Here is a 115,343-nt window from a genome sequence, read left to right on the forward strand (position 1 = left end):
TCATATCATAAGCTGGTTTTAAAAGCGTACATACTGCCTTTATACTACCATGCTTCAAATAGAATAAAATCGATAAAATTACAAGCAGAAACACACTGATAGGGCCAGCATCCGAAAGATGCAGTTGGCTAGAACTTGCTGGTAAGCCCTAGTTTCAAATAGCTCATATCGTAGCCTAACTCGGCAAATGCTCCGAGCTTATCCGTGAACAGGTAACGGCCACCTAGGAAGATACCGCCCTCGAGACGGGTTTTATTGGCATAATCCCCAATAGAGTTGTCAGAGTAATTAGTGGAATACCTTGTAATACGAGCGGCCAAACTCACGCCAGCATACGTGTCCACCTTAGGGTTATCGGTGAAATTGTAATGATAAGCCCCACGGGCAGCTATATAAATATTGCTCCAAGTAGATTTGTAGTCATTGCCTAAAATGTCCCACGTGTAGCTATCTGATTTATAGCCAACCAAGCCCCCCACGCTGATTACGCCAGGGCCAATACCTTCCAGAATGCCTTTTTCAACAGAGAGACTAATAGCTGGCGACGAGTGCAAACTGCCTCCTAAACCGCTGTAGCCGTATCCGTATCCATTTCCCAGTCCTAACCCCAGGTTCACACCTATGGTGCCCTTGGCGAAGGAGGGTGCTTGCTGCGGCGCCACACCCGGAATCTCAAGTTTAGGAGAAGAAGCAGGCGGCGGTGTGGCTGGTGCTGGTGTAGTAGGGGCTGGTTTAGCTGCTGGTTGGGCAGCTGGCTTTGCAACGGGCTTAGCAGCTGGCCGAGCTGTAGTGGTAGTGCGCGTGGCAGCTGGCTTAGTAGCAGTGCTGGTTTTAGAAGATACTTTAGCTGCTGAGGTTTTAGCTGCAGCTGGCTTAGTGGCCGTTTTGGTTTGGGCTATAGCTGAAGTTGCTGTTAATCCGGCGCTTAGCAATACAAGAGCAAATGCTGACTTCATGTGGATCGGGGAATGATGTAACTTAATCGTTGAGAGATACAAAAATACCCGTACTCCCAGCCGCTGTCAATAACATGATGATGTGACAACGCTTTCAAGTCGCGAATTAGGTATAATTGGGCCATTTAAGGTTCGTTATATACGCACAACGCCCCGGCTGCTGAGCAACCGGGGCGTTGTGTTTCTATGGTATTTTGCTGCAAACCGAAGGTTGCTTACAAAGTCCGCTTCACTTCTTTTTCTTCGAAGCCTTCGATGTTGTCTCCCTCTTGCAGGTCGTTGAACCCTTTCAGCGAGATACCGCACTCGTAGCCTTGGCGTACTTCCGACACATCGTCTTTGTAGCGCTTGAGGTCCTGAATTTCGCCTGAGTACACCACAATGCCATTGCGTACGAGCCGTACTTTGGTTTTGCGAGTGAAAGTGCCTTCCGTCACCATACAGCCACCGATGGAGCCCACTTTGGTGATGTTGAACACCTGCCGGATTTCGGCATTGGCTACTACCACTTCCTGCACCGTTGGGGCCAGCATGCCTTCCATGGCATCCTTCACCTCATTGATGGCATTATAGATGATAGAGTAGAGGCGGATGTCAATCTGCTCCTGCTCAGCCAATTTCCGGGCGCTCTGCGAAGGCCGCACCTGGAAGCCAATGATGATGGCATCGGAAGCCGAAGCCAGCAGTACATCAGACTCCGAAATAGCACCCACGCCTTTGCTGAGGATATTCACCGAAACTTCCGGCGTGCTCAGCTTCAGCAAGGAGTCGGCCAGTGCTTCCACCGAACCGTCCACGTCACCTTTCACGATGATGTTCAGCTCTTTAAACGAAGCCAGTGCCAGACGACGACCAATTTCATCCAGCGTGATGTGCTTCTTGGTGCGCATGGTCTGCTCACGGGAAAGCTGCTGCCGTTGCGTTGCCAGTTCACGGGCTTCGCGTTCGGTCTCCATCACCTGAATTTTGTCGCCGGCCTGTGGAGCGCCGGTCAAGCCGAGCACCTGTACCGGAGTTGCCGGACCCGCCTGCTTCATCTTCTTGCCGCGGTGGTCGGTCATGGCTTTCACGCGGCCGTAGTGCGGACCAGCCAGCACCACGTCGCCCACTTTCATGGTACCAGTCTGCACCAGGATAGTAGTTACATAACCACGGCCTTTGTCCAGCGAGGCTTCAATAACTGCCCCAATGGCACTGCGGTCTGGGTTGGCTTTCAGCTCCAATATCTCAGCTTCCAGCAACACCTTTTCCAGTAGGTCGTCAATACCAAGCCCAGTTTTGGCCGATACTTCTTGCGACTGGTATTTACCACCCCATTCTTCTACCAGCACGTTGATAGCCGACAGTTCCTCACGGACTTTATCGGGGTTAGCACCCGGCTTATCGATTTTATTGAGGGCAATAACAATCGGTACGCCAGCCGCTTGCGCGTGGTTGATGGCTTCCTTGGTCTGCGGCATCACCGAGTCGTCGGCAGCTACCACAATAATGGCAATGTCGGTAATCTTAGCACCACGGGCACGCATAGCGGTAAACGCTTCGTGACCCGGCGTGTCAAGGAAAGTAACCCGTTTGCCTGATTTGGTTAGTACGTCGTAGGCACCGATGTGCTGCGTAATACCGCCGGCTTCGCCTTTGGCCACGCTGGCATTCCGGATGTAGTCAAGCAACGAAGTCTTACCGTGGTCGACGTGGCCCATGATGGTCACAATAGGAGCGCGAGGCTGCAAATCCTCTTCGTTATCCTCAATTTCGATTGTGGTATCTTCTTCCTCGGCGCTCAAGAACTCTACGTCGTAGCCAAATTCGTCGGCAATAACTGTAATGGCTTCGGCATCGAGGCGCTGGTTGATGGATACGAACATGCCCATATTTAGGCAGATCTTAATCACTTCGTTCACCGATACATCCATCAGTGAAGCCAAGTCATTGGCCGAGATGAATTCGGTTACTTTCAGTGTTTTAGCATCCAGTTCGTTTTGAGCGCGCTGTGCTTCACGATCTTCGGCCACACCAGCCCGCTTGTCGCGGCGGTACTTAGCGCGGTTATTCTGGTTGCCACCACGGCCGCCGCTGAGCTTAGCCAGCGTAGCCTTGATTTGTTCCTGAATCTGCTTTTCGTTCTGCTCTGGTGTGAGCGGGACGGCGGGGGCTTGGCGCTGGGCTGCCTGGCCAGTGCCCGTAACCCGCGGAGCGGCATTCGGCCGGTTGCCTTGGGCGCTGTTGTTGCCACGTGGGCCAGTGCCTGTTGGTCGGTTGCCTTGGTAGCCGCCACCCTGGCCTTGCTGGGTACCACCTTGACCCTGGCCGCCTTGGCCGGGTTGTGCGGTGCCTGCCTGACCTGGGATGCGCTGGCGCTGACGCTTCTTCGCGTCGGCAGCATTCAGGCCGCTCTTACGCACGTCGGACGAAGCTACGGGCCGTGGGCCACGGCCACCCGCTCCACCACGCCGCGACGAATCGAGCGGTAGCTCAATTTTTCCCAGTACGGTCAAGCCCTTCAACTGATCTGCACGAGCCGTGATAGTACCAGCTTCTTCAGTTGAAGCTTCAGGGGCGGCAGGAGCAACTGGTGTAGCAGCTACCGGAGCAGGAGCCGGGGCTGGCTTGCTTTCGGGAGCTTTCGTTTCAGTTGGCGCAGGAGCTGCGGGCTTGGGTGCTTCCACAGGTTCAGGTGCAAGAGCTGCCGGTGCCGATACTACAGGCGCTGGTGGGGCTACCGGAGTAGCAGCCACTGGAGCGGGAGTTGGCGCTACCGGAGCAGGCTCTGGCTTAGGTGCTTCAACCGGTGCTGGTGTAACGGCCACTGGCGGCGCTGCTACTGGGGTAGGGGCTGGTGGCGGAGTTGGCGCAGCAGCTGGCCGGGGCGGCACCGGCCGACCTTTGGAATCAAGCTCAATTTTACCCAAGACCTTTAGGCCGGGTACTTTAGGAGCTTCTACCACTGGAGCAGGGGTGGGCTCCGGGGCCGCAGCAGGGGCTGTTACAACTGGTGCTGCAACCGGGGCAGGAGCAGGTTTAGGCGCTTCAGCTGGCTTAGGGGCGGGAACTGGAGCCACTGGCGCTTTGGGCGCTACTGGCTCAGCAGGACGCGCCAAAGCCGCAGCCTCCAACTCACTCTGGCGCTTGGCCTGACTGAGTTTAGAAGCTTCGGCTTTGTCTTGGGCTGAAGACGCAAATTCCTTGTCCAGCAGCGCAACCTGATCCGAAGTCAGCTTGGTTGTGGGCTTATTTTCTACCGAAAATCCTTTTTTCGCTAGGGTTTCCACCAAGGTGTTCATCCCAACGTTCAGGTCTTTGGCTGCCTGACTAAGCCGTTTGGTTGCTGCTTCCGCCATTCTATGCTCGCGAACGATACTCTTATCTAATTGCAAAGGTACTACTTTAAATGGTGCCAGCCGACGTTAAATCCGGCCGGCTGGCCCGATTTAATGCCTTTGCCGGGCCGAAGCCCGCGCGCTCATTGCGCGTCGTCGCTGACGGTGGGAGATTGGGCTGCGTTATTTTCTTCTTCCTCCTCGTTGAATTCCTGTTTGATGACGCGGAAAAGGTCGTCTACGTGTTCCTCTTCCAGCTCTGTGCGACGCACAATGTCCTCTTTGCTAACTGCCAATACAGCCCGACCGGTGTCTAAACCGATTTTCTTGAGTTCGGCAATTATCCAAGATTCTATCTCATCCGAGAATTCATCGAGTGCAATGTCCTCGTCGTAGTCGCCGGCATCCCGGAATACGTCGATTTCCATGCCTACAAGGCGACTTGCCAATTTGATATTAGCACCACCCCGACCGATAGCCAACGAAACCTGGTCTGGCTTCAAGAACACCGAAACCCGACCAGTTTGTTCGTTTATTTTCATCGAAGTCAACTTCGCTGGCGACAAAGCCCGAGCAATGTAAAGCTCCAGGTTGTCGGTGTAGTTGATGACGTCGATATTTTCGTTTTCCAATTCGCGCACAACAGCGTGAATACGGGAGCCTTTCATGCCTACGCAAGCGCCTACCGGGTCAATCCGGTCGTCGTAGCTTTCTACGGCTACTTTAGCTCGTTCGCCGGGTTCGCGCACAATATTCTTGATGGTAATAAGACCATCATAGATTTCGGGCACTTCCTGTTCGAACAGACGCTCCAAGAAAGCAGGGGCAGCGCGTGAGAGGATGATTTTAGGCGTGCCATTGATGATTTCGACGCGGTGCACGACAGCGCGTACGGAGTCGCCTTTGCGGTACCGGTCTTTCGGAATCTGCTCGGCTTTGGGAAGGACCAACTCGTTTTCCTCCTTATCAAGGATGAGGGCCTCACGGCTCCAAACCTGATATACCTCGCCGCTAATGATTTCGCCTACTTGGTCTTTGTAAGCTTGATAGAGATTGTCGCGCTCCAAGTCTTTCACACGCTGAATCAGCGTTTGACGGGCCATCAGCACGGCGCGGCGGCCGAAGTCTTCCAGTTTGATTTCTTCGGTTACTTGCTCACCTACTTCAAAGTCAGGCTCGATTTTCTGCGCTTCCGCCAGCGGAATTTTGTCGTTGTCCCAGATATCTTCCGAGTTATCATCTACAATTTCGCGGTTACGGTAGATTTCCAAGTCGCCTTTGTCCACGTTCAGAATGACGTCGAAGTTGGCGTCATCCGTGTACTTCTTGCGAATCATGGTGCGGAACACGTCCTCCAAGATGCTCATCATCGTAGGGCGGTCGATGTTTTTGCTCCGGGCAAACTCGGCAAACGATTCAATCAGAACGTGGCTGTTCATCTGATTTAATTGTTGAATTGTTGAGTTGCTGCTTGTTGGGTGGGGCTGGCTGCTTGCTACTGCTGATATGCACCAGCAGAGTAGTAGTCAACAATTAACAATCAGCAATTTACTATTTTACTTGAAGGAAATAACTACTCGGGCTTCCTGGATATCGACAAAGGGTATCAGTACAGCGGGTAGCGTTTTCTGCTTGTTTTTCTCTTTTATCACTTCGGCCAGTTGAATGCCCTCGGGGGAGGTAGCTTCCAGTGCACCAGTTTTTTCGGTGCCATCGGCCAGCTTCAGGCTGAGCGTGCGGCCTACGTGCCGGGTGTATTGGCGCGGGTCGGAGAGGGGCTGGTCGGCACCGGGAGAGGTGACTTCCAGCGAATAGGTGGCATCTTCGCCGTAGGCCTCATCAATGCGACGGGCCAACCGGCGGCTTACCTGCGCGCACTCCTCAATGCCCAAGCCCTGCTCGCCGTCGAGGGTGACGGTGATTTTGGGCCGAACAGCATCAGACACGCTTAGATCGACTACGAATAGCTCGAAGCCGGCGAGGCTGTCCTGAAGCATCTCTGCAATGCGCTTTTGATCGAAATTCATTGAAACTTGAACCGGATGATAAAAGAAAGAGGGGACCTGCGTCCCCTCTTCACAATTCAGAATACTGCGCAAATATACGCTAATTAACTGCTGAAAGCAAGCGGACCCCGGAACGAGGCATAGCGCTTAGGCGTGAAAGAGCGGCTACCGACTTATTTCCAGCCAGCCTTTGACGGAAGTGCCATCTGCTTGGCGCAGCAGATAATAGTAGACGCCGTTGGGTAGTTTGCCACCATTCCAGTCGTTTTGATAGTTGGCGGCTTCAAAGACCTTATTTCCCCAACGCGAAAACACTTGTAATTGTGCCGGGCAGCCGTTGGTTGCTCTGAAATATTCGTTTTTGGGGTCACCGTTCGGGGTGATGATGTTGGGGATTTCGTAGGCCTTGGTGACTTCTACTACTGGTAAGTCAAGCTCAACAGCACACAGCCCATTGTTGAAGGGCCGCGTGAGGCGTGGAGTATAGCGGCCTGGCTGGGTGTACACGTGCGTAACGTTGTTGCCGCTACCTTGCGTACCGTCGCCGAAGTCCCAACGGACACCGGAGAAGTTATTGAGCGGGTCGGAGAAGCGTACCGTGAGCGGAGCCTGACGGGTTTCGGCGCATAGCTCGGGTTCCCAGCGGGCCGCGTAGGTCGGTGCTGGCGCTACGCTTACCCGGCGCGTGGCTGCGCTGGTGCACACTCCCGTTGTAATGGCGTAAGTGAGTGTAACTGAGCCAGTGAAGCCAGCAGGTGGTGTGAAAACACCCGTGCTACTCACGTTTGGACCGGTCCAGGTGCCGCCGGCTGGAGTGGCACGCAGGCGGAAGGCTTGGGTGGTGCCGGGGCAAAGTATCGTATCGGGCGGTAAACTGATTACAGCAGGACTGGAAATCGTGACGGGGATGGTGCCTGAAATATCACAAGGGCCAAAGCCAGTTGTATAGCTAAGCGAAAAAGTGCCGGTTCCGGCTAACGAAGGCGTAAATGTAAAGCCTGTGCTTGAGGGCCCCCGTACTCCTGGCCCACTCCACAGGGCGCTACCAGGGAGAGAAATGGGCGTAGTAGTAGTGATGCAGTAGCCCGGGAGAGTGGGGGGCGTGAACGTGCTATACTGCTGCACTGTAGCTATAAGAGTAGCCGTGCTAGTGCAGCCGCTAGTGCCCGTAATAGTGTAAGTGAGTGATTGTGTCCCAACCAGTGCTGCTGTAGGCGTAAATACGAAGCCGGTGCCTATTGACCCCGATACGCCCGGCCCGCTCCATACTCCTCCCACCGGTGACCCAGTTAGCGGTGTGGGTATACCGTTGGAGCAAACCGTGAAAGCAGGACCAGTTGTGGCTCGGACAATCGTTACTGTTTGGGTAGTTTGCAAAATACAGCCAGCGGAATTGACAGTATAGGTAAGAATATGTGTACCTGGTCCGGCTAAGTTGGGGTTGAACAAACTGCCTGTTACTCCTGGTCCTGAGAATGTACCGCCCGCCGGAGTGGCAGCCAACGAAATGCTGGGCAGTGCGCTTTGGCTGATACAGAACGAAGTTTGGGTTGGCGCTGTAAAAGCAGCTGACGGCGAAGGAACCACCGTCAACTGTAGCGTGGAAACTCCACCGCATGGCCCTACGCCGGTAACTGTGTAAGTGAGTGTCTGGATGCCCAGCAAAGCTGGCGTGGGTGTAAATACAAAGCCCGTGGCTACGGAACCTGACACGCCTGGCCCGGTCCAGGTGCCCCCCGCCGGGGAGCCGAGGAGCGGTTGTGGGGCTGAGGCTACGCACACGTTACGGTTGGTGCCCGCAATTACCGTTACCGTCTCAAAGTCGATTTTGAAGGCGGCATTGTTGCAGTTAGAGAAGCCCGAAGTAGTTGAATAGGTGCCCGCACCGGGTGGTATGGGAAAACCGCTGGTCCGGCCGCAGGCACACACCGCCTGGTACACTACGCCGCGCGGGTCGAAGCGCGAAGTGCCACCGTCTACATGGTCGCCGCCGCCGTTTTGGCCGAAATAGGTGGCATAGTCGAGGCGGGTAGCATCTGGGGCAAGCTGGAGCAGGTAGAAATCGTTGCCATCAGTGGTGCTTTGTACGGCATTGGTTGTGATGGGTAGAGTCTGCGTGTTGCCGTTACCAGGAGTGCCTTGGTTGGTACTGCCGCCCCAGCCGCTCACGTAAATGCGGTTGCACTGGTCAACCAGAAACGCCGTAGGCGAAATATCAATAGTGGAACGGCCGCTGCCAAACACGGTGGAAAAGCTGGTTATGCTCAGGTCGGCGTCGAGCTTATGAATGAATTGCTTGCTTCCAGGGTTCTGGTAACGCCCCGCCGTAACCGGGTAGCTACCCAAAGACTGGCCCAGCAGGTACACCGCACCGCTGGCATCAAGCTGCACAAAATACGCTTGGTCGTAAGCAGTAGTACCCAAATAGGTTGATTTCTCCAGTAAAGTACCCAACTGGCTAATGCGCGCCACGAAGCCATCAATACCGCCCCGCGCCGTGGGGTTCAGGGTGCCGGCAGTGGTGGGGAAGTTGGTGCTGCTAGTGCCGCCGCTGACGTACACGTTGCCGGTAGCGCCAAGTTGGAGCGAGTACGCTGCATCGGTGCCAGACCCACCCAAGAAGCTGCTCCAGAGCAAGGTGCTGGCCGTAGCATTTAGCTTGCACACCACGGCATCTAGCCCGCCACCCTGAAACGTGCGGCCTAAGCCATTGCTGACAGGGAAGTCTGTGGAAGCACTATTAGAGGCTATGTAGATATTGTCGTTGGCATCCAGCTGAATGTCGCCCCGGAACGTGTCGCCGTAATTCTGAACCAGGGAAGGAATGCCAGTGGTGGCTAACAAGCCGTCGTTGGCAGAGCCCCCAACAAAGGTGGAGCCGCCCAAGGTGCTGCCGTTGTTGCTGAGGCGGGTCACCACCAAATCGGAACCATTTGGCAAGGTGGCGTTGAATACACTGGTAGGAGTGCCGCCGTTGTAGGTACGGTCGTAGGCGCCGGTGGTGGTTGGGTAGTCAAGGGAAGATGTGGTGCCGAGCATGAACAAGTCGCCTTGACTACCAACTACCAAGCTGTGCGGAAAATCAGCCTGTGAACCGCCCAGGTAGGTGGCCCACACCCGTGCCGCCGGACCGGTGGTAGCGGTGTTGTACTTGATGATGCCAATGTCAATGACGTTGTTGAACGACGTCTGGTAAGCGCCCACTGTAGTTGGGTAACCCGGCCCGAACACAATACCGCCCGAGTACATATTGCCCTGCGCATCATAAGTAGCCGTGAAACCCCAATTGTCGTTGGTGGCGCCGGTGTAGGTGGAAAATACCACGGTTGGGTCGATGGTGAGAGGCTGCTGCCGGTCGTAGGTCCCGAGTTGGAAGCGGATAGTCTGCCCGTCTAGCACGTAGGCGCAGGACACCTCGCGGCGGTGACCGGTGGCATCGGTTTGCCAGGCTTTGGGCGCTAGCTCCCGAATTATGCCCACTGAAGTACTGATTTCCAAGCTACCGTCAGAAGTGAGGCGAAGCGCGTCGGCGCCATCGTAGCGGAGTTGGATGGCGGCGGGTTGGGCGTTGGCGGCCAGTTCGAAGTCGTATTCCAGCTGCTGGTTCTGGTTTTCGTAGAAGTGCGCCCCAATGCCGGGCCAGATGCCGGCATAGCGCAACTCCCGAAACCCGGGCACGTTCCGGGCCCAGTGCTTGGGGTCGTTGCCGCGCAGATAGTGCCGGACTTCAGCGGTTTGGGTTTCAGGCTTTAGTGCTGGCTGCGGCGCACCGCCTTCAAACGTAACGCGCAACGCGTGGGCCTTGAGGGCAGTAGTGGCAGCGGGTTGTGGCTGGCCGGCATGCGCATGGGGTACATCGGCCAGCAACGAATACGTGAGGCCGCCGGGCTCCAGAAACAGCCGCCCACTCGGAATATCAGCTGAGTAGCGCACCGGCTCCGGCCACTGCCCCCGGTTCTCGATGAACTCCAGGCTGGGCGCCGCGGCTACTGGCACCTGGGCGTGAGTTGATTCAATAAAAAAGCCACCAACAGCAGCTAGCAACAGTAGTTTTCTCCACATAGAATGGTGCGGTAGTGAACAGGATAGAAAAAGCTGAAATACTGAAGCGTGTTATGCGAAGTGGAAAACCGGAGTGCAAATTTAGCATGGCAGGCACCTCACCTCTTCACTTCCAGCCAGCCCTTGGCGCGCCGGTTGTCTGCTCCGCGTAACTCGTAGTAATATACTCCATCGGCTAAACCAGCGGCGTTCCAATCGTTGTGGTAAGCAGCAGTGGAATACAGCAAAGAACCCCAGCGGGAAAAGATGCGCAAGGCAGGTGGCTCACAGCTCCAGCGCTGAACAAAAGTGTCGTTTTTCGAGTCGCCGTTGGGCGTGATGATGTTGGGCAAATCCTGCGCTTCTCCCACGGTGAAGGGCCTGAACGACAACTGGGTGGTGCAAGCGGGCCCGTAGCGTACCGACAGAACGGGGGCGTAGGTGCCGGGCTGGCTGTAGGTGTGGGTGATACCAGTCTGAAATTGAGTAAGCACCTCGGTGGTGCCGTCGCCAAACGACCAGGTGTAAATTCCCACTCCGTTGGCCGTCTGCGGAAATTCAACACGAAACGGCGCCAGCCCAGCCCAGTCGGGCCGGAAGGTACAGGCAGGGGCCCCCAATTCAGTGGCGGTGGCCGTTACGTCGGGTACCAGCGTAACCGTCCGCCGAGCAGTGGCCGTGCAGCCCAAGGAATTCCTGACGGTGTACGTGAGGTAGTTGTTGCTGGGGCCCGCCACCAAGCGCAGCACCGCAGCCGCATCAAACACCCCGTCGGCCGATACGCCCCGGCCGCTCCAGGTGCCACCGGCCGGAGAGGCACCCGCCAGGCGAAAAGGAGCAGCCGGCATGCCACACAGCACCGTGTCGGGGCCAGCTGCTACGGTAGGGATTGGCAGCACCGTAACGGCCCGGGTGGCGCTGCCGCATTGCGTGCTTGTATTGAGGGTGTACGTAAGCGTATGCGTGCCAGGCCCGGCCAGCGTCGGCCGAAACACCCCGCCTTCAACCCCCGGCCCCGAAAAAATACCCCCTGCCGGCGTGCCTACCAACGATACGGCAAACTCATTGTTGACGCATACCGGCGTGGCCGGCAACGTAGTGAACGTGACGGTGCTGGGCGTACGAACGGTAACGGCCAAGGTTTGGGTGGGCGAAGAACAGGCAACAGCCCCTGCCGGCAGCGTATAACGCAGGGTGTAGGTGCCGAGCAGCGCGGGCGTGGGAGTGAAATAATATTGTCCGTCAGGGCCAAGTGCCACGCTGGTCCCACTCCAAGTGCCCCCCGCCGGCGTGCCGCCCAGTAGCAGAGGTACTGCGTTCTGACAGAGGATAGCCGGTGGTAAAGCTCCATCCACGAGGGCTGGAAAACGTATTTTCAGAGAAGCATCGTTGCAGTTGCGGACGGCATTGTTGGTGAGCGAGTAATAGTTGGCCCCTGGTGGTACCTGAAACTGTAGGCCCGTGCGCACTTCGCAGTTGCCGCACACCGCCTGATACAGCGTGCCTTCGCTGTCAAAGCGGCTCTGGCCGTGCACATGGTCGCCGCCAAAAGTGCCGCGCGCCTCCAGCGCCACCGCATCGGCACTGAGTTGAAATGTACACACCGACCGGGAGCCGATGCCCGCAATACGCAGCCGGCCGCAGGCATCAAGCCCGAAAGCAGTGGGCTGCAAGTACGACGTCGCAATGCCGCTGGCATCGCCAAACTGCGTGATAAACAAGCTGCGGCTAAGGTCGGGGTCGAGCTTTTGCAGGTACACGTTGCCTCCCTCGGTGAAGTGCCCAGGCGAGAGGGGCATGCGGCCGGCGGTATTGCCTAGCACGTACACCTGCCCAGTGGCATCGAGCTGTAGCAAACTGGCATTATCGTAGGTGGCAGTGCCGAGCACACACGCCCGTTCCAGGCTGCGCCCGTCGGCGCTTAAGCGCACCACAAACCCATCGTTGAAGCCGGTGGCCAGCGGCCGGTACGCTCCGGCCGTAACCGGAAAATCGGAGCTAAAAGTGGAGCCTACCACGTAGATGCGGCCAGCCGCATCGAACTGCAAGGCATAAGCCGCATCTGACCCGCTGCCGCCCAAGTAAGTACTCCACACCAATTGGCGCAGGTCGGCGCTCAGCTTGCAAACCACGGCATCGGAAGCACCGCCCCGAAAAGTGGTGCTGTACCCAGCTACGGCCGGGAAATTGCCAGGCCCGGTCACCGAAGCCAGCACAATACCGCCGTCGGCAGCCAGGGCCACGTCGCCCAGAAACCGAAACGGCCCGTTGGTTACCGGTGGGCTGCCGGCCAGGGTACTTGCCACCACGAAGCCGTCGGTAGCATTGCTTCCCAGAAATGTAGCTTGCAGTGCCCCGCCCGTGGCGCTAAGCCGGGCCACAAACAAGTCGGCCCCGCGGCTATAGTGCACTTCATCGGGCGAAATACTGGGTCCACCTGCAAAGCTGCGGCTGTAGGCCTGCGCCGAAACCGGGAAGTTCGAGGAGCTAGTCGTGCCCAAAATCACCAGGTCTCCACTAGCTGATACCGTTAGCCGGTGTGGGGCCTCGGTGCCCGAGCCGCCCAGGTAAGTAGCATACAGGCGGGCGCCCGCGCCCTGCACCTGGGTGTTGTACTTGATGATGGCAATGTCGGCAGCTTCCGCGTAGCTCCGGTCGTAGGCACCGGGGGAGGCCGGGTAGCCAGCGCCAAACACAACGCCCGCCGAATATAGGTTGCCCTGGGCATCGTGCGTGGCCGTGAAACCCCAGTTATCGGCGGTGGAGCCCGTGAATGTGGCAAATACCACGGTGGGGTCGATGGTGAGAGGGCGCGTGGTATCGAAGGCGCCTAGCCGGAAACGCACCGTGTTGCCGCGCAGCTCGAACGCGCACGGCACCGCCACGCGTTGCCCGTTGATGTCCTGCCACGCCTTGGGAGCCTGCTCGGTTACCGTGCCCACCGACGTGCGCACCAGCAAGTTGCCTTCTGCGCTCAACGCTAGCTGGTAGGGGCCGGTGTAGCGGAGCTGGATGGCGGTGGGCTGGGCACCGGGGGCCAGTACAAAGTCGTATTCCAGCTGCCCGCCTGAGTTTTCATACACGTAGGCGTCGGTGCCGGGGTAGATATTGGGGTAATGCAGGCGCCGAAAGCTGCGCACGTTGTTGGCCCACTGTGTCGTGTTCTGCCCCAGAAAATAGTTGCGCACTTCAGTGGTAGGCTCCAAGCCCTCCGGGGAAACTGGCTGGCCACCCGCAAAAGTGACTGAATACGCGTGGCAGCGGAGCCTACCCGGCCTGCTCGTGTGCTGCCCTCCCGAATCGGTGGGGAGTGTATGGGGGTTGTATAGGGCGTAAGTGAAGCCCGTGGGCTCAGCGAATAGCTGCCCTGCGGCCAAGGCTCCCGCAAAGCGGACCTGCGGCGCCCATTGGCCTTGGTTGGCCACAAACTCCAGGTGCTTGGGTGCCGGAGTGCTTTCGGCGGCTAGTGCGCTGAACAGCAACAAGTAATTGGTAACCAGTAATAGTAGAAGGTGCCGCATGGGTAAATAGTGAATAGTTGATAATAACCGGAGTGCTAACGCACGTTGACCCGCGCCGCCCGCAAACACGAAAGCGCCCTGCCCTTCACGAAAAAGAGCAGGGCGCTTGCCGAAGAAGATTTACCGTTTCAGTTCCAGCCAGCCTTTGGCGCGCCGGTTGTCGGTGTCGCGTAGCAGGTAATAGTACACGCCGTCGGGCAGGCCTTTGCCGGTCCAGTCGTTGTGGTAGTCCTGGGTTTCGTACACGAGCGTGCCCCAGCGGTTGAACATCTGGAGGCGCGTAGGCTTGCAGCTGAACCGGGGCTTAAACGCGTCGTTGAGCGAGTCGCCGTTGGGAGTCATGATGTTAGGCATCTTCATTTCCTCAACCCGCACCGGGGCAAAAGCCGTTTCCACCACGCAGCCGGCGTAGCGCGCGGTCAGCTTCACGTTGTAGGTGCCCGGCTGCTCATACAGGTGCAGCGGGCTGGCTTCGGTGGAATGCGGCGTACCGTCGCCGAAGTCCCAGTTGTAGGTGCCGCCTGCTAAAACGGGTTCAAACTGACAGTTGAACGGCGCCATGCCAGCGTAATTGGGCGAGGCCGAGCACACCGGCAAATTCAGCGGCACGTTGGTAGCCGAAGTGGGCGCCAGCACCACCGTGCGGGTAGCCACGTTTTCGCAGCCGTTCAGCGAGTAGGTGTAGCGCAGCTGGAAAATACCGCCCCGGTTGTTGGTATTCGGTGGCGTAAACATGCCGCTCGCCGACATTCCAGGGCCGCTCCACACGCCGCCAGCCGGTGTCATACCTTGCATCTGAAACGGGCGTATCTGGTCGGCGCAAAGGGTGGTATCTCGGCCGGCGCGTACTTCGGGCAGCAGGCTAACCGTCACGGTTTGGGTGCCCACACCACAGCCCAACGTATCGGAAATGGAATACGTGATGGTATGAGTGCCGACGCCCGCCGCAGATGGGTTGAAAATACTGCCCGATACGCCGGGGCCGGAGAACGTGCCGCCCACCGGCGTAGCCGTCAGGTTCACGCTACCCGACGACACGCATTTCGGCGGAATAGGAGCCACAGTGATGGTGCGCACCGGCGTAACGGTCATGCGCAGGGGGCGGGTGCTTACGCAGGTACCGGTAGCGGCCACCGAATACGTGAGCATAGAAACGCCCATGCGAGCTGGCGAAGGCGTAAACTGGTAGCCGCCACCAGGCAGCGCCGTTACGCCTGGTCCGGCCCAGATACCGCCGGCTGGCGTACCGCCCAGCGTGATGGGGGCGCTGTTCACGCACACGTAACGGCTGGGGCCGGGGTCGGCCGTCACCACGCCAAAGTCAATTTTGAAAGCGGCGTTGTTGCAGTTCGTGTTGTTGTTGCGGGTGGAGTAGGTATTGGCGCCCGGCGGAACCGGGAAAGCCGAGGTGCCGCCGCAGCCGCCGCACACCGCCTGATACACCATGCCTTTCTTATCGAAGCGCGAAGTGCCACCGTCTACATGCTCGCCGCTACGGCCGCCCCGCTCCCCAAAAAACGTAGCGTACTCAATGGACTGCATGCCCGGCCGGAACTGCACGATGTAGAAGTCGGAGCCGTCGGTGGTGGACTGGATGGCGTTGGGCGTGACGGGCAGGCCGGCAGTGCCGCTGCTATTGCTGGCGGCGTTTGGGTAATTGACGGTGCCACCCCAGCCGCTCACGTAAATCCGCTCACAGTCATCCACCAGGAAAGCCGACAGTGAAATATCCGGAAGCAGCGTGTTGCCACTCCCAAACCGGGTGCTGTAGAGGCTGGTGCTGAGGGTTGGGTCGAGCTTCTGGATGAACTGCCGGCCATTGGTCACGCCATAGCAACCGGCACTAATAGGAATGTTGCCCTGCGTTTGCCCCAGTAGGTACACGTTGCTGGCCGCATCGAGCTGCACGAAGAAAGCCTGGTCGTAGTCAGAAGTGCCGATGTACGACGACTGAAGCACGGCGCCGCCGGTGTTGCTCAGGTGCGTTACAAACCCATCCGTGTTGCCCAGCTGTGTAGGGCGCAGGCTGCCGGTAGTGGTAGGGAAGTTGGCACTCAGGGTGCCGCCCGTCACGTACACGCCACGCGTGGCATCCACCTGCAACGAGTACGCCGCATCGGCCCCCGACCCACCTAAGTAGGTGGACCACAACAGGCTGCGCAGGTCGGCGGAAAACTTCACCACCACCGCATCGAAGGCCCCGCCCTGGAACGAAGTGCGGTAGCCGGTAGCCGGGAAATTAGGGCTGTTGGTAACCGAGGCCACATACACGTTGCCGTCGCCATCCGTCGTTACGTCGCCCCGGAACTGGTCACCGTAGTTGATAACCGGGCAGCCGGGCAGGCCATCAATGGTTTGGCCGCCCGACAGGGTAGATACCACGCCATCGGTGCCGGAACCGCCCAGCAGGGTACTACCAGTGAGCGTGCTGCCAGTGGCCGAAAGCTTGGCAACAAAAATATCGGCCCCGTTTTGGTACAGAAAACTCGTGAAGTTAGGCGACTCGTCGGGGAGGATGCGGGGGCCGCCGTTGTGGGTGTTGTCGTAGGCGCCGGCGGTAGTTGGGAAGGCGTTGCTGCCAGAACCGCCAGAGCCCGTAGAACCCAAAATCACTAATTCGCCCTGCGGATTCACCACCATGCTGTGCGGCACGTCCATGCTGCTGCCGCCCAGGTACGTGGCATACAGCCGGGAAGCGGCGCCCGTAACGGCCGTGTTGTATTTGATGATGCCCACATCGGTAGTGCCGGCCCAGGTGGTACGAAACGCCCCTGGGCTAGTTGGGAAGCCAATATCGAATACCGCCCCGCCCGAGTACATGTTGCCCTGCGCATCGTAGGTAGCCGTGAAGCCCCAGTTGTCGGCTGTAGAACCCGTGAAGGACGAGAATATAACTGTGGGGTCGATGGTGAGGGCGTGGCGCTGGTTGTACTTGCCCAGCTGAAAGCGCACCGTGCTGCCTTGCAGCTCGAACGCGCACGGCACGGCTACGCGCTGCCCATTAATGTCCTGCCAGGCTTTGGGCGCCTGCTCGGTTACGTTGCCCACGGAGGTAGTAATCAGTAGGTTGCCTTCCGGAGTGAGCGTGAGCTTATCCGCACCGGTGTAGCGGAGCCGGATGGCAGCGGGCTTGGCCCCGGCTTTCACCTGGAAATCGTATTCGAAGCGGTGCTCTTCGTTTTCGTAGAGGGTGGCCCCAATGCCGGGGTAGAGGTTGGTGTAGCGCAACTGCCGGAAGCCACGGGCGTTGCTGGCCCAGCGCTTCGGGTCGGAGCCACGGAAGTAATTGTAGGGTGCCGCTGTGCCTTGCTCACCACCTAGCTCGGGCGCGGCGTTGGCGCCTTCAAACGTAACCGAGTAGGAGTGGCCCCGCAGCTCGTCGCTGGGCGCAGTGGTAGAAGCGGTGCGGTCTTGCCGGTTGTGGTGCGAGTGGGCGCGCAGGGCAGCCGGGTCGAGGAAGGAATAGCTGAAACCCGCCGGGCCCACAAACAGCCGGCCGCCGGGCAGGGCCGCCGCGTACCGCGAGGGGCCTTCCCACTGCCCTTTGTTTTCCACAAACTCCAACGATGCTGCTGAGGGTGCGGCCGGAGTTGCAGCTGGCTTGGGTGCCGCCAGCAGGCACGGCGCCATAAGCAGCGACAAGCCGGAAAGAAGAAAGCGTACTGTAAAGAATGGCATAGAATGAATGGCTAATTGCTGATCAATGAATTAGTAAACGGTTGCTTGCGCAAAGCTTATATGTGTTGGTTGAGCTGATTGGCGTGCTTCGGATGGGTTGGCTTCAGGGATGTTGTGCCCCTAAGAAACCAACCGCTCAGCAAGCAGGCATTCAGCAATGTAACAAGCAACAATTCAGCAGTCAGCAACCATTTACTCATCACTTCCAACCTTGAAAGTACAACGAAAACCGGTCATATTTCCTGCGCAAGAATCGGGCCCGGTAGCTTGGGCGGTTCCGTCTTACCTTTGCTCGTCCTGCATGGCCTAAAGCCGTGCGCTTGCTGCCGTGCGTCGTTCGTTTGCTTTCACCTGCACCTTACTGATTATTGGGTGGCTGCTCGTGGCCATTGCCTGCGTGCAGGTGCCCGCCTACACGTTCTGGCCCGCTACCTTCGGGGCCCTGACCTTGCCTGTGGCGCTGGTGCTGAACCTGCTGGCGGTGGGGTACTGGTTGCTGCGCAACTGGCGGGTGGCAACGCTGCCGCTGCTGGTGGCCATACTCACGTGGCCGCACTTCCAGCGGGGGCTGGCCCTGCATCCGTTGCGAGTAGCGCCGGCCAGCACAGCACCAGGGCAGCGGGTACGGGTGCTGTCGGCCAACGTGCGCATCTTCAACGTGTACCCGCAGCTGCGCGACGCCGAGTTGAACTCGTCGCGCCAGATGATACAGTGGCTGGCCGACAACCCGGCGGATATCCTCTGCCTTCAGGAGTTCTACAACGAGCCGCGCACGTCCACCAGCAAAGAGAAGAACATCTTCAACAGTGTGGAGCGTATTGGCGAGCAAGCCGGCCGGCAGAGCTTCGTGTCCCGGACGCTCACCAACCGGGTGGGAGCCGAGTTTGGCATTGCCATCTTCTCGCGCTACCCCATCCTGCGGCGTGGCACGGTCAGCTTCGGTAAGCTAAGCCAGAACCACGCCATGTGGGTGGATTTGCGCCTGCCGTCCGCCGATACTATCCGGGTGTTCAACTTCCACCTGCAAAGCATGAGCCTCGATGAGCGCGACATTGTGGACAGCTACTCCAGCAAAGCCGGTTTCAAGCGGAAAGGCCTGGGGCTGATGCGCCGCTTCAAGCGGGGTGCGGTGGCCCGCTCCTGGCAGGTAGATACGCTGGTGCGCCGTTTCGAGCGGAGCCCGTACCCGCTGCTGCTCTGCGCCGACCTCAACGACCTGCCCTACAGCTACAGCTACGACCAACTCGCCGACCGGTTCCAGAACGCCTGGGCCAGCGTGGGCAACGGCTTCGGGCACACCTACCACGGCCAGGTTCCCCTGCTGCGCATCGACAACCAGTTTGCCGGCCCCGAGTGGCTGGTAGATGACATCTGGGTACACTACGAAATTCCGTACTCCGACCATTTCCCCTCCACCGTCACGTACCGCCTGCCCCCGAAATAACGCAGCTACCAGCTGTAGTGAGTGAAGCACAGAAGCCCCGTTGTTTTGTACTGCAAACCGTGCTTCTAGAACTACGAAATGAACTTTATGTACTCCTGACTTTCGCTTTTGTGCTGTTTGGGGTGGCTTATAAACTTAGTTGCCTGAAAAACCACCTGAAACATCTAAAATTCGGGCTTGTTGAAGCACTTCTAATGGCCTATTCTGTTCCGCTATTTTTGCAGCGTTAAAGCCAATAGCTTCCGTCACGAAATCCGCCTCAATCAACGAAGCCGTTGAAATCCGTCATACTTTTGCCGCATGCAGCCCTCACTCTCGCTTTATAATACGCTTACCCGCCGCAAAGCCCCGTTCCAACCCCTGCACGCTCCCTTCGTGGGCGTGTACCTCTGCGGCCCAACCGTATACAGCGAGGCGCACGTGGGCAATGCCCGCGGCCCGGTGGTGTTTGACGTGCTGACGCGCTACCTGCGCCACTTAGGCTACACCGTGCGCTACGTCCGCAACATCACCGATGTGGGCCACCTGGAAGGCGACGCCGATGAAGGTGAAGACAAAATCAGCAAGCGCGCCAAGGCCCAAAAGCTGGAGCCCATGCAGGTAGCCGAGCAGTACGCCAACCTCTACCAAAGCCACATGGAGGCCCTGGGCTGCTTGCCGCCCGATATTACGCCCCGCGCCAGCGGCCACATCATCGAGCAGATTGAGATGATTCAGGAAATCATCAGCAACGGCTTTGGCTACGAGGTGAACGGCTCGGTGTACTTTGATGTGCCCGCCTACAACGAGGCCGGCCGCGGCTACGGCAAGCTCTCCAACCGCGTAGTAGAGGAGCTGCTGGCCGGCTCGCGCGACAACCTCACCGGGCAGCAGGAAAAGCGCAGCCCCTTGGATTTTGCGCTGTGGAAGCAAGCCGATGAGCGCCACCTCATGCGCTGGCCCTCGCCCTGGGGCGACGGGTTTCCGGGTTGGCACCTGGAGTGCTCGGCCATGAGCCGCAAGTACCTCGGCGCCGAGTTCGACATTCATGGCGGCGGTTTGGACCTGATGTTCCCACACCACGAGTGCGAAATTGCCCAGAGCCAGGCCTGCAACCACCCCACCAACGAAGCGCAGGTGTGGATGCACAACAACATGATTACGGTGAACGGAGCCAAGATGAGCAAGTCGCTCGGCAACTTCATCACCATCAGTGAGTTGTTCGAGGGTACCAACGCCACACTGGCCCAGGCCTATTCGCCCATGACAGTGCGCTTCTTTTTGCTGCAAGCGCACTACCGCAGCACCGTGGATATTACTGATGAAGGCTTGCAGGCAGCCCGCAAAGGCTACCGCAAGCTCATGAACGGCCTTCGCCTGCTGGATAAGCTGCGCGAGCTTAGCCTCTCTTCGGACATCATTAAGGCCCGCACGCTGGCTCCCGTCACCGAAGGCAAAGCCCCCGACACTACCGCTGCCGACGCCGAGCTGCGCAAGCTGGTAGCCGACTGCTTTGTGGGCTTGAACGACGACCTGAATACGGCCCGTGCCATTGCCAGCCTGTTCAATCTGCTGCGCAAGCTCAACGGTTTCTATGCCAACCCGGCCACGTTGGCCACGGTAAGCGCCGCCGCCGTGCAGGAAGCCACTGAGGCTTACCAGGCGCTGGTGCAGGATGTGCTGGGTTTAGTAGACGAGCCGCGTGCCAGTGCCGAAGACTTGCTCAGCCTCACGCTGGAATTCTACCAGGAAGCCAAAGCCACCAAGGCTTACGACAAAGTAGACCAGATTCGGGCGGCGCTCAAGGCGCAGGGCATCGTGGTGAAAGACACGAAAGCCGGCATCGATTGGGCGTATAGTGAAGAGTAAAGAGAATAGTGAAGAACGTCATGCTGAGCGAAGCCGAAGCATCTCGCTAGTGTAGTAAATACTATTCTTTCGTCAGTACGCGAGATGCTTCGGCTTCGCTCAGCATGACGGCCTATTAAGCAAACCATCTACCATGAAACTCACCCGTTTTGCTCCTGTCGCGCTGGCGGCCCTGCTGCTCACCGGCTGCTTCGATAACAAGAAGCCTAACACCGAAACCTCGGCGCCGGAACAGGCAACGCTGCCGGCCGCGCCCAGCTTCAACCCCGACTCGGCCTATGCCTACGTGGCCAAGCAGGTAGCGTTTGGGCCGCGGGTGCCCAACTCGGCGGCCCACGTGAAAACCGGCGACTGGGTTATCGGCAAGTTCAAGAGCTACGGGCTGTCGGTGCGGGAGCAGCCGTTTGAGGCCATGGCCTTCGATGGCAAGATGCTGAAGTCGCGCAACATCATTGCTCAGTTTCAGCCCCAGGCCGCCCGCCGCGTTACCATTTTCACGCACTGGGACACCCGCCCCTTCGCCGACAAAGACAAGCAGCAGAAAAACGCGCCGTTCGATGGCGCTTCCGACGGGGCCAGCGGCGTAGGTATTGCCCTGGAAATGGCACGCCTGCTGGCCGCGCAGCCCGACAGCCTCACGCCCGCCGTGGGTGTCGATTTCATCTTATTCGACTCCGAAGATTACGGCTACGATTCCAGCACCCAGGGTGAACTGAAAAACCAGTTGGCCAACCTCGAAGCGCAGGGCGGCTCCAGCTGGTGCCTGGGCTCCCAGTACTGGGCCAAAAACATGGTGCCCACCAACTACAAGCCCGAGTTCGGGATTCTGCTCGATATGGTAGGGGCCAAAAACGGCAAGTTCAGCCGCGAAGGCCAGTCGTTGGAAAAAGCGCGCGACGTGGTGGATAAAGTCTGGAACCTGGCCTCCCAGCTCGGCTACTCCGACTACTTCCTGTTCAAAGACATGGTGGGCATCACCGACGACCACGTGTACACCAACCAAGCCGGCGTCCGTACCATCGACATAATTGACACGCTGCCTTTCGGCGACGAAACCTTCCCCGCCTACCACCACACCACCCAAGACAACCTGGCCAACATCGATAAGCGTACCCTCAAAGCAGTAGGCCAAACCGTGTTGCAGACGATTTACGGGGAGTAGCTAATGTGCAGGCAATAAGCTTATTGAGTCGGCCTCGGGCAGGGGAGTGGCTTGTGCGCTGCGCCTGCTGAACCCGGCCCATACCCCAGCGAGTAGCAGCGGCGTACTAGCCAGTAGATTGCGAGAAGCGGCCGGAAAACCGTAGCTTACCCGTAACTACCCGTATGCTTATATGATTAATGCCTCCTTCGAGGGCACTTTATATCTGTCCTCCCTGAATCTGCGGTTACCCATCCAGCGCAGCTATTACCAGTGGCAGCAGCAGCAAGACCACCGGGGCCGGCCCAGCAGCAAAGTGCGGTTCGGTTCCTTGCTGATTGAGGTGCTGGCTAATCAAGCACAGCTTGCCGAACTCTCGCAGGCCGCCTCCGACCCGTACGTGGTGCTGGATGGCCACGCAGCCTACCAGCGCACCGACGGGCAAGGTACCTTTATCAACGTCTGGTTTCGGGAGGCCAGCCTGCACCGCTTCACCGAATATTTTGATGCCACCGGCACCAACGGCACCGAGCCCAGCTGGGTGGTGCAGTTTGCCCTGGCCCCCCAGGAAATGGGCCGCGACAGTGGCGGCGCCGGCGAGTTTGTAATGCCAGCCCCCGGCACGCACGGCCTGCCAGTAGCAGTTGCAACTGCGGCAAGTGCCTTGATGCAGAAGTTGCCCGTAACGGATGTTGAGTTGTTGTTCAGCAACAATACGCTCATTGAAATTCGCAATCAGATAGCATCAGGCACAATAAAGAGGGAGTATCCTGATCTTATTTCGGCGGAAGAGCAGGCAGTTATTGCCTTCTATACCACTGGGGAAGGGTACAGAAACTTCAATCTGGCTTTAAGGGGTGAACAGCCGATGACACCATTTTTCACGGCTCAGGAAAAAGTATTGAATGCGGCACTTGATAAGCTCCCTAAATTTCAGGAGTGGGTGGTAAGAGGCACCGGGCAGTCGGAGGTTGACAGATTTAAAAACGCGGAAGTAGGCGACGTACTAGAATATGAAAACTTTGTTTCCAGTAGCCTGGAAGAAGTTATAGCGGATGATTTTATGTACCGTAAACAAGGTGAATATGTATTAAGAATAAAATCGAAAACCGGCGTAAATATCACCGAAATGTCTATGGCAAAAGCAGAAGATGAAGTGTTATTTAAATCGAAAAAATCATTCAAAGTAACCGCAAAAAGCTACAGACCCAGATTTACGGAAGACGACCCGCTTGTAAAGGAAATTTACCTCGAAGAGGTGTAACTCCGTTGCGTACTATAAAGAATAGATTCATGTTTGATAGTAAAATAAAGCAGCTCGAATTGTTGACGGCGCAGTACGAGAAACTGCTGGCGCTGAGTGCCGCCCACGGAGCAGCGGAATCTGTAAACCAAGAAAAGTTTCTGCTCAAAAGGGTGCTGGATGAACTAACGTGGGATAGTCTGGAGGATACCGTAAAGCAGGAAAAGCGCAAAGCAGCGGTAGTCTTGTTGGATAAGTGGAGCTACGAGGAGGGCAGTGCCGGGAATATAGCGTATGAAAAAAGCGTAGTGGAATTATATGAGCGTATCGAAGCGCTATTAAGTGAACTGACGGAGGATACTACGTTTTCTATTCGGTTAAAAGCATTGCTGTTGATAGAAAAATCATTTATCAATGAGCAAAAAGAATTTAGCAAGATGAGGCATATGGATTATTATATATGGTCTGAATTGTTTGCTGACAATCAGGCGAAAATATATTATCCGCTTGAGCTTGCTGAGTTAAACGCTACGTTCAGAGAAATGTACCGTAACTGGCCGAAAAGGCCTTATAAGGATATTGCCTAGGAGCCGCAACGGGTACAAGCGCAAGGGCCTGCTGCTATGCATACGTTAGCCGGGCGCCTTGCGCATCCACTACCAAATGCGCTTCACGGCCGCAAATCAGGGCCATGTTCTGGGGTTCGTGTCCGACAGGGAAGTTGTGGGCCACCGGAAAATCGTACTTGTTGGCGTAGTGCTGAATGATTTCGTTGGGCGTCTGGCCGTAGGGCACGGTATTGTCCTGGGGGTTGCTGAAATGGCCCACCAGCAGCCCGGCCAGGTGGCGCAGCTTGCCGGTACGCTCCAGGTGCACCATCATCCGGTCAATGGCATAGAGGTACTCGTCGATATCCTCGATGAACAGAATGCGGCCAGCCGTGGGCACATCGGAAGCAGTGCCGGTCAAAGTCTGGAGTAAGCTAAGGTTGCCGCCTACTAGCTCACCCGTGGCCGTGCCGAAGCGGTTGAGTTGGTGCGGCGCTACCTGGTAGGCCACTGGCTCACCGAACAGCGCCCGGCGCAAGCTCTCCACCGATTCTTCGGCACCCTCCTGGTGAAACAGCAGCGGCATCACGCCGTGAATGCTCTGGTGGCCCAGCGCCAGCAAATGGCAGTTGAGAGTGGTAATATCAGAGAAGCCAGCCACCCATTTGGGGTCTTGCTGAAAGCGCGAAAAATCGAGCTGGTCGATGATGCGGGTGGTGCCGTAGCCGCCGCGGGCGCACAGCAGCGCCCGGATGGCAGGGTTGTCGAGCTGCAACTGAATGTCGCGCCGGCGCAGTTCATCGTCGCCGCCGAACTGGTGATGCGCCACGTTGGTACTTTCACCCAGCACCACGCGCAGGCCCCAGCTTTCCAGCAGCGCCACGGCGGCGGCCAACTCCTCGTGTGAGGCTTTGCGGGCAGGACACACAATGGCTACTTGGTCGCCGGAGCGAAGCGGAGCGGGAGCAGTGGTAAGCATATAGCAGAAGTTCAGTTAGCCGCAAACTTAGCGGCTAACCGGAATATATTGTTTTAGAAGCCCAAAGCTACCCGTCGCGCAGGTAGGAAGTCGGGCCCTAACTGAATTGGCTCTGGTTGTTAAGCTGAAACGGAAACCAAACCGCCGGTTCAGAAATGGCGTTACACCTTCTTTACTTACTCTCAGAAACCTAGCGTATGAAAAAACTCTTCCACCTGATACTGGCCACGGTGATGTTGCTGGCTGCCATGCCAGCGGCTCTTGCCCAAGTGGACACCACCGGGGGGCGGTACTACCGGCCTGTCTTCCCGAACGTTACCATCTCGCTGAACGTGGCGTATGGCTCGGCCGTCACGTTTTCGGGCACCACCCAGCAGTTGCTGATGGACATCTATCAGCCCACCGGCGACACAGTGAGCCGCCGGCCGGTTATCATTTTCGCGCACCAAGGCGGCTTCGTGTCTGGTTCGCGCACGGATGCGTACATGGCCGACGTGTGTAGGCGTTTCGCTCAATTGGGCTACGTTACGGCTAGCATCGAGTACCGGCTAGGCTTCAATCTTACGGGCCTGGCTCAACCCCGCGACACGCCGGAAGTGGCCCGCGCCGCCATCCGGGGCATGCAGGATATGCGGGCTGCCGTGCGCTTTTTCCGGCGCGATGCTGCCACCACCCGCCAGTACAAGGTGAATCCACGCTACATTGTGGTGGGCGGCTCGTCGGCGGGCGGCTTCATGGCGCTGGAAGTCGGCTACCTTGATAAGGCCAGCGAAGTGCCCGCTTACGTAGATATTACGGCGTTGGGCGGCATAGAAGGCAACAGCGGCAACCCCGGTTACAGCAGCGCCGTGCTAGCCGTGCTCAACCTAAGCGGCGCCACTGAAAGTGCCACTATCATCGAGCCGGGCAACGTGCCGCTGTGCAGCGTGCACGGCACCGCCGACAACGTAGTGCCGTATTTGAAAGGCCGCGTGGGCTCATTGCTGCCGCCCAAATACGTGGTGGGCAGCGGCCTACTCAACCCGCGCGCCACGGCCGTAGGCATCCGCAACGAATTGCGCACGTTCCGGAACGCCGGCCACATCCCGTTTGAAGGTGCCAACACCAACGGCCAAGCCTATGCCGATACCACGTTCCGCACCATCCGCGACTTTCTGCGGCCTAGCCTGGGGCAACCCGGCACGGTGCTGAGTGCTACCGCCGCCGCTAGCCGGGCCGCTATGCTGCAAGCCTATCCCGTACCCGCCACCACCGAAATCCAACTAGCGGCACCAACCGGCACGCTATTCAAGCAACACACTGCGGAACTGCTGGATGCCACCGGCCGCATAGTGCGGCGCTTCCAGTGGGAGCAGGCCAACCAAACGCTGCCGCGGGAGAACCTGAAAGCGGGACTGTACTTCCTGCGCAGTCCCAACCAGCCGCCTCTTCGGGTGGTGTTTGAGTAGAAATTGCAGCTTGGGTTAAACCAGAAAAGACGAACGAGTTTGGGGCAGCCCCGAACTCGTTCGTCTTTTCTGGTTTAATAGACCTTCGTCTGCTCCTGACAACTATAAGCTTTCCTCTAGCTCCAGTGCCGAAGTGGTGGCGGTGAGCGGCCGAACCGCACCGGTGCGCACCACAAAGGCCCCGAATTTCTGAATCAACTCCTTTACGCGCAGCAGGTTGGACAGGGCCACATAGCCCACCACGTAGCCATCTTCGTCGGCTTCCTCGGAAATTTCCGTGAAATCCAGCGCGTCAATCAGGCGGTCCTCATCGGTGCGCAGGTATATTTCCAGCTCCAAATCAGTAGCATACGTGGGGGAGGAGGTGGTGAGCTTGGGGTAATGGTAGGAATAGCCCTGCCGGATAGCCGCTAAGTCGGCTAGCACGGCCGAGCCGGTGGGGTGCCCACCCGCGCCCCGGCCCTGCAGGAACTGTTCCCCGGCAAAATCGGCCTCAATCAGCACGCCATTGAACTCGTGGTCAACCGAGTAAAGCGGCGACTCGGGCGCCACGAACAGCGGCGTTACCAGGGCCGTTACGCGGCCATCGGGCAGGCGCTGCAAGCCGGCCACCACCTTTATCTTGCGGCCCAGCGTGGCGGCAAACGCAATGTCCACGGCATTAATCTGCTCGATGCCCAGGTTCAGCACTTCCTCGGGTTGCAGGAAGGTACCGTAGGCGTGGGCCGCCAGAATTACGGCCTTGCTGCGCGGATCGAAGGCGCCCATGTCCAGGGTTGGGTCGGTTTCGGCAAAGCCTTTGGCCTGTGCCTCGGCCAGGGCGGGCGCGTAGTCGGAGCCTTCCTCACCCATGCGCGTCAGCACGTAGTTGGAAGACCCGTTCAGAATGCCTGTTACGCTCCGCAAGGGCTCGGCGCCAAAGTAGGCGTCTAGCGTCCGGATGATGGGAATGCTGCCGCATACGGCCGCTTCGTAGAGCAGGGTGCCACCGGCCTGGCGCTGTAGCTGCACCAGTTCGGGCAAGTGGCGGGCCAGCATGGCTTTGTTGGCCGTAACCACCCGGCGGCCTTGGCGCAGGGCCTCGCTCACCAACCGAAACGCCTCAGCAGCGTCGTCGATTACTTCCACTAACACATCCAGCGAAGGATCGTGCAATAAATCGTCGGCGTGAAAATCGAACTGGCTGAGGGGTAGGCTCCGGGGCTTGGTGGGGTTCTTCACGGCAATGCGCGCCACTTCAAAGCCGGTTTCAGGACGCTGTTGCAGAATATCGTATAGGCCTTGTCCTACGCAGCCAAAACCAATCAGACCAATGCGTAGCGTTTGTTTATCAGTTGCCATAAAAGGAAAGCGCAAAAAGAAAGCAGCGACGGCGCAACAGGTGTAAGGAGGGGCGCCGCGCGGTCAGGGTGAAGAGTATTAGGCGAAAGTGGTGGCGTGAAACCGTTCGAGCAGGTGCGTGATGTGCGCCGTTTCAATCAGGAATCCGTCGTGGCCGAAGCGGGAATCCATTTCGGCGTACACGGCCCCCGGAATGTGGCGGGCCAGCAACTGCTGCTCGGCCGGCGGAAACAGCACATCGGAGGTGATGCCTACTACCAGCGTGCGGGCCTGCACGCGGCGCAATGCCGCTGCTACACCGCCTCGGCCCCGGCCCACATTGTGCGAGTCCATGGCTTTAGAGAGCACCACGTAGGTATAAGCGTTGAAGCGGGCCACCAGCTTGTCGCCTTGGTATTGCTGGTAGGCACTGGCCCGGAAATCGTCGATTTTTTCGTTGGTGGGCTCGGCCTGGGTGTCGGCGTAGGCGCCGTAGCTGCGGTAGCTGAGCAAAGCCACCGCCCGCGCCGCCCGCAACCCCGCCGCCCCACCTTCGGGCGTAGCTTGGTGGTAAGTAGGATCAGCAAAAACAGCCAGGCGCTGCGCCTCATTGAAGGCAATGCCCCACGGCGAGTGCTGCGCATTGGTAGCCAATAACACGAGGTTCTCGAACACAGTCGGCAATTGAATAGCCCATTCCAACGCCTGTTGGCCGCCCAGAGAGCCGCCAATCAGCGTGTGAACCTGCGTGATACCCAGGTGCTGCCGTAGCTCTTCGTGCGCCGCCACCATATCCCGAATAGTAAGCAGCGGAAACTGCTGAAACCGGGGTGCTCCGGTTTCGGGTGCCGGCGACAGGGGGCTAGTGGAGCCGTAGCAGGAGCCCAGCACGTTGGCGCATACCACAAACCAGTCGGCCGGGTCGAAGTAGCACTCCGGGCCAAACAGCCCCGGCCACCAGCTTTCCACGTCGGCATTGGCGGTGAGGGCGTGGCACACCCACACCACGTTGTCGCGGCTGGCATTAAGCGTACCGAAGGTGTGATAAGCCACTTCCACGCCGGTTAGTACCTCGCCGCTTTCCAGCGTCAGGGGTTCAGGAAGGAAGAAGCTTTGTAGGTCAGACATTGGCTGGGTGATAGGTAACCGGTGAAAAGGTGGGCGCAAGCGTATTCTCAGTGCTCAGCACCCTGTTCACCTCAATAAAAAATAGCCAACGGGCTGAGCCGGCGAACCAACTCAGCCCGCGCTATTGTGGGATGGAAGAGGCGGCTCCCTCTCTCACAAAACAACCGCCTCGCCACCCACGCACTGCTTTTTCTACTGGAAGCCAACCCGGCTGCCCTCTCACAACCAGCCGGGTCTGCCCCACTGGTTACACTTCCAGCACAGCAGCGTGTTCCACTTCCTGCTCGGGCAGCGCCTCGCCGCTCGTTTCGTTGGTATCAAGGGTAGCCGCGTTGCGCACGGCATCAAACGCCTGCTGCAAATCAGCCTGAATGTCGTCGAAGTGCTCGATGCCCACCGACAGGCGCAACAGCGTGGGCGTCACGCCGGCCGAGCGCTGCTCCTCTTCGGACAGCTGCTGGTGGGTGGTAGCCGACGGCTGAATGATAAGCGTTTTAGCGTCGCCCACGTTGGCGAGGTGGCTTACCAGCTTCAGGTTATCAATGAACTGAGTGGCGGTGTCCTTGCTGCCTTTGATGGCGAAGGTGAGCACCCCGCCCGAGCCGCGCTTCAGGTATTTCTGCGCCAGCGCGTTGTAGGGGCTGCTTTTCAAACCAGGGTAGTTCACAGCTTCCACTTGGGGGTGCTGCTCCAGCCAGTTGGCAATGCGCAGAGCGTTGTCCACGGTGCGCTCCACGCGCAAGCTCAGCGTTTCGAGGCCTTGCAGCAGCAGAAACGCGTTGAAGGGGCTCTGCGAAGGACCGAAGTCGCGCAGGCCTTCCACCCGCGCCCGGATGATGAAGGCAATGTTGCCGAACGGACCGCCTTTGCCAAATACGTCGTTGAATATCAGGCCGTGGTAGCCTTCGCTCGGCTCGGTGAACTGCGGGAACTTGCCGTTGCCAAAGTCGTACTTGCCGCCGTCTACAATCACGCCGCCCACGCTGGTGCCGTGGCCGCCAATCCACTTCGTAGCCGATTCTACCACAATGTGCGCGCCGTGCTCCAAGGGACGAAACAGGTAACCGCCCGCGCCGAAGGTGTTATCCACTACCAGCGGCAAATCGTGCTTTTCGGCAATGGCCGCAATCTTCTCGAAATCCGGAATGCTGAAGCTGGGGTTGCCAATGGTTTCCAGGTAGATAGCCTTGGTTTTCTCGTCAATCAGCTCCTCAAACTTCTCGGGCTGGTCGCCGTCGGCGAAGCGCACCTCAATGCCCAGGCGCTTGAATGCCACCTTGAACTGGTTATAAGTACCGCCATACAAATGGGAGGTGCTCACAAAGTTGTCGCCGGCTTGCAGAATATTATTGAGGGCAATGAACTGCGCCGCCTGCCCCGACGATACCGCCAGCGCCGCTACGCCGCCTTCGAGGGCCGCAATACGCTGCTCGAAAACGTCGGTGGTAGGGTTCATCAGACGGGTGTAGATGTTGCCGAACTCCTTCAGGGCAAACAGGTTAGCGCCGTGTTCTGCGTTTTTGAAAACGTAGGAAGTGGTCTGGTGAATAGGAACCGCCCGCGAACCGGTAGTAGGGTCGGGCTGCTGGCCGGCGTGGAGTTGCAGGGTTTCGAAGTGATGGGCTGGAGCGGACATAATAGGGGCTGTTTGAAGGAGAGTATTGTTGAAGGAAGAGAGTGTATTGCTCTGAAAATGAGGCCGCAAGACTTGCGGCGTTTTCCCACCAGCACCAGCCGAATACGGCGGCGTAGCTGCAGCTATGCGTGGTGCGGTAGCCAGGCAGGCACCGACACACGAAAACCAAACGAGGAGGGAAGAGTGTGCTGGAACCGCTCAGCGGCTAACAACAGCAACAACAGGCGCCGAAACGGCAGCGCATTCGCATTCGGGCGGCCTCAGTGGCAGCAGGCGAAACACGGAAACCCATCGGCAAGGCGGTGCGCAGCGCGGCGACCGGGGCAGATGGGGTAAAGAAGGCGGAAAGCGAGTTGTTTTTCATGGTACTCAACTTATCTCTCCCGCCGGCAAACACCGGAGCGGGCAGGAATTGGCACCTTTCGCATCAACGAAGGTTGCCAGTGGGTCACGGAGCCTGTTCTCTCGCCACTTCTGTATAAATCTGTGAAAACTGTCCCACCGTAAGCGGGGAGTACCGGACTGGTGATGCAAATGTATAACCGGTTTTGATATTCGCAATACTCTTGAAAAATATTTTTTGTTTCCTTCTGCTTTCGATAGACTGCTCTTGGTAGAAATATAAGGGTATTGAATCAAGTTGATTTACAAGCTACTATGAAAGCAAAATGGTGGTGCCGCGGCTACTGCTAAGTTGCCGGATGGGCGTGAAGGCAGTACATCGGCTGGTATTGCCAAAGCTGCGCAAAAGAGTGAGAGTACGCAAAAAGCCGCTCCTGACAAGAAGCGGCTTTTATGAAATTTCCAGGAATTGGGAATTGCTAGATTTTGGGCAGCGTTAGTACCTGGCCTACTTCAATATGGTCAGGGTTGGAGCCAATAATGTTTTTGTTGGCGTCGTAAATCTGGTGCCATTTGGCGGCGTCGCCGTAGTGGTTTTTGGCAATCTTAGAGAGTGAATCTCCGCTTACTACCGTGTAGCTCTCGCCGGCAGCAGCTTCGGGCTGCGCAGCATTGCCGAAAAAATCGGTGCCACCGGCGGCTGGTTTTGCGGCTGGTTCAACGGGCTTTTTTTCGCCTTCATTGGAGAGAAAATCAAACAGTCCCATGGTCGTGCGTTGGTTTGAGGTGAAAGCTGAACGCAGCACATCTACTTGATGGCCACGGTGTCAGGCCTCATACGCTAAGTAGGGCAAGATGTTTTGTTTGCTAAGGTCAACAATAGACAAGATCGAACATCTTGCCGGAGCCTACCGTAAGAGGCGCAATACCGTCCGGCTACGGAGCTGGCGGCAGCTTCTCTCCACTTCTCACTTAACCTTGACACCTAATGAAAACTATGTCCTCTCCGTTTCGCTATTTGGCCAGCCTGCTCATGCTGCTGGTGTTGTTCACTTCTGCTTGCGGCAGCAAAGAAGGCAAAGTAGAAGGCGTAAATATGCTCTATGGCAAGGAGAGCAAGGTTTGGAAAACCGATAAGGAACTGGACGCCACCGGCGACAAAGTGAAGCAAACCGATGCGCAGGAAGATGAGCGTATCACGTTCTTCGCCAACGGCCAATACAACATGACTTCGCCCCAAGGTGCGGTAAACGGCAAATATACCTTCGACCAGGCCGGCAAAACCATTGCCATGACCCCCGACGGCTCCAGCACCAGTAACTCGTTCAGCGTAGTAACCCTCACCGACGACAAACTCACGCTGAAAAGCGCCGCCGGTGCCGAACTGCGCCTCGAAAAAGAATAACCCTTTCCACATACTACCTGCCAAAAGCGCCACCGGCTAACCGGTGGCGCTTTTTTTTTGACCTGTTCTCAACTACAGTCACTGCGTAAGCCGCACGCGCTACTCGGGCATTGCTAGTCTCAGAAGGCTGTAAGTTAATAGCAACGGCTGCCCGGTTCAGCTTTAGTAGCAGCCCCGGCAGTGCAGCCCGCAGTAAGGTGTTGGTTGCACTACTGGGCGTGCAGGTGCTACCTATGAGTGCATAACCTGCGCGGCCTTGGGCTTACCGAAAATGCGCGCCACCCAGCGGGGCAGGAATACGGCCCCCAGCACCAGATAGAGGTAATACGTCACCAGCCGGTAGAGCAGCACCATGAAGTTGGTCATGGTAGGAGTGCCAATGAACTTGCCGAAAAACGTGGGGAAAGCACCTTCGGCAATACCCGCGCCACCGGGCGTAATGGCAATCAGCAGGATAACTTTATAGGTGAGGTTGCGGCCGAAAATCAGCCAGAATTCCGGCCACGTCACGTCAATAAATGCCGAAATCAGGCAGCCGATAACCAGGTAGCGGGCCGTCCAGACGAAGGCCGTGCTCAGGGCGGCGCGCAGCCAATAGCCCCAGCCGTTGCCGCGCAGTTCGGCCGAAGCCAGCACCATTTCGTTGCCCATCTTATAGGCCTTGCCTCGGAAGCGCCGAATGCCGCGCATCGAAAACAGCCGTACCAGCAGCCGTTTCACCGATTGCGGATTGAAGAAGATGGCGTACATCATCAGCAGCGCATACAAGCTCACGAAGATGTAGCTGGTAATGAAGCCAATGCGCAACGTAGTAACCAGCCCGCCCTGCAATGCCTCGTGCGGGTACAGCGCGTCGCCGCCAATCCAGACCACCAGCGGCACCATCAGCATGTAATACATATTGTCGAGCATGGCCGTGGCCATAATGTAGGCCACCGACTTGCCCAGCGGAATGCCTTCCTTGTGCAGCAGCACCGGCGCCACGGCCGTGCCGCCTACCGCCGAGGGCAGCACGCACGACGAAAACTCCCAAATCATTATCACGTCGAGGGAGGCGCGCCAGGTGAGTACTTTTTGGGTGAGGTAGCGGATGCGGTACACGTAGCCGGCGTCGCGGGCCACCAGTATCACCAGCATGAGCAGCAGCCAGATGGGTTTGGCATTGGCCAGTGGGGCCAGGTCGCCGGGCTTATAGCTGCGCCAGAACATAAACCCGACCACGCTCAAGCCAATCAGTACCGGCAGTACGATGCGCGAAGGGCGGAGCTTGTCCAGCAATTGCTGGTCCTCGGTTTGTTGGTCGGCAGAAAGCTGAGGCATGAGGCAATGCGGGGAGTGCGAGGTCAAAAGTAGGGATTATAGCAGGGCAGCCGGTTAAAGCACAATTAATAAAAGTGGGCTACAACGACCCGCAAACCACTGCCTGCGCCCCTACATACGCGCCAGCCACTCCTGGGGTGCAGAATAGATTTTTATCGTGTTCAAAACCAAAGAGTAGCATTGCTGGCAACTAAATGCACGGGCAAGTGCGGCCTGCTCCTGAGTGGGTATGGGCAGAAAGCGGTTCGCTAGCCAACCGTCCGAACAGAAAACCCGTAACTTTGTCCGGTGCAGGTAGTAAGCAGCGGGAGGTAGCCTAACCTTTCGAGTAGCTCGACTGTTGCACCGCTACTCATTCCTATTTGCTCCTCTATACATGATTGTCGAACCCGGTGACTTGCTGGCGGCCATAAACTCGCCCAACGACCTGAAAAAGCTCAACCAGGATCAGCTGGTGCAACTAAGCCAGGAGCTACGTCAGTTCATTATCGATACGGTTTCGATTTACGGGGGGCACTTCGGGGCTTCGCTGGGCGTGGTAGAACTGACCGTGGCCCTGCATTACGTGTTCAATACACCCTACGACCAGCTGGTGTGGGATGTGGGCCACCAGGCGTACGGCCACAAGATATTGACCGGCCGCCGGGACCGGTTTCCCACCAACCGCCGCTACAACGGCATGTCGGGCTTCCCGAAACGCAAAGAAAGCGAGTACGATGCCTTTGGGGTTGGGCACAGTAGCACCAGCATTGGCGCGGCGCTGGGCATGGCCGTTGCCTCCGACTACAAAGGCGAATTCGACCGGCAGCACATTGCCGTTATCGGCGACGGCGCCATGACGGCCGGTATGGCCTTCGAGGCGCTCAACCACGCCGGGGTCAGCAATTCCAATTTGCTGGTTATCCTCAACGACAACTGCATGAGCATCGACCCCAACGTGGGCGCGCTCAAAGAATACCTGACGGATATCACCACGTCGCGCACCTACAACAAAGTGCGCGAGGAGTTGTGGAACGTGCTGGGCAAACTCAGCAAGTTCGGTCCTAATCCGCAGCAGATAGCCCGCAAGGTGGAGCAGGCCATGAAGGCTACCTTGCTCAAGCAGAGCAACCTGTTCGAGGCGTTGAACTTCCGCTACTTCGGCCCCGTGGATGGCCACGATGTGCAGCATCTGACCACCATCCTCTCCGACCTGAAAAGCATTCCGGGCCCGAAAATCCTGCACTGCGTAACGGTGAAGGGCAAAGGCTACGCGCTGGCCGAGAAAGACCAGACCCTGTGGCACGCCCCCGGCTTGTTCGACAAGGTTACCGGCGAAATCAGCAAGAAAACCTATTCGACGCCACAGCCGCCCAGGTACCAGGATGTGTTTGGGCACACGATGATTGAGCTGGCCGAAGCCAACGACAAAATCATGGGCGTGACGCCGGCCATGCCCTCAGGCTCGTCGCTGAACCTGATGATGGCCGCCATGCCCAAGCGCGCCTTCGATGTGGGCATTGCCGAGCAGCACGCCGTAACGTTTTCGGCGGGGCTGGCTACGCAGGGCCTAATTCCGTTCTGCAATATCTACTCGTCGTTTATGCAGCGCGCCTACGACCAGGTGCTGCACGATGTGGCGCTGCAAAACCTGCACGTGGTATTCTGCCTCGACCGCGCCGGTTTTGCCGGTGCCGACGGCCCCACCCACCACGGCTGCTACGACTTGGCCTACATGCGCAGCATCCCCAACATGGTGGTATCGGCCCCAATGAACGAGGAGGAATTGCGCAACCTGATGTACACGGCCACCCTGCCCGAAAACGCCGGTCCGTTTAGCATCCGCTACCCGCGCGGCGAAGGCGTGATGCCGGAATGGCGCAAGCCCCTACGCAAAATTACGGTGGGCACCGGCCGCGTAGTGCGCGAGGGCGAAGGCGTAGCGGTGCTCAGCATCGGCCACATCGGCAACTACGCCACCAAAGCCACTCAGAAGCTGCAAGCTGAAGGCCTCAACCCCGGCCACTACGATATGCGCTTCTGCAAGCCCCTGGACGAAGAAATGCTGCATAGCATCCTGAGCCGCTACAAAGCCATTGTAACCGTAGAAGACGGCTGCCTGCCCGGCGGTTTTGGCGCGGCGGTACTGGAGTTCATGGCCGACCACGGCTACAGCCTGCCCGTAAAACGCCTCGGCATCCCCGACCGGATAGTGGAGCACGGCACCCAGGACGAACTCTACAAAGAATGCGGCTTCGATGCTGATGGTATTGCCGCCGCCCTGCGTGAGCTAAGTGGCAAAGTAGTAGCCAAAGCTCCTGTGGAAACTGTGCTGCTCTAAGTTGATATTGATTGACGAAAAAGCCCCGTCGGATTCATCCGGTGGGGCTTTTTGCGTTTTAGAAAGTCTGTGGCCAGAGGTAGGCAAGGATATGTGAGAGAGAAAATAAAAAATATTTACCTGTGTATGTACATCAATTAAAACAATGTACATACATTTGTGCATGATTCGGCAGCACGGATAGCTCGCCGCTACTTACAACGTTATCAAACCAGCAACGCCTACCATTATGGCAACTACCACTTGGGTTCTCGACCCCACGCACTCCGAAGTTCAGTTCAAAATCAAGCACCTCGTTATTTCTACGGTTACGGGTTCGTTCAAGAAATTTGAAGGCAAAGCCGTAACAGAAAACGATACGTTCGAAAACGCTCAGGTGACGTTTGCCCTGGATGTAGCCAGCATCGACACCAACCAGGAGCAGCGCGACGAGCACCTGCGTAACAACGACTTCTTCGACGCCGCTACGCACCCGCAAATCACCTTCACTTCCACTTCGCTCACCAAGAACGGCGACGAGTATAAGCTGACCGGCAACATGACCGTGAAGGACGTAACCAAGCCCGTAACCCTGGACGTGGAATTTGGCGGCACGGCTACCGACTTCTATGGCAACGAAAAGGCGGGCTTTGAAGTAACCGGCAAAATCAACCGCAAGGAGTTTGGCCTGACCTTCCACGCCGTAACCGAAGCCGGCTCTATCGTGCTCGGCGACGACGTGAAGCTGTTCGCCAACGTGCAGTTCATCAAGCAGAAAGAAGAAGTACTAGCATAGTTTCGCCACTCAACCACACTTTATTGCACAAAGAGTCGGCTACCTCAGGTAGCCGGCTCTTTTTAGTTACGGCTGGTGGCAACCGCTTTGCTGGCATCGGCTTCACAGCGGCGGCGAATCACATCCAGGATGCGCCGCTGGATTTCGCTCATCACGTAGTCGGTCCAGAGGCCGGCGTAGGGGTTGATGCGGGTGCTGAGGCGCTGCTGGCTATAGAGTACGAGGCGAGTGCGGCCGGGGCCGGCGGGTACCAGCTCGTAGGTGCCCCGCAGCACATCGAAAAACCGGCCGCCGACGGTTACGTGCTCGTCGAAGGTGGTAGGCGGGATGGTGGCGGTGTTGGGCACAATGCTGAACGACAGGCGCTGTTGCGGCTCCCACACGTCTACGGTTTCAATGAATTCCACACCTCGCTCGAAGGTAGCATGGCGTACACCGCCTACGCCCTCGTGCGTGAGAGTGGCTTCTACGGGCCGCGGAAAGCCGATTCTGTCTACCAAGCTCGAACCCAAATCCTGCGCCTGAATAGGCGGTACCCGGATGATTTGCTGCCAGACCACGGAGGCGGGCGCCTGAATAAGCACGGTATTCTCAACGCGGCGTAGGGTAGTAGGAGCGGCAAATTGGCCTTCGAGCGGCGCTAACAGGAACGGCAGCAGCGCAAAGACGGCGACGGTATAGGTTTTGTCTTTGTTGGGTTTATCGTCGGTAAAAAGCAGGTAGAGAACAGACCCTATGTAGGAGGTAATGAGGAAGAGCGGGGAGATAATCAGCACGCAAATCATTCCTTCCAGATGAAACACCAGCGCCATAAACAGGAAAAGCACAACCGTCACGAAAGGCCCCCACACCGTCCGCCATGATTTTGACGCAGTAACAGGTGTGAAATGCGTGGTAACGGCTCCTAATGCCATTGGGACAAGCAGCAGAAAGCAGAGCATCAGCAGCCCGCCAGCGTCGTTGAAGCTGCTCGTAGCAAAGACAAATCGGCCGAGTAATGCAGCAAGCAGACCGGCCACCACGGCAATAACATAGTGTAGATTGTGACGCTTGATAAAGGCCATTAGGATACGAGGAACAGAGAGTAAAAGGAACAAGCAAGGTAAATGTGCGTACTTGTTTCGACTCCTTCGTGGTCTTCCTCCACGAATCTTTGCAACTGTTTATGCCTGCCCAGCCAACCATCGTTTTTCTCCACGGCTTTGCCGAAAGCCAAGCTATTTGGACTGATTTTCTGCACAAGTTTCCCGAAGGCTATCAGTTATTGACGCTTGATCTGCTGGGGCACGGTGCCAATACCGAGGCCGTGCCGGACTACAGCATGGAAGCCCAGGCGCAGTATGTAGCCGACCAACTGGCCGAACAGAACGTGGGGAAGGTGCTGCTGGTAGGCCATAGCATGGGTGGTTACGTGGCCCTGGCCTTCGCGGAGCGCCATCATGAGAAGGTGGCTGGCCTGGTGCTATTCCATTCCACGGCGCTGCCCGACACCGAGGAGAAGCAGGCCAACCGCATCAAAAACATGGAGTTCGTGCGCAAAAACGGCGTCGGCAAGTTCATGGACTCGTTTATCCGGCCACTGTTTGCACCCGCCAACCGCGACAAGATGCAGGCGCAACAGGAGTTGCTGGAAAACATCGGCAAAGCCACGCCCGATGCCACCGTGCTGGGTGGCCTGGAAGCCATGCGCAACCGCCCCGACCGGACGCAAGTCCTGCGCGACGCCACGTTTCCGGTGCTTTTCATCGACGGTAAAGACGACGCGGCAGTGGCTGTGGATAGTTTACTGCCGCAACTCGCCCTGCCCGCGGAAAGCCACGCCTTGCTGCTTGGCAATGTGGGGCACCTCGGCTATTTCGAAGCGCCGGAACGTACGCGCCGCGCCGTAGTGGATTTTGCCGCCTCAGTAGCAGCTAATGCGAGCTAAGCACACGGCAATCTGATAAAACCTGAGCAAGAGTTTAGCGGATGCGGAAGCTGAACGGTAGCACGTAGAACACTTTCACGGGTTTGCCTTGGTGCTTGGCCGGTGTGAGGGCCGCAGTTTGGCTACGCGCCGCTTCCAGCACCGCCTGGTTCAGCTCCGCCCCCGCCGACCTAACCACCTGCATCTGCTCCAACGCTCCGGTTTCGTTCACCACAAAGTATAGATAAACTGTACCTTCTACCTGATTGCGCAGAGCTTGCGCCGGGTACTTGATGGTGCGTTGAATACTAGTCTGAATATCCATGCGCGCGGCTTCCGTCCCGAATACGGGCTGCTGGTCGGCGTACGGATAGACCTTGGTGGCAGTGCTCGGGGCTGGTTTCGGACTGAAGATAATGGGAAGCACCAGTTGCTCACTTTCCACAGCGGCTCCGTCTAGGGTGGCGGGCGCCCAAGCGGGCATGGCTTGGATGTAGGCCACGGCGGCTTGTTCCACTTCTAGGTTTTCGGCTTCCGTGGCCGGCCGCGGCGGGGGCGTAGCGGCTGGCTTGCGCATCAGCGGACCAATGGTTTTGGCCCCCGTTACCTTGCCAGCAGCATCTAGTTTAAAGCGAATAAACAGCCGAACATCAGCTTCTGTGGCGCGGGCCGCATCGGGGTAGGGGGCTGCGGCCAGATAAGACAGCAGTGCCTCGGGGCCGCCGGGGTACTTGGGCGCAGTGGCAGCGGGCTGCGCGGGCGCCTGCATTACAAAGCTGATGGGTACTGTTATGGATACAGCCACCGTCTGTCCGTTCTGCTGGCCTGGCTGCCAGGCCGGCATGCTCTGGATGACGCGCACGGCTTCTTTGTCCAGTGCGTCTTGCAGAGGTCTGGCTACTCGCACTTGCTCCACTTGGCCTTGCTTATTAACCACAAACGTGACGAACACCTTGCCCGACGCGCCTGCCTTGAGGGCTTCGTCGGGGTAACGGGTGTTGCGCCGGATGTAGGCCATAATCGAGTCGGTGCGGCTGCCTCTGAACGTGGGCATCTGCTCCACAAACGTGTATACCTGTTCGGCTGGGGCCGTTGGGGCGGGAGCCGAGGGATTTGTGGTTTGGGCCAGCAGGGAAGGGGCCGCCGCCAGCAGCAGGCCAGTGAGCGTGCCGCAGTACCAGCGTTGTTTCATGGGAATTCAGGCAGCTAGAGAAATCAGAAGCAGGAAAGCAGTCAACTATTTTGCCAACGCGGCAGATAAATATAAACGTGCGACTTACATACGAAAACACGTAGCCAATTCGGCCGCAAGCTGCTACAACATCTTGAAAGTAAACGGCATTACGTAAAACACCTTAACTGGCTGGCCCTGATGCTGAGCTGGCAGCAGCGTCCCGAGAGGCTGCCGCGCGGCTTCTAATACGGCCTGGTCCAGTTCCGCTCCCGCCGACTGAATGATTTGTTGCTGTTCTAGTTTTCCTGCCTCATTCACCACAAAATAGAGGTATACCACGCCTTCTTGCCGGTTACGCATGGCCTGTACCGGGTAGCGCACTCCGCTTTGCAGGCGTTTTTCGAGGGTGATTTTGTTTTGCGGCGCGGCAAAAACCGGCATCTGGTCGGCGTAAGCATACACGGGTGGCTCATTGCTTGGCGCAGTAGTACCAAACGCAACAGGTACCGTCCAGGAGTCGCTTTCTATAGCAGCGCCTTTACGGGTGGCAGGAGTCCAAGTCGGCATGGCTTGCACCCACCGGAGGGCCGCATCGGTCAGCAATTGGTTGGTAGCTGCGGTGGCGGCCTGACGCTTTTTCTTGCCTTGCTGGGTTGCTTGCACTGAGCCCGCCAATTTCACGTTGCCGGGTTTTCCATCGGGCCGGATCTTGAATTTAACGAAAACGCGCCCCTGAGCCTGCACGGCACGGGCGGCCTCCGGGTACGGAGCCGCCGCCAGATAGGCCCGTAACGCCTCAGGCCCGCCCGGAAACTTGGCCGTAGTAGCAGCTTCTAGCTGAGTTCCATTGGCCGCTGCCGCTTGGTTGGCTATCAGTTGGTCGAGGTTGCTGGGGAGCCGGAACGTAATGGGTAATGTAAGGCTGACCGGTACGGCTTTGCCAGCCTGCTTGCCCGGTGTGAAAGCTGGTAGGCTGCTGACGGCCCGCACTGCTTCGGCGGCTAGCAACGGATGCGGATCCTTTACCGCTTTGACGTCTTGCAGGCTGCCGGCAGCACTAACCACAAACGAGACATACACCTTGCCTTCAACCCGTTGCTTTAAAGCCTCGGCCGGGTACCGAACCGTTTTGCTAAGCTCTTGATATAAAGCCGGCTGACCACCCGGAAATGCTGGCATCTGCTCGGCGTAGGAATACACCTCACCAGCAACTCGGGCGGTATCGGTGGCCGCACCTGGCGTCGGCTGTGCCCAACTCAGCGTGGCAGGTAGCAAAAGGGCCGCTACTAATAATACAGCGTGTTTCATAGGATACAGTAAGTAACGATTGGCAGGTAGGGAGCAGGCTGAAAACCAAAAAAGCCCCCGTAGTATACCAAGCAAGGCCAGGACACTACGGGGGCTTTGGGGCGCTTAACTACTTCAGCAAGCCCATTTTCAGCATGGCTTCGGCAATTTGCACGGCATTGGTGGCGGCCCCTTTGCGCAGGTTGTCGGCTACCACCCACATGTTGAGCGTGCGTGGCTGCGACTCGTCGCGGCGCAGGCGGCCGACAAGCACGGCGTCGCGGCCGTGGGCGTCTTTGGGCATGGGGTAGAGGTTGTTGGCCACGTCGTCCACCACGTCCACACCTTCCGTGTTGCGCAGGATGCGGTACACGTCTTCCAGCTCGAAATCCTGGGCAAATTCCACGTTCACCGACTCGGAGTGGCCGCCCATCACGGGGATGCGCACCGTGGTGGCCGTTACCCGGATGGAGTCGTCGGAGAGGATTTTCTTGGTTTCCTTCACCATTTTCATTTCCTCCTTGGTGTAGCCGTTATCCTCGAACACGTCGATGTGGGGCAGCACGTTCAGGTCGATGCGGTGGGGGTAGGCCTGGCTGGTCACTTCCTGGCCGGCGCGCTCCTGCATGAGCTGGTCCACGGCTTTCTTGCCGGTGCCGGTTACGCTCTGGTAGGTGCTCACCACAATGCGCTCCACCTTGTAGGCTTCGTGCAGCTTGTGCAGCGCCAGCACCATCTGAATGGTCGAGCAGTTGGGGTTGGCAATGATTTTATCGTCGGCGGTGAGTTGCTTGGCGTTGATTTCGGGCACCACCAGCTTTTTAGTGGGGTCCATGCGCCAGGCCGAGGAATTGTCGATAACCACCGTGCCGACTTCGGCGAAGCGGGGGGCTTGCTCTTTGGAAACCGAGCCGCCAGCCGAGAAGATGGCCACGGCCGGGCGGGCCGCAATGGCGTCGTCCATGCTCACCACCTTGAATTTTCGACCCTGATATTCGATTTCCTGCCCCACCGATTTTTCGGAGGCAACGGGCAGGAGTTCCGTGACCGGGAAGTTACGCTCGGCCAGCACTTTCAGCATCTCGCCACCGACCAAACCGGTGGCACCTACTACGGCTACTTTCATGGTTACAAGGATTAGACGGCGGTAAAGATAGCGCTAGGAAGAATATTGATTTTCACGCTATATTTCCTGTATCGTCCTGAAACGGCGACTCTCAGATACTCTGCGTGTTATCCTGCCTAGTTAGCTCCTATTTGAAGTGAAAAAATTACTATTACCCTTCGCGCTGGCGGCGTGTGCCCTGCCCGCGCAAGCCCAGCTCCTGGATAATTTTTCCGACGGCGACTTCTCCCAAACCCCTGCCTGGACCGGCGACGCCGCTAGCTTTCAGGTAATCAGCCAGCAGCTGCAAAGCAGCGGTGCCGCCGTTACGGGCACCACCCTCCAACTCGTTACGCCCGTGCAAACGGCCGGCGCGGTCAGCTGGGAGTTCTGGGCGAACCTGCGGCTGGCTACCAGCAGCGGCAACTACGCCGATGTGTGGCTAATGTCGGAGCAGGCCGACTTGAAAGCCACCGGCAACCGCGGCTACTTCGTGCGCCTCGGCGGTACCCCCGATGAAGTGGCCCTGTTTCGCAAAGACGCCACGGGCAGCCCGGTGTACGTGGTGAATGGCGCGGATGCTGCCCTGAATTCAAGCACGAACAACCTGGTGCGGGTGCGGGTAACTCGCTCGGCGCAGGACGTTTGGACCCTGGAGCGCGACCTGACGGGTGGTTCCACTTACGTGAGTGAAGGCACCGCCACCGATGCCACCTTGCGGCGCGGTGCGTATTTCGGGGTGCAACTCACGTATTCGGCGGCCAATAACCGGGCGTTTTACTTCGATGAATTCCGCGTTACGGATACTGCCGCGCCGCAGCCACTAACTGCTACCATAGCCGCTGCCCGGCAGCTAAACGTGACCTTCAACGAGCCAGTAGCCGCTACGCAATTAGCCAGTAACTACCGTCTGGGTGCTCCCAGCGCGCCCGCCATCCTGAATGCCCAGCGCGACGCAACCGACCCCACTCTAGTACACCTCACTCTAGCCGCCGACCTGCCGACCGGCGCCAGCACGCTGGAAATCCGCAACTCCACCGACCTATATGGCAACACCGCCGCCAGCCCTTTCACGCTGAGCTTGCAAAACAACGGCGTACTTGCGCAGCCCACGCTAAACCAAGTGCTTATCACCGAAATACTGGCCGACGAAACCCCTGCCGTAGGGTTGCCGGCTTCCGAGTACGTGGAAATTCATAACCCGTCGGCTACCGCAACGCTCGATTTGGCAGGTATGCGGCTGCTGAAACCGGGTAGCAGTAATCCGGCGGTGTTTCCGGTGGGGGCGGTGCTGCTGCCGGGCGAATACGCAGTGGTGTGCGGCAGCACCCGGGCGGCGCAGTTCAGTGCATTCGGCAAGGTGTTCGGGCTGAGCAACTTCCCTAGCCTCACCAACGCCGCCGACCAGTTGCTACTGCGCGGGCGCAACGGCCAAATGGTATTCGAGGTGAGCTACTCCGACACTTGGTACAAAGACAGCCGCAAGAAAGAAGGCGGTTGGAGCCTGGAAATGGTGGACACCGCCAACCCCTGCGCCGGCCTCGACAACTGGACCGCCAGCACCGACGCCAGCGGCGGCACCCCCGGCCGCGCTAACTCGGTGCGCACCTCCAACGCCGACCGCACTGCGCCCAAACTGCTACGGGCACTGGCGGTTAACGCTACTACCGTCCGCCTGTTTTTTGGGGAGAAGCTGGACAGCGTGGCTGCCGCTAATCCAGCCTTATACACACTCATGCCTGCCGTAGCCATTACCCGAGCAGCGCCTGTCGGCCCCGATTTTCGAGCCGTAGACCTCACGCTGAGTGCCGCGCTACAAGCCAATCAGCCACTGACTGCCACTGTGCAGCGCGCCACCGACTGCGTGGGCAACGCCACCGGGCAAGCAGCCTCCGTTACGTTTGGGCTGCCGGTTCCGGTAGCAGCCGGCGACGTAGTCATCAACGAAATCCTGTTCAACCCGCGTACCAATGCCGTTGATTTTGTGGAGTTGCTGAACCGCTCCACCAAGTACTTGGATGTGCAAGGTTGGCATTTGGGCAATGAAAAGCCTGATGGCACCCTCGACCAAGAGGTTGTCAGCAATAGCGCCTACGTGTTGGCTCCCGGCCAACTGCTACTGCTCACCACCCGCCCCGATGTCGTGCAAAGCCAGTACCCCACCAGCACCAACCCGGAGGCTTTTCTGTTAATGACCAGCTTCCCGACCTACCCCGACGATGCCGGAAATGTAGTGGTTGCGGATGCGCAGGGGCGGGTGCTGGACCGCTACGCTTATGCCGAAGAGCAGCACTTGAAGCTGCTAGATGATGTGAATGGCGTGTCGTTGGAGCGGCTGCGGGCCGATGCGCCGAGCGTAGCCAGCAACTTCCATTCGGCAGCCAGTGCCGCCGGGTATGCCACGCCGGGCCGGCCTAATTCGCAGCTTCAGCAAGACCCCGGCGGCGGGCAGCAGTTCCGGTTAACGCCCGAAATTTTTACACCTGACGAGGATGGCCAGCAGGATTACACCACCCTGAACTACACACTCGACAGCCCCGGCTACGCGGCCAGCGTGACGGTATATGATGCCCAAGGCCGCTTGGCGCGCCGCCTCGTGCGCAACGAAACGCTGGCTACCAGCGGCTTCTTCCAATGGGACGGCCTAACCGACCGGGGCCAGAAAGCCGCCGTTGGCTATTACATACTGCTGATTGAGCTGTTCAAGCCCAACAGCGGCGAAAAGCGCGAATACAAGAAAACGGTAGTGCTGGGTGCCCGCTTCTAAGGCACGACCTGGAAACAAGGGCTATTTGACACGGTGTAGAGACGCCACACTTGGCGTCTAGCCGTTGCTGCTGCTGGTTACCTCAGTGGTTCTGGTCGTACTGGCGGGAGATGCGAAGTGTCGCGTCTCTACGGCATTTGAAAATAAGTCTGAAACATCCGGTCAATGCAGCTAACCCCGTGGTTTTAAACTTCCTGCTTCGTATTGCGTCCAAGCAGCATGACGACGACGCAACAGCAATTGCAGCATTTGTACTGGCGGGCCGGGTTTGGGCCGCGGCCCGAGGATGTGGCTAGCGGCCTGAGTGCCCGCAAAGCACTACGTCAGCTTTTGCGCGACTCCGAGAAATTCGAGCTGCTCGATAGTCCGGCCATGCAGTACCAGGAGCCATTCACGCCGATTATGGCGGTGGCACCGGCCGCGGGTACGCCGCAAGCGGCCATGGTCACTACCCCCGACCAAACCACTACGGCATCGGCCACGGCAGTGAAGCCGTTGGTGGGCAGGTCGGCGCTGGCACGGGGCCGCAACCAGCCGCCGCTGCTGCGCCGCCAGGACCTGACGGCCCAGCAGCGCAAGATGCAGAACGACAACATCCGGCAGGCATTCTACGCCATGAACACCGGCTGGCTGAACCGGATGGCCACTTCGCCCGCCCAGCTACGCGAGAAGCTGACGTTTTTCTGGCACGGGCACTTTGCCTGCCGGGTCCGGCGGCCCGATGCCGCGCTGCACCTCAACAACACCATCCGTCAACTGGCCCTGGGCAACTTCGGTGACTTGCTGCTGGCCGTGAGCAAGGAGCCGGCCATGCTGCAATTCCTCAACAACCAGCAAAACCGCAAGCAGCGTCCCAACGAGAATTTCGCCCGTGAGGTGATGGAGCTGTTTACGATGGGGCGCGGCAACTACACCGAAAAAGACGTGAAAGAAGCGGCCCGCGCCTTCACCGGCTGGGGCTACAACGTGAAGGGCGAGTTCGTGTTCCGGGAGAACCAGCACGACGCCGACAGCAAGACCTTCCTGGGCCGCACCGGTAATTTTACGGGTGAAGAAGTGCTTAAAATCATTCTGGAGCAGCCGCGCACCGCCGAGTTCATCGTCACGAAGATGTACCGCTTTTTCGTGAACGATACGCCTAACCCGGCCCATATCCGGCCGCTGGCGCAGGCGTTTTTCAAGAGCAACTACAACATCAGCACGCTGGTGGAGCAGCTGTTTTCGGCCGACTGGTTTTACGAGCCTGCCAACGTAGGCACGCGCATTAAGTCGCCAATCGAATTGCTGGCGGGTATCAAGCGCACGATGGGCTTGCAGCTGCCGGATGACAAGCCACTGATTGTGTTTCAGAAGGCGCTGGGCCAAACGCTGTTCGAGCCGCCAAACGTGGCCGGCTGGCCCGGTGGCCGCAACTGGATTGATTCGTCGTCGTTGCTGTACCGCCTGCAACTACCCTCGGTACTACTCAAAAACGCCGAGTTCAACGTGGCGCTGAAGGAAGACGAAAACGACCTCAAGCCCCAGGTTTCCAAAGCCGACCGCACGTTTCGGCAGCAGGTGAAAACCACCGTAAAGCTAACCTCAGTGCAGACGCTGCTAGCTGAAACTGCCCCCGGGCAGCAAGCCGCCAAGCTCAGCGAGTTTGTGCTGCAAGCTTCCATCCGGCCCGAAAACCTGGCCCTCATTCAGCAAACTGCCGACAAAGCACCCGAAGAAGGCCGCCTGCGCACGATGGTCACCAGCCTGCTCAGCCTGCCGGAGTATCAGTTGATGTAGTTGGTCATGGAAGAACGACTGTAGAGACGCGACACTTCGCGTCTCGGCGGCCGCGCCGTTCAGTTCGTTCGACTAAACAACCTCAGCAACGAGGAGACGCGAAGTGTCGCGTCTCTACATCGTCCCTGGTATAAGAAACCGCATCAGTGACACGCAATACTTGATAATCCTATGCCCACTTCCCGCCGCGACTTTCTCAAGACTTCCGTGCTGGCCAGCAGCTTGCTGTTCGTGCCGAAATTTCTGCACGCGCTGGACCGCCAGGGCCTGCAAAGCCTGGCTGATGCCAACGGCCGCCGGCTGGTGGTGGTACAGCTCGGCGGCGGCAACGACGGCCTGAATACCGTGGTGCCGTTCCGCAACGACCTATACTACAAGGCTCGCCCAACGCTGGGGTTGCGGGAGCAAAGCGGGGTGCTGCCGCTGGAAAAAGACCTGGGCTTCAACCCCAACATGACGCGCCTCAAGGAACTGTACGACCAGGGCCACGTGGCGGTGCTGAACTCGGTGGGCTACCCCAACCCCGATAGGTCGCACTTCCGGTCGATGGATATTTGGCAGAGCGGCTCGGCCTCCGATGAGTACCTGAGCACCGGCTGGCTCGGCCGCTACCTCGACTCCAGTTGCCCCACGTGCCAGGTGCCCTACAACGGCTTGGAAGTGGATGATACGCTGAGCTTGGCCATGAAAGGCGACTTGCGCAAAGGCCTGGCCCTCAAAAACCCCGAAAAATTTCACCAGATAACCCGCAACCGATTTATTGCCCAGGTGAGCGGTGAGAAACCCGTGGGTGCGGTGTCGGAGCTGGACTACCTGTACAAGACGCTGGCCGAAACTTCATCCTCGGCCGATTATCTGTACCAAACGTCCAAGGTGTACAAGTCCAGCGTGGCGTACCCGACTACCGAGTTTGGCCGCAACCTGCAAACCACCGCCGAACTGATTAATTCCGGCATCAACACCCGCGTGTTCTACGTCTCGCTCACCGGCTTCGACACCCACGTGCGGCAGCAGGAGCAGCAGGGCAAGCTACTCGGCGACCTGTCGAACGGGCTGGCCTCGTTTGCGGAGGACTTGCAGAAAGCCGGTAATTTCAACGATACGCTGGTGATGGTGTTTTCAGAGTTTGGCCGCCGCGTAACCCAAAACGCCAGCAACGGCACCGACCACGGCACCGCCAACAACGTGCTGCTGCTGGGCGGTGGCCTGCGGCAGCGCGGCATCCTCAACGACGCCCCCGACCTGGCCAACCTGCTCGATGGCGACTTGCGTCACCAACTCGACTTCCGCAGCCTCTACGCCACCGTATTGCACGACTGGCTACAGGCCGACGACAAAGCTATTCTGGGCCGTGAGTTCGAGCGGCTGAAAGGGCTGGTATAGCCGCCCAAGTAGTAGCAGGCCCGCTGGAATAGTATTTCCGGCGGGCCTGCTGCTTGGGTGGCTACACTGCTACCGCTCAATTACCAGGCCCACGTAATATTCGCGGGTGGCAGTGTGGCTTAAGGCAAAGCGGCGGCCGAAGTCCATCTGAAACCGTTCCGTGATATGGAAAATGGGCCCTAGGTTGATGGCAGAAGCCCATTGTTCGTGCTTTACGTCGTAGCGGGTTGAAAACTCGGTGAAGGCTGCCAGCCACTTATTGATGCCGTGGTCGAGGGCGAAAGAGGGTGCTAGCTCGGTGTAATGCTGCTTTTCGTCCCGGTCGTAGCTCAGAAAGGCTGCGGCCTGTGCACTGATGTGCCAGTCGCCTTGCAGGTTGTAGGTGGCGGGCACTAGCACGCCGTACTCGTAGCCGCCCGCACCTTCGCGGCCGCCGGTGGGCAGCCGTACCAGGCCAATAGCCGCTATTACCAGCGCTTCGGTTTCGTCGTCGTCGCCGATGAAATTGTGCTTCACCCGCAGGGCCACGTCGCCGAAGCCTGCGTGGCGCTGCATCGGCTCGCCCGGCTCCCAGGCTTTTTCCACAGTGTACGGGTCAATGAAGGCCTGCACTTCAGTTTTGTCGCTGACGCCTACCCGGATGGCCAGCGCATTCACCCGCAACGTCCGGTCGCGCGAGCCGGGAGCGGGCTTGGTAGAAATGAGCCGTACCAGGTCAGTTTCCAGCTGAATGTGGCCGGGGTCGATGGTGTTGGGGCTTTCCGTTACGCCGGGGCGGTCGGCATTGAGGGGCCGGAGCTGTCGGCCAGAGCCGGGCGAGTCGGCCGAGGGGCTTGGGTTGGCGCGCTTGAGCGTGTCGGCGGGAGCTTGCGCCTGCGCGGCCACTCCGGCCAGCAACAAGCCAAAAAGCAGATACAGATTTTTCATGGAGCAGGGAAAAGGAGGAGAGTGCGCCTTCTACGAGCCACCAGTAAAAACAACTTAAAACGGTACAATTACTTTCAAACTCAGGTTGCGCCCCTGGTTGTAAATACCGCGCCGGCCATTGGGAGAAGCCGCATAATACTCGAAATACTTCAGCCGGTTCAGGTGCGACTGATAGGTGGTGTTCAAGGCGTTATCGAGCTGCACGAAGAGCTGCAACACCTCCCGTTGGTCGGGCCCACCCAGAAAGCCAGTGCCCGCGCCCATGCCTACCAAAGCATAGCCGGCCGTGCGGGTTTCGGTGTCGTCGACGGCGTAAAAACGATTTTGGGGCGCGTTGTAATCCAGCACGGCCCGCACGTAGGTGTTGGTTAGGCGGCCCCAGGCTCGTTGGCTGGTCAGGCGCACTTCCGAGCGGGTACGAAGGGGCGGAATAAAGGGCAGATATTTGGCCGCCGCGCCGTTCGTTTCCAGCAGGCTCACTTCTTTGTTGAGGCCCGTTACGGTGGCTAGGCTGTTGTTGAACGCCAGAGCAGGTAGGGTTTTGGGGTGCAGATTCACGGTTACCTCGGCCCCGTAGAGCCGCGCCCGGCCCTGTTGGTACTGGTAGGTGGCATTGCCGGGCACTACCACTACCGGCTGCCCGTTGGCATCGTTGAGGCGGGCCTGGTAGATGTAGTTGTTGATGGCGTTGTTGAACACGCTCACGCCAACTTCGGCATCGGGCAGGTAGGCACTCAGGCCCACATCCTGCTGCAAGCTGAACTCCGGCTGAAAGCTGCGGTTGCCCAGGTACACGATGTGCGCGCCGGGGTCGAGGCCGTTGGAACCCACTTCCGTGATGTTGGGCGCCCGGTAGCCCCGCGCCACATTGGCCCGCAGCAACATCCGCTCCGACAGATTATACGTGGCCCCCACACTGGCCGATACACCTTGGTAACGGGTGCGAAACGCCGCAAACTGCGGTGCGCCGCCGTTGGCTTCGGTAGCACTCAGCTGCCGGTCGAAACCCGTCGTGGAATCGGCGCCCACGTAGAAATCAGCCCATTGCAAAAGCCGCGTATCGTAGCGGACACCGCCGCTCAGGTCGAGCTTGCCGAAGGTTTTTTTGGCGTACACGTAGCCACCCACGTCGGTGAGGGAATAGTCGGGAATGGGGAAGTCGGTGGCGGCGCGGTTGTGGTTGGTTTGGTGCATGCCGTTCAACCCGAACGTGGTTTCCAGCCCCAGCCAGGTGGGCGCGGCGTAACGCAAATCGTAGGTATAGGTGTTCAGCGCCACGGCCAGGCCGGCCTGCGCGGGCGCAGTAGGGTGGTTGTACTCGCGGCGCACATTCTGCTGCACGCCCAGCAGCGCCTGCACCTCGCCGCTGCCCAGCTTCAAGCGGCTGCGGCTCAGCAAGCGGTAGTGCTGAATGCGCTGGTGCAGCGCATTGATGCGGTAGGTACTCAGGTCGGCGGTGGGTACCAGCGGGCGGTGCTTGATGTCGTCCTGGGGGCCTTCGGCAATTTGCCGCGTGAACTGGCGGCTCAGGGAGTCGCGGCTGCCGTCGGGTATTTCCTGGCGGTTGTCGTAGAGCGTGGCCGTGAGGTGGGTGGCGCCCCCCTGCTTTTCCACGCCCGCCATGGCCGTAAGGTTCAGCTCCTGGAAAGCCGTGCCGTACACGCGGCCTTCCAGGGCGTTTTGGTAGGCCTGCGCCAGCCGGTAGGAGCCCCGCGCCGCGTACTGCCAGCCGCGCTGGTTGTAGTGCAGCCCCACCGAATTGCCAAGCAGGCGGTTGTTGGTTTGGTACTCACTCAGCACGTCGCCCTGAAGCTGGCCGGCCGGACCGTTGGGCAGCCGCGGCAGCATATTAATCACGCCAGCCACGGCATCGGAACCGTAAATCAAGCTGGCCGGCCCCTTCACCACTTCAATTCGCTCGATGTCGTATTGGTCGATTTCGATGCCGTGCTCGTCGCCCCATTGCTGGCCTTCCTGCCGTAGCCCATTATATAAAGTGAGCACCCGGTTGTAGCCCAGGCCCCGAATAAACGGTTTGGAGATGTTAGGGCCGGTGGTAACGGCGCTCAGGCCCGGCACGCCCTTCACGGCGGCATCAATCAGGTTGCCGTTGCTGTTCAAATTCACTTCGCGCTTACTCAGCACCACAATGGGTACGGGGCTTTTGCGAATTTCGGTGGCCCGGCTCACGCCCGTTACCACCACATCGGCCAGGCTGGTAGGCACGGCCGTAAGCTGCGCGTTAAGCTCCAAGGTTTGGCCCGCCGCCAAGGTTATCTGCCGCTTCTGTAGCTGGTAGCCAAGGCTGGTAAACGCAACCGTGTGGCTGCCCGCTGGTACCCCTTGCAGCTCGTAGCGCCCCTGCGCATCGGTGGAGGCACCAAACGTAGTGCCGGGGAGCGTAACGGTGGCCAGCTCCAGTGGCTGGGTGCCGGCTTTCAGCTGCCCCCGAATGGTGCCGGTTGTGGGCTGAGCAGCTGCTATTGCGCTGACACACAGTAAAAGCAGAAACACACTGAGAAAGTAGGAGAGCTTCATATTCTACAGTCGAACAACGGGTGAGTTTAATGCTGCTTAAAAATATTTTTAGACAAGCCTAAAAACGAAGTCAAAAAAAGGTACAGCCACGTAGAAGCAGCTGCACCGCAACAGGTTAGCCGAAGAAGGTTTCGAACAGCAGGTACACGTTCAGCACGATGATGATGCCGGACACCAGCCAGGCTATGGCCTGCACCCAGGGCCGATTGACAAACACGCCCATCTTGTCTTTGCTGCCCGTAAACAGCACCAACGGTACCACGGCAAAGCTCAACTGGAAGCTGAGGATAACCTGGCTGAGTACCAGCAGCTCACTGGTGCCTTTTTCGCCATACAGCAGCGTTACGATGAGAGCTGGTACCACCGCAATACCGCGCGTAATCAGGCGGCGCAGCCAGGGTTTCAGCTTGAGGTTCAGGAAGCCTTCCATCACAATCTGGCCGGCCAGCGTGCCCGTCAGGGTCGAGTTCTGGCCCGAAGCCAGCAGCGCTATGGCAAACACCGCACTAGCCGCCCCGGCCCCCAGCACCGGCGCCAGCAGCTTGTGCGCGTCGCTGATGTCGGCTACGCTGTGCAGGCCGTTGCGGTGGAATGCCGCCGCGGCCGTAACCAGAATCGCGGCATTCACGAAAAACGCCAGAAACAAGGCCACCGTCGAGTCGATGGTGGCAAACTTGATGGCCATGCGCTTGCCGCTTTCGGTCTGCTCGATGGCCCGCGTCTGCACGATGCTGGAGTGCAGATACAGGTTGTGCGGCATGACGGTAGCGCCCAGAATGCCAATGGCAATGTAGAGCATCTTGGGGTTGGTGACCACCTGCGGCTGCGGCACCAGCCCGCCCACAATGCCAAACCAATCGGGCCTGGAAACAATGATTTCGTAGAGGAAACAGCCGAAAATCACCACCGACAGCCCCGCCACAATGCTTTCGATAACCCGGAAGCCCCGGCTTTGGAACAGCAATACCACCAGCACATCCAAGATGGTGAGCACCACACCCCAGGGCAGCGGCAAACCAAACAACAGATTAAGCGCAATGGCCGAACCGATAACTTCAGCCAGGTCACAGGCGGCAATGGCTATTTCGCACAGAAACCACAGCACCAAGCCTACCGGCCGGGAGTAATGGTCGCGGCAGGCCTGCGCTAAGTCGCGGCCCGTTACGATGCCCAGCTTGGCAGCCAAATGCTGCAGCAGCATGGCAAACAGGTTGGAAATCAGAATAACCGATAGCAACGTGTAGCCGAACTGCGCGCCACCGGCAATATCGGTGGCCCAGTTGCCGGGGTCCATGTAGCCCACGGCCACCATCAGGCCCGGCCCCCAGAAAGCCAGCAGCTTACGCCAGAACGACGCGTTTTGGGCGGGTACTTTAATACTGCCAAATACCTCGCTCAACGACGGGGCAGTGCGCGGCCGGCGCCAGCCCGGTTCGGCTGCGGGTACTACAGTAGGAGTTTCAGTAACAAGGGGCATAGAATCGGGTACTAACGCAACTAAAGGTACGCTTTTTAGGCGTGTCTAAATTAATTTTTAAAGTGGTATAAATACTGCTTACCCCGAGGATTTGTTTCCGGAATCTGAAAAACACTTCACACCCGCTACCCAAATACGGCAGTACCTTGGGAAGGTGCACGCGGGATGCAACAAAAAAAGGGCGCTGCAGCTTGCAGCGCCCTTTTAGTAGCGTGGTTGGGGGAGGACTAGCGAGCTAGCTCAACCCAGCCTTTGCTGGTTTTACCGTCACGGTTGGTGAGCAGGTAGTAGTACACACCAGCGGGCTGGTCTTTGCCATCCCAGTTGTTCTGGTAGCTGGCGTACTCCTTCACGAGGCGGCCCCAACGGTTGAAGATCTGGATTTTGCCACCCACTTCTTCGGTTGACAGCACCAGTACGTCATTCTTGTTGTCGCCGTTCGGCGTGAATACGTTCGGCGTTTCGAAAGGCAGGATTTGCAGCTGCTGCGTGAATTCGCTTGGCGTGCAGTCCGTGCTGCCGGCGCGGTTGTTAATGCGCAGCTTGAACTCATAGGTGCCGCCTTCGGGTACGCGCAGGGTCAGTTCACGCGGCGTGAAACGACGCGAGAAAGTTACGATAGGCTCGCCGGTGACAGTATTACCATCCTTGTCTTTCACGCGCTGATACGTCCATACGGAAGTAACGGCAGCCGTATCGGTAGGAGTGGCCGGAGTTGGAACCGTGGAGGTATTGTTGAACGAGAAGATGCGGGGCGGAATGTTGTTGACGTTGGTAATACCCGCCTGCGAGGGGAAACCAGCGCGGCCAGTAGCCACAAACCGAGCCGTGAGGGCTGGCGCTACGCGTACTAAGATAGAGGTAGTATCTACGCAGGTAGGCTGTGGCGTTGAGCGGAAGTCACGGGCAATAATGCTCACCCGGTAGCGGGTGGTCTGGGTTGGGCGTACCGTCACGTTTTGCTTGTTCAGGTCGGCAGTAGCCAAGCCATTAGCCGCAACCCACCGGTAATCGTAGCCGGCAGTGGTTGGGACAGGGGCTGGAGTACCGATACCCAGCAGCACCGAGTCGGGACGGGTTGGGGTAGCCGTGAGGTTTACAGCAGTGCCGGAGCACACGAAGGTGGCATTGGCCGCTGCTACTACGCGAGCCGGGTTGCGGCTCTTAACCGAGATAACAATAACACGGCTTTGCTGCCCAATGATGGGGCACCCATTGTCACGAATCTGAACCGGAATGCGGAAGGTTCCGCCGGCGAAAGCTACGTCAGGCTGAAGGTCGAAAACACCTACGGGGCGCCGGGTACCGTTGCCTACTACACGGAAGGTTCCTACGTCAGTTGGCAAATAGGTTGGGTCGTTTGGAGTAGCCGCAACCAGCGCAGGGTAAGTTACCGTCAACAAATCGTTCGGGTCTGGGTCAGTGAAGCGAACCAAAACGCGGGTGTAGTTGCAGGTAGAAGCCTCAATAAAGGTGGAGTCGGTGGTGTTACGGATGGTTACACCCGAGTTGGTGTTGTTGCCCGTAGCTACTGGGTTGCCGGGAACTGCATTCGAGCAGTCGATAACTACCACGAAAATGTCGCGGCGGACACTGCCAATCAGGGTGCGTACGTTGTTGATACGGCGATACTCCGATACTTTACCCGTTACAACGTATTTGTTGTTGGCGCTGTTAACCTGTGGATCGTACAAATATGGCGTGAAAGTGAAGCTGCCAGTACCAGCATTGAATTGGAAGTTTGGTACGGCAGTTTTCACAGGGCAAGCTCCCGTGAAGCCAAATGAAGCAATGGGCAGGGTAGGAGAGTACGTACCAGTGCCGCCATTAGGCAGTACCCCGATACACGGGCTGCCACCATTGGTGGAAGTCAAATCAATGTAAGGGCCAGTAGAACCAATTGGCTTATAAGGAATTGGGTCACCGCAGTTCTGCAAAGGCTGCTCCAGCGAGTATACCAGTTCATCACCATCCGCATCGGTAGCCGTGAAGTTGAGAGTAGTTTGCTGCTTCCAGCAAACAAACGGAACCGGTACGTTCAACAGATCGAACTGAGCCGAGTTGTTGGTAATGGTTTGGGTACCAACCAGGTTGTTGAGGGTCGCCTCGTAATAAATGTTGTTCTGACCCGTCAGGTTAGCTGTTTCGGGGCGGGCGTTGTCCGTTACGCTAATGCGCCACTCGGCACGGGGAGGCAGGGTTACCTCTGCCTCATAGCGGCCGGTTTCGTAGTTGGTTGGCAAGCCGCTGCCGCAAGGGTTAGGGCCAGCCGGAGCCGTAGCGCAATAAGGAGAGCCAATGGTAGAGCCGCCCAAGAGGGGAGCTATAATATCGGCTGGGTCGCCGCTGCCGCTGCTGCAGCCTGCACTCCGAAACTTGAAGGTTGCAGTAGTGTAGAGGTCAGCGCCACCACAGTCGCGGAATACCCGCAGCGTGAACTTGTACCGGTTGGGTACCCCTGGTACCGCCGTATACGTTATTTGCCCGCCCTGGAAGTGGGAAGCAATAGCGGATTGTAGCCCAACGAGTGACATGCACCACGCTGTGACCAGTAGAGAAGTGAAGTGTAAGAGTCTCCGCATGAGAAGAGGAATGGATGAGGAAAAAAGAAAAAGCAGGGTGGTGGGAAAACGTAGCGGTAATATAAAAACAAATTCTCCTAATGACCATACTAAATAGTCGATTAGGTAAATTTTCAGTCAACAAGAACCATGCCCTTTGAACTTTATCTATGTAAAATAGGTTGATTTTGCTTCAATTTTATAAATAAATATAATTATATCATACATTTTGTACTATTTTATAAGTGGTTTTCAGCGTTAGTAAGATGTTGAGAAGCAGTTGAAGAAGGTGCTAAGAAGTTCTAAAATAAGTTGGATTTATGCTGAATATTCGCTTTAGCCCAACTCACTCATTGAGCACTGCTGCATCATATTTCAAGAATCAGTATGAAAATTCCGCAAACGAAAAGCCAGTGCTACCGCGCCTAGCAGCCTGCTGCCCCGCAGCAGGGGAGTTAAGCATGTACTTGAGTATGGTGGCCACTCAGAATAAGTACACCTTATATATGCATAGTGCAGGCACAGATAATGAAGGAGCATCATTTGTCTGCATTTGCCAGCATTTCGGCTCTTACTGATAGCAAGGAGTACGCTTCAATAAAGCATGATACATATAAGGAATTGATAGAAAAATAGCGTCAGCAATATGCTTTGACGAATCTTTTATATTTATTAGATGCCGTTTACCACCTCCACCTCCCTGCTCTGCGGCAATACGTTGGCTTCATGCTTGCGAAAAGCCATGCTTGCCGTACCGCTAAAGTTCTGTTGCTGGCCTGCTTGCTATCTGTTTGAGTTAAACCGTAGCAATGCAGGTGGTGCCTACTTCAGGGAAGTGGTGAACACGCGCACACCCAGTACATAGTTTTCTCTTCACCCACAAACCCCTTAACTGTATGGCATCACGCTTACACGCAATTAGTAGACAATGGCGACTTTGGCGCACTGCGCTGGTTGCCACGCTGGGAATAGGCCTAGCAACAGCTTCTGCGCAGGCGCAGGACGTCAATACCTACACGCTGACTTCTTCAGCGGGCACGTACACACCGGTTACGGGTGGCACTGCATTGCCAGACATGCTGGCCGATACCTATATTACTCCCACCGCTATTCCGTTGGGTTTCACGTTTGTATTCGATGGCACTCCCTACACTCAGGTGAAGGCGTCGTCGGATGGTTTCCTGAGCTTTAATCCGGCGGCTACCAGTGGCTTCTCCACTTTAGCAGGAGCCTCGGCCAGCAACCGCCCATTGGTAGCTCCGCTTGGTGATGACCTGGATGGCCGCCCTACCGGTGCTACAGCTCTGGCTTCGTACCAAACAACGGGTACTGCGCCTAACCGGGTGTTCACGTTTGAATGGCAAAACTGGGAATGGCGCTGGAACGCCAACGTAGCCGTTATTTCCTTTCAGGCCAAGCTCTATGAAGGTACCAACCGCGTAGAGTTTGTGTACCGCCAAGAAGCCGGTGCCACCAATGCTACGGCTACGCTGGGGGCTTCTATCGGCTTGGCTGGTGTAGGTACCGGTGCCGGGTCATACCTCTCGCTAAGCGACGCCAGCGCTACACCTACGGCCAGCTCGACCACCGAGAATACCAACATCAACACTAAGCCGGCAACGGGGCAAGTGTATGCCTTCCTGCCCGGCCCAACACCTTCCTGCCCGGCCCCACGCAACCTAGCAGTTAGCCTGGTTACGTCCACTACTGCTCCCGTTAGCTGGACCAGCGTAAGCACCGGCAACACCTACACGGTAGAATATGGCCCAACTGGCTTCACGCCCGGCTCAGCGGCCGGTACGCGCGTACCCAACATCACCGGCACCAGTTACACTATTACTGGTCTGACGCCCTCAACCCCTTATCAGGTATACGTAACGCAGAATTGCGGTACGGCCAATGGTAACAGCACCCAGACGGGGCCCGTAGCATTTACTACGCTGGCCTTGCCACCTACCAACGATGACTGTGCCAATGCGGTACTATTGACCACTGGTGCCACCTGTACTACTACGAGTGGTACGGTGCTGGCCGCTACTCAGTCGTTGGCGGCTAGCACCTGCGGCACCAGCACTTCGCCTACCACCGCTGCCGACGTATGGTATCGGTTTGTAGCTACGGGTACTTCTCAGGTGATAACGGCTACGGCCAGCTTCACTCCCGTACTCGAGGTGCGTTCGGGTACCTGCGCCACATCGGCCAGTATCTCGTGCGTGGCTGGTACCCGCCTTGCTGTAGCTGGTCTGACCGTGGGCAGCACCTACTTCGTGCGGGTATATCCTAGCTCCAACACGGCGCCTACCACGCCTACTTTCACGATATGCGTAGTTGATGCGCCGAACGCCCCCGCCAACGACGACTGCACCACGGCTACCGCGCTGCCAGCCTTGGCCCTGACCGGTGGCTGCAACAACGTAACCGGCACCAACGTGGGGGCTACCAGTACCCAAAACGCGCCGGCACCTGGCTGCGCCAGCTACAATGGCAGCGACGTATGGTATTCATTCACGGTGCCTGCCAACGGCTCAATTACGGTGCAAACCGACTCGGTTGGCGGCAGCGCCATTACCGATACCGGCCTGGCTTTGTACTCGGGTACGTGCGGCAACCTGACTTTGATTACCTGCGACGACGACAGCAGCCCGAACGGCAACTTCTCGTCTATCACGCTGACGGGCCGTACGGCTGGCGAAGTATTGTATGCCCGGGTGTGGGAATTTGGCGGCGACGCCTTCGGTCGTTTCAAGATCTGCGCTTCTTACAATCCGCCGGCTGCCAACGATGATTGTGCCAACTCGGTATTGCTGACGACGGGTGCCACCTGTACCGCTACAAACGGTACGCTGCTAGGCGCTACCCAGTCGTTGCCAGCCAGCACCTGCGGCACCAGCACCTCGCCTACCTCGGCCACCGATGTATGGTTCCGCTTTGTGGCTACGGCTTCGGGGCAAACTATTTCGGTGAACAGCTCTTTCACTCCCGTAATTGAATTGCGCTCGGGTACTTGCGCCTCTTCAGCTAGCGTATCGTGCGTGGCTGGTACGCAACTAGCCGTATCGGGCCTGACGGTGGGTACTACCTATTTTGTGCGGGTGTACAATAGCACCAACACGGCTCCTACTACGCCTACGTTCACTATCTGCGTAACCAACCCACCAGCTAACGACGACTGTGCCAACTCGGTGCTACTGACTTCGGGTGCTACCTGCACGCCTACCAACGGCACTATTCTGGGCGCTACCCAGTCGTTGCCGGCTGGCACTTGCGGCACGGGTACGCCGCCTACCACCGCCGGCGACGTATGGTACCGTTTCGTAGCTACGGCTTCGGGCCAGATCATTCAAACCACGGCCTCTTTTACCACTGCTATTGAAGTGCGCTCAGGCACCTGCGCTACTTCGGCCAGTGTGGCTTGCGGCACCGGTACGCGGTTGGCTGTATCGGGCCTGACAGTAGGCTCCACTTATTTTGTGCGCATCTACAACAGCAGCAACTTTGCCCCTACCACGTCTACGTTCACGGTGTGCGTAAGCAATGCACCCAACGCGCCGACCAATGATGATTGCGTAACGGCTACCGCGCTGCCAACCCTGGTGGCGGGTGCCGGCTGCAACTACGTAACGGCTACCAACGTGGGGGCTACTGATACCCAGAACGTACCGGCTCCGGGCTGCGCCAGCTACAACGGCGGCGACGTATGGTACTCGTTTGTAGTACCTGCTGGCGGCGGTGGTATCATCACGGTGCAAACCGACTCGATTAGCGGCAGCCCCGTTACCGATACGGGCCTGGCTCTGTACTCGGGTACGTGCGGCAACCTGACCTTGCTCAGCTGCGACGACGACAGCAGCCCGAATGGCCTGTACTCCTTGCTGCGCCTGAGTGGCCGCACGGCCGGTGAAACCATCTACATACGGGCTTGGGAATTCGGCAACGATTCGTTTGGCCGCTTCAAAGTGTGCGCCGCCTTCGATTTGGCTCCCGCCAATGACGAGCCAGCCGGCGCCGTAACGCTAACCTTCGCGCCTGACTGCGTAACGCCAATTCAGGGTTCGAACACGGTAGGTTCCACTACTACGCCTAACGGCTACACCAACGGCGGTAGCGGTGGTTGCGGCACCAACAGCACCCCGAACGACGTGTGGTATCGGTTCACCACGGCGGCTTCGGGCCGGGGTTCTACGGAGGCTACGCTAACCGTAACGGGTGCCGGTTCGGGTATCCTGCGCTTGTTCACGGCGCCATCGGCAGCCGGTCCGTTCACGGCCGTAACCAACGGCTGCTCGGCCGCGCCTTCAGCTTCGGCGGCCGTAACGGGTCGTTCGTTCACTGCTACCGGCCTGACGCCAAGCACTACCTATTATGTGCAGGTGTCCAACTACAGCTCGTTCGATGGCGGTTCGGCCTTCACCATCTGCCTCACGGCGCCGAGCAACTGCCCCATTCCGGCCGGCCCATCGGCTACCGCACTCACCTCGAATACGGCTACGTTGGGCTGGGCAGTGGGCGCTACCACGCCAAGTGGCACGTTCACGCTCGAGTATGGCCCCCGTAACTTCACGCTGGGCAATGGTACCCGCATCACGGGTATTACCGGCCTCTCTACTACGCTCACCGGCCTGACGCCTGACACCGAGTACTGCTTCTATGTGCGGCAGGAGTGCGGTGCCGTAAGTGGCAACAGCGCCTTCAGTGGCCCGGTATGCTTCCGTACCAACTTGGCACCGTCGCCTAACGATGAGCCGTGCAATGCTACTGCTCTCACGGTAGGTGCCGCGGCCGTTACGGCCAACAACATTGGGGCAACTACTACTCCGCTCAACGGCTATTCCAACCCTGGCTGCTCGACGGCTAGCGCGCCGAAAGACGTGTGGTTCCGTTTCGTGGCCACCGCCACAACGGCTCAGATAACGGTAACGGGCAACCCTGCCGGCCAGGTGCGGCTATTCTCGGCTGGTGCTTGCGCCGGGCCGTTCACGCAGATTGCCTGCCAGGCTAGCACCGGTGCCAACACGGCCGCTGGCCCGCTCAATGCCACTGGCCTCACCATTGGTACTACGTACTACGTCTTCGTTTCGGGGTACGGCTCCAGCGACTTCACGGGCAACTTCACTATTGCGGTGCGCACGGTGCTTTCAACGGGCAACGAGCTAGCCAAAGGCGAAGTGAGCGTGTACCCCAACCCCAGCCACGACGGCACGCTCACGCTGAGCCTGCGCGGGGTAGACGGGGTAAGCAGTACGCAAGTGGAGCTCTTCAACGCACTAGGTCAGCGCGTGCTCACGCAGCCAGTGAGCATCCGTGGTGGTGCAGTTGAGCAGCCGCTGGCTGTGCAGGGCTTGGCCAAAGGCATCTACACGCTGCGCGCCCAAATCGGGCAGACTACCATCACCCGCAAAGTGGTGCTGGAGTAGCAGCTAACCGGCAGTAAGCGGCTCGGCCAGTGGCTCGGCCGCTTACTTCGCCAGCCTTTGATTTCACTCGATTCAAAAAAAGAGCGACGCCCAGCGTCGCTCTTTTTTTATGGCAGCTCAGCCTGCCTTATTAAAGCGCCTGCGCTATTCCACTACTAGCCGCCGGGTGTATTGAACGTCGCCGAGCTGAGCCTGCACCATGTAGAGGCCACTGCGTAAGCCTGCAAGGTCCAGGCGGGTTTCTTGTTGGCCCGAGGGTAGCTGTAGCGTGCGGGCCGTGCGGCCCAGCGCATCACGGAGCTGCACGGTAGTGGTGGCGCGGGGGGCAGCCGACAGCCGAACGGCTACAGTTTGGGTAGCGGGGTTGGGCCACAATTGTAGGGCGCTGGCCTGGCCTTGTTTCACGGCACTAGGAACGTAGGCCCGGTTTTCGAGTACCAGAATCCGGTCGTCGGTAGCGGCGGGGTTACCACGACCGTCGCGGTTGCTGGTCCCGATATATATCCGGCCTTGTGGCGACACACAGATAGACCGGAGCCGGCCGTAGGTGGTCGTCCAGAGGGTGTTTTGGGCGGTAATCTGGGTGCCGGCCAGGTTGAGCTGAAGCTGCGTGAAGCCATCCTTGAGCGTTACCAGCAGCAACGAGTTGTTCCACTCCGGAATGGCCGGGTGGGTGTAGGTGGTGAGTCCCGCTACGGCCCGCGTGGGCGTGTAGGAGGCCAGCGGCTCCCGCACATTGTTGGCGGTGCAGAAGGTTTGCTCGGCAGCGGTGTTGCAGAAGCCTTCCACGGTGGGCCAGCCGTAGTTGCGGTTCACTTCAATCAGGTTCACTTCGTCCTCGATGTTCTCGCCGTGCTCGGAACTGTAAATCTGGCCCGATGCGGTACGTGTGAGGCCCTGTGGGTTGCGGTGCCCGAACGAATACACCAAGCTACCCGGAATGGGGTTGTTGGCCGGCACGGTGCCATCAAGGTTCAGGCGCAGCACTTTACCATTCAGGGAAGCTACATTCTGAGCTTCGGGCCGCTGCTGAGCGTCGCCGGTGGTCATGAGCAAGGTTAGGTCGGGCTGAATGAACAAGCGCGAGCCGCTGTGCGTGGTGACGGCCGTAATGTTGCCAAGCAAAACGAGGGGGCTGCTCAGCGTGTTGGTTGTGGCCGAATACGTGTAGCGCACCAGCTTCTCCTTCAGGGCACCGGAGTCGGTGTAGTTGTACACCACATACACATACGGCGTAGCAGTGAAATTGGGGTGCAGCGCCATGCCCAGCAGGCCACTCTCACCGGTTTCGGTTACGTCGGCAATGGTGAGCAGCGGCAGTACCTGGCCGGTAGTGGGGTTCACGCGGCTGATGCGGCCCATGCGCTCCGTCATCCAGATGAAATTGTCAGGGCCCCACAGCAATTCCCAGGGCGTATCGAGGTTGTTGGTGAGGGCCGAGGCTGAAAGGGTGGTGCTGCCTACCGTGTAGGTAGCCAGCACGGGGCCTTGCTGGGCCATAGCCGGAGCAGCCAAAGCGCCAAATAGAAGCAGAGTAGAGAAACGTTTCATAGGGAAAGGCTTTGGTGGTGAATGGAATACGTTCGTAATCTTATCAACGCGAAAACACCAAGAATGGATGAGGTAGCCACCCACTCTGACAACCCTGATGCGTGCTTTTTGGCCTTTATTCACCTTGCCGCAACCGTGCTACAGCTGCGCATCTGTTAACGCTTCCTAAAACGCCAGCCATTCTGGTTTCCTGCTGAAACAAGTTTACTCAAGCCTACTTGGTTGCCGGGGGAGGGTATGCGGGAGGAAGTAGGCTTTCACCTACTCCATTCCTTCGTTAAGCTTCGGGCATACTTCAGGCCTTGCTGCTTGCCGCCAAGAAACGTTTTTGTGTTGCAAATGTCTTGCTGTCAGTATTTTATGACTGCAGGAAATGGCATCAGAAAATGTAAGCAAGCGTTTGCGTTGAATTTACCTGAGAGCTTTGCTATTTCAGTTAAACTCTTGGTAAGCAGCAACACCAGGCTAACGTTGCAAGTCGGTTTCATCTAAGTCGACGCCTCGTTCTGTTGTCCGTCATTTCCAGCTTCCTCACTGCTCCATGGCATCATACGCACCACCCCCAACGAGGCTGAGCCTATAGCCGGAATCTGCATACGCTGCCACCTGGCTGCAAAAGCTCGGCAGGCGGTGCTGCCTAAGGCAACAAGCTAAAGAACGGCCAACCAGCAGGCTTTCACTTCTTCGTAAGTGGCGCGTACCGCCTCTTTTTCGTACTCGGTGGCCAGGGTGTCATCAGCTTGGCGCAGCAGCAGCCTGGCCTGGGCTTCTACAGCGGCTTTGCGTTCGGCACTACGGGCAGCTTCCCCCACCTGGGCCAGCGCCCGCAACACTCGCCGAAACAGAGCGTGGTTGCCTTTGGCATTAATGCGCACCAAGTCAAAGGCCAACTTCAGATACCCACCAAAGTCACGGTCCGGTACGTACAGCAGCACGGGTGCTTCGCCTGGGGCCGTGCGGAGGGTAGCTGGAAACGGCCTTTCGGCCAGCCGTTGCACTAGCAAGCCCAAGTGGTCGACAGCCATGATGGCCGTCGTGGTATCGTTGATGCCAGGCGAGAGAGCCTTCAGCGCAATATCAACCAGTTGCTGTATCCCGAAGCCAACATCTTGTTTGATGCTGCGGTACCCTTCCAGCCGCACGCAACGCGCCAGCGCCGCGTGGTCGGCCGGGCTTAGGGCCGTGGCCGCGCCCTGCCGCAGGTAGCGTAGTAGGTTGTTGCCTTCGCCCACGAAGGCACCTACCGGCTGCTCGATCCGCAGCCACGCCTGGTGCTGGTTGGCCCAGGCGAGCAGCCCCGCCGCGTCGATGCGCTGCACATAGCCCGTTTGGGCAGCGCGCACGGGCTGCCAGCCAGGCCGGGCCTCGGCCGCGCGCCAGGCCGCTTGCCGGGTTGGATCGAGGGCGGGCTCGCCCAGCGTTTCAGGAAACAGCTCGTCTACTGCCTCTCGACTCTGGCGGCTGATGCGTTGCAAAATCGTATCAGTTTGCAGCGACTCGGCAATGTGGTGAATGAAGTAGATGAGCGCCGCCACGCCGCCCAGCGCCAACGCCAAACCACCCGTCACGGCCGTGGAAGGCACAAACTTCTGCTCCTCGGTGCCTCGGATAGTACCCAACACCAGCAGGCAATAAGCAAAGACACCCACGAAATAGCCCATCACCACCTGGTTGCCCCGGTCGCGCATGAAGTTGCGCAGTACGCGGGGTGAGTACTGGCTGCTGACCTGCGAAATGGTGGAAAGCGTGAGCGAGAATACCAGCGCCGCCACCGTCAGCATGGAGCCAGCCACGGCCGTGAGCATGCTGCGCGAGCCCTGGGCACCCACGCCGAAAAGCAACGGAAACTGCTTGGCTCCATCGAACGAAGTGCGGCGGTCAAACTCAATCAGCCCATATGCCAGGGCGCACGCGCCGAGCACCAGCAGGCCCGGTACAAACCACAGCGAATCGTGCAGGCGCTGCCAAAAGCGGCGCAGAAAAGAAAGCGGCATTAGCAACCAAGTACGTGAGATAACTGCTGCTGTGTACGGCAAGGGTGCGCTTTTCGCTGGCCGGCAGGGGACGATAACAGCTGGGGGCAACCGGAAACAGCATTTTTGCCGGCATCTGCGTAAGGCTACGATAAGCTCAGGCAGGCACGAGCTGTCACCTGTTCACTTCCCACCGTTCTTTTTCCAGCTGCTTTTGGCCTATGAACTTTGCTTTTCTGCGCTGGGTGCGCGCCCACTTCGACTTATCCTCTGACATGGCCGAACCGACCGAAATCATGGCCGATGTGGAGGACGGGCTGGTCTTTAAGGGCACTAATTTGTGGGTGCTCATCTTCGCCATTTTGGTGGCCTCGGTGGGGCTCAATGTCAACTCCACGGCCGTCATTATTGGTGCCATGCTCATTTCACCCCTCATGGGGCCCATCGTAGGCATCGGCTTCGGGGCGGCCACAGTTGAAGTCAACCTGATTCAGCGCGGGCTGAAAAACCTGTTCATTGCGGCCGGCCTCAGCCTACTGGTATCGGCGCTGTATTTCTACGTTACGCCCCTCACCGACGCAGGCTCTGAACTGCTGGCCCGCACCTCGCCCACAACCTGGGACGTAGCCATTGCCCTGTTTGGTGGGGCCGCGGGGGCCATTGGCTTCACCCGCCGCGAGCGGGGCAACGTGGTGCCCGGCGTAGCTATTGCTACGGCCCTGATGCCGCCACTCTGCACGGCGGGCTACGGGCTGGCCACGGCGCACTGGGCTTACCTGTTCGGGGCGCTGTACTTATTCTTTATCAACTGCGTGTTCATCAGCTTGGCCACGTTTCTGGTGGCCCGCATCCTGCCGCTGCCCCAGCATCAGTTTGACAGCGGCCGGCGAGGCCGCTGGGTGAACCGCAGCATCTGGGCGGTGGCCTTGCTCACGGCCGGCCCGAGCGTATACTTGGCCGTAGGTATCGTGCGCAATACCGTGTTTGCCCACAACGCCCAGCAGTTCATAGATGAGCAACTGAGCCTGCCCGGTACCTACGTGGTAACGCGCCGCATCGAGGCCAGCGCCGGTACCATCAACGTGCTGCTGGCGGGCCAGCGCCTTACTCCGGACCAGCTGCGCACGGCCCGCGCCCGCCTGAGCCAGTACCGCTTGCCTACTACGCAGCTTACGGTGCGCCAAGGCTTGGCGGGCCTCGACTCGACCGACGCCCGCGCCCTGCGCACCAGCCTGCTCGAAGACATACGCAGCCGCAACGAGCAAACCCTTGCCGGCTATGATACGCGCTTAGCCCAGCTCCAGCAATTGCTGTTACGGTCCGATAGCCTCGCCACGGCAACCACTACCGTCTTCCCCACGGCTCCGGCCTTGCTGCGCGAGGTACAGGTAGAGCACCCTACCGTACGTCAGTTGGGCCTGAGCCAACTGGTGCGGCCGGCTGCTGACTCCTTGCGTGCCGATACGACCCTTGTGGTAGCCCTGCGTGCCAGCGGCCCGCTACCTGCCGCCGAGCAGCAACGGCTGCGTCAGTGGTTGAGCTTACGCACCGGTATGCGGCAGCCTGTGCAACTGGTAGTTGAAATTCCGAGCCCGGCGCGAAAACGCTAAGTGCGCAAACACGATTTGCTGTCACCTATCTTGTTCGCAAATTCGTCGTATCCGCTCACCAAGCTACCCAGTGCGTTTACAGTAGTTTCTATGTCTCAACGGCTTACCGCGCTCTTCACTTCTCTCTCGTATCTGGGCTTACTTGCCCTGTGGTTACTGGTAAGCGGGTTCATCTGCCCCATTCAGGCTGCTGCTCAGGCTCCCGTCGGCTCCGATTCGGCCCGGACCCAGACGCTGAGCACCGATACGCGCACCCTGCGTCAACTCGATTCGCTACGCCGCCAGGCCAGTGCCCGCCTCAGCCAAGTGCAGCAAGAACTGCTCACGCTGAAAAACGGCCCCAACCGCGCCCAGGAGCAGAAGTTAACCCAAGAGTTGACGGCGTTGCGCGCCGCCGATTCGTTGCGCCGCGTGCAAGCCCGCCGGCATATCGACTCGCTTAGGCAGCACACCCGCGGCTACCCAGTCGTGCTGCACAACGATACCCTGTTTTACGTTTACACCAAGCTCGGCCCCTTCTCGCCCCGCGAGCGGGCCGCCCTCATTGCCGAGAAAGTGCAGCGCCTGGAAGCCGATGTGCGCTACCACCCTGATTCGCTGCGCCTCTACCCCTCCGAGCAAACCATTGACCTGCTATACGGCGAGTTGGTGGTGCAAAGCATTTCCGACAACGATGCGCTCTGGATGAACACCCCGCGCGACTCGCTGGCCCGCCAGTACCGGGCGCGCATTGTGCAAACTGTGGCAACGTACAAGCAGCAGCACAGCTTCGTCAACATCCTCAAGGAAATTGGGCTGGTGCTGCTAGTGCTGGTGGCTTTCTACTTCGTGGTGCGCTTTGTTAATCAGTTTTTTCGCTGGCTACAGTTGCAGCTTACCCGGCGCGAGGACACCTGGTTTCGGGGCGTGCGGCTAGGCACCTACGACCTGTTTACACCCCGGCGCGAGCTGGAAACGGCCCTGCTGCTGCTCAACGTGCTGCGCTGGGTGGTCATTTTCCTCATTATTTACCTGGTACTCCCGCTACTGTTCAGCATCTTTCCCGGCACCCAGGACGTGGCCGATATGCTGCTCGGTTACGTGCTCACGCCCCTACGCCGCATTGGTCTCTCGCTCTGGCACTACCTGCCCAATCTTATTACCATTGTGGTGATTGTCACGGTATTCCGCTACCTACTGCGGGGACTACATTTTCTGAAAGAGGAAATTCGGTTGGGGCACCTCACCCTGGAGGGTTTTTATCCGGACTGGGCCAACCCGACCTACCAAATTGTGCGGGTGCTGGTGTTTGCTTTTCTGCTGGTGGTGATTTTTCCCTACTTACCGGGCTCCGAGTCGCCCATCTTCAAGGGCGTGTCGGTGTTTCTGGGCTTCCTGTTCACCTTCGGCTCAGCGGGCTCCCTCTCCAACATCGTGGCCGGCCTGGTGCTCACTTACATGCGCGCCTACAAGCTGGGCGATAGGGTGAAAATTGGGGACGTAACCGGCGACATCATCGAGAAAAACCTGCTGGTAACGCGCATCCGCACCATCAAAAACGAGGAAATCACCATCCCGAATTCCTCTATTATGAGTTCTTACACCACCAACTTCACCAGCGCCGCGCCTACCCTGGGGCTGGTGCTGCACACCACCGTCACGATTGGCTATGATGTGCCCTGGCCGCAGGTGCACGAGCTGCTTGTAGCCGCCGCCCTGGGGGCTGAGGGCGTACTGCCCGAGCCTAAGCCCTTTGTGCTCCAAACCAGCCTCGACGATTATTATGCCAGCTACCAGCTCAACGCGTATACCCGAGAGGCCAGCAAGCAGGCCCTGATTTATTCGCGCATTCACCAAAACATTCAAGACGAGTTCAATAAAGCCGGCATCGAACTGATGTCGCCCCACTATCGCGCTGTGCGGGACGGCCATCACACCACCATTCCTACCGATTTTCTACCCAAGGACTATGTAGCCCCGAAGTTTCGGGTAGAAGGCAACGAGTAGCACGCTTGCTTTTCATGCGCCTGCCACTTCGCCTACTGTTGTCCAAGCTCAACCATTTGCCGTAAACTCACCCGCCTTCTTTGCCCGATGCATAATGGGCTGCGCTGGTACTGCGCTTAGTACCTGATTTTCTTTCTATGGATTTATTTACCCTGATTACGCTGCTCATTGTGGTAGCGGCTCTGTTTGCCTACCTCAACACGCGCCTGCTGAAGCTACCCGATGCCATTGGTATCATGGTTGTGTCGTTGGGCTTCTCGCTGGCGCTGCTGGGGACGCACTGGGTTTACCCCGACTTGTTTGGGGCCGTGCGACGGACGGTGGTGGGCATCGAGTTCGACCGGGTGCTGTTTGAGGTAATGCTGAGCTTACTGCTCTTCGCCGGGGCCTTCCATACCGACGCGGCGCAGCTGCGGGTGGAACGGCGCTCGGTGGTACTATTCTCGGTGGTTGGCGTGCTGCTGAGTACGGCGCTTATCGGGGGCGGGCTGTTTGGGCTGAGCCGCTGGCTGGAACCGGCTACCCCGCTGCCCCTGCCGCTGTGTCTACTGTTCGGGGCCCTGATTTCGCCCACCGACCCGATTGCCGTGCTGGGCATTTTGGCCCGCTTCAAGCTGCCAGAAAACGTGAAGCTCAACATTGTGGGCGAGTCGCTTTTCAACGACGGCGTGGGCGTGGTCGTGTTTGCCAGTCTCTACGAGTTGGTACTGGAAGGGCCTGAGAACTTTAGTGCGGGCCACGTGGCCTGGCTGTTCGTGCAGGAAGCGGGCGGGGGTATCCTTTTCGGGCTGGTGCTGGGCTACGGGCTCTACCGCCTGCTGCGCTCTATTAACCACTACCAAACCGAGGTGCTGCTAACGCTGGCCGGGGTGCTGGGTGGCTACCTGGTGGCTCAGCAGCTGCACATTTCGGGGCCACTGGCCATGGTGGTGGCGGGCCTGTTCGTGGGCGACCGGGCCCGACAGGACGCCATGAGTGCCCAGACGGAGGAATACGTGGACAAGTTCTGGGAGCTGCTCGACGGTATTCTCAACGCGGTGCTGTTCGTGCTCATTGGGGTGGAGCTGCTGGTCGTTCAGTTTCACTCCTCTTACTGGCTGCTGTGCGGCGTGGCCATTGTATTGGTGTTGGCCGCGCGCTTCGTGGCCATCTGGCTGCCCTACCGCCTGACCCGCCGCTGGCTCACGCTCGACCACAAGGCCCCACTGATGATGACCTGGGGCGGCCTGCGCGGTGGCATTTCGGTGGCATTGGCCCTGTCCATTGGCAGCAACGTGCCGCACAAAAGCCTGATTGTGGCCATTACCTACGCCGTGGTGGTCTTCTCGGTCATCGTGCAGGGCCTCACGCTAGAAAAGCTGATCCGGCGCTTGTACCCGGAGGATGCCACGACCGACCCGCCCGTGCCGGCATCTCACTAACCTGCTAGGCAAACCGAATTCAACCAGATATCCTCGTTGCCGTTGAGGGAAGAGCCCGGCACCAGATGCTGGCGCTATATTCCTCTTTTCTCTCTCCCCCGCATGGATTTTTCAATTGCCTGGCAGAAAATCAACCAGATGGGCCGTGATTTCATGGCTTTGCTGCCCAACCTGCTCTTCGGCCTCGCTGTTTTCGTCATCTTTCTCTTCCTGGCCCGCGGGGTGAGGTCGTTGGTGGAGCGCGTGGTGGAAAACCGGCGACAAAGCCAGAGCCTGAAGCTACTTCTTAGCCGCCTGTCTTATGTTGCGGCCCTGATTCTGGGTGTCATGGTAACGGTCACGATTATAGTACCCAGCTTCACGCCGGCCAGTTTGGTAAGTGCGCTGGGCATTGGCGGCGTGGCCATCGGCTTTGCTTTCAAAGACATCTTTCAAAACTTTCTGGCCGGGATTCTGCTGCTCATCACCGAGCCGTTCAAAATCAACGACCAGATCAAGTACAAAGACTTCGAGGGCAACGTTGAGTCCATCCAGACCCGCGCCACCACCATCAAAACCTACGATGGCCGGCGCGTGGTTATTCCGAACGCCGAGCTGTTTATCAACGCCGTGACGGTGAATACGGCCTACGACAAGCGTCGCCTGCAGTACGATATTGGCATCGGCTACGGCGACGATATTGCTAAGGCCCGGCAGTTGATAGTGGAAGCAATGCGCGGCGTGGATGGTGTGCTGACCGACCCTGCCCCCGAGGCGCTGGTGGTGGATCTGGCGGGCAGCAGCGTCAACCTACGGGCGCGCTGGTAGATCAACCCGCCGCGCCGTGCTGACGTGATGGACGCGCAGGATAGGGTGCTGGAAGCCATCAAAAATACGCTCACGGCCCACGGCATCGACCTGCCTTACCCTACTCAGCAAATCCTGTGGCACGACCAAACCGAAGCCACCGACGGCAACCGGAAGACGCAGCGCGAAGGCTGGCCTGCGGGTAGGGGGGAAGTGCCGAAGTCACAGGCGGATATCCGGCAGGCGAAGCAGCCCGATGCGCCAGCTCCCCCACCGGCCGCCTGAGCACGCTGAGCTGAAAAGAATGTTCGAAGTAGGTGTAAGAAGTGGTGCGCCAGCCCGTTTTTCGAACCGGGTCAGCTAGTGCCTACTGCGCAATCATTGCTTTTACAGACGAAGAGAAAAGCAAGCATAGCTGGCGGAAGTAAATTCATAAGCAACAACCACGCGGCGAAAGCAGGCCAGCTAAGCGAAAGTGCGCTCGACTACCCAGCGCCGGGGTGAATGCGCGACCCAAACGACCCGGTCCGGCACGTTGACGACCGTGTGGAGCTGCTGCCACAAGCCCAGGCGCTGCCAACGGTAGAAATAGTGGTACACCGCTGCCCAGGGCGGAAACTGTGGCGGCAGTGCCCGCCATTGGCCGCCGGTGCGGCAAACCTAGCGCAACGCGTTGAACACCCGTCGCAAACACAGGCGCCGGCGCCGTTGCGTGGGCAGCAACTCGATAACTTGCCACGGCGAGTCAGTAGGGGAGGAAACCCATCAACCATAATGCTCGCGGCAGCCTAGGAACTCCTCGCGCAACTTACTGGCCCGTTTTTTTTAGCCTCCTGCCCAATTCTCGAATACGCTCTTAGATTATTACAAATCCCGTTAAGGAATCTAAGCTGTTCCGAAGCGCAGTTCTTCACGGTTAAAGAGAGCAGGTAAAACTCATAGCGCCATACCCAGTGGACACAGGATATTACATGAGGGCCTGTTTTGAACGATTGAGAGAAGGGCAAGAGCCTTTCAGTTCGTTAGCTTCCTCATGCAGCACAATGGCTTGGCCCTGTAACGCCTTCTCGGCCGCTGGCAAAATTTCGCAGTTGTCCCAGATGCCCGTCAGGAGCGTGTGCGCGTAGGAATCGGGAAGCCCATTGGCAAGCATCAGCTCATTGGCCCAGCCGTTGTCGTAGGTGAAGGCGTGGAAGGTGTAGCTAAACCGGCCATCGGTGTCATCGAGCAGCAGGTACCACACCCGCGGGGTGCCGTCGTTGGCGGGCATCCCAATCACGCCCGCGTTGAGCCAGTAATGCCCAGCCCGCGCATCTGCGAAGGGCAGCCCGGCGTGGCCGGCCAGGATTACTTCGGCGCCGGTGGCGGCAAAGCTGGTTTCCTTCACCGGCCAGGGAGTTGAGGCAAACACGAAATCGGCAATGCCGGTGGCGGCCCCGTGCAGCACGGCCACCGCCTTGCCCGCGTAGCGGAACGAGAGCTGCAGCGGCAGGGTGCTTAGCCAGGCCACCGAGCCGGCCGAGAGGCTCCGCACCGCGTAGGGAAACCAGGCGCGGGACAGCAGGTCGCACCGGCTGCCCTCGGCGAAGTTGCAGCCGCAGTCGTCTTCGCCCCGGATGATGTTCTGCTCCACGTTGCCCTGAATGGCGTGGATGCCCCAGTCCTGCACAAACTGCACCGCGGCCTCGGGCTGGGCGCAGTAGCCCACGATGTCGCCCGTGCAGATGATATTGCCCGCCGGAATCTGCAGCCGGTCGGCAATGGCTTTAAGGGCCTGCAGCGCCTGGAGGTTCGAGTAAGGGCCGCCGAAAACGAGCAGCCGGCCGCGGCGCGGGCCGATGTCCTGGGTGAGGGGGTTATCCATGAGCGGTTTTTTTTTGGAGCAGCGCACAGAGGCCGAATACCGCGAAACAGAACCCCGACGTAATCAGGTTGGTACTGAGCAGGGCCCCGTATTTGCCGTCGCCCAGGTGCAGGGTTTCGGGCAGGGGAAACAGCGTGAGCAAAGCGCCCAGCACCAGCCCCCCTACTACGGACAGGTGAAAAGCCAAGCGCGGCACGGGCACGTGCCAGAACAGAAACACGGGGGCCAGCCCCAGCACCAGTGTGCCGCTGATGGTGGTGGCCGAGAGAATGGCGGGGTTGAAAAACACCGGAACGGTACCTAGCACCGTCAAAACCACCATGGCCCACCGGCCCCGCGATACGCTGGGCTCGGCCGCTTTGCTCAGGTCGATGCTGATGAGCTTGGAGAAGGAAGCCATGGCCGAATCGAGGGTCGAGGAGGCCGAAGTGACCATGATGAGATTCATGAGCAGCAGCATGGGCACCCCGAAGTAGCGCGCCACGGCCACCGGGGCTTCGCCGGTCAGGGCGTTGAGCTTGGCGAAGATGCCCACGAAGCTGAAAAAGATGATGCAGCCCGCGCCGATGGCCCCCGCCCAGAGGTAGGACCGCAGCGTGGTGCGCGTATCGGTGATAAAGCCCCGGTCGGTGAGCACCGGGTCGTGAAAGGGGTAGCTGAAACACTGCACCAACGCCACCAGCAGCAAATCGACGCCCTGCCCCAGGGTCCATTCCCCACTGCTGAGGAAGGGCTGCAGGCTGCCCTCGTACTGCGGCAGGATGAACCCCAGAATCACCGTGAGCAGCACCACAAACAGTGAGAGTTGAATCACGTCGGTCATAATCGAGCTGCTCATGCCGCCCTTGAGCGTGTAGGCCAGCGTGAGCAGGGTGAACACCACAATGGCGACGTAGTAATCGGTCGTACCCTGCGCACCGAAATAAGAGCCGATGACGATGGTATTGGACCAGATTTCGTTGTAGAGCCGGATGATAATCAGGAAGGTGAAGACGACCACCGCCCCCGCGCCATACTTCGATTCCAGAAAATGGTGGATGCTGCGGTAGCCCCCTCGGTTGCGCATGGCGACAATAACGAAACCGGCCACCAAAAACGAGAGGTAATACCCCGCGTAGGCCACGCCCCCCACCAGCCCGAAGCTCTGGCCCAGGTTGGCGGCGTTGGTAATCGACTTGGCAAACAGCCAGGAGATAACTAAGCTACTCGTCAGAAAAACGGTATTAGGAGTCCGCTCTTTGCGGGCGCCCTGGAAAAACTCGGCCGCGGTGCGCGACAGCGGGGACACGAGAAACAGCGTGACGCTGGAGGCCAGGACCAACGCCCACTGCAACAGGGTTGTACTCATGCGAGGATTATTCTGCTTATTCTACAGGTTGTTGAACGCTTATTACTTGTAGCCCTTGCGTGGGACTGAGGGCCACTTGCGCTTCCATGAAGACGTCCGAATCCGGGACGCCCAAGCGCGTATAAAAGCGAAATTTTCCTTGCTGGCACCCCACAAAAGCGGTCCGCGACAGAGCCCATTCCTGTGCCGAGCCTAATTGTTTAGCAATAGGGTTGTCCGCAAACAGCGCCTTAGTCAGCCGCTGGTGCAGCCACGGCTTGTCGCCCCGGAACACAAACAGCTCGCTCTGGTAATTGTGTGAGACGTCTAATGCTGGGCCAGCGTCCTCCACGATATGGTTGACCACGGCACTATCATTCAAGCACGTGGTCACCACCTGCACGCGGTACCGCTCCGGCCCGGGCAACAAGGTGTCACGCCGTTCCACTACCGAATCCAGCGGCCAATACATGCGGCGTGGCGTGGCCTTGGGGCGCTGAACGATGGTCAGTTGATCCTGTGATGTTTGGTCTGGGGAGGTGCAGCCCGAAGCGGTTACCACTGCCAAAAGGCCGATGACGGATAGTTTCATTCAGCAATAAAGTGCCCGTTGGCAAGTGTTCACGAAAACGGTCAAATCTAGCGAAAGGAGGGTAATTAGCGCGCCCACCATACGGGAACGTTGATGCTGTTATTCTGGGTGTTGGCGGCCGCTTTTTGGTACTGCGCCGCGTTCAGCGCGCTTTCCGTGGCGGGGTAGGGCATCCGCTTGGGAATCAAGTTATTGTTGAGGCTGGCCGAAACGGTTTTCAGGCGGGGGAAACCCGTCCGGCGGTACTCGGTCCAGCCTTCGTAGGCATTGTTGATGTTGCCCAGCCATTTCTGCGTCAGGATTTGCTCAATGGGGTTTTGGCCGTTCTGATTGTAAGCGACCTGGCTGCTGGTGAGGTAGCTGGCGGGCAGCGCCACGCCCCAGTAAGCAAACGACTGCGTGATGCCCTGCTCGTACAAGGTCCTCGCCGAGCCGGACACCAGCCCCCGCTGGGCGGCTTCGGCCAGCCAGAAGCTGGTTTCGGCGGCGGTCATGTAATTGGCCGACAACCGGTCCGAATTTTCCCGGAAGATGGTGCCCGTCAGCGAGTAATCGGCCACCGAAATAGTGAGCCGGGAAGCATCCGGTCCGTTCAACAGGCCTCGGTAGGTGCCCGGCATGGCGGCCGTGGGGCGGAAATAGGTTGCTATCCGCGGGTCGCTCAGGCCCGTCAGCAGCTCCTCGCTGGTTTTGGACATGATGAACAGGTTGAAGTCACCGACACGGGCCGTCGACATGCGGAAATTGTTGGGCTGCGCCAGCGAGAAGCGGAAGGCGGCATTGTCGGCATTCGCCCGGATGTAATTGCCATCAGCCACGACTCGTTGCAGGGCCGCCTGCACATTTACCTTACTCGATATCCGCATCAGGCACTTAATTTTCAGCGAGTTGGCAAACAGCACCCATTTACTACGGTTGCCATTGTAGAGGATGTCGCCGTCGAGCGCCGTAACGCCTTGGTAATTGGTGATGGCGGCAATGCCCTTGTCCAGGTTGTCGAGGATGCCGCCGGGCGCCGTGTAGATGGCTTCCTGCGTGTCGTAGGCCGGCGTAGTCACCCCTTCTTTGCCTTGTAGCGCTTCGCTGTAGGGAACGTCGCCGTACAGGTCCGTCAGCGTGGCGGTGAGGTAGGCTTTCATGATTAGGGCCGGGCCTTCGTACACCCCGAACGCCGGATTCGCGCGCGCTTTTTGCAGCAGAATCTCGTTGTCGCGCAGGTTGCTGTACAGAAACGGCCAGGGGTTGCCGCCGTACTGCGGTTCGCTCAGGCTATGCCGGTCGAACAGGTTGAAGTCGATGGCCGTGAAGTACTGCCCCAGCAAGTTGCCCGCCACGAAGGCTTCGTAGGACATCTGCTCGCCTTGGTCGAAGATGATTTTGCGCAGCAGCAGCGACGGCTGCACGTCGACTGGCGCGTTGGGGTTCGTGTTGATTTCCTCGAAGCCGTCCGTACACGCGGGCAGAAGGCCAGCCAGGGCGGCCAGCAGGAGGAAGCTAGTTAATTTCCGTTTCATAATCTGGTTGCGGGGCTTAGAAGGTCGCGCTTAGTTTCAGGCCCACGTTGCGGGTGGTGGGGTAGGTCATGTCCTCGACGCCGGTCTGCAGCTGGTTTTGCTGGAACGAGGTCTGCTCGGGGTCGAAGTGCGGAATGTGCGAGAGGGCCGCCAAGTTGCGGCCAACCAGGGCAATGGTCAGCTGCTGGGTATGCAGCTTTTGGGCCAGCCAGGCCGTTTGGGGCACCGAGTAGCCGATGGTCAGTTCCCGCAGCTTCACGTAGGAGGCATCGTAGGTGTTATTCTCCTCGTGGTTCCGGTCATAGTACATCCGGTAGTAGGTTTCGGCCGGAATGGCGCGAGTGTTGGGCTGGTAGTTCGGGTTTTCGGCAGTGCCGGTATTCACCACGCCCTTGGCCACGATGCCCGCATCGGGCCGGTCGGCCGTTTCCTTCAGCTGCCCCGCCACGCCGGCCAGGGCCAGCGTGCGCGACACCAGGATGCCGCCCTGCCGCCAGTCGAGCAGAAAGCCGAGGTTAAAATGGCCGACGCTGAACTGATTCGACAGGCCCAGCATGAAGTCGGGGTTGTAGTTGCCCAGCTTTTTCAGGGTGTTGTCGGCAATGTACTGCCCGTTGCTGCCCACGATGAAGTCGCCCTGTGGGCTGCGCAGGTAGCCGGTGCCCCACATGTCGCCCATCCGGTCGCCCTGCCGCACCTGGTACCACACGGTCTGGTTTACGTTGTCGTAGATGCGGTTGTAGCCCAGCGTCAGGGTGCCGGCCTCTTCGGGCAAGGATACCACGGTGGTGCGGTTGCGGCTGAAATTCAGGCTCGCATTCCACCGGAAGCGGCTGGTCTGCACGGGCGTGGCACTCACCACCGCCTCGATGCCCCGCGAGCGAACTTCGCCGCCGTTGATGACCCGCTCGCTGTAGCCCGTGGGAATGGCAATGGGCAGCGACAAAATCTGGTTGCGGGTGCGGGCGTCGTAATAGGTCAGGTCGAACCCTAGCCGGTCCTGGAAGAAGCGGACATCGGCCCCGGCTTCCAGCGAGGTAATGGACTCGGGTTTCAGGTTGGTGTTGGCAATGGTGCTCTGCTCGCTGAACGCCGGCTGCGAAAAAACCGGGTTTCGGGCGTTGTACACCCCCGCCGTCTGGTAGGGGCTGGTGTCGTTGCCGACGTTGGCGGCGCTGGCCCGCACTTTGGCAAAGGACACCACCGTGGGCAGCCGGAACTGGTTGGACAGCACCCAGCTAGCCGATACCGACGGGTAGAAAAATGACGTGTTGGCCGTCGATGAGGGCGTAGCCAGGGCGCTCGACCAGTCGTTGCGCCCGGTGATATCCACAAATAAGAGGTCCTTATACCCGAGCTTGGCCAGGGCGTACAGGCTGTTGATGCGCTTGCGGCCGCTCTGCTGGTACACCTCCACCGGCGAGGCGGCGTTGTTGAGCTTGAACACGCCCGGCTGCGCCAGCGTCAGGGCCTGGTATTGGTCGAAAGAGGTGTGCTGGTCCATACGGTTGCCCCCGGCCGATACGTCGAGCGAGAGTGGCCCCAGGCTGCGGGTGTAGTTGAGCAGGAAGTCGGTGTTGATTTCCCGGAAGAACACGCCGTTTTCGGCATAAGCACCACTTTTGAAGCGGTTGCTGCTGAAGGCCCGGCGAAACTGGCGGTCCTCGTTGGAGTAGTCCATGCTGCTGCGCACCAGCAGCGTCAGGTTGCTGGCCAGCTCGCCCGTTACAGCCAGGTTGCCGATGAGCCGGTCGCGGGTAAACGAGTTCCGGTTTTCGTAGAGCGTGAAATACGGGTTGTCGAAGAAGGTGTAGTTGTAGGAAAATTGCTGAATGCCCTCCAGCCCCGGCTGCCAGTACTGCTTCATGGGGTTGACATCGGTTTGGCGGCCCAGCCAGGCGCTCAGGGCGTAGTTGGTGTTTTCCGAGCCGTACTTGGTGGCGGGGCGGTTTTTGCTGCCGCTGTTAATGTAGTTAATCGAGGAGCTGATTTTCAGCCGCCGGGTTGGGTCGAACTGCAGCCGGGCGGCCAGGGTTTTGCGCTTCAGGTCCACCCCCGGAATAATCGACTGGCTGTTGAGGTCGGTGTAGGAAAGCCGGTAGCTGCCTTTCTCGTAGTCGCCCGCCACGGCCAGGTTGTTGATGGCCGTGTGTCCGGTCTGGTAAAAATCCTTCAGGTTATCGGGGTGCGCCACGAACGGCGTGGGGGTGATGGGCAGGCCGCTGTAGAGCCGCGTATCGGCGCCCCGCACCAATTGGCCGCTCGGCAGGGTCACGGGGCTGTCGTACTGCGGAATCAGCAGGCCCGCGTCCAGCCGGGGGCCGTAGCTGTACGAAATGTTGTCGTTGACACCCCCGCCCAGGCCGTCGCCGTACCGGAACGCCCCGCTGTTGCCCTGCCCGTAGGTGTTCTGAAACTGGGGCAGCTGAAATGGCTGCTCGGCGTAGAAAGTGCTGTTGAAGCTCACGCCAATGCCCTTGCCCGCCGACGAGCCGTCTTTCGTCGTAATCAAAATAACCCCGTTGGAGGCCCGGGTGCCGTAGAGGGCGGCCGCGCTGGGGCCTTTCAGCACCGATACCGACGCCACATCGTCGGGGTTGATTTCGCCCGCCCCGTTGCCGAAATCAATTTCCTGAAACCCGTTGGCATCGTCGTTGACGCGGTTGACCACCGTGGCGTTGTTGATGATGATGCCGTCGACCACAAACAGGGGATTGTTATTAGTAAAGGACGACTCGCCGCGGATGACGATGCGCGACGACGCCCCCACCCCGGTAGAGCCCCCCGTGACGATGACGCCCGCTACTTTACCCGCCAGATTGTCGAGGAAGTTGGGCGTCTTCACCTCGCTAATCTGGCGGCCCTCCACCTTTTGCACCGCGTACCCCAAACTCTGGGCGTTGCGCTCCAGCCCCAGGGCCGTCACGACCACTTCATTGAGCGAAAGGCCCGCCACCAGGTTAACCGTCAGGTTGGTTTGGCCGGTGTACTGGATTTCCTGCGGTTGGTAGCCGAGGGACGAAAAAACAAGGATGTCGGCGGGCTGCAGATTGGTCAGTGTGAATGTGCCCGTGGCATTCGTGAGCGTACCGGCCTGCGTGCGTTTCACCTGCACGGTGGCCCCCGGTATCGGCTGCGACGAAGCACCGTCTACCACCTGCCCGGTGAGTTTCTGGGCAACTGCCGACACGGATACCAAGGAAAAACAGGCAATATGTAGTAGTCTTTGTCGCATGTATGGGAAGTATTCGAGAAAAGAAATTTTGGCACTTTACACAATGAGATGGTCCAGGAACGACGGACAGAAAAGACGTGCACCCGAAGTCAGGGCCTTCGAGCACGGGGCGGCGAAGGGCCCAGTTGCTGCGGGCGGCGAAGCCAGCTGTAGCCATTATCTGCCGCATGCGAGGGGAGAGCCCAGACAACCGATGCTGAAAATCGGCCGCCGTAAGGTGGGTGTCCGCTAATTGGTAGTAGGGCGGCCGGTGCTTGGCAGCGCGTTTCGACGGGGCTGGCCTGTTGCCGAAAAACGCTTGTTTTTCGAGACGCTCCGCTGGCGTGCGCCTACCCAACCGGTCAGGCCAAGTTTTTCGGAACTGTACTTGGCTGGCTGGGGAGGGAAACTCAACAGTATGTTCCGGTCACCGGTGGCCCCCGGTGCGGCTGTGCCGTGGTGGCCAAGCGGCGTACCCTCCGGCTACTGCTCACCCGTAGGATGGGCTTTGCGAAGCAGATATGCCGCAGCCGGCGGCGTAAGGCTCTGGGCAAGGGCTGGTGTAATACCCGTACCAGGTCTTGCTCGTTATCCACGTCGGCCAACAGCGGCAGGAACTCTACCAGGGCTTTATGCTGGCGACAAACTTGTTGCAAGGCCGCTCCTAAGTGCCGGGTCTGCCAGGGCAGCGCCTGCCAGCAGGCTTGCTCGAACCACCGCCGCGAAATGCCCAGCAGGTAGACGCCACCATCCGTAGCCGGTCCTAACACCGTTTTGCCGCACCGCACCGCCGCTACGGCCTGGCGCAGCAGGTGGGGGGCGAGCTGCGGGCAGTCGTTGCCGATAACCAGCACTTGCTCGTAGCCCAGTCCGAATACCTGCTGCATGGCGTCCGCCAGCCGCTCGCCAAATGTAGCCCCCGTTTGCTGGCTTGAGTCCACACACACCACATCGACGCCTGCCAGGGCAGCGGTAGCTTGGGCATGGTGAATGAGCTGCGCGGCAACCGACACATTGCGGCCGGGGGGGCCGTGGCCAACGAACCGTTTATGCCGCGCCTCTTCCGCCGCCGAGCGGGTAAAAAGCAGAATGGCAACGGGCGCGGCAGTAGTCAACTAAAAAGGCAAATGGAGCCAGAGAAAGGTACCAAATTGTTTACGTATCCAGGGGCGGCCTTCAAGCTACGAAACTATGCAACGGAAAGATTGCTTTGCCTCAGTTAAAAAGAAGCCTCTGGGCAACAGCCCTCGCCATCATCGGTAGGTCGTAAAGGCGAGGTTAATCACACGGCCCGGTTGCTATACTATAGTGTATGGCCAGCACGTCTGCCCTGCCGTCAAGTGCACGCAGCCCAATGAAGCGCTGCCGCGCCGGGAGCTGGCGCAGCCAAACAGATGTCGTATTTTCCCGGCGTATCTGTTTCCGCCAACTACTATGCCGCACCCCGAGCACCGCCGCCCCGACCATTTCCTGATTAGCACCGACCCCACCCGGCTGGATATGGCTGCTATTCACCGCTACTTAGCCGAGGAGTCGTACTGGGCCAAGGGCATTCCGCTGGAAACCCTGACGCGGGCCGTGGCCAACTCCCTGAACTTTGGCGTGTATGCCCCCGACGGGCAGCTGGCCGGCTTTGCGCGCGTAGTAACCGACCGGGCCACGTTTGCCTGGCTCTGCGACGTATTCGTGCTGCCCGCCTACCGGGGCCGGGGCCTCTCAAAATGGCTGATGGAAGTGGTGTGGGGCCACCACGACCTGCGCGGCCTACGGCGGCACTTGCTGGCCACGCTCGATGCCCACGGGCTTTACCAGCAGTTTGGCTTTCAGCCGCTAGCCGCGCCGGAGCGGTACCTGGAGGTGCGGCGCCCAAACCCATACGGGGTGGAAACGGCTAATTGAGCGGTAGCTACTAGTCGTTGCCACTGCCCTTATCTGGCGGAGCAATAAGCCTGGGGGCTGCCGAGTTGCTGATGAGGTATGTAAACGGGGCGTAGCATAGCAGAAGTTGAACTAGAAAATTACCTGTAGAAAATACCCGCAGAATCCCGTTGAAAACCCTGTAAATGCAGTTTTCCTGGAAGCAGCGGCTTGCATATGGAGTTTAAAGGTGAAAAAGTAGCATTCGACTAATGCCGTGTTTAGCTTATATTTAGCCACGGTCTAGTAAGGCCACCTTCTTTTCACCTTTTTTCCACCCTATGGTCACACCCTTACCCTGGCGCTTTCAGGCGCGAATTTTTCATGGTGCCCGCTGTTTGCTGCTACTAGCCGTTTGGCTGCTGGCTGCCGGTGGTGCGCTGGCTCAAACCACCACCATTGGCTCAACAACTGTTCCCGTGGTGTCGCCGGTGCTCAGCTCGTACTTCTACGGGCCAATTTATCGGTCGTCGACAACCTCGACCTTCGATTATTCCCGGTATGCGCACCTCTACACGCCGGCTGAGCTGGGCGTACCAACGGGCGCAGTTATTACGGAGCTGGCCTGGTTGAAGTCGGATGCGGGTACCCTGACCGGCAACAACGTGTTCAACGTATTGCTGGCCAACAGCACCGCTACCACCCTGGCAACGGGCACTGCCTGGACTGCGCTTACCACTGGTGCAACGGCGGTGTACTCTTCCACCACCCAGCAGGTAACCGGGGCAGCGGGCACTTACTTCAGCGTGGCCCTCAACCAGCCTTTCGTGTACACCGGGGGTAACTTGCTGGTGCTGCTCGACCATCAGAAGCAAGGCACGGCCTCGGGCGCAGTCAACTTTGTAGCCAACCCGGCTACCGGCTTTGCTATTGGCTACGCCGACAGCGCCCCCATAACGGCGGCCCTTACCACGGGGAGCTACGGCAACTTCCGGCCTACGCTACGCATTACGTACGCACCCGCTAGTGCTTGCACGGCTCCGCCTACGGCTGGCACCACGGTGGCTTCCTCAACCTCTATCTGCACCGGCAACTCGGTTAGCCTGAGCTTGCAGGGCGCTACGTTCGGCACGGGCCTGACCTACCAATGGCAGCAGTCAACGGACGGGGTTACGTACACCGACATCACCGGAGCGACGGGCTTTACGTATACCACGCCCGTTCTGACGGCCACGCGCTACTACCGCGCCCGCCTGACGTGCAGCGGCCAGTCGGCCACTTCCACGCCCGCACAGGTAACGGTGGTGCAAGTGGCGTACGCCACGTTGCCGGTTATTCAGAGCTTTGAAAACACCTGGCTGGATGTGTGCAACAGCCACGACGCACCCAACACCAACTGGCGCACCAATCCTTCAAGCGGCAACAGCTCGTGGCGCCGCGACGACGACGGTGCCACCGCCAACTGGACCAGCCCCACAGTAGGCGTATACACGCCGGCCGCCAGCCAGGGCAGCCGCTCGGCCCGCTTCCACAGCTATTATGCTGGTGCTGCGGCCACGGGTAGCCTGGATGTGTACGTGAACCTGAGCACAGCCGGCGGTAAGGGCCTGGCCTTCGACTACATCAACACGGCTGGCAACGACTCGTTGCTGGTGAGCGTGTCCAACGATGGTGGCGTTACGTTTGGTGCGCCGGTGTTGCGGCTTGGCCAAAGCGGCACGGTGGCCCAGGGGTTCCGGCCGCAAAGCGTTACCCTCACTGGCACGTCGGCTACGGCCGTAGTGCGCTTTACGGGTAAAGTTACCGCCACCTTCACCTCCGACATAGGTATCGACAATGTGCGTATCGAGTCGGTGAACAGCTGCTTGGCGCCGTTGGCGTTGGCTGTTACGGGTACTACTTCCACCTCGGCTGTAGTGTCGTGGGCCAGCGCGGGCACGGGTGCTAGCGGCTACACCGTGTTCTATGGCCCAGCCGGGTTTACGCCGGGCGGCACGGGCAGCCAGCAACTGACTGCTACCGGTACCACCGCTACTATTCCTGGCCTGACGCCCAGCACGGAGTATCAGTTTTATGTGCGCCAAACCTGCGGCACCAGCTTCTCGGGCAATGCCGGGCCGGTAACGTTCCGCACCGACTGCCTGACGCCGCTTTACGCTACGCTGCCCGTAGTGGAAAGCTTCGAGAACACCTGGATCAGCCGTTGCGATACGCGGGAAGTGCCCAGCAACAACTGGCGCAACACGCCGGCCACCGGCAACAACTCGTGGCGCCGCGACGACGACGGTGTTGGAGGGGCATGGGTGAGCCCGACTTCCTGGGGCTATACGCCTACGGGTAGCGTTGGTACTCGCTCGGCCCGTTTCCACAGCGGCCAGGCCAGCAGCGGCCAGGTTGGCACCCTCGACCTGTTCGTGAACCTGAGCCAGGCCGGTGCCAAGCAGCTTTCCTTCGATTACATCAACACCACTGGCAACGACTCGCTGACCATTCATCTTTCCACGGATGGTGGTATTACGTTTGGGCCGGCACTGCTGCGCCGTGGTATTGTGGCTGCTACCGGCTACACCACCCAAACGCTGCTGCTAAACAGCACGTCGGCCACGGCCGTTCTTCGCTTCCGCGCCCGCGCCGACTTCGGCACCACGGACATCGGACTCGACAACATTCGGCTTGAGTCGGCGGCGGGTTGTACCACTCCCATCAACCTGACCACTACCAGCACCACGGCCAACTCGGCGCTGGTTGCCTGGCAGGGTACTAATACCGGCACGTACACGGTGTTTTATGGGGCTCCTGGTTTCACGCCGGGTGGCACGGGCAGCCAGCAGGTTACGGGCATCACCGGCAACACCGCCACCATTCCGGGGCTGGCCGCCAGCACCGAGTATGAGTTCTATGTCCGCCAGGATTGCGGCGGCACCTCGTCGGGCAATGCCGGACCGGTAACGTTCCGCACGGCCTGCCTGACGCCTATTTACGCTACACTACCCGTAATCGAAAGTTTCGAGAATACGTGGATCAGCCGTTGCGATACGCGGGAAGTACCCACCAACAACTGGCGCAACACGCCGGCTACGGGCAACAACTCGTGGCGCCGGGAAGACGACGGCGTTGCCGGGGCATGGGTAAGTCCTACCTCGTGGGGCTACACACCAACCGGCAGCACGGGTACGCACTCGGCCCGCTTCCACAGCGGCCAGGCCAGCAGCGGCCAGGTTGGCACCTTCGACCTGTTCGTGAACCTGAGCCAGGCCGGTGCCAAGCAGCTGTCGTTCGACTTCATCAACACCAGCGGCTCCGATTCCCTGACCGTGCATCTATCCACTGACGGAGGCCTCACGTTCGGGCCGGCGCTGTTGCGCCTCAACCAAAGCGGTACCACAACGGCGGGCTTCAGCCAGCAGGCCCTCATCCTGAACAGCACGTCGGCCACGGCCGTCATCCGCTTCCGCGGCCGGGCTGACTTCGGCGTAACCGATATCGGCCTCGACAACATCCGCCTCGAATCGGCGCTGGGCTGCTTAACACCGGTGAACCTGGCGGTTACTGCTACCACCACTACCTCGGCCACTGTTACATGGCAGGGCACGGGTACGGGCACTTACTCTATCCAGTACGGTCCGGCCGGCTTCACGCCTGGCAATGGTACTACGGTGCCGAACGTAACCAGCCCCTACACCATTACCGGCCTGACGGCGGGCACGCAGTATCAGTTCTATGTATCGCAGAACTGCGGTGGTACACAGTCGGGTCTGGCTGGTCCTATCAACTTCAACACCCGTATTATCAATGATGAGCCTTGCGGTGCCATCAGCCTGACGCTGGGCTCTGACTGCACGGTGCCAGTACAAACCACCAACGACGGTGCTACCACCACTACGCCTAACGGCTACACCAACGGCGGTACTGGTAACTGCGGCCCGTCGGGTCTGACCTCGCCGAAAGACGTGTGGTTCAAGTTCCGGACCAACGCTGCCAACCGGGGTGCTACGGAAGTAACCCTAACCGTAACGGGTGCGCCCGCCAACGTGGTGCGCGTGTTCTCCGGCAGCTTGTGCTCTGGGGCTTTGGTACCAGTAGCTAATGGTTGCGCTGCCTCCGTTTCAGCTACTTCGCCGGCTCCCGTGCTGGCTCTCACCGGCCTCACGCCCAGCACCGATTACTACGTGCAGGTATCGGGCTACACCAACACGGCCACGCTAGGCAACTTCACGATGTGCGCCGTGGCGCCAAGCACTTGCCCTGTACCAGTAGGGCCGGCGGCTACTACGCTCACGGCCACTTCGGCTACGCTAAGCTGGTCGGTTACCTCAACTACGCCAAGCGGCACCTACACAATAGAGTATGGTGCACCAGGCTTCACGGTGGGTGCAGGGGTGCGTGTTCAGGGTATCACCGGTACTTCTGCCACCATTACCGGCCTGACGGCTGATACGCAGTACTGCTTCTACGTGCGGCAGGAGTGCAACGCGGCCAGCGGCGTTAGCGCCTTCACCGGCCCAACCTGCTTCCGTACGGCCCTCGGTCCGGCTGCCAACGATGAGCCCTGCAACGCCATTGTGCTCACGGCTGGCGCTACGGCCACCAACGCTACCAACTTGGGTGCTACCACCACCACGCCAGCAGGCTACCAGAACCCTGGCTGCTCGACGGCCGGTGCACCTAAAGACGTGTGGTTCCGCTTCGTGGCTACGGCTACTACCGCTCAAGTACGAGTAACGGGCAACCCTGCCGGCCAAGTGCGGCTGTTCTCGGCTGGTGCTTGCGCCGGACCGTTCACGCAGATTGCCTGCCAGGCTGGCACTGGGGCCAACACCTCGGCTGGTTCGCTGAACGCCAGCGGCCTGACGATTGGTACTACGTACTACGTGTCGGTGTCGGGCTACAGCTCCAGCGACTTCACGGGGGCGTTTACTGTGCAGCTCCTGACGGTGCTTTCATCGGGCACGGGCACTCTGGCACAAGGCGAAGTGAACCTGTATCCGAACCCAAGCCACGATGGTACGCTGAACCTGGCTATCCGTGGTGCTGGCAATGTAGGTACGGTACAAGCGGTACTCTTCAACAGCCTCGGCCAGCAGGTATTCACGCAGGCAGTAGCCGTGCAGGGCGGCAACGCCGACAAGGCGCTGCCCGTGCAGAACCTGGCCAAAGGGCTCTACACGCTCCGCATGCAGGTAGGCCAGACGATTATCACCCGCAAGGTGGTGCTCGAATAGTCGGCGCTGCAACCGTAAAACCCGGAAAAGGGGAGGAGCTTTCCTCCCCTTTTTTTCGTGCCTTGCTTTTCGGGTTGGTGGAGCCCTTGCAGCTCCAGAATCAGCGGATACCTTACATTTAGCTTGTCCCAGTTGCTACCTCTCTATGGATACCAGCCTTGCCGCTCAGTGGCACCAGCTCACCGCCCCGTTCTTGCCCGACGCCACCCGCCGCGACGCTACGCTGCACCAGTTAGTGGCTGCGTACACGGCCTCGGGGCGGCACTACCACAACCTGCGCCACGTGCAGATATTGCTCGACGCCGTGCAACAGCAAGCGGAAGCAGTGCAGGATATGCCGGTGGTGCAGCTGGCCGTGTGGTTTCATGACGCCGTGTACAACCCGATGCGCGACGACAACGAAGCCCGCAGCGCCGAGCTGGCCTTGCAGTTTCTGGCCGACACCACGCTGCCCCCAGACCGGCAGCAGCGGGTGGCTTTCCTGATTGAGCGTACCAAAGACCACACCCAGCCCCAGCCCCCCAACGACACCGACCTGCACCTGTTTCTGGATGCCGACCTCGGCATTCTGGGCGCTCCTGAAGCCGCATACTGGGAATACGCCCGCCAAGTGCGGCAGGAATACCGTCTGGTGCCCGACATCCTGTACCGGCGCGGCCGGCGCAAAGTGCTGGAAAAGCTGCTGCACACGCCCGTACTCTACCAAACCGAAACCTACCGCATCCGCCTAGATGCCGCCGCCCGCCGCAACCTGCAAGCCGAGCTGCACGCCTGGGAGCGGGATGGCAACCTCACCCCCTAGCCCCCTCTCCAAAAGAGAGGGGGAACTAGCTTTAAATTGTAAAACAAAAGATTCTAGCCCTAGAACTAAGGACTAGTTCCCCCTCTCTTTTGGAGAGGGGGCTAGGGGGGTGAGGTATCCCACGCCTGCAACGGTCAGCAATATAATCCCATCCTTACGGTTCGCTATTTCTTCACTTGTCACCTTCGCCTGCCTGATGCGTTTTTACTCTTGCCTGAGCTTGCTGCTTGTCGGTTCAGCTTCTGCCTTCGCCCAAACCCCAACTACTCCGGCTGGTAGCCTGGCCCCGCTCACCGTTGAGAAAATCATGCGCGACCAGGCGCAGTGGCTGGGTACGGCCCCGTCGAATATCTACTGGGCCGAGGATGGCAAGCACATCTACTTCAGCTGGAACCCCGACAAAAACCGCCGCGACTCGCTGTACCAAGTAGCTCCCACCGGTGGTGCACCGCGCAAAGTGGGGGTGGCCGCGCAGCGCAATTTGCCCGCCAGTGAAGGCCACTACGACGCCAAGTACACCCGCAAAGTGTACGAGCAGGACGGAGACATCTACCTGCTCGACCTGAAAACCCAACGCCGCCGCCGCGTTACGAACACCGCCGAGCGGGAAACCGACCCTACCTTCGCGCAGGGTGAAAAGCTGGTGGTGTATACCCGCGCCCAGAACCTCTATACCTGGGACCCCGCCACCGGCGAAACCACCCAGCGCACCGACTTCCGCCGCGGCAGCAAGCCCGGCAGCCCCCTGCTCGACCAGTCGGAGAAGTACCTGCGGGCGCAGCAGCTGGCCTTGTTTGAGGTGCTGCGGCAGCGCGACCAGGACCAAAAGGCGCGGGAGCGGCAGCAGAAAGCCCTGGCCAAACTGCGGCCCAAGGCCATTTACCTGGGCCAGCAAACCGTGCGCAACCTCCAGCTCAGCCCCGATGGCCGCTACGTCACCTACACGCTGGCGCAGGAGCCCACCACCACCAAACCCACCGTGGTGCCCAGCTACGTCACGGCCTCGGGCTTCACCGAAGATTTGAACTCGCGCACCAAAGTAGGCGGCCCCCAAACCGCCTTTGAGCTGGGCGTGTACGATGTGGCGCGGGATACCACCTTCGTGCTGGGCTACCGCGAGCTGAAAGGCCTCGATGAGCAGCCCGCCTACCGCAAAGAGTACCAACTGCCCGCCAAAGCTCCCCAGCCCGCCGATACCACCAAAGCCAAAGCCGCTAAAAAGCAGAAACCCGCCACCGAGCTACGCCGCGTGCGGCCCTACGGGCCGTTCTGGTCGCCGGATGGGCAACGCGCCTTTCTGGTGATGCGCTCCGCCGACAACAAAGACCGGTGGATAGTGGCCCTGGACCCCGTAACCCAGAAAATCAGCCTGCTCGATAGGCAGCACGACGATGCCTGGATTAACGGCCCCGGCATCGGCTACGACGAAGGCAACGTGGGCTGGCTCGATAACCGCCGCATCTGGTTTCAGAGCGAGGAAACCGGCTACTCGCACCTCTACACCGTGGACGTGGCAGCCAACCAGAAAAAGGCCCTGACTAAAGGCAACTTCGAGATTCAGAAAGCCCAGCTCAGCCACGACCACAAAACCTGGTACCTCACCGCCAACGCCAACCACCCCGGCGAGCAGCACTTCTACCACATGCCCGCCGACGGGGGGGCGCTCCGCCAGATTACCACCCGCCCCGGCGCCCACGAAGTCACGGTGTCGCCGGATGAGAAGACGCTGGCCGTGCGCTACAGCTACGCCAACAAGCCCTGGGAGCTGTACGTGCAGGACAACAAACCCGGCGCCAAAGCCCGCCAGCTCACCCATTCCACCACCCCCGAGTTTGAAAGCTACGCCTGGCGCGACCCGGAAATTGTGCAGATAAAAGCGCGCGACGGCGCCACCGTGTACGCCCGGCTGTACCGCCCGGCTTCGCCGCAGGCGCAGGGGCCCGCCGTTATTTTCGTGCATGGGGCCGGCTACTTGCAGAACGCCCACAAGTGGTGGAGCCAGTACTCGCGCGAGTATATGTTCCATAACCTGCTGGCTGATAAAGGTTACACTGTGCTGGATATCGACTACCGGGGCTCGGCCGGCTACGGGCGCGACGTGCGCACCGGCATCTACCGCTACATGGGCGGCAAAGACCTCACCGACCAAGTGGACGGCGCCAAGCTGCTTACCAATAAGTATGGCGTCAGCCCCCAGCGCATTGGTATCTACGGTGGTAGCTACGGCGGCTTCATCACCCTGATGGCCATGTTCACGCAGCCCGACGTGTTCCGGGCCGGGGCGGCCCTCCGCTCCGTTACCGACTGGGCCCACTACAACCACGGCTACACCGACAACATCCTCAACGAGCCCTACAACGACTCCCTGGCCTACGCCCGCTCATCGCCCATCAACTACGCCAGCGGCCTAAAAGGTGCCTTGCTCATGTGCCACGGCATGGTGGACACCAACGTGCATTTCCAGGACATTGTGCGGCTTTCCCAGCGGCTCATCGAGCTGAAAAAGGAGAACTGGGAGCTGGCCGTGTACCCCGTGGAAGACCACGGCTTTGTGGAGCCCAGCTCCTGGACCGACGAGTATCGGCGCATCCTGAAGCTGTTTGAAACCAATCTGAAACCAATCAACTCGGCGGCTGGCGGTGGTAGTAGCGGCGGCAATTAGCTGGTTGCGTAACCAGCAACCTTACACTGAACGGGTACAGAGCGCTCAGCAAGAGCTGGAATATGTATAATAATTCAAATATTGCCGCCGCCGTTGCAAAAACTCAACGGCGGCGGCAAATTGTATTACTGCCAGTTGCTATAGGGCGATACTTAGAGGTGGCAAGCAAACGGTTGCACTTGCCTGGTACGCAACCAGCGCAGATTACCACCTTGGGTTGTAGTTGTTGGCTTCAGGTAAATGGGAAGCGTGGGACTTGAATATTGCGGAGAAGGACTAGTGTAAGCTGCTTGTTATCAGGGAAGTGAAATAAAAATAGATTGATTGCTATATGAAAGAGTGGATTGTTATTTGCGGTTCACCCAGTCAATAGAATCACTATTCCACCTCTTCATGAATAAAACAGCTACCCGCCTTCTTACGCTTGCTTTCACCCTCGGCATCGGCAGCCTCCTCCGGCCCGCTATTGCCCAAACCACCTACGTACCCGCTGCCGTTACCGGCTACACCGCCGACGTAATTGCCAACGGCCAGGGCTCCGTCATCAGTTCCACCACCCACACCGTGGATAGAGGCAACTCCGATGTGCGCTGGTGCTTTGCCGACTCCACGTTCCGGACGCCGGCCGGCTTGCGGCCCACCCGCGCGCTGCCCCCCAGTGGCTTTTTCCGCAGCATCACCACGCCGGGCCTCACCTACCAGATGGGCCCCAGCGCCGGCAACAACTCGTTGCGCATTGACGGCGCGGGTTCCGGCACGCTCACCCTCACCAACCCGCAGCCGTGCAGTGAGGTGATGGTACTGGCCACCGAAGGCAACGGCAGCACCGCCCCCAAAACCTTCACCGTCACCTTCACCGACGGAACCGTTCAGGTGTTCACCAATATTGTAGTGCCCGACTGGTTTGGTGGCTCTATCACGCCCGCCATTCTGGTGGGCAGCCGGGTGAACCGCGGCAACAACCCCGTAGACGGCATCGATAACCCCATTACCGACCCCCGGATTTATGAGGTGCGCCTGAACCTGGCCGTGGCCAACTACAGCAAATCGGTGCAGAGCGTGAGTGTATCCAAAACCTCCACCGACCCGGTGCTGAACATCATGGGCATCAGCCTGGGCTCGAACTGCCTGGGCGTACCGGTGGGCGGCACGGCCACGGCCAGCCCCGCCAGCGTGTGCCCCAGCCAGCCCGTGGTGCTGGGCCTGACGGGCGCTACCGTGTCGGGGGGTATCACCTACCAGTGGCAGGCTTCCACCGATGGCGGCGCCACCTTCACCGACATTGCCGGGGCCGTTACCAACGCCTACACCGTGCGGCCCACCGTTACCACCCAGTACCGCGCCCGCCTGACGTGCCGCTTGCAGTCCAGCAACTCCGCGCCCGTTACGGCCACCGTGCTGCCTAATACGGCCTCCGTATTCTACGCGCAGGGAGCACCGGCCACGTTCTGCCAGTCGGGTACGGCACCGGTGCTGGTAGCCACGCCGGCCGGGGGGCGTTTCAGCAGCACTACCGGCTTGGCCATTGATGCCACCACCGGCACCATCAACCTGGCTACCAGCACTGTGGGTACCTACACCGTGACGTACACCATTACCACGCCGTGCCCGGCCACCGGCACTACCACCGTAACTATTGCGCCGCCCGCTACCGTGCTGACCTACACATGCCCGCCCTTCTACAAAAACGGCCCTAATGCCGTGCCCGCCATTACGCCGGCCGCCGGTAGCCGTTTCTCAGCCCCCACCGGCCTCTCCATTGATGCCACTACCGGCGTCGTCAATCTGGCTGCTTCCACGGTAGGCACCTACACCATAACCTACGCCACGGCCAACGGCTGCGTGAGCACCAGCAGCTTCGAGGTAAACAAAGAGCGGGTCTTCCCGAACGTTCTTACGCCCAATGGCGACACCAAGAACGACGTGCTATTTGGCTCCCTCACCAACGTAACCGGCTACCACCTCGAAGTTTTCAACCGGTGGGGCCGCCGCGTATTCGAGAGCAGCAATGCCAGCCAGGGCTGGACGGCCGCCAATGCCAGCGGCGGTATGTACTACTACCTGCTGGAATACACCAACTGTGCCGGCGCCCGCGAATCGTACAAAAGCTGGCTGGAAGTGGTGAAGTAAGCACCCGCCTTACTGCTCGTTTCGGTTAACTGAAAAGGCCCTCACCGATAGATGAGGGCCTTTTCAGTGTAAATAACACTGCTTTTCTAGCCGAACTACAGCCCAGTGATACTACCGCCCCGGGGTGGCGTCGGAATCTGCGTTGAGCCGGTAGCCTACCATCAGGCTTAGGCTCCAGGGCTGGTAAGTGTAGTGGGAATCCTCAGTGCCATTGTAGTAGAAATAGGTGTCATTCATGTACACTCGGCCGTTAAGCGCCAGCAATAGCCGGTTGTGCTTGATGCCGGCTTCCAGGTAAGGCAATGGGGTGCCGTAGAAACGGTCCAGGAAGTACTGCTGTCTGCCGGGATAAGACAGATGGGAAGCCTGGAGCCAAAATGCGTTCAATTCGTAGCCGCCCCCAACCACTACTTGGTAAGTGGTGCCCACCGGCAGGAAACCCCGCAGCCCAAATTGCAGAAACGCCTGGGTGCCGCGCCACGCAAAGCTGCCTGCCTGCGAAGTGCCACTCGAAAGCCGCACCGGATTCATCCGGCCGAAAGTGGTAGCCAGCACGGCGGTATGGAAAGCTAACCGCCGGCCGGAGTTAACCACATCGACGTACAGGCCACCTTGTGGATGCGGAAAATTGTCGGCGTTTACCCCATCGAGTGCCCCGTTGGTATTATCGGCAGCCCTGAAGCGCAAGGAGTTATACCGAACCCCGCCCAGTACTCCTATCCGCACCGCAACCGTACCGCGCTGGGGCGTAGCCGACCGGATAACCTGCTCGGTATGGGCCTGCCCCGAGCATTGCTGGTTATACGTATGCACCAAGTGCTGAAGGGCCTCGGTAGTGAAAGGAGTGGTGGGTATCAGGTTGACAACGGCCTCACAGTCGCCGAAATACACGAGGAGCTGGCTTTGGTAGTCGTTGCCATCGATGATGCTTTGCACCCCATTGACCATCCCTAGGTACTTCCGGGCACTAAGCTCCAGGTGCGGCTGGCCGGTACGCTGCACCCAATAGTGCTCGGTTTCCTCCAGGCTGGCTCCCCGCAAGGATGCCGAGCCGAGCAGCAGCACGTCGGCCAGCACCGAATCAGGCTTTTGCTGCCGCACGTTCCCGTAGTCCAGAAAGCTGTAGCGGGTTTCCGCATACCTGTCAACGGGCAGCAGCTCGTGGCGCAGGAGCCGCCCGGAAGCCAGATACACGCTTTGGAGCCGCCGGGCCGGGTACGGAGTTGGCCGCACCGTGGGGCCCGGCCGGAACCGTACCGTAGCAGGTGCATCCTTCCAGAAAGCATTTTCAATTTCACCGCGTAGCGTGTCGCCGGAGGTTAGCACCAGATAGCCCGGCTCGAAAGACTAGCTGTAGGCGGCTTGGGCACATAAGCACCACAGCAGGCCCAATATTTTATACCGCATACGTGCGCGCCTAAACGCCTGATTAGGATAACTTCTGATAATCTAATACCACCCAAGTATAGCTAACCTCAACCGATAAGTAAGATTTTCCAATATAGGAAGCCGGCAATTCCAACTGAAATGATTCACACTTTTATAAAACTCGTAGCTTTGCGGTCCTGCCCAACGGCAGGGCGGGGGCTACCGGCCCCGTCAGCTGACCATTCAACTACTTCTGATGCCGTACCTGTTCACTTCTGAATCTGTTTCAGAGGGCCACCCCGATAAAGTAGCCGACCAGATTTCCGATGCCATCCTCGACGAATATTTGCGTCAGGACCCCGCTTCGAAAGTCGCCTGTGAAACCCTCGTTACAACAGACTTCGCGCTGGTAGCTGGTGAAATCAAATCGAAGGCGCACGTAGACGCCGAGCCCATTATCCGCGACGTTATCCGCCGGATCGGCTACAACAAGCCTGAATACCTGTTCAACGCCGACACCTGTGAGGTAATGAACCGTCTGCACGAGCAGTCGCCCGACATCAACCAAGGCGTAGAGCGTGCCAAAGACGAAGAGCAAGGCGCCGGCGACCAGGGCATGATGTTCGGCTACGCCACCAAGGAGACGGAAAACTACATGCCGCTGGCCCTGGATTTGTCGCACCGCCTGCTGCGCGAACTGTCGGCCATCCGTAACGAAGGCAAGGAAATGACTTACCTGCGGCCCGATGCCAAAAGCCAGGTAACCATCCGCTACGCCGACGACAACACGCCCGAGGCCATCGAAACCATCGTAGTAAGCACCCAGCACGACGACTTCGATACCGACGAAGCCAAGATGCTGGCCGTCATTTCCGACGACATCAAGAACATCCTGATTCCGCGGGTGAAGGCTCAGCTCAGCGCCGACGTGCAGGCGCTCTTCACCGCCGACATCATTCACCACATCAACCCCACCGGCAAGTTCGTTATTGGTGGCCCGCACGGTGACTCTGGCCTGACCGGCCGCAAAATCATCGTGGACACCTACGGCGGCAAAGGCGCCCACGGCGGCGGTGCTTTCTCCGGTAAAGACTCCTCGAAAGTGGACCGCTCGGCGGCCTATGCTACCCGCCACATTGCCAAAAACCTGGTAGCAGCCGGCGTAGCCGACCAGGTGCTGGTGCAGGTAGCCTACGCCATTGGCGTGGCGCAGCCAGTAGGCGTGTTCGTGACCACCTACGGTACCACCAAAGTCACCGGTGCCAACGGCGAGAAGCTCACCGACGGCCAGATTGCCGAGAAGGTGCAGCGGCTGTTCGACCTGCGCCCCTACGCCATTGTGCAGCGTTTAGGCCTACGCAACCCCATCTTCGCCGAGTCGGCAGCGTACGGCCACATGGGCCGGCAGCCCGGTACCAAGCAAGTGCAAGGCACCGACGGCACCACCCGCACTGTGGAAACCTTCACCTGGGAAAAGCTCGATTACGTTGATAAAATCAAGGCTGAGTTCGGCCTGTAGGTTAAATCACAGCGCGCAGCCTATCAGCAAAAAGCCCCACCTGACTGTTCAGGTGGGGCTTTTATTTAACGATAATTAGATGAGCTAGTGACTCATTATTTTTTCTTTGTGCTTCGTGATTTGGCGTTTCAGGCTGTCGGCAGCGGCATCGGCAGCAGCCTCAAACGAAGCGGCGTCTTCCTGCGAGAAAAGCGTAGCGCCCGGTACTAAGAGCTTAATTTCTACGGTTTTATTATCAATCCCATCTTTGTTGTTCAGCTTCAGAATCACTTCACCTTCCGTGACACGGTCATAGAAAGTTTCGAGCTTGTCGAGGCGCTTCTGGATGAAGTCGAGCAGTTTTTGGTCGGCGTCAAAATGAACCGAATGCATCTGTACTTTCATCAGGGGTAGGGGTTAAATTAGAAAAAAGAACACAACTCAGGCCTTTGGATGGGCCTGTTCAAAAACCGATTTCAGCTTGTCGATTGACAAGTGGGTGTAAACCTGGGTGGCTGCCAAGTTGGCGTGGCCGAGCAGGTCTTTAATGGCGTTCAGGTCGGCGCCTTTGTTGAGCAGGTGCGTGGCAAAGGAGTGGCGCAGAACGTGCGGGTGCTGTTGTGATGAAGCAGTAGTTATCTGGCTCAAATAATGCTTTACAGTCCGATAAACCAACTTTTCATACAACGGCTCCCCTTTGTCTGTAACGAGGAGCGCCGCGCTGGTGTTGTCGATAGCGCCTATTTCTCGCTTACGAAAAGACATATAGCGCTCTAACACAGTTAGTAAACTTTGGTTGAGCGGCACCAACCGTTGCTTGTTGCCTTTACCGGTTACGCGCACCGTCTGCCCGTGCAGATTCACGTCATCGGGCGCAATGCCAATGAGTTCGGACAGGCGGATACCAGTGCCGTAAAGTAGTTCCAGCACCAGCTGGTCGCGGGCACCTACAAACGTGTCCGGAAACTCGAACGAGTTCAGCAAGCCGTTCAAGCTTTCTTCCGGCACGAAGTCGGGCAGCTTCTTGGCCATTTTGGGGGCCTTGATGCGCAGCATGGGGTTGCGGCTGATGCGGCCCGTAGTCAGCAGAAACTTGAAGTAGGAGCGCAGGCAGGCAATTTTGCGGTTAACGGTGCGCGGGTCGAGGTCCTGCTGCATCAGCGTCACCACCCATGTGCGAATGAGGGTGTGGTCGGCTTCGGCCATATCCGGTAGCTCATACGTGGCTTGCAGATAGGCGGCAAACTGGCGCAAATCCGTCTGGTAGGAGAGAAGCGTGTGGGAACTGTAGCGCCGCTCCGACCGGAGGTAGTTGAAAAATAAATCCATACATCGGGTGCCAACCGCTGAGGCTGGACAACCAATGTATGGATTTCAAGGCAGTAAAAAAATCGAAATACCAGGGCGCGAAAAAACCGGCTGAAGTGCGTTCAAGCAACTCAGCCGGTTTAATTCGTAACGGGGCGAAGACTACGCGTTGGCGTCGTTGCCGTAGGTCACCTGCTTGTAGATGGCCTTCTGCTTCTGCTTACGGTTGGTGATAGAAGGCTTCTGGAAGAACGTGCGACGACGCAGCTCTTTCAGAACGCCCGTGCGCTCAAACTTCTTTTTGAACCGCTTCAGCGCGCGGTCAACCGACTCGTTGTCTTTGATTTGTACGATGATCATATGTTCAGGGGAGTTGAAATTCAGCTTTGAAGGGCCGCAAAGATAATGATGGATTTCACAGATTAAAAACGCATTACGCAGATTTCAAAGTTAGAGGCTATTTAAATCTTTGGAATCTGCGTGAAAACCGTCTAATCCAAGATTCTTATTTCAGCAACGTGCGGGCAATAACTAGTTTCTGAATCTCGGAAGTGCCTTCCCCAATAGTGCAGAGCTTGGCGTCGCGGTAATATTTCTCGGCCGGGTAGTCTTTGGTGTAGCCGTAGCCCCCAAAAATCTGCACGCCCTCGTTGGCAGTGCGCACTGCTACTTCCGAGGCGTACAACTTCGCCATTGCCGATTCCTGGTTTACGTTGAGGCCCCGGTCTTTCATGTCGGCGGCGCGGAACGTGAGCAAGGAAGCCGCCTCGATTTCGGTGGCCATGTCGGCCAGCTTGAACCCGATGCCCTGGAAATTGCTGATGGGTTGGTTGAACTGCTGCCGCTCTTTGGAGTATTGCAAAGCCGCCTCGTAAGCGCCTTGGGCAATACCGAGGCTCAGCGCCGCAATACTGATCCGGCCGCCATCCAGCACCTTCAACGACTGCACAAACCCGTCGCCTACCTTGCCAATTACATTTTCCTTGGGTACCCGGCAATCCGTGAAAATCATTTCGGTGGTTTCCGAGGCGCGCATGCCCAGTTTGTCTTCTTTGCGGCCCGCGGCAAACCCGGGCGTGCCCCGCTCTACAATGAAGGCCGTCATGCCGTGCGAGTCGCCTACCTCGCCGGTGCGGGCAATAACCACGGCCACGTTGCCGGATTTGCCGTGGGTGATAAAGTTTTTGGCGCCGTTCAGTACGTAATGGTCACCGTCAGCAACGGCCACGGTGCGCATGTTGCCGGCGTCGGAGCCGGTGTTGGGCTCGGTAAGGCCCCAAGCACCAATCCACTCGCCGGAAGCCAACTTGGGTAGATACTTCTGTTTCTGTTCTTCGGATGCGTGCTGTAAGATGTGGCCGGTGCAGAGTGAGTTATGCGCAGCCATGCTCAGGCCGATGCTGCCGTCAATCTTGGATAGCTCGGCAATGGCGGTTACGTACTCGGTATAGCCGAAGCCGGAGCCACCGTATTCCTGCGGCACCAGCACGCCCATCAGGCCAAGTTCGCCTAACTTATGAAATACATCAATCGGGAATTCCTGCGACTCATCCCACTTCATCATGTGGGGTTTAATGTGTTGCGCACCGAAGTCACGCACCATCTGGGCAATCATCGTCTGGTTTTCAGTGGCGACCAGTTCCATGGGCAAAAGAGGTAAGAAAGTGGGATTTAGGGTAGTAACTGTTCAGGAGCAGCTTTGGGTTCGTGAAAGTACGATTTTGCTCCGGCTCCGGCCAAGTATAGGATTCCGGCTAGGACAGGCAATTTTGAAAGGCGGCGTCAATTAGGTTACTTTGAAGGTTTTTAGGACTTTTTACCCCACCCGGACGCTGCCCCGCCAGGACGCGTCCTTTCACTTTTCCGGCTTCCATAGGTTGCCTCTGCCTGCATGCGACAATCCGCCTTCCGTACTATTTCTCGCCTTCTGTTCCTGTGCATGCCGGTTCTGCTACTATTATCAGCTTGTGGAACAACGCGTATGTACAATCAGCGCACTATGTTTCGCCTCAGTGATGGTAAAGGGCTGGATACGACGAAACTGCGCGGCGTAGTAAATCGGGTGAACCGGAACTATATCATTCAGCCTAACGATTTATTGGCTGTGCGGGTGTATACTAATAACGGTGAACGAATCATCGACCCCAACGGCGAATTGCAATTCGGTTCGCCAGCGGGCATGCTTCCAACGGGCACGAATGGTAGCCGAACCTTGGCAACCAACGCCGGGCAAGCTTCATCACCGTCCGGTGACTCAGAATTTGCTGTGCAAACGGATGGCACTGTGCGTCTGCCGCTTATCAATCAACTTAAAATTACCGGTTACACACTCCTACAGGCCGATAGTGTACTAAAGGTGCGGTACGAAGAGTTTTACAAAGGAGTATTCGTAGTGACCCGCGTAACCAATAGCCGGGTGGTGGTACTAGGCTCGCCGGGCGGTAAAATTATTCCGCTCGTAAATGATAACATGAACCTGATTGAAGTGCTGGCTGCCGCTGGAGGCATTGATGGCAATGGCGGTGGGGGAACTTCGCTGTACCGGTCGGGTGGCAACGTGTCTAATATTCGTATTATCCGTGGCGACCTGAAAAACCCGCAGGTAGAGCAAATCGACCTGACGACCATAAACGGTATGCGCCGCGCCAATTTACAGGTAGAGCCCAATGATATTATTTACGTGGAACCCGTTCGTCGCCCGTTCTCCGATTCCTTGGTTGATGCCGCTCCGGCAATATCTCTTTTTAGTGCAGTAGTTGGAACTTTGTTGGCCATTGTCAGCATCTCCCGAACTCTTTAGACACTTGTCGGTACCGAACTCCTTATTTACTTAAATGGCCGTTAACGAAAACGCCGAACTGGAAGAGCTCATTCGCAATGCTACCGGTGGTGCGGCAAATGCTCCAGTTACGGAGGCAGAACCCACCGATGAAGGGGGCGGTATCGACTTTGATACACTGCTGCTGGTGGCACGCCGCAGTTTGCTGTGGCTGGTACTGCTTATTGGGCTGGGCCTTACTGGGGCGTGGCTATTCTTGCGATATACCAAGCCAGTTTATCAGTCTTCGTCGCTATTAAAAATTGACGAAAAAACGGAAGCCGGCGCACTGGGCTTAGGCGGTGCACTAGGGAGTGGGGTTGATAATCAGCAGAGTATCAATAAGCTGTCGGGTGAGGTTGAGCTAATCAAGTCCAATATTATATACCGCCGGCTGCGCGATTCGCTCGACCTGAACGTGAATTACTATGCGGAAGGCACCGTCCTAGAATCTGAGCTATATGGCCTTTCTCCTTTCAAGGTAGAATACAGTGGGAGTGTAATTTACAACACCAAGTTCAACCTGAAATTTAGTAGTCCGCAGCAAGTACAGATAAGTTATTTATTAGGCGGACAGGAGCAGAATACCACCCAGGCTATTGATAAGCCATTTCAGATTGGCGGCATGACGCTGGTAATCCAGCGTACCATCAACTTCAACCAAGAGGTATTAGACCGAAGCTACCATTTCATCATCAACGATGAAGGGGCTATCAACGGGTATCTCGACCGCAACCTGTTGGTGGAAATTGTAAACCCTAGCGCCAATACCATCCAGATTTCTTTTCTGGAATTCAACCCCGATAAAGCCCGCGCCATTGTCAACCGAATTGACACGGTGTACCTACAGGAAAAGCTGGCTCAGAAACGCGCGGCCAGCGCCCAAACTTTGAAGTTTCTAGATCAGCAACTGAATGAGAACGGCCAGAATTTAGAGCGCGCAGCCGAAAACTTCCAGGATTTCGTGCGCCGCACCAAGACGTATGATGTTCGCTCCAGCGTAACAGAGCTGAAAGCGCAGGTGGAGAAGCTGAACGATGAGCGGCTGGCGCTAGAGGAAAAACGGGTGCTCCTCAGTGACCTGACCAGCCGGGTGGAGCGGGGCAACATCACCACGCGCGAAGACCTGACCGTTGAGCAAAGTATTCCGGGCCTGGCTACCCTGGCTGACCCGCAACTTTCGCAGCAGCTTGGTGACTTAAACGGCCTGCTGCTCGACCTGCGGCGGGTGGAACGCTCCAATCGGGAAACCACCGAAGCGGTGAAGTCGCGCCAGGACCGTATAGCATATGCTAAAGACAACATCCGGCAGACCCTGTTGCAAAACCAGCGGTTGCTGGGCAAGCAGCTAGCCAAGCTCAATGAGCAGTGGAACGCGGTTAACGCAGAGCTACAGCTCGTGCCCGAAAGAGCAACCGAAGAAGACCGGCTGAAACGCCCACTGGCGCTTTACGAGAATACCTACGTGATGCTGATGGGGAAGAAGGCCGACTTCAACATTGCTATGGCGGGTACTACTCCCGATTTTCAGATTCTGTCCCCGGCTAGTCTGCCTGCGGCGCCTATTTCGCCAGTGCGGCTGATGGTGTATGCTATTGGGTTAGCCAGTGGTATTGCCTTGGGCTTAGGGCTGATGGCCGTGCGCTACCTCATGCACAACACGGTAACCAATGTGCGGGAGCTAGAACGTGCAACTACAGCGTCAGTGCTAGGCGTGATTCCGACCTACGACAAAGAGAAAATGGCGGTATCAAAACTGGTGGTTGATAAAAGCCCCAAATCGGCCATTAGCGAATCAATCCGCTCTATCCGAACGAATCTGGACTTTATCAGTTCGGCCAAGAAGAAGCGGCTGATTTCCGTAACGTCCACTATTTCAGGCGAAGGCAAGACGTTCGTTTCGGTGAATTTAGGAGGCATCATTGCTTTGTCGGAGCAGCGGGTGGTGATTCTGGATTTGGATATGCGCAAGCCGAAAGTGAACATTGCTTTCGGAGCCGAAAACATAAAAGGTATCAGCACTATCCTTATTGAAAAGCATGGGGTAATGGAGTGCATACAGCATACCTCAATTCCTACGCTTGATTTCATTTCGGCTGGTCCTACCCCCCCTAACCCCTCGGAGCTTATTATCAGCCCCAAGTTCGATGAGATGCTAACGGAACTGCATCAGGTGTACGATGTAATTCTCATCGACACGCCGCCGGTAGGCTTGGTAACGGATGGTATTCTGATTATGCGCAAAGCCGATATTCCGATTTATATCGTGCGGGCTAACTACTCCAAAAAAGCCTTCCTCAAGAATATCAATAAGGTAATTAGAGCCAACAATTTCACCCGGCTTTGCACTGTGCTCAACGATGCTCGGGCCAGTGGCCTGTACGGCTATGGGTATGGCTACGGGTATGGCTACGGCTACGGACAGGGCTATTACGAAGAGACCAAGCCGGTAGAAAGCACTTTGACGCGGCTGCGGAAGCGTTTCTCCTGATACCACTCGTTAGTCAGCTATGGTATCGTTACTGCAAAAGTGGTTTGGCGGCAAAACGGCGCAAGCACCATCGTCGTTAGCCGATGGTTTAGCGTCACTCCGCACCGATATGCACTCGCACTTGCTGCCGGGGCTTGATGATGGGGCCGAAACCGCAGAGCACTCAGTGGAGCTGCTGCGGGCCCTACGGGCACTGGGCTACCGCAAGCTAGTAATGACGCCTCACATCATGGGCGACTTCTACAAGAATACACCGGAAGGAATTAGAGGCGCGCTGGCTGTCATGCGGGACGCCGCGGCCGAAGCTGGTCTGACGGATGTTGAGTTGCACTGCGCAGCCGAATATTACCTCGACGAATGGTTTGGTAAGCGGCTAGACCGGGGCGACGAACTGCTCACTTTTGGGGGGGATAAACGGTATCTGCTGTTTGAAACCAGCTACATCAATGAGCCTTTCAACTTGTCCGAAACGATATTCCGGCTGCAAAGCATGGGGTACAAGCCCGTATTGGCCCACCCAGAGCGTTACACCTATTTCTACGGGCGGTTCGACGACCTGAAAAAAGTGCGCGACAATGGGGTATTGCTTCAACTCAACCTCAATTCGCTGGCCGGCTATTATTCGTCGGGCGCGAAACGGATGGCAGAAAAGCTGATTGACGCACGGATGGTAGATATGGTGGGCACGGATGCACACAACATCAAACATACTAACACCCTGCGCGACAAAACGCTGGCAGCCAGCTACATGCGTAAGCTGCTCGATTTGCCGCTGCTCAACCCTACTTTATAAGGTATCGGAATTAGCGAGCTGCCTGCTTTCTACCTTCCAACACCTCAAGACCTTGAACCATGATTTTCGTTACGGGCGGCAGTGGCCTAGTAGGCAGCTTTCTAATTCCGGCGCTAGTGGCGCGCGGGTTGAAAGTGCGCGCCCTGTACCGAAAGCAAATCCCGGCAATAGCCCCTGCTGAGGCGGTGGAATGGGTGGAAGGCGACCTGCGCGACACGCTACTGCTAAAGTCTGCTCTGGAAGGTGTTACGCACGTGTTCCATTGCGCTGGGCTGGTGTCGTATGCGCCCCAGGATGAGGAGGCGCTGTTGCAAGTGAATGTAGAAGGTACCGCTGCCGTAGTAGATGCCTGCTTGGAACAGCCAGGGGTGCGGCTCTGCTATGTGTCGTCGGTGGCGGCGCTGGGTGGTGGGTCAAAAACGCAGGGCGCTGGCACTGCGCCAAACGCCCCTGAGGTGCTCGACGAGCAAAGTAAGTGGGAGTTAGGAGCCGCTCATGGGGCGTATGCTACTTCCAAATACTTAGCGGAGTTGGAAGTCTGGCGCGGCGTTTCGGAAGGATTATGGGCGGTGATGGTCAATCCATCGGTTATTCTGGGGCCAGCCGATTGGCTACGGAGCAGCACCCGGCTCTTTCGGTATGCTTGGCAGGAGCACTACTTCTACACGCCGGGCAGTATCAATGTGGTAGATGTGCGCGACGTAATAGAGCTGATGATGCGCCTGACGCTAAACCAAAACACTGCTGGCGAGCGGTACATTCTGAATGGGGCGACGTTGCCGCTACAAGAGTTCTTGAGCCAGGCCGCTACCTGCTTCGGCAAAAAGCCGCCAACCATAGAAGTACCGGAGTGGGCAGCCGAAACCATCTGGCGCCTAGAGCACGCCCGGTCCCTGATGACAGGCGCCCGGCCGCTTATCACCAAAGACACTGCCCGCGCCGGCCGCCATCCTATTGTGTATAAGGCTAGCAAAGTGCAGCAAGCAACCGGCCACCAGTTCCGGCCACTGCCCGAAACAATAGCTTGGTGCTGCCGGGAGCTAAAAATGGCAGAACGGGCAAGCCATAAAACGAGCTAGCCACAGACCTTCACTAGAACTTGCCGGGCTCCGGTGCGGTTGTTGTATATTAGGCCACTACCCTCTCAGGAGGGATTTCCACCCGACTAAAGTCTGCTGAACTGCCGTTTTGACGGTCCGGCACTTGCTTGTAGCTGAATGAGAATGAATGAAAATTTTGAAGATCGAGACGAGGTTCTGGACACCGTACGCCGTTTCGAGCGGATGGTAGCCAACAACGAGCCTGTCTTTTTTGACTTGGCCGACTTCGAAAATATAATCGACCATTATACCACCAACACACAATACGACAAGGCCTTACAAGCTTGTGAAGCTGCAATTGCCCAATACCCCTTTAGCACGGAACTACTGATTGACCGCTCGCAAGTGTTGGCCATGAAAGGCGAATACACGGCCGCATCCACTCAAATTGAAGACGTAGCCCAACTCGACCCCGACAACCCCGACGTGGCCGTTACCCGTGGCATTATTGCCACCCAGAAAGGCGAATTCGCCGAAGCTGTAGCGTATTTCCAGCAAGCCGCCGAGCGGGCTCCCGACCGTGACGACATCTATTTCAACCTGGGCTTGGCGTACCAGAGCTGGCAGAAATTCAAGAGTGCGGCCAAATACTACAAGAAAAGCCTGCGCCTGAATGCCGAAAACGACGTGGCCGTGCAGGAACTGTTGTACTGCTTGGAGGTGAGCGAGCGGCTGGAAAGCAACCTCGACTTCTTCCAGCGGTTCACCGACGACGACCCGTATTCAGCAGTGGCGTGGTACAACTTGGGGCAGGCCTACTACCGGCTGGAGCAATTCGATAAGGCCATTGGCGCCTTCGACTATGCCATCCTTATCGACGCAAAGTTTTATGAGGCGCATGCTTATCTGGCCAGCACCTATGTCAGCCAGGAGAAGTATCGGGAGGCTATTCAGGAGTTTGAGCTGAGCCAAGAGGAAGGTAAACCGACGCCCGAGGCTCTCTGCAACATTGGCGAGTGCTACGAAAAGCTGCGTGAGTGGGACTTGTCGCGCCGGTACTACCAGCGGGCCATCGACCAGGACCCGTCTATGGACGAGGCGTGGTTTGGCATCGGTATCATCATGAACGAGCAGGAGCGCCACTTCGAAGCCATTCATTTCTTCCGGAAGGCGGTGGAACTGTACGCCGAAAGCGTGGAATATTGGCTGGCCTTGGCCGCGGCCGAGTATCAAGTAGGCAACGTGGTTAGCTCCTTGGAAGCCTACGAAAAAGCCACCGAAGTAGCTCCCGACAGCAAAGATGCGTGGTTGAACTGGAGCATAATTCTTTATGAGCAGGGCAATTTCAGCGGCGCCATTGACCTGATGCGCAACGCCGTGGAGGTACAGCCTGCCGAAGCGGAGCTGCACTACCGCCTGTGCGCCTACCTGCTGGCCGCCGGCCGCTACCGCGAGGCGTATGAAACCCTGGAAAACGCGCTGGTGCTGGATTTCGATAAGCACCGGCTGCTGTTCGACTACTTCCCGGAACTGGAGTCGCAGAAGGCACTGGCCCGCCTGATTGATCAGTACCGGAAGTAGCAACCACAGGATTACGGGCTGTAGCGGCTCATTTTTAGCTGAAGCTTACAACTCAAAGAAGGCGCCCCACAGCTTAGTGGGACGCCTTCTGCGTTAACAGCGGCGCTTTATAAAATTCGGGGCTACTTTTGCCGCAGCACTTTTCAGAGCGGGCTTCCCCAAACGGCCGCAAGCCCGTAAGATTCTAAGACCCATACAGAATGAATTACAATCTTTCCCAACTGCCCGAGCGGACCGAAAAACCTCGTGAACAAGGCTTTACCATGGTGATGGACAAAGGCCTGAGCGTGCGCGAAACCGAAGACTTTCTGGAAGTCGGGGCTCCGTACACCGACATTGTGAAGCTGGGCTGGGCCACCTCCTACGTAACGCCTAACCTGAAGCGTAAGCTGGCTGTCTACAAAGAAGCAGGCATTCCGGTGTATTTCGGGGGCACCTTGTTTGAGGCGTTTATCATCCGGAATCAGTTCGACGATTATCGGCGGTTGCTGTCGGATTTCGGCATGGAGTACGCCGAAGTATCGGACGGGTCCATCGACCTCAACCACGACCGGAAGCTGGAGTACATTCGGGAGTTGGCCAAGGACGTGAAAGTGCTGTCGGAGGTAGGGTCGAAGGATGCCGAGAAGATTATCCCGCCCTACAAATGGATTTCGCAGATGAAAACCGAGCTGGAAGCCGGCGCCATCAAGGTGATTGGTGAGGCGCGGGAAGCTGGTAACGTGGGCTTGTTCCGGAGCACCGGCGAAGTTCGCTCGGGCCTCGTGGAAGAAATCCTGACTCAGATTCCGTTCGAAAAAATCCTGTGGGAAGCTCCGCAGAAAGCGCAGCAGGTATGGTTTATTAAACTGCTGGGCCCCAACGTGAACCTAGGCAACATTGCCCCCAACGAAATTGTAAGCCTGGAAACCATCCGGCTGGGCTTGCGCGGCGACACGTTCACTGATTTCCTCGACATGGAAAACGTGAGCGAAGACTTCCGCCCCGAAAAGCCGACTGGCCGCCCTGGCACATCGATGCCCCGCGGCTAATTACTTGCTGACACTGCCTCATATACAAGGGCCCGCTTGGTTAACCAGGCGGGCCCTTGTGTTGAAATGCAAACGAGCAATTATAAGGTGACGCGGAAGGTAGTGCCCTGGCCAGGTACGCTTTCCACATCGAGGCTGCCGCCGTGGTCTTCCACAATGCGGTTGATGAGGTAGAGGCCGGCGGCAGAATTCGTTTGCTGCGATGAGCGAGAGGTGCGCCCGGCTACTCGGGAAGGCTCCAGGCCCAGGCCGTTGTCCTGCACTACCAGTTGGGCACGGCCGGCTGGGCCAGGCTTGCTTTCCAGCCGGAGCCGCAGGGGGCGGCTGGGGTCGTGCTGCTTGATGGAGTTACTGAGCAAGTTGGTGATGATGCTCAGCAGATGCGGCCGCACATACGACACGGTAGGCAGGCTTTGGAAGTGAGTGGAAACTTCCCCGCCCGAAGCACGCAGGTGCGGATGCAAACCCAGCAAAGCCTCTCGGGTGAGCGTAGCCAACGATAATTCTTCGGGTGGCAACTGGTGTTGTTCCTGCGCTTTTACTAGTTGTATCAGGTTTCTAACCGTTGTGTTCCAGCGGCTTAGGCTATTGTCGGCCATTACCAGCAAGGCATTAGCGTCAGGGTCATGAAACGTAACGGCCTCCCGCATTTGCCCAAACAACGCTTGCAGATTGTGGATCGGCTGGCGCAGTTCATCCGCTGCCGACTTCACAAAAGCATCTAGTTCGCGGTTGGAGCGAATTAGATGCTCATTTTGCTGTTGTAGCTGCGTTGCTTCCTGCTTCAGCGTCTGAATATCGGTGCTGCTGCCGTACCACTTCACAATCTTGCCTTCTGCGTTGCGCAGAGGCTGGGCACGGTGCAAAAACCAGCGCATCTCGCCATCGTGGCGCCGCAACTGGCTTTGGTACTCCCAAGTATCGTCGACTGTGAAATTGTGCTGCCGCTCAACCAGCGCCTGCACTACATCTGAGCCAGGAAACAAGCTGGGAATACTTTCGCCGGGGCGTTGCTGTACCTCGGAACCCATGTAGGAGGTAGCCGCCTTGTTCATGGTGGCAGTGGCGCCGTCGGGGCTTACCGTCCATAGCAGCTGCGGCAACGTGTCGGTCAGTTCCTGGCAAGGGTCAGGGGCGTCGGCGTTGGGAGAGGGGCCGGATGAGGGTGGTTGCAGGTCCTGCACATCGGTCATGGTGCCAAACCACCGCACCACTTGGCCGGCCTCGTTGCGGGCTGGTACCATCTGGGCAATATGCCGCCGGTATACGCCATCGTGCCGCCGGATACGGGCATCCCAGTTCCACGGCTCTCCTTTGCTCAGATGCTCAGGTAGTTCGTGTAGTATTTGAGCCCAGTCTTCCGAATTGAGGGCATCCACCCAGTCGTGGTTGTGGAGGGCATCGGTGGATTGGCCGGTATAGGTAAACCATTGCGGGCTTAGGTATTCCACCACGCCTTCGGCCGAGCTGATAGATGTTATTTGCGGGAGGTGCTCTACGATGTCCTGGTACGGGGCAGGAGCGGCAGCCCCGGCCTGCTGAACCCGGCTGGTTACATCCTGCCCAAACACAAGCACCCCTGTGATTTGCTGGCTGGCATCACGCAGGGGCTGTAGGCTAACGTTGAAATAACGGGGCTGATTGTTGGCATCTGGCAGCACCAATTCACGTGCCGCGGTAGGCTGGCCGGTTTGGTACGTATGGTTAAGCGCTTGCAGAGAGTCTGTGGCTTGTAGCTCGGCTAGCACATTGGCTGCCAAGCGGCCCAAGAGCTGGTTCTGCCCGAGCAGTGCCGCTACGTTAGGCCCTACGTAACTAATGCGGTGCTCGGGCCCATGCAGCGTAACAATATACCCCGGAACGTGCGCCAGGGCATCACGCAATTGGGCGGCTTCGTCGGATTTTGGGGCGCTGAAAGGAGTTGTAGTGCCAACCGGAGCTGGCAGCGCTGTGTTGTGCGCCGTAGCAAGCCAATATGTACTAGTTTGGTCGCCTAAGTTTATGCGCGTTAAGCTGGGCTGCCACCACCGCACCTCCATACCAGCACCAGCTGGTGAAGCCACAGGCAGCAATGCAGGCGGCTGCACCCAAGGCATCGAGCGTACTACGCTGTGCGCATAGGCCCACGCTGTGCCTACTGGCCCCAGCTGCGACTGAGCATCGGGCAAAGGCCGGCCGACCAACGCCAATGGGGCGGCAATGGCTGGCATGAGCTCCGCCAAACCTACACTGCCAGCTACGATGTTGCCATCATTATCAAGCAGGAGAGTAGGGGTAGGCAGGTAGGAAAAAGCCTCAGCAAACGGGTGTGACGCTGGCTGAGCAGACAGAACGACGGGCATTAGTAGGGCGCAAAAAGCAACTTAACAACAAGCGGGAGCTGCTTAAAAAACGGGTAGGGAAACCCGGTACTCCATCGATAACATAAATTAAATTATTACAAGTATATGTAATAATTCTCAGAATGCTACCAGGGTATTTTCATTTTAACACATAATACGCCTAAATTCTCTAACTGGGATTATTTAGGCGGTAAAGAATAACATTGAAACTCCGTAGAGTCCTGTGAATAAGCTGTTTTCGGCTGGCTGGAAGAGACCCGCTACGTGGAACCGTGAGCCGCATAACCACCAATAATCAGTGCTATACGTCGCCGCGCTTCCCGAATAAGGAGAGTCAGCCCTTATACGACAGTCAAACGCAGATGTGTACTTCGAGGAGAAAAAATATTCTTCAGCAAAGTACGCCTAACAGCAGTAACCCACCAACAGGCAGGCTAACTTGATTGGAAGCAACAGCCGCCTCCCTATTTTCGAGCAGCAAACCTACTCTCCCGATACGCCTGCCGATGCTTTCCATCAACCTGACACCATTCCCGGAACTGCATACTGAACGGCTCTTGCTGCGCGAGATAAACGAACAGGACGCGCCTGCGCTGCTATTGCAACGGTCGGATGCGCACATTATCCGCTACCTAGACCGTGAACCTGATACGACGCTAACTCAAACACTGGCGCTTATTGACCTAGTCAAGCGAAATACCGCCGACAACACGGGCATCACCTGGGGTATAGTGCGGCAGGATGCCCCGGAGGAACTGCTAGGCACTATTGGGCTCTGGCGGATAATTCCGGAGCATCACCGGGCCGAAATTGGATACGGCCTGCACTCCGACTATTGGCAGCAGGGCATCATGAGTGAGGCCATGGCGAAGGTGCTAACCTTTGGGTTTGAAACCTTGAAGCTGCACAGCGTGGAAGCCAACGTAAACCCGCACAACCAAGCGTCGCGCAGGCTGCTGGAAAAGCACGGCTTTGTGCAGGAGGCGTATTTCCGGCAGAACTACTTTTTCCGGGGGCAGTTCCTGGATTCCGTCATCTATTCCCTGCTCACGCCTGAGGCCCAACAGCGCCAGACGCAGGGCTAAGTGCAACTATAGCAGCGCGAAAGAAGTAGGAGGAAAGACACTGAGTTGCTTTCTTTTTCTTTTATGCTACGATTTCCTTTTCAGCTGCCACTAGCTGCTGTAGTACTGCTGACCACTGCCTGCAACCAAGGCAAACCAGCTGCCGATACCCCCACCAACACGCCCGCCCCACCCATGGCGGCCTCGCCCGATTCGGCTGTATCCGAAGCGGCGGCGCCCACATTGCCTGAGCCCTACGCCACCAAATCGGTGACCAAGCGGAGCAAGGTAATCGGCTGGCCGGCTGGCAAAACGCCGGTAGTGCCCACCGGCTTCACCGTGACGGAGTACGCCGGTGATTTCAAAAGCCCCCGTTGGGCCTACATAACGCCCAACGGCGACGTGCTGGTGGCGGAAGCCAACACCATTCCAACCACCTTCAAGAAGAAAGTAGCGGCCAAGTTGGACCTCGACCCTTCCAAGTCGTTGCAGGAAACCAGCGCCAACCGCATTACGCTGCTGCGCGACACCAACAAGGACGGCAAACCCGATGTGCGCGAAACGTTCTTGGCCAACCTCAACCAGCCGTTTGGCATGTTGGTGCTGGGCAACTATTTCTACGTAGCCAACACCGACGGCGTATTGCGTTATGCTTACAAGCCCGGCCAAACCAAAATAACCGGCCCCGGCGAGAAAATACTGACCCTGCCCGGCAAAGGCTACAACAACCACTGGACCCGCAACCTGCTGGCCAACGCCGATGGCTCGAAGATTTACGTGAGCGTAGGCTCCAGCTCCAACGTGGGCGAAAACGGCATGGAATACGAGCAGCGCCGCGCCAATATTCTGGAAATCAACCCCGATGGCACCGGCGAAAAGGTGTACGCCGCCGGCCTACGTAACCCGGTTGGTATGGACTGGAATCCCAGCACCAAAGCCCTCTGGACTGCCGTAAACGAGCGGGATGAGCTAGGCGACGACCTGGTGCCGGACTACCTGACCAGCGTACAGCCCGGCGCGTTCTACGGCTGGCCCTACTCGTACTTCGGCCAAACGGAGGACCCCCGCCGCAAGGGTGAGCGGCCCGATTTGGTGAAGAAGGCCTTGGTGCCGGAAGTACCGTTGGCACCGCACTCAGCTTCGTTGGGGCTAGCTTTCTATGATGGCAAGGCCTTCCCGGCGAAGTATCAAAAGGGCGCTTTCGTGGGGCAGCATGGCTCCTGGAACCGCTCGGAGTTTACGGGCTACAAAGTGGTGTTCGTGCCGTTTCAGAACGGCAAGCCCGCTGGCAAGTCTGAGGACTTTGTGAGTGGGTTTGTGGCTAACACTGGCGACAAAGAAGTGTACGGCCGGCCCGTGGGCGTGACGGAAATGCCCGATGGCTCGTTGCTGGTGCTTGATGATGCCGGCAACAAAGTATGGCGCGTAGCCGCACAATAATTGCCTGAACTGCCGTGTGTGGCAGCAATAACCGAAGCCCCGTTTTGCAATGCCCCTATAGCTACAATTTGTCGTGGCAGTGAGGGATTTGCAAGGCGGGGCTTCGGCGTGTAGCTGGTTTGAGATTAATAAAAGGCTGGCGAGGTGTAATGAATAGCAGGGGCTTGCGAATAATGTGGCATCTTTCCCGTCACCTTCTATTCACTTCCTATGTTCTTGCCGAAAAAGATTACGCTGCTGGCCGTGCTGGCTCTAACTTCTTTCACCACTCAAGCCCAAAAAGTGTCGCGCAAAACGGCTGCCACTGCTACCACCAAGCAGACAGCCCCAGCAGCCAACTCCTTGCTCTGGGAAATTTCCGGCAAAAACCTCGCCCAGCCTTCTTTCCTATACGGCACCATTCACTTGGTATGCCCCGCCGATTTGCAGGTGAGTGAGCCGCTGAAACAGGCGTTTGGCAAAACCCAACAGGTGGTAATGGAGCTGGACATGGACAGCCCCACCATGATGCAGGAAATGCAGAGCGACATGCTGATGAAGGACGGCCAAAACCTACAGAAGCTCCTCTCGGGCCCCGACTACACCGCCGTGGGCAACTACCTGCAAGCCAAGGCTGGCCTGCCCATTGATAAAGTAGGTGCCGTAAAGCCGTTCATCCTCAGCTCCATGCTGTATCCGGCGCTGCTCGACTGCAAGCCTGCCAGCTACGAGGCCACTTTCGTGCAAATGGCGCAGGAGCAGAAAAAGGAAGTGCTGGGCCTGGAAACCGTGCAGGAGCAGTTGGGCTTGTTCGATAAGATTCCGTACGGCGAGCAAAGCAAGATGCTGGCCGACATGGTGAACAAGGAAGCTGAAGCCAAACAGGAATTGCAGCAAATGCTGGCGCTCTACAAGACGCAGAACGTGGAGCAACTACACAGTCTCACCGCAAGCAGCATGTTCAACTTTCAGCAGTATGAAGACCTGCTCCTCGATTCACGCAACCAGCACTGGATTGCCGGTATCAGCCAGTATGCTACGGCCAAGCCAACCTTCTTTGCCGTAGGTGCGGCGCACCTTGGCGGCCCCAAAGGCGTGTTGGCGTTGCTACGGCAGCAAGGCTACCAAGTGAAGGCGGTGGTACAATAAGCCCGCTGCTTACCTTTACAGGCGCATGCTTACTTCGCTACTTCGCCTGTTGAGCTACTTGTTTCCCATCACCCGCACCGTGCAGTCGGAGGTGAGTGGGCCGCTGGAAGTGACGTGGCGCAAGGGCCGCAAGGTGCTCGACACGCGCCACGCCAATTATTCCTACGGCTCGTTGCAACAGGTGCTGCGCTACGGGCTGCTGTTCGTGGAGCCCCGGCAAGCCAGCCACGCGCTGCTGCTGGGGCTGGGCGGTGGTTCGGTGGTAGCTACTCTGCGCCACGAGTTGCAGTACGAAGGCCACATTACGGCCATTGAGCTGGATGCAGTGGTTATCGGACTGGCGGCTACGGAGTTTGGCGTGCGGCCCGATGCCCAACTTGCTATTGTGTGCGCCGATGCGTTTGCCTGGATACGCACTGCGCCCGATACCCAATTCGGCCTGATTATCGTGGATTTATTCGTGGACTTGCACCTGCCGGCCGGGCTGCAAACTGCCGGCTTCTGGCAGGACATACGGCGGGTGCTGCGCCCCGGCGGCTATGTGCTGTTCAATACGCTCAGTGAGGTGCCGCTGTACGTCGGCAACGACGAACTGCCTACCTACTTGGCCGGCGCGGGCTTCTCGGTGCAAGACCTGGAAGTGGAGCGCCTTAACCAGTTGCTGATTCTGCGGAAGTTGTAGCCTCGCAAGGATTTATGCGCCGTACGCCGGTCGTTCGGTGGGCATGTGCTTTCTTTGTAGCCTAAACCTGGCTTCTATGGAAATCCTGAAACACTTTGTTGATTTTATCCTGCACCTCGACAAGCACTTGGGGGCTATTATTCTGGATTACGGCAGCTGGACCTACGCCATTCTCTTTCTGATTATTTTCGTGGAAACCGGGGTGGTGGTGCTGCCTTTCCTGCCCGGCGACTCCCTGTTATTTGCTGCTGGCTCCTTGGCCGCGCTGCCCGGTTCGCCCCTGAACGTGTGGCTGATGATTGGCCTGCTCATCCTGGCCGCCGTGCTCGGCGACACGCTCAACTACCACATCGGCGACTATCTGGGGCCGCGGGTGTTCCGAGAAAATTCCCGTTTTCTGAAGCGCCAGCACCTGGAGCGCACACAGCAGTTCTATGAAAAGCACGGTGCCAAAACCATCATCCTGGCCCGCTTCATTCCTATCATTCGCACGTTTGCGCCGTTTGTGGCGGGCGTGGGCACCATGAGCTACAGCAAGTTCTTGTCGTACAACGTGGTGGGCGCGGTGCTGTGGGTGTCGTTGCTGACGCTAGCGGGCTACTTCTTCGGACAAATTCCGGTGGTGCAAAAGAATTTCTCGTTGGTGGTACTGGTCATTATTGGCCTGTCGGTGCTGCCCGTGATATTCGAGTTCTTCAAGTCGCGCCGCGCCAGTAGCCGCCCAGTGGCGTAGGCTTGTTGCCTGCCCTTCGTTGGGATAATCTTATTTCTATCATAAAAACCACTCGTTCCTTGGGGGCGGGTGGTTTTTTGTGTTGCTTGCTGCCGAATACCTATTCGCTTATTATGTCTGAATTCGGATTGCTCGGCCGCTCTTTGAAGCATTCTTTCTCCCAAACTTATTTCACCCAGAAATTCTATAGCCTCAACCTTACCGAGCACCACTACGAGCTATTTGAGCTGCCCACCATCGACGAACTACCGGCGTTGCTGGCCGCGCACCCCGATTTGCGCGGCCTAAACGTCACGATTCCTTATAAAGAACAAGTTTTGCCCTTCCTGAGTGAAGTGGCCTCTACCGCCGCCCGTGTGGGCGCCGTTAATGTTATCGAGTTTGCCGAAGACGGGCGCCTCATTGGGCACAACACCGACTTGGCTGGTTTTCGGGAGTCGTTGCGCGGCTTTCTGCCGGTGGGCTTTACCGGCCGGGCCCTGATTCTGGGCAGCGGCGGCGCCTCCAAAGCCGTGGAAGTAGCCCTGCGCGACCTGGAAATCGGTTATTGGGTGGTGTCGCGCAACCCGCTGGGCGCGGGCCTCACCTACGCCGACCTCACGCCGCAACTGTTCCAGGACCACCTGCTGATTATCAATGCCACGCCGCTCGGTACCTACCCCGACACCGAGCAGTGCCCACCCATCCCCTACGAGCACCTCACCAGCCAGCATTACCTCTTCGACCTCATCTACAACCCCAGCGAAACCGAGTTTATGCGCCGCGGCCAAGCCCTCGGCGCCCAAACCAAAAACGGCTTCGAAATGCTCTGCCTCCAAGCCGAAGAAGCCTGGAAGATTTGGGAAAGGTGAAATAGTGAGGTTGTGAAATGGTGAGTTTGATGTTCTAACCGCGCCACTTGCGCATATAGAACGTCAAACTCACCATTTCACAACCTCACCACCTAGCCCCCGTTGCCGCCGCCACCGCCTTTCGAGTCGTCGTTGCGGATGGAGCGACGCTGGCGCTGGCCGCTGGCGTCGATCTTGCCGAAGCGGTAGTTGAAAGCCAGCCGCACGGTGCGCTGATATTGGTAGCTGGTGCTGCTGCTGCGGAACTGCGCCGTTTCGGTGGTGTTGCGGAACTCGCGGCCGGCCTGAAAGAAATTGTTGGCGTTCAGCGTTAAGTCGGCCTTCTCTTTGAGGAACGTCCGCTTAATGCCCATTGAGTAATACGAATACCCTGAGTAGCGCGACTGCAAGCCCACGCCGCCCGTGCTGAAGCCGCCGTAAGCCTGCAAGCTGTAGAGCTTGCCCATCTTCAGCGACGAGTTCAAGCTCATGTACAAGCTAAACCGGCTGCTGGTGCGGTTGAGCGAAGCGCTTTTCAGCCGGGTGTAGTCGGTATTCACGTTGCTGCTGATGTTCCACTTTTCTATCGGCTTCAGCGAGCCATACAAGCTCACGCCGTAGGTGGAGTTGGTAGCCAGGTTGCCGTAGGTGGTTTCGGTGCGGGCCAGTTCGTCGTTGTAGAGGTTGTAGCTCTCAATAGAGTTGCCGGTGCGCCGCATGTACGTGGAGGCGTTCAGGGAGCCTTTCTTGCTGAAGGTGCTGTAGCTGAACTCGTAGGAATTGGTGAGTTCCGGCGACAGGTTGGGGTTGCCGTAGCGGACGTTATTGGGCGAGCTTTGGTTGACGTAAGGATTCAGGAAGTAGATATTGGGCCGCTGAATCCGGCGCGAAAAGCTAAACCGCAGGGTGTGCCCCGGCTTGGCCAGGTTGCGCGTGGCACTCAGGTGGGGCAACAGGTTGAAGTAGGAGTTGGTGAAGCGGCTCTCGGCCCCCGAAAAATCACCGGCTATGGCCGTGTATTCCACCCGCGTGCCCAGGTTGAGCGAGTACTTTTCGCTGGCGGCCATATTATAAGTACCGTAGGCCGCCACCACGTTCTGGCTGTAGTCAAACGCATTGGAGCGCCGCAGACTCCGCACGAAATCGGTTTGCTTGGCTTGCAGCAGCGTGTCGAGGCTGTAGGTGCTGCTGACGTCGCGCAGGATGGCTTTGGCGCCGCCTTCCAGCGTGTTCTTCTCCGAAAAAGGATGCGTGTAGTCGGTTTGGAGCGTGGTTTCAAGGTTGCGAGCCAGGTTGCCGCTCCGCTCCTGGTATTCCTGCAACCGGGTTTCGAAAGGAAAGAAAGGATACTGGTCGAGCGAGTAGCGGCCGTTGTTGTTGCTGCGGGTGTGCTGAGCCAGCATGCTCCACTCGCGCCGGGGCTGGTCGTCGCCGAAGGTGCGGGTGTAGCCCGCATTGAAGTCGTAGTTGCGGCCCTCGTAGCGCTGCCGAATCTGGCGCGTGTAGAGCGTGTCTCGGCGCGGGCGCCGCGGATCAGGCGCCGACAGGTCGATGTATTCATTAAACAAATCCTGCGGCGAGCGGCTCGTGTACAGGTTGCCGTTGGCGCTCAGCGTGAAGCTGTGCAGCTTGGAGGGGTCGTAGGTGAGCTCCAGCTGCCCATAGCCGCCCGTACCCACACTCTCCGACGTAGAACGCTGCAATAATTCTCCTTCGCCGGCCGGTGTCAAATCGGTGCGGGTGGTAGAGGAGCGGTAGGGGTAGCTGTTGCGGAAGCTGCTGAGCCGGGTGTTTACGCCTACTTTGCCGCGCCGCACGTTCAGGGAGCCGTTCAGGCTTTGGTTGCGGTTGCCGGCGCTGGCGCCCACGCTGCCGTTGGTGCCCTGCAAGCTGTTCTTTTTCAGTACAATATTAATTACGCCGCCCGAGCCTTCACCGTCGTACTTCGCTGAGG

General features: G+C 58.4%; 73 protein-coding genes, 1 pseudogene and 1 riboswitch (1 of these 75 only partly in view). Of the genes and pseudogenes, 37 read left to right on the plus strand and 37 right to left on the minus strand.

The genetic code is table 11. The features are described 5' to 3' along the window. Positions 1 to 128: 128 nt before the first annotated feature. From J0X19_RS03570 to J0X19_RS03600, 7 genes are all read right to left on the minus strand, one after another. Positions 129 to 956: a hypothetical protein gene (locus J0X19_RS03570; RefSeq protein WP_206981200.1), complete on the minus strand. Its 828-nt coding sequence runs from the start codon at positions 954 to 956 to the stop codon at positions 129 to 131. 215 nt (positions 957 to 1,171) lie between these two features. Then, positions 1,172 to 4,294 carry a translation initiation factor IF-2 gene (gene infB, locus J0X19_RS03575; RefSeq protein WP_206981202.1) on the minus strand — a complete coding sequence of 1,041 codons (3,123 nt, stop codon included), beginning with the start codon at positions 4,292 to 4,294 and terminating at the stop codon, positions 1,172 to 1,174. A gap of 122 nt (positions 4,295 to 4,416) precedes the next feature. Further along, the gene (gene nusA, locus J0X19_RS03580; RefSeq protein ID WP_206981211.1) at positions 4,417 to 5,712 is read right to left on the minus strand and encodes a transcription termination factor NusA; all 1,296 of its coding nucleotides are present in this window, start codon (positions 5,710 to 5,712) and stop codon (positions 4,417 to 4,419) included. Positions 5,713 to 5,829: 117 nt separating this feature from the next. Further along, positions 5,830 to 6,300 carry a ribosome maturation factor RimP gene (locus J0X19_RS03585; protein ID WP_242581954.1) on the minus strand — a complete coding sequence of 157 codons (471 nt, stop codon included), beginning with the start codon at positions 6,298 to 6,300 and terminating at the stop codon, positions 5,830 to 5,832. Between the two features lie 144 nt (positions 6,301 to 6,444). Beyond that, on the minus strand, positions 6,445 to 10,341 hold the full coding sequence (locus J0X19_RS03590; protein ID WP_206981220.1) for a DUF7948 domain-containing protein: 3,897 nt from the start codon (positions 10,339 to 10,341) through the stop codon (positions 6,445 to 6,447). A 98-nt stretch (positions 10,342 to 10,439) separates the two neighbouring features. Next, a complete protein-coding gene (locus J0X19_RS03595; RefSeq protein ID WP_206981229.1) occupies positions 10,440 to 13,841 on the minus strand; it encodes a DUF7948 domain-containing protein in 3,402 nt (1,133 codons plus the stop codon). 120 nt (positions 13,842 to 13,961) lie between these two features. Continuing rightward, positions 13,962 to 17,519 (minus strand): DUF7948 domain-containing protein, encoded by a 3,558-nt coding sequence (locus J0X19_RS03600; protein WP_206981230.1) that lies wholly within the window; start codon positions 17,517 to 17,519, stop codon positions 13,962 to 13,964. A 328-nt stretch (positions 17,520 to 17,847) separates the two neighbouring features. On the opposite strand from J0X19_RS03600, the gene J0X19_RS03605 reads away from it, so the two are divergent. From J0X19_RS03605 to J0X19_RS03625, 5 genes are all read left to right on the plus strand, one after another. Beyond that, entirely contained in the window at positions 17,848 to 18,963 is a 1,116-nt protein-coding gene (locus J0X19_RS03605; protein WP_206981231.1) for an endonuclease/exonuclease/phosphatase family protein, read from the plus strand. A gap of 300 nt (positions 18,964 to 19,263) precedes the next feature. Beyond that, on the plus strand, positions 19,264 to 20,811 hold the full coding sequence (gene cysS / locus J0X19_RS03610) for a cysteine--tRNA ligase (RefSeq protein ID WP_206981235.1): 1,548 nt from the start codon (positions 19,264 to 19,266) through the stop codon (positions 20,809 to 20,811). A gap of 133 nt (positions 20,812 to 20,944) precedes the next feature. Beyond that, positions 20,945 to 21,973 carry a M28 family peptidase gene (locus J0X19_RS03615; RefSeq protein WP_206981237.1) on the plus strand — a complete coding sequence of 343 codons (1,029 nt, stop codon included), beginning with the start codon at positions 20,945 to 20,947 and terminating at the stop codon, positions 21,971 to 21,973. Between the two features lie 172 nt (positions 21,974 to 22,145). Further along, positions 22,146 to 23,216 (plus strand): type VI secretion system tube protein TssD, encoded by a 1,071-nt coding sequence (tssD, locus tag J0X19_RS03620; RefSeq protein WP_206981239.1) that lies wholly within the window; start codon positions 22,146 to 22,148, stop codon positions 23,214 to 23,216. 29 nt (positions 23,217 to 23,245) lie between these two features. Beyond that, on the plus strand, positions 23,246 to 23,782 hold the full coding sequence (locus J0X19_RS03625; protein ID WP_206981241.1) for a hypothetical protein: 537 nt from the start codon (positions 23,246 to 23,248) through the stop codon (positions 23,780 to 23,782). 34 nt (positions 23,783 to 23,816) lie between these two features. Here the strand turns inward: J0X19_RS03625 and J0X19_RS03630 are convergent, their stop codons facing one another. Further along, the gene (locus tag J0X19_RS03630) at positions 23,817 to 24,722 is read right to left on the minus strand and encodes a S66 peptidase family protein (protein ID WP_206981243.1); all 906 of its coding nucleotides are present in this window, start codon (positions 24,720 to 24,722) and stop codon (positions 23,817 to 23,819) included. Between the two features lie 197 nt (positions 24,723 to 24,919). On the opposite strand from J0X19_RS03630, the gene J0X19_RS03635 reads away from it, so the two are divergent. After that, on the plus strand, positions 24,920 to 26,170 hold the full coding sequence (locus J0X19_RS03635; protein WP_206981244.1) for an alpha/beta hydrolase fold domain-containing protein: 1,251 nt from the start codon (positions 24,920 to 24,922) through the stop codon (positions 26,168 to 26,170). Between the two features lie 102 nt (positions 26,171 to 26,272). Here the strand turns inward: J0X19_RS03635 and J0X19_RS03640 are convergent, their stop codons facing one another. From J0X19_RS03640 to J0X19_RS03655, 4 genes are all read right to left on the minus strand, one after another. Then, positions 26,273 to 27,511, minus strand: coding sequence for a homoserine dehydrogenase (locus J0X19_RS03640; protein ID WP_206981254.1), 1,239 nt, complete (start codon positions 27,509 to 27,511; stop codon positions 26,273 to 26,275). A gap of 78 nt (positions 27,512 to 27,589) precedes the next feature. Then, entirely contained in the window at positions 27,590 to 28,618 is a 1,029-nt protein-coding gene (metX, locus tag J0X19_RS03645) for a homoserine O-acetyltransferase MetX (protein WP_206981257.1), read from the minus strand. Positions 28,619 to 28,865: 247 nt separating this feature from the next. Continuing rightward, positions 28,866 to 30,254, minus strand: coding sequence for an O-acetylhomoserine aminocarboxypropyltransferase/cysteine synthase family protein (locus J0X19_RS03650; RefSeq protein WP_206981259.1), 1,389 nt, complete (start codon positions 30,252 to 30,254; stop codon positions 28,866 to 28,868). Between the two features lie 371 nt (positions 30,255 to 30,625). Continuing rightward, positions 30,626 to 30,739, minus strand: a riboswitch (SAM riboswitch). A 336-nt stretch (positions 30,740 to 31,075) separates the two neighbouring features. Next, the gene (locus J0X19_RS03655) at positions 31,076 to 31,363 is read right to left on the minus strand and encodes a LysM peptidoglycan-binding domain-containing protein (RefSeq protein ID WP_206981268.1); all 288 of its coding nucleotides are present in this window, start codon (positions 31,361 to 31,363) and stop codon (positions 31,076 to 31,078) included. Between the two features lie 230 nt (positions 31,364 to 31,593). On the opposite strand from J0X19_RS03655, the gene J0X19_RS03660 reads away from it, so the two are divergent. Further along, the gene (locus J0X19_RS03660) at positions 31,594 to 32,001 is read left to right on the plus strand and encodes a hypothetical protein (protein ID WP_206981270.1); all 408 of its coding nucleotides are present in this window, start codon (positions 31,594 to 31,596) and stop codon (positions 31,999 to 32,001) included. Positions 32,002 to 32,232: 231 nt separating this feature from the next. Here J0X19_RS03660 and J0X19_RS03665 read toward each other — a convergent pair whose 3' ends face one another. After that, on the minus strand, positions 32,233 to 33,321 hold the full coding sequence (locus J0X19_RS03665) for a lysylphosphatidylglycerol synthase transmembrane domain-containing protein (protein ID WP_206981272.1): 1,089 nt from the start codon (positions 33,319 to 33,321) through the stop codon (positions 32,233 to 32,235). A 376-nt stretch (positions 33,322 to 33,697) separates the two neighbouring features. On the opposite strand from J0X19_RS03665, the gene dxs reads away from it, so the two are divergent. Beyond that, complete coding sequence (gene dxs / locus J0X19_RS03670; RefSeq protein WP_206981274.1) at positions 33,698 to 35,641, plus strand: 1-deoxy-D-xylulose-5-phosphate synthase; 1,944 nt, start codon at positions 33,698 to 33,700, stop codon at positions 35,639 to 35,641. Between the two features lie 229 nt (positions 35,642 to 35,870). Next, the gene (locus tag J0X19_RS03675; protein WP_206981276.1) at positions 35,871 to 36,416 is read left to right on the plus strand and encodes a YceI family protein; all 546 of its coding nucleotides are present in this window, start codon (positions 35,871 to 35,873) and stop codon (positions 36,414 to 36,416) included. Between the two features lie 62 nt (positions 36,417 to 36,478). Here the strand turns inward: J0X19_RS03675 and J0X19_RS03680 are convergent, their stop codons facing one another. Beyond that, positions 36,479 to 37,480: an SRPBCC family protein gene (locus J0X19_RS03680; protein ID WP_206981278.1), complete on the minus strand. Its 1,002-nt coding sequence runs from the start codon at positions 37,478 to 37,480 to the stop codon at positions 36,479 to 36,481. 101 nt (positions 37,481 to 37,581) lie between these two features. Between J0X19_RS03680 and J0X19_RS03685 the strand changes: the two genes are divergently transcribed. Continuing rightward, a complete protein-coding gene (locus J0X19_RS03685; RefSeq protein WP_206981280.1) occupies positions 37,582 to 38,343 on the plus strand; it encodes an alpha/beta fold hydrolase in 762 nt (253 codons plus the stop codon). A 34-nt stretch (positions 38,344 to 38,377) separates the two neighbouring features. Here J0X19_RS03685 and J0X19_RS03690 read toward each other — a convergent pair whose 3' ends face one another. The 3 genes from J0X19_RS03690 to J0X19_RS03700 all read right to left on the minus strand — a co-directional run bounded on the left by J0X19_RS03690 (position 38,378) and on the right by J0X19_RS03700 (position 41,909). Next, positions 38,378 to 39,514 carry a TonB family protein gene (locus tag J0X19_RS03690; protein ID WP_206981282.1) on the minus strand — a complete coding sequence of 379 codons (1,137 nt, stop codon included), beginning with the start codon at positions 39,512 to 39,514 and terminating at the stop codon, positions 38,378 to 38,380. Positions 39,515 to 39,637: 123 nt separating this feature from the next. Further along, on the minus strand, positions 39,638 to 40,804 hold the full coding sequence (locus J0X19_RS03695) for a TonB family protein (protein ID WP_206981284.1): 1,167 nt from the start codon (positions 40,802 to 40,804) through the stop codon (positions 39,638 to 39,640). A 109-nt stretch (positions 40,805 to 40,913) separates the two neighbouring features. Further along, positions 40,914 to 41,909, minus strand: coding sequence for an aspartate-semialdehyde dehydrogenase (locus J0X19_RS03700; RefSeq protein WP_206981300.1), 996 nt, complete (start codon positions 41,907 to 41,909; stop codon positions 40,914 to 40,916). A 136-nt stretch (positions 41,910 to 42,045) separates the two neighbouring features. On the opposite strand from J0X19_RS03700, the gene J0X19_RS03705 reads away from it, so the two are divergent. From J0X19_RS03705 to J0X19_RS03715, 3 genes are all read left to right on the plus strand, one after another. Beyond that, positions 42,046 to 44,655 (plus strand): lamin tail domain-containing protein, encoded by a 2,610-nt coding sequence (locus J0X19_RS03705; protein ID WP_206981309.1) that lies wholly within the window; start codon positions 42,046 to 42,048, stop codon positions 44,653 to 44,655. 219 nt (positions 44,656 to 44,874) lie between these two features. After that, entirely contained in the window at positions 44,875 to 46,431 is a 1,557-nt protein-coding gene (locus tag J0X19_RS03710) for a DUF1800 domain-containing protein (protein ID WP_206981311.1), read from the plus strand. A gap of 171 nt (positions 46,432 to 46,602) precedes the next feature. Further along, entirely contained in the window at positions 46,603 to 47,814 is a 1,212-nt protein-coding gene (locus J0X19_RS03715; protein ID WP_206981313.1) for a DUF1501 domain-containing protein, read from the plus strand. A 69-nt stretch (positions 47,815 to 47,883) separates the two neighbouring features. Here the strand turns inward: J0X19_RS03715 and J0X19_RS03720 are convergent, their stop codons facing one another. The 4 genes from J0X19_RS03720 to J0X19_RS03735 form a co-directional block, all read right to left on the minus strand. Continuing rightward, positions 47,884 to 48,741, minus strand: a complete 858-nt coding sequence (locus J0X19_RS03720) for a transporter (RefSeq protein WP_206981315.1) — start codon at positions 48,739 to 48,741, stop codon at positions 47,884 to 47,886. A 54-nt stretch (positions 48,742 to 48,795) separates the two neighbouring features. Then, complete coding sequence (locus tag J0X19_RS03725) at positions 48,796 to 51,255, minus strand: TonB-dependent receptor (RefSeq protein WP_317194745.1); 2,460 nt, start codon at positions 51,253 to 51,255, stop codon at positions 48,796 to 48,798. Positions 51,256 to 51,394: 139 nt separating this feature from the next. After that, the gene (locus tag J0X19_RS03730) at positions 51,395 to 52,756 is read right to left on the minus strand and encodes an Nramp family divalent metal transporter (protein WP_206981326.1); all 1,362 of its coding nucleotides are present in this window, start codon (positions 52,754 to 52,756) and stop codon (positions 51,395 to 51,397) included. Positions 52,757 to 52,983: 227 nt separating this feature from the next. Next, a complete protein-coding gene (locus tag J0X19_RS03735) occupies positions 52,984 to 55,338 on the minus strand; it encodes a gliding motility-associated C-terminal domain-containing protein (protein WP_206981328.1) in 2,355 nt (784 codons plus the stop codon). Positions 55,339 to 56,213: 875 nt separating this feature from the next. Here J0X19_RS03735 and J0X19_RS03740 point away from each other — a divergent pair. Beyond that, positions 56,214 to 60,731, plus strand: coding sequence for a fibronectin type III domain-containing protein (locus tag J0X19_RS03740; protein ID WP_206981336.1), 4,518 nt, complete (start codon positions 56,214 to 56,216; stop codon positions 60,729 to 60,731). A gap of 144 nt (positions 60,732 to 60,875) precedes the next feature. On the opposite strand, the gene J0X19_RS03745 is transcribed toward J0X19_RS03740, so the two are convergent. Together J0X19_RS03745 and J0X19_RS03750 are read right to left on the minus strand one after the other, a co-directional pair. After that, a complete protein-coding gene (locus J0X19_RS03745) occupies positions 60,876 to 62,282 on the minus strand; it encodes a PQQ-dependent sugar dehydrogenase (RefSeq protein ID WP_206981338.1) in 1,407 nt (468 codons plus the stop codon). Between the two features lie 650 nt (positions 62,283 to 62,932). Next, positions 62,933 to 64,276 carry a DUF2254 domain-containing protein gene (locus J0X19_RS03750; protein WP_206981340.1) on the minus strand — a complete coding sequence of 448 codons (1,344 nt, stop codon included), beginning with the start codon at positions 64,274 to 64,276 and terminating at the stop codon, positions 62,933 to 62,935. A 200-nt stretch (positions 64,277 to 64,476) separates the two neighbouring features. Between J0X19_RS03750 and J0X19_RS03755 the strand changes: the two genes are divergently transcribed. The 5 genes from J0X19_RS03755 (at position 64,477) to J0X19_RS03775 (ending at position 70,343) form a co-directional block, all read left to right on the plus strand. After that, positions 64,477 to 65,865, plus strand: a complete 1,389-nt coding sequence (locus J0X19_RS03755) for a DUF389 domain-containing protein (protein WP_206981342.1) — start codon at positions 64,477 to 64,479, stop codon at positions 65,863 to 65,865. 90 nt (positions 65,866 to 65,955) lie between these two features. Continuing rightward, positions 65,956 to 67,851, plus strand: coding sequence for a mechanosensitive ion channel family protein (locus tag J0X19_RS03760; protein WP_206981344.1), 1,896 nt, complete (start codon positions 65,956 to 65,958; stop codon positions 67,849 to 67,851). Positions 67,852 to 67,988: 137 nt separating this feature from the next. Continuing rightward, on the plus strand, positions 67,989 to 69,272 hold the full coding sequence (locus J0X19_RS03765; protein ID WP_206981346.1) for a cation:proton antiporter: 1,284 nt from the start codon (positions 67,989 to 67,991) through the stop codon (positions 69,270 to 69,272). A gap of 102 nt (positions 69,273 to 69,374) precedes the next feature. Beyond that, positions 69,375 to 70,079, plus strand: coding sequence for a mechanosensitive ion channel family protein (locus tag J0X19_RS03770; protein ID WP_206981355.1), 705 nt, complete (start codon positions 69,375 to 69,377; stop codon positions 70,077 to 70,079). Positions 70,080 to 70,103: 24 nt separating this feature from the next. Then, the gene (locus tag J0X19_RS03775) at positions 70,104 to 70,343 is read left to right on the plus strand and encodes a hypothetical protein (RefSeq protein WP_206981357.1); all 240 of its coding nucleotides are present in this window, start codon (positions 70,104 to 70,106) and stop codon (positions 70,341 to 70,343) included. Between the two features lie 180 nt (positions 70,344 to 70,523). On the opposite strand, the pseudogene J0X19_RS25210 reads toward J0X19_RS03775, so the two are convergent. The 7 genes and pseudogenes from J0X19_RS25210 to J0X19_RS03810 all read right to left on the minus strand — a co-directional run. After that, a pseudogene (locus J0X19_RS25210) lies at positions 70,524 to 70,706 on the minus strand (transposase); the annotation flags it as partial. A 319-nt stretch (positions 70,707 to 71,025) separates the two neighbouring features. Continuing rightward, positions 71,026 to 71,922, minus strand: coding sequence for a metallophosphoesterase family protein (locus tag J0X19_RS03785; RefSeq protein ID WP_206981359.1), 897 nt, complete (start codon positions 71,920 to 71,922; stop codon positions 71,026 to 71,028). Continuing rightward, positions 71,915 to 73,270, minus strand: a complete 1,356-nt coding sequence (locus J0X19_RS03790; protein ID WP_206981361.1) for a sodium:solute symporter family transporter — start codon at positions 73,268 to 73,270, stop codon at positions 71,915 to 71,917. The genes J0X19_RS03785 and J0X19_RS03790 overlap by 8 nt, the downstream gene beginning before the upstream one ends. 16 nt (positions 73,271 to 73,286) lie before the next feature. Continuing rightward, positions 73,287 to 73,841, minus strand: coding sequence for a DUF4738 domain-containing protein (locus tag J0X19_RS03795; RefSeq protein ID WP_206981362.1), 555 nt, complete (start codon positions 73,839 to 73,841; stop codon positions 73,287 to 73,289). 65 nt (positions 73,842 to 73,906) lie between these two features. Continuing rightward, on the minus strand, positions 73,907 to 75,355 hold the full coding sequence (locus J0X19_RS03800; RefSeq protein ID WP_206981363.1) for a SusD/RagB family nutrient-binding outer membrane lipoprotein: 1,449 nt from the start codon (positions 75,353 to 75,355) through the stop codon (positions 73,907 to 73,909). Positions 75,356 to 75,371: 16 nt separating this feature from the next. Continuing rightward, positions 75,372 to 78,590: a SusC/RagA family TonB-linked outer membrane protein gene (locus J0X19_RS03805; protein ID WP_206981372.1), complete on the minus strand. Its 3,219-nt coding sequence runs from the start codon at positions 78,588 to 78,590 to the stop codon at positions 75,372 to 75,374. A gap of 389 nt (positions 78,591 to 78,979) precedes the next feature. After that, positions 78,980 to 79,684, minus strand: a complete 705-nt coding sequence (locus J0X19_RS03810) for a TIGR04282 family arsenosugar biosynthesis glycosyltransferase (protein WP_206981373.1) — start codon at positions 79,682 to 79,684, stop codon at positions 78,980 to 78,982. A gap of 319 nt (positions 79,685 to 80,003) precedes the next feature. On the opposite strand from J0X19_RS03810, the gene J0X19_RS03815 reads away from it, so the two are divergent. The 5 genes from J0X19_RS03815 (at position 80,004) to J0X19_RS03835 (ending at position 91,242) form a co-directional block, all read left to right on the plus strand. Next, on the plus strand, positions 80,004 to 80,468 hold the full coding sequence (locus J0X19_RS03815; RefSeq protein ID WP_206981375.1) for a GNAT family N-acetyltransferase: 465 nt from the start codon (positions 80,004 to 80,006) through the stop codon (positions 80,466 to 80,468). A gap of 299 nt (positions 80,469 to 80,767) precedes the next feature. Next, positions 80,768 to 85,648, plus strand: coding sequence for a fibronectin type III domain-containing protein (locus J0X19_RS03820; RefSeq protein WP_206981384.1), 4,881 nt, complete (start codon positions 80,768 to 80,770; stop codon positions 85,646 to 85,648). A gap of 145 nt (positions 85,649 to 85,793) precedes the next feature. Further along, positions 85,794 to 86,450 (plus strand): HD domain-containing protein, encoded by a 657-nt coding sequence (locus tag J0X19_RS03825; protein ID WP_206981386.1) that lies wholly within the window; start codon positions 85,794 to 85,796, stop codon positions 86,448 to 86,450. Positions 86,451 to 86,646: 196 nt separating this feature from the next. Continuing rightward, complete coding sequence (locus J0X19_RS03830; RefSeq protein ID WP_206981388.1) at positions 86,647 to 89,112, plus strand: S9 family peptidase; 2,466 nt, start codon at positions 86,647 to 86,649, stop codon at positions 89,110 to 89,112. A gap of 393 nt (positions 89,113 to 89,505) precedes the next feature. Then, complete coding sequence (locus J0X19_RS03835) at positions 89,506 to 91,242, plus strand: T9SS type B sorting domain-containing protein (protein WP_206981390.1); 1,737 nt, start codon at positions 89,506 to 89,508, stop codon at positions 91,240 to 91,242. Between the two features lie 111 nt (positions 91,243 to 91,353). Here J0X19_RS03835 and J0X19_RS03840 read toward each other — a convergent pair whose 3' ends face one another. After that, positions 91,354 to 92,568 (minus strand): hypothetical protein, encoded by a 1,215-nt coding sequence (locus J0X19_RS03840; RefSeq protein ID WP_206981392.1) that lies wholly within the window; start codon positions 92,566 to 92,568, stop codon positions 91,354 to 91,356. Between the two features lie 298 nt (positions 92,569 to 92,866). Between J0X19_RS03840 and metK the strand changes: the two genes are divergently transcribed. Next, a complete protein-coding gene (gene metK, locus J0X19_RS03845; RefSeq protein ID WP_206981394.1) occupies positions 92,867 to 94,129 on the plus strand; it encodes a methionine adenosyltransferase in 1,263 nt (420 codons plus the stop codon). Positions 94,130 to 94,213: 84 nt separating this feature from the next. Here the strand turns inward: metK and hpf are convergent, their stop codons facing one another. From hpf to J0X19_RS03865, 4 genes are all read right to left on the minus strand, one after another. Next, positions 94,214 to 94,513: a ribosome hibernation-promoting factor, HPF/YfiA family gene (gene hpf / locus J0X19_RS03850; protein ID WP_022822029.1), complete on the minus strand. Its 300-nt coding sequence runs from the start codon at positions 94,511 to 94,513 to the stop codon at positions 94,214 to 94,216. Between the two features lie 36 nt (positions 94,514 to 94,549). After that, positions 94,550 to 95,437 carry a tyrosine-type recombinase/integrase gene (locus J0X19_RS03855; protein ID WP_206981402.1) on the minus strand — a complete coding sequence of 296 codons (888 nt, stop codon included), beginning with the start codon at positions 95,435 to 95,437 and terminating at the stop codon, positions 94,550 to 94,552. Between the two features lie 141 nt (positions 95,438 to 95,578). After that, entirely contained in the window at positions 95,579 to 95,776 is a 198-nt protein-coding gene (gene rpsU / locus J0X19_RS03860) for a 30S ribosomal protein S21 (protein ID WP_022822031.1), read from the minus strand. A 145-nt stretch (positions 95,777 to 95,921) separates the two neighbouring features. Next, positions 95,922 to 97,061, minus strand: coding sequence for an acyl-CoA dehydrogenase family protein (locus J0X19_RS03865; RefSeq protein WP_206981412.1), 1,140 nt, complete (start codon positions 97,059 to 97,061; stop codon positions 95,922 to 95,924). 246 nt (positions 97,062 to 97,307) lie between these two features. Between J0X19_RS03865 and J0X19_RS03870 the strand changes: the two genes are divergently transcribed. The 6 genes from J0X19_RS03870 (at position 97,308) to J0X19_RS03895 (ending at position 105,170) form a co-directional block, all read left to right on the plus strand. Beyond that, on the plus strand, positions 97,308 to 98,216 hold the full coding sequence (locus J0X19_RS03870) for a polysaccharide biosynthesis/export family protein (protein ID WP_242581957.1): 909 nt from the start codon (positions 97,308 to 97,310) through the stop codon (positions 98,214 to 98,216). Between the two features lie 34 nt (positions 98,217 to 98,250). Continuing rightward, a complete protein-coding gene (locus J0X19_RS03875) occupies positions 98,251 to 100,725 on the plus strand; it encodes a polysaccharide biosynthesis tyrosine autokinase (RefSeq protein WP_206981420.1) in 2,475 nt (824 codons plus the stop codon). Between the two features lie 19 nt (positions 100,726 to 100,744). Beyond that, positions 100,745 to 101,518, plus strand: a complete 774-nt coding sequence (locus tag J0X19_RS03880; RefSeq protein WP_206981422.1) for a tyrosine-protein phosphatase — start codon at positions 100,745 to 100,747, stop codon at positions 101,516 to 101,518. Positions 101,519 to 101,577: 59 nt separating this feature from the next. Beyond that, a complete protein-coding gene (locus tag J0X19_RS03885; RefSeq protein WP_206981424.1) occupies positions 101,578 to 102,597 on the plus strand; it encodes an NAD-dependent epimerase/dehydratase family protein in 1,020 nt (339 codons plus the stop codon). Between the two features lie 144 nt (positions 102,598 to 102,741). After that, the gene (locus J0X19_RS03890; protein WP_206981426.1) at positions 102,742 to 104,139 is read left to right on the plus strand and encodes a tetratricopeptide repeat protein; all 1,398 of its coding nucleotides are present in this window, start codon (positions 102,742 to 102,744) and stop codon (positions 104,137 to 104,139) included. A 200-nt stretch (positions 104,140 to 104,339) separates the two neighbouring features. Continuing rightward, a complete protein-coding gene (locus J0X19_RS03895) occupies positions 104,340 to 105,170 on the plus strand; it encodes a phosphosulfolactate synthase (protein ID WP_206981428.1) in 831 nt (276 codons plus the stop codon). 80 nt (positions 105,171 to 105,250) lie between these two features. Here J0X19_RS03895 and J0X19_RS03900 read toward each other — a convergent pair whose 3' ends face one another. Then, the gene (locus tag J0X19_RS03900) at positions 105,251 to 107,512 is read right to left on the minus strand and encodes a PAS domain-containing sensor histidine kinase (protein ID WP_206981436.1); all 2,262 of its coding nucleotides are present in this window, start codon (positions 107,510 to 107,512) and stop codon (positions 105,251 to 105,253) included. 506 nt (positions 107,513 to 108,018) lie between these two features. On the opposite strand from J0X19_RS03900, the gene J0X19_RS03905 reads away from it, so the two are divergent. The 6 genes from J0X19_RS03905 (at position 108,019) to J0X19_RS03930 (ending at position 113,410) form a co-directional block, all read left to right on the plus strand. Beyond that, positions 108,019 to 108,597: a GNAT family N-acetyltransferase gene (locus tag J0X19_RS03905; protein ID WP_206981439.1), complete on the plus strand. Its 579-nt coding sequence runs from the start codon at positions 108,019 to 108,021 to the stop codon at positions 108,595 to 108,597. A gap of 63 nt (positions 108,598 to 108,660) precedes the next feature. Continuing rightward, entirely contained in the window at positions 108,661 to 110,016 is a 1,356-nt protein-coding gene (locus tag J0X19_RS03910) for a PQQ-dependent sugar dehydrogenase (RefSeq protein ID WP_206981442.1), read from the plus strand. A gap of 210 nt (positions 110,017 to 110,226) precedes the next feature. Further along, positions 110,227 to 111,144 (plus strand): TraB/GumN family protein, encoded by a 918-nt coding sequence (locus J0X19_RS03915; protein WP_206981444.1) that lies wholly within the window; start codon positions 110,227 to 110,229, stop codon positions 111,142 to 111,144. Between the two features lie 25 nt (positions 111,145 to 111,169). Then, positions 111,170 to 111,826, plus strand: coding sequence for a spermidine synthase (locus tag J0X19_RS03920; protein WP_206981446.1), 657 nt, complete (start codon positions 111,170 to 111,172; stop codon positions 111,824 to 111,826). 76 nt (positions 111,827 to 111,902) lie between these two features. Beyond that, positions 111,903 to 112,559 carry a DedA family protein gene (locus tag J0X19_RS03925; protein WP_206981447.1) on the plus strand — a complete coding sequence of 219 codons (657 nt, stop codon included), beginning with the start codon at positions 111,903 to 111,905 and terminating at the stop codon, positions 112,557 to 112,559. 113 nt (positions 112,560 to 112,672) lie between these two features. Next, positions 112,673 to 113,410 carry a shikimate dehydrogenase family protein gene (locus tag J0X19_RS03930; RefSeq protein WP_206981449.1) on the plus strand — a complete coding sequence of 246 codons (738 nt, stop codon included), beginning with the start codon at positions 112,673 to 112,675 and terminating at the stop codon, positions 113,408 to 113,410. Between the two features lie 92 nt (positions 113,411 to 113,502). Here the strand turns inward: J0X19_RS03930 and J0X19_RS03935 are convergent, their stop codons facing one another. Beyond that, on the minus strand, positions 113,503 to 115,343 hold the 3' portion of the coding sequence (locus J0X19_RS03935) for a TonB-dependent receptor domain-containing protein (protein WP_206981451.1). The gene runs 664 nt beyond the window's last position; 1,841 of the gene's 2,505 nt are visible here — the last part of the coding sequence; its start codon lies beyond the right edge, outside the window — the gene reads right to left on this strand; the stop codon is at positions 113,503 to 113,505.

The organism is Hymenobacter telluris (assembly GCF_017313265.1).
GTDB lineage: Bacteria > Bacteroidota > Bacteroidia > Cytophagales > Hymenobacteraceae > Hymenobacter > Hymenobacter telluris.

Bases quoted from the DNA above. Each gene is read 5' to 3' on its own strand.
- tssD (WP_206981239.1), top strand. From the start codon at position 22,146: ATGATTAATGCCTCCTTCGAGGGCACTTTATATCTGTCCTCCCTGAAT.
- J0X19_RS03785 (WP_206981359.1), bottom strand. From the start codon at position 71,922: ATGGATAACCCCCTCACCCAGGACATCGGCCCGCGCCGCGGCCGGCTG.
- metK (WP_206981394.1), top strand. From the start codon at position 92,867: ATGCCGTACCTGTTCACTTCTGAATCTGTTTCAGAGGGCCACCCCGAT.
- J0X19_RS03735 (WP_206981328.1), bottom strand. From the start codon at position 55,338: ATGCGGAGACTCTTACACTTCACTTCTCTACTGGTCACAGCGTGGTGC.
- J0X19_RS03655 (WP_206981268.1), bottom strand. From the start codon at position 31,363: ATGGGACTGTTTGATTTTCTCTCCAATGAAGGCGAAAAAAAGCCCGTT.
- J0X19_RS03790 (WP_206981361.1), bottom strand. From the start codon at position 73,270: ATGAGTACAACCCTGTTGCAGTGGGCGTTGGTCCTGGCCTCCAGCGTC.
- J0X19_RS03830 (WP_206981388.1), top strand. From the start codon at position 86,647: ATGCGTTTTTACTCTTGCCTGAGCTTGCTGCTTGTCGGTTCAGCTTCT.
- J0X19_RS03660 (WP_206981270.1), top strand. From the start codon at position 31,594: ATGTCCTCTCCGTTTCGCTATTTGGCCAGCCTGCTCATGCTGCTGGTG.
- cysS (WP_206981235.1), top strand. From the start codon at position 19,264: ATGCAGCCCTCACTCTCGCTTTATAATACGCTTACCCGCCGCAAAGCC.
- J0X19_RS03630 (WP_206981243.1), bottom strand. From the start codon at position 24,722: ATGCTTACCACTGCTCCCGCTCCGCTTCGCTCCGGCGACCAAGTAGCC.
- J0X19_RS03890 (WP_206981426.1), top strand. From the start codon at position 102,742: ATGAATGAAAATTTTGAAGATCGAGACGAGGTTCTGGACACCGTACGC.
- rpsU (WP_022822031.1), bottom strand. From the start codon at position 95,776: ATGATCATCGTACAAATCAAAGACAACGAGTCGGTTGACCGCGCGCTG.
- J0X19_RS03910 (WP_206981442.1), top strand. From the start codon at position 108,661: ATGCTACGATTTCCTTTTCAGCTGCCACTAGCTGCTGTAGTACTGCTG.
- J0X19_RS03625 (WP_206981241.1), top strand. From the start codon at position 23,246: ATGTTTGATAGTAAAATAAAGCAGCTCGAATTGTTGACGGCGCAGTAC.
- J0X19_RS03595 (WP_206981229.1), bottom strand. From the start codon at position 13,841: ATGCGGCACCTTCTACTATTACTGGTTACCAATTACTTGTTGCTGTTC.
- J0X19_RS03835 (WP_206981390.1), top strand. From the start codon at position 89,506: ATGAATAAAACAGCTACCCGCCTTCTTACGCTTGCTTTCACCCTCGGC.
- J0X19_RS03795 (WP_206981362.1), bottom strand. From the start codon at position 73,841: ATGAAACTATCCGTCATCGGCCTTTTGGCAGTGGTAACCGCTTCGGGC.
- J0X19_RS03920 (WP_206981446.1), top strand. From the start codon at position 111,170: ATGCTTACTTCGCTACTTCGCCTGTTGAGCTACTTGTTTCCCATCACC.
- J0X19_RS03615 (WP_206981237.1), top strand. From the start codon at position 20,945: ATGAAACTCACCCGTTTTGCTCCTGTCGCGCTGGCGGCCCTGCTGCTC.
- J0X19_RS03925 (WP_206981447.1), top strand. From the start codon at position 111,903: ATGGAAATCCTGAAACACTTTGTTGATTTTATCCTGCACCTCGACAAG.
- hpf (WP_022822029.1), bottom strand. From the start codon at position 94,513: ATGAAAGTACAGATGCATTCGGTTCATTTTGACGCCGACCAAAAACTG.
- J0X19_RS03715 (WP_206981313.1), top strand. From the start codon at position 46,603: ATGCCCACTTCCCGCCGCGACTTTCTCAAGACTTCCGTGCTGGCCAGC.
- J0X19_RS03680 (WP_206981278.1), bottom strand. From the start codon at position 37,480: ATGGCCTTTATCAAGCGTCACAATCTACACTATGTTATTGCCGTGGTG.
- nusA (WP_206981211.1), bottom strand. From the start codon at position 5,712: ATGAACAGCCACGTTCTGATTGAATCGTTTGCCGAGTTTGCCCGGAGC.
- J0X19_RS03570 (WP_206981200.1), bottom strand. From the start codon at position 956: ATGAAGTCAGCATTTGCTCTTGTATTGCTAAGCGCCGGATTAACAGCA.
- J0X19_RS03820 (WP_206981384.1), top strand. From the start codon at position 80,768: ATGGTCACACCCTTACCCTGGCGCTTTCAGGCGCGAATTTTTCATGGT.
- J0X19_RS03875 (WP_206981420.1), top strand. From the start codon at position 98,251: ATGGCCGTTAACGAAAACGCCGAACTGGAAGAGCTCATTCGCAATGCT.
- J0X19_RS03870 (WP_242581957.1), top strand. From the start codon at position 97,308: ATGCGACAATCCGCCTTCCGTACTATTTCTCGCCTTCTGTTCCTGTGC.
- J0X19_RS03590 (WP_206981220.1), bottom strand. From the start codon at position 10,341: ATGTGGAGAAAACTACTGTTGCTAGCTGCTGTTGGTGGCTTTTTTATT.
- J0X19_RS03635 (WP_206981244.1), top strand. From the start codon at position 24,920: ATGAAAAAACTCTTCCACCTGATACTGGCCACGGTGATGTTGCTGGCT.
- infB (WP_206981202.1), bottom strand. From the start codon at position 4,294: ATGGCGGAAGCAGCAACCAAACGGCTTAGTCAGGCAGCCAAAGACCTG.
- J0X19_RS03665 (WP_206981272.1), bottom strand. From the start codon at position 33,321: ATGCCTCAGCTTTCTGCCGACCAACAAACCGAGGACCAGCAATTGCTG.
- metX (WP_206981257.1), bottom strand. From the start codon at position 28,618: ATGTCTGACCTACAAAGCTTCTTCCTTCCTGAACCCCTGACGCTGGAA.
- J0X19_RS03880 (WP_206981422.1), top strand. From the start codon at position 100,745: ATGGTATCGTTACTGCAAAAGTGGTTTGGCGGCAAAACGGCGCAAGCA.
- J0X19_RS03770 (WP_206981355.1), top strand. From the start codon at position 69,375: ATGGATTTTTCAATTGCCTGGCAGAAAATCAACCAGATGGGCCGTGAT.
- J0X19_RS03825 (WP_206981386.1), top strand. From the start codon at position 85,794: ATGGATACCAGCCTTGCCGCTCAGTGGCACCAGCTCACCGCCCCGTTC.
- J0X19_RS03740 (WP_206981336.1), top strand. From the start codon at position 56,214: ATGGCATCACGCTTACACGCAATTAGTAGACAATGGCGACTTTGGCGC.
- J0X19_RS03750 (WP_206981340.1), bottom strand. From the start codon at position 64,276: ATGCCGCTTTCTTTTCTGCGCCGCTTTTGGCAGCGCCTGCACGATTCG.
- J0X19_RS03865 (WP_206981412.1), bottom strand. From the start codon at position 97,061: ATGGAACTGGTCGCCACTGAAAACCAGACGATGATTGCCCAGATGGTG.
- J0X19_RS03855 (WP_206981402.1), bottom strand. From the start codon at position 95,437: ATGGATTTATTTTTCAACTACCTCCGGTCGGAGCGGCGCTACAGTTCC.
- J0X19_RS03885 (WP_206981424.1), top strand. From the start codon at position 101,578: ATGATTTTCGTTACGGGCGGCAGTGGCCTAGTAGGCAGCTTTCTAATT.
- dxs (WP_206981274.1), top strand. From the start codon at position 33,698: ATGATTGTCGAACCCGGTGACTTGCTGGCGGCCATAAACTCGCCCAAC.
- J0X19_RS03815 (WP_206981375.1), top strand. From the start codon at position 80,004: ATGCCGCACCCCGAGCACCGCCGCCCCGACCATTTCCTGATTAGCACC.
- J0X19_RS03895 (WP_206981428.1), top strand. From the start codon at position 104,340: ATGAATTACAATCTTTCCCAACTGCCCGAGCGGACCGAAAAACCTCGT.
- J0X19_RS03720 (WP_206981315.1), bottom strand. From the start codon at position 48,741: ATGAAAAATCTGTATCTGCTTTTTGGCTTGTTGCTGGCCGGAGTGGCC.
- J0X19_RS03930 (WP_206981449.1), top strand. From the start codon at position 112,673: ATGTCTGAATTCGGATTGCTCGGCCGCTCTTTGAAGCATTCTTTCTCC.
- J0X19_RS03675 (WP_206981276.1), top strand. From the start codon at position 35,871: ATGGCAACTACCACTTGGGTTCTCGACCCCACGCACTCCGAAGTTCAG.
- J0X19_RS03710 (WP_206981311.1), top strand. From the start codon at position 44,875: ATGACGACGACGCAACAGCAATTGCAGCATTTGTACTGGCGGGCCGGG.
- J0X19_RS03905 (WP_206981439.1), top strand. From the start codon at position 108,019: ATGCTTTCCATCAACCTGACACCATTCCCGGAACTGCATACTGAACGG.
- J0X19_RS03600 (WP_206981230.1), bottom strand. From the start codon at position 17,519: ATGCCATTCTTTACAGTACGCTTTCTTCTTTCCGGCTTGTCGCTGCTT.
- J0X19_RS03695 (WP_206981284.1), bottom strand. From the start codon at position 40,804: ATGAAACACGCTGTATTATTAGTAGCGGCCCTTTTGCTACCTGCCACG.
- J0X19_RS03900 (WP_206981436.1), bottom strand. From the start codon at position 107,512: ATGCCCGTCGTTCTGTCTGCTCAGCCAGCGTCACACCCGTTTGCTGAG.
- J0X19_RS03730 (WP_206981326.1), bottom strand. From the start codon at position 52,756: ATGCCCCTTGTTACTGAAACTCCTACTGTAGTACCCGCAGCCGAACCG.
- J0X19_RS03765 (WP_206981346.1), top strand. From the start codon at position 67,989: ATGGATTTATTTACCCTGATTACGCTGCTCATTGTGGTAGCGGCTCTG.
- J0X19_RS03805 (WP_206981372.1), bottom strand. From the start codon at position 78,590: ATGCGACAAAGACTACTACATATTGCCTGTTTTTCCTTGGTATCCGTG.
- J0X19_RS03700 (WP_206981300.1), bottom strand. From the start codon at position 41,909: ATGAAAGTAGCCGTAGTAGGTGCCACCGGTTTGGTCGGTGGCGAGATG.
- J0X19_RS03800 (WP_206981363.1), bottom strand. From the start codon at position 75,355: ATGAAACGGAAATTAACTAGCTTCCTCCTGCTGGCCGCCCTGGCTGGC.
- J0X19_RS03915 (WP_206981444.1), top strand. From the start codon at position 110,227: ATGTTCTTGCCGAAAAAGATTACGCTGCTGGCCGTGCTGGCTCTAACT.
- J0X19_RS03760 (WP_206981344.1), top strand. From the start codon at position 65,956: ATGTCTCAACGGCTTACCGCGCTCTTCACTTCTCTCTCGTATCTGGGC.
- J0X19_RS03745 (WP_206981338.1), bottom strand. From the start codon at position 62,282: ATGAAACGTTTCTCTACTCTGCTTCTATTTGGCGCTTTGGCTGCTCCG.
- J0X19_RS03640 (WP_206981254.1), bottom strand. From the start codon at position 27,511: ATGGCAACTGATAAACAAACGCTACGCATTGGTCTGATTGGTTTTGGC.
- J0X19_RS03690 (WP_206981282.1), bottom strand. From the start codon at position 39,514: ATGAAACAACGCTGGTACTGCGGCACGCTCACTGGCCTGCTGCTGGCG.
- J0X19_RS03685 (WP_206981280.1), top strand. From the start codon at position 37,582: ATGCCTGCCCAGCCAACCATCGTTTTTCTCCACGGCTTTGCCGAAAGC.
- J0X19_RS03585 (WP_242581954.1), bottom strand. From the start codon at position 6,300: ATGAATTTCGATCAAAAGCGCATTGCAGAGATGCTTCAGGACAGCCTC.
- J0X19_RS03755 (WP_206981342.1), top strand. From the start codon at position 64,477: ATGAACTTTGCTTTTCTGCGCTGGGTGCGCGCCCACTTCGACTTATCC.
- J0X19_RS03650 (WP_206981259.1), bottom strand. From the start codon at position 30,254: ATGTCCGCTCCAGCCCATCACTTCGAAACCCTGCAACTCCACGCCGGC.